Below are 115,343 nucleotides of genomic sequence, written 5' to 3'. Positions count from 1 at the left end.
GCGTCGGAGGATTCTTGCTGAAAGATTCGCCATTCGACGAGCTTAGCGCAGCGCTGCGCAAAGTATATGAAGGCGGCCGATCGGTGAGCCCTGAGCTTGCCATGTCGCTGTGGGAGACGGAGAATCCTCTGTCGGAGCGGGAGCAGGAAGTTCTTCGGCTCGCCGGTGACGGCTTGTCAGCAAGGGATATAGCGGAGAGGCTGTACTTGACCTCCGGTACGGTCCGGAATTATCTGTCCGAAGCCATCCGTAAGCTTGACGCGAAAAACCGGATCGATGCAATCGTCATTGCGAACAAGAATGGTTGGTTGAGCTGAGTGGATCCATGAAATATTCTCAAGAAACTAAATTAGAGGGCTGTTCCGAGTCATGTCGATGATTGCGGACGGTCCTTTTTTGCGTTGGTGCGCATGGTTGAGGGCCCAAGGAGCGGGGGACGAGCATAAAGGAAGGCGGTTAGGCATAAGCTGTACAAGCAGGCAAATTACACCTTAGCGTTGTGGGAGGGTACATGAGCATGAGCTTGTTATCGTTGCGCCGTCCGCGCTTTCGGCGGCTGTCGGCCGCTGCTGCGATCGTGCTGCTGGCTGGGACGTTCGGTCTCCAATCTGTTGCGGCCGCTGCGAAGCTGTCGCCGATCAGCACACAAGCGAAGGGCGCAGCTTTGATTGATGTCGCATCAGGACGGATTTTGTATACGAAAAACGGAGACGAACCGATGCGAATCGCGAGTCTGACGAAAATAATGACGGCCATAGTGGCCATCGAGCAGGGCGATCTGAACAGCAAAGTGAAGGTCAGTGTTCGAGCTGCCGGCAAAGAGGGCTCTTCCATCTATTTGCGCGCAGGCGAGGAGATGAAACTGGAAGATATGCTTTACGGCTTAATGCTCCGCTCGGGCAACGATGCGGCAACCGCCATTGCCGAGCATGTCGGCGGCACTATCGAAGGGTTCGTTAAGCTGATGAACGAGAAGGCCGAATGGATCGGGCTTACGAATACGCAGTTCATGAATCCGTCCGGTCTCGATCAGGACGGGCATTATTCGACAGCCAACGATTTGGCCAAGCTTACAGCTTATGCGCTGCACAATCCGACTTTCGCTCAAATCGTCAAGACGCGGGTGAAGAAAGCGCCGAATCCGAACGATCCGTGGGATTATGAATGGACGAACAAAAACAAGATGCTTGCGCTGTATGAAGGGGCAGACGGCGTAAAAACCGGCTATACGAAAACAGCGCTTCGCTGTTTGGTCAGTTCCGCTACGCGCGGCGGCCAGCAGCTTGCTGCAGTGACGATTAACGACCGGGACGATTGGTCCGATCACCGCAGCATGCTGGACTGGGGCTTCAAGCATTATTCACTTACCGTCATTGCGAAGCAAGGCCAACCGATCAGCGGATATCCGCTTGCCGCGGGAGGTACGTTCCGTTATGCGCTGGCCGACGGCGAAGCAGCCGAGCTCCGGTCGAAGCTGAAGCTGATCGAGACGGGCAGCACGCGTTATGTTCTTGGGGAACGCGGAACGCTTGAATGGGAGCTTGACGGCCGCGTGATCGGCTCTGTACCGGTCTATGAGACGGGAAGCGAACGGTTGTTATGGAGGGAGAAACGGCCGTATCCGGCAGCGGACCGTGAGACAAGCGCGGACGCGGCAGGCTTCTCGTTCCGGCATTCGCTTCAGTCCGTCGTTAAAGCGCTATTCGGGGGAGGAGCGTGAGACTGGAATGGTCAATTGGATTTGGTTGTTTATGATTGTTGTCAGCGTCGTATCAGCCGCAGTGACAGGGAAGCTGGAAGCGGTGACCGAAGCAGCATTCGACGGTGCGAAGACCGGTGTTACGGTCAGCTTCGGATTAATTAGTATCCTTGTATTCTGGCTTGGATTAATGCGGATCGGCGAAGATGCCGGATTGCTCCGCGTATTGTCCAGGATGATGGGGCCAGCGGTCCGGTACTTGTTCCCCGACATTCCGCGCCAGCATCCAGCGCTCGGCTACATTATGAGCAATATGGCTGCGAATCTGCTTGGGCTAGGCAATGCGGCGACGCCGATGGGCATTAAGGCGATGCAGGAGCTACAGAAGCTGAATCCGGATCCGAGTACGGCGACACCGGCTATGTGTACGCTGCTGGCGCTCAACACATCCAGTATTACGCTTGTACCGACTACGCTGATCGCGATCCGGCTTCAATACGAGTCTGCGAACGCTGCTGAGATCGTCGGCTCGACGATCGCGGCAACCGCTGTTGCCACCGCCGCTGCAATAGCAGCGGACAGGTGGTACCGGAGCCGGGCGGTGAAGAGGCCGCCGGTGCCGCCGTACGCGGCGTCGCCTCCGCCTAACGGAAAGGGTGAGGCCGTTGGTTGAATGGCTGTCGGTGCTGTCGGTCTGGATGATTCCTGCTCTTATCGTATTTATTCCGCTGTACGCGGCATTTAAGAAAGTACCTGTGTATGAAACGTTCGTCGAAGGAGCCAAAGAAGGCTTCGGTACTGCAATCGGCATAATTCCTCATATCGTAGGCATGATGGTTGCGATCAGCATGTTTCGGGCGTCCGGAGCCATGGATGTCATGCTCGCGGCGTTCAAGCCGATGCTAAGCTCTCTGGGCGTACCGGCCGAAGTGCTGCCGCTAGGCTTGCTGCGGCCGCTGACCGGCGCAGGGTCGCTAGCTTATACGACTGATTTGATCCGAACATACGGACCAGACTCACTAATAGGACGAATCGCATCGACGATTCAAGGCAGTACGGATACGACCTTATATGTGATCACCGTTTATTTCGGCGCTGTCGGCATCCGCCGCTCCCGGTATGCGCTTAAGGTTGGGTTGTTCTCGGATCTCGTTGGCTTTGCCGCTTCGATCGCAGTTTGTTTAATTATGTTCGGTTAATCATGAAGCACAAGTTCGCAGAACGAGTCGAATCGGCTCGATTGCTGAACTTGTGCTTTTGTCTGCTTAAAGTTAATATGGAGGTTGAGGTGAAAAAGTTGGAACGTTTACAAAAAATTTTAGCGCAAGCAGGCATTGCCTCCAGGCGCAAGTGCGAAGAGCTGATTCTTTCCGGAAAAGTGGAAGTGAACGGAGTTCCGGTTACGACGCTCGGGGCGAAAGCCGATCCCCAGGAAGATGTCATTACGGTGGACGGCAAGCCAATTGAATCGGAAGTAAAGCTGTACATTATGTTGAACAAGCCGAAGGGCGTCATCACGAGCGCGTCGGACCCGCAGGGCCGCAAGATCGTGTCGGACTTCTTGACCGGCATCCAACAGCGGTTGTATCCGATCGGCCGGCTCGATTACGATACGGAAGGGCTTCTGCTGTTGACGAACGACGGCGAGTTCGCCAACTTGCTGACGCATCCGAAGCACCATGTGCCGAAGACTTATTTGGCGACCGTTAATGGTGTTCCGCACGGAGATAAGCTGGAGCAGTTGAGAAAAGGCATCGAGCTGGAGGACGGCATGACATCGCCGGCCGAAGTCGAGTATCAGGACGTGCAGGCGGATCATAAGGAATCGACGATCCGCATCACGATATACGAAGGCCGCAACCGGCAAGTACGCCGCATGTTCGACGCGATTGACCATCCGGTTACCCGGTTGAAGCGGGTCAAGTTCGGCGAACTCGGTTTGCAGAACTTAAAGCGCGGCGGCTGGCGTCCTCTGACGCCAAAAGAGATCGCAGAGCTTCGTGCCGAAGCAGCGAAGGCGGAAGGCAGCAGCCGTCATGTCGTTTCGGATAAGCCGGCGAAGAAACCGGAGTGGAAGCCGAAGCCGAAACCGAAGCATTTGTCCGAAGAGAACAAGAAGGGCAAGCCAGAGGCAGCAGGACGCAAGCCGGCACGGCAGAAGCAAGCAGCGAAGCCTGTTGGAAGCCGATCGCGGGATTCGTATGCGAAGTCGGTGCTTTCCCCGATTATTGCCGAGGGCGAGAAGCGCAGTGCAGCAGAGGCTCGTCAGCAGCGCAGCACATCGCAGGGCGGCAAGCTTCAAGGAAGCAAACCTCAGGGAAGCAAGACGCTGGGACGCACAGGCGCCGCTAGTACTGAGCGCAAACCGCGGAACGATCAACAACCGCAAGCCGGCAAAGGCAGAGGTTCGTCGCAAAGACAGGCTTCCGGCGGCGCGGATCGAAGCGGCGGAAGGTCATCGGAATGGTCCTCTTCACGGCCAGGCAAAGGCAGCAGCTCTCAGAGCAGCAGAAGGTCACATAAAGTTCATAAATGATCGTCGACGGCATTTATAAATGCCGTCGAATTTTCGTTATAATAAGAAAGAAATCGACGTATATGCAACAGACTTGAGGTGATAGGCTTGGGCAAGTATCGGAAACCGATACAAATCGTAATCATGCTCGGCGTCTTGCTGCTCGGCGGATATGCGATCGGCGAGGCGCTCTTTGCGTCGTCTGACAGCGATCGTCCAGAGGTCGGAAGCGCTGCGCCTAACTTTACGCTGCTGGATCTGACGGGCAAGCAGCATCAGCTTTCGGACTATAAGGGGAAGGCAGTTGTCCTTAACTTCTGGGGATCATTCTGTCCGCCTTGCGTGAAGGAAATGCCGGAATTCGAGCGGCAGTATTTGAAATGGAAAGACAAGCCGTTCGAAATATTGGCGGTGAACTTAAGTGAAGGCGATTTGACGGTTAACAATTTCGTCAAAGATTTTGATTTGTCGTACCCGATATTGCGGGATGCGAACAAGATGATAGAGCGGCGATACGGGCTTGAACAGTATCCGTCGACTTTCTTCATCAAGCCTGACGGAACGATCATGGATATTTTCGTCGGGGGCATGACTGAGCAGGACATCGACGAACGAATCGAGAAGCTGCTTCAAACCTAGCTCGTATGTCTAGTAAGGAGGCTGTACGTTGTTCCAGAATACGAAGTGCGAATGCGGCCACCAGAATCCGCCGGATACGCTGTTGTGCGAATCTTGCGGCAAGCCGCAGACCGAGGTTGCTGAAGATGCGCCGCTCGAGATGCGTTATGACGGCATGGCGCGCCGGTCGCAGAAGAGAAATCCGAATCCGCTCGATTTGGTATGGAATTTTTTCTCATCGGTCAAGATCGCAATTATTATCATTATTATTACGCTGGTAGGCGCGGCCATTGGCACGATCTATCCGCAAGGCAATACGGCTGAATACTATGAGCAGACTTACGGCTGGGGCGGCAAGCTGTACCATCAATTAGGTCTGTCCTCGATGTACGACTCCTGGTGGTTCGTCGGTCTTCTGGTTATGATCGGAACATCGCTTGTCATCTGCAGTTTGGACCGTGTTCTGCCGCTATACCGGGCGTTAAGCAAGCAGCAAATCCGCAAGCATCTCATGTTTATTACCCGCCAGAAGACGGTATATACCGGACCTGTTGAAGGAAATGCCGAACAATGGGTGCAAGAGTTGGCTGGCCATATGAAGCGCCGGCGCTATCGCGTACATACAGACGGAACCGCATTGCTGGCGGAGAAAAACCGTTTCAGCCGCTGGGGGCCGTACATTAACCACATCGGCCTGATCGTGCTGCTGCTCGCTCTGCTTGCCCGTACGATTCCGGATTGGAAGATGGAAGAGACGATTGCAGTACGAGACGGCGAGACGGTGCAAGTGCCGGGCACGAACTACTACGTGAAGAACGAGAAGTTCACAGTGGAGTACTACGAAGAGAAAGAATTGCCGGACCGGCTCAAAAATCAAGAACGGCCGAAGATGTACAAGACGGAAGCTATCCTGTATCAGTGCGTTCAATCGTGTGGCGAGCCTGGTATCGATCCGGTGTTGGAGCCGGTGAAAAATTACGATATTATCGTCAATCATCCGCTCTCGCACAAAGGAGTCAAGCTGTATCAAATCGGCTACGACGATCAGCCACTGCTGAAAGCGGTTAAGCCGGTCATCGAGGATAAGCAGTCCGGTAAAGTATACGGTCCGTTCGATCTGCCGATGAAGGATCCGCAGACCGAATTTACGGTTGGTCCGTACAGCTTATCGCTCAAGGCGCAGTACATGGAATTTTCGTTGAACGATGAAGGCAATCCTGTCACGCTCTCGCGTGATCCGAAAGCGCCAGCGTTTATTTTTATGGTGAAAGGTCCAGGAATCGACGCTGCAGGAGAGCCTTATATGTACTTCCCGCTGCAGAAGGATAAGGAACGGTTCCGTCAAGATGTGATTAACCGTGATCTTGCACCTAAGGTCGAGATTCGGGTCGATGGAATGGAGAACGTATCGTTCACTTCCTATACGAGCTACCTGCTCGTTCGAGTCGACCGGGCGCTGACGTATGTATGGGCTGGACTCGGTATTTGTATGCTTGGCTTGCTCATGGGTGCTTACTGGCATCATCGCCGCATCTGGCTCCGGGTGGACAACGGAGTTCTGTCGCTCGGCGCGCATACGAACAAAAATCATTTTGGCATGCGTGCCGACGTCGCTTGGGCGCTTGCGCAGATGAAGATAGAAGTAGATAAGGATAAGCTCGATAACGGGGGTTATAATTCGTGAGTTGGGTCGATTTTAGTGGACACGCCTATTTAGTTGCTTTCATTCTATACTGTGTAGCGTTTATGTTTTATGTAATTGCAATCGCCGGACAGAAATGGAGCAACCGCGATTCGAAGCATCATATCGCACGCTGGGGGAGAACATCCTTCATCGTATCGTCGGCAGGCCTTGCCGCACATCTGACGTTCTTCTTCACGCGTTGGTACGGCAGCGGGCAAATTCCGACAAGCAACATGTATGAATTTATGTCATTCCTGGCCATGGCGGTCATGATTGCCTTTACGATTATTTATGCGATTTACCGCAAGCCGCTGCTTGGGATGTTCGCCACGCCGCTTGCCGTTATTATCGTTGCGTACGCATCTGTATTCCCGAAAGATGTTCAACCGCTTATTCCGTCGCTTGATTCGTACTGGCTCAAAATCCACGTGACGACAGCAGCGCTTGGCGAAGCTTTCTTCGCGGTTGGATTTGCTGCCGGACTCATGTATTTGCTACGGGTTGTCGACTATACGCGCAAGGATGATCAAGCGCGCAAGCAGCAGCGTTGGATCGAATATACGCTGTATACGATTGTCGTTGTCGTCGGTTTCATCAGCATTGTCTTCGCATTCCGCGGCGCAGGTTATGAGGCGCACTTTACGCAAGAGAACATCAGCATTGACACGCAAGGGCAGACGATTACGAATACGGAGCAGGTCGAATACAACCTGCCGCCGATCTTCAAGCCGTATAACAGCCACGCAGATTCGGCGGATTCGTTCCTCGGTCTTGAGAAGCTGCAGATCGAGACGCCATCTTGGATGAAAGGCGTTAACGCTGGACGGAAGCTGAACACGGTCATTTGGTCGATTGTTGCCGGATCGCTGCTTTATGCGGTGCTTCGTCTTATTTTCCGCAAACCGCTTGGCGCTGTAATTCGCCCGCATATGGACGGCGTTAACCCGAGTGACTTGGACGAAATCAGCTACCGTGCGATTGCGATCGGTTTCCCGGTCTTTACGCTTGGCGCACTCATCTTCGCGATGATCTGGGCGAACGAAGCATGGGGCCGTTTCTGGGGATGGGATCCCAAAGAAGTATGGGCGCTTATAACGTGGCTATTCTATAGCGTATACTTGCACTTCCGGCTGTCCCGCGGCTGGCAGGGCCTTCGGTCGGCATGGCTGTCCGTTATCGGCTTCGTCATCGTATGGTTTACGCTGATCGGCGTGAATCTTATTATCGCCGGATTGCATTCCTACGCTGGGGTATAAACGAAAGTCCACTATATGTAAAGGGGCTGTGACCTAATGTCAGAAGCAGCACATCGCATATTGGTCGTAGACGACGAAGAACGAATTCGCCGCCTGCTGAAAATGTATCTAGAGAAGGAAGGCTACGAGATCGAAGAGGCGGAGGACGGCGAGACAGCGCTTCGGATGGCAGCGGGCAAAGAGTATGATTTGATCATGCTCGACGTCATGCTTCCGGGCATTGACGGCGTAGAAGTATGCTCGCGTCTCCGTCAGGTGAAAGCGACGCCGGTCATTATGCTAACTGCGAAGGGCGAAGAGATGAACCGTGTGCAAGGGTTTGAAGCAGGCGCCGACGATTACGTCGTTAAGCCGTTCAGCCCGCGCGAAGTCATTTACCGGGTCAAAGCGATTCTTCGCCGTTCGTCGGCTACCGCCTTCTTGACGAAAGAATCGAACTCGAGCAACAATATCGTACTTCCTCACCTCATTATTGAGCATGATGCGCATCGGGTTTCGGCTGGCGGGCAAGAGGTGAGCTTGACGCCGAAGGAATACGAGCTGCTGCACTATCTGGCTGTATCACCGGATAAAGTGTTCTCGCGCGAGGAACTGCTGAAGGACGTATGGAATTACGAGTTTTTCGGCGACTTGCGTACGGTCGATACACATGTGAAGCGGCTGCGTGAGAAGCTGAACAAAGTATCGCCGGAGGCTGCGTCGATGATTACGACAGTATGGGGCGTCGGATACAAGCTTGAGGTATCCAAATAACCGATGAAGCTATGGGTATGGCGCAGCGTCGTAGGCAAGCTGTGGATGACGATCATTGTGCTCGTAGCAGTCGTGCTGCTCATACTCGGCATGTTTCTGCTGCAATACATCGATATCAGCTTCCAGGATACGACCTCTCATCAAGTGAAAGTATTGTTCGTGTTCACCGGCGTAATCGGGTTTTTGCTGTCGACGTTCTTTGCTTTTTTCCTCTCTTCCAAAATAACGCAGCCGCTTATTGAACTGAAGAAAGCGGCTTCGTCGATCTCGATGGGCAACTACCAGACGCGCGTACCGATTCGGTCGACTGACGAGCTGGGCGACCTGGCTCATGCGTTTAACCGGATGGCAGGTGATCTCGACTCGCTCATTAAAGATTTGAGCCACGAGAAGGACCATCTGTCCAGCGTTCTTCGGAGCATGTCCGATGCCGTCGTCACATTCGACGCGGAAGGCTGCATTACGATGTCCAATCCGCCGGGCGGACAGCTGATGACGCGCTGGAATGCGCTCGATTGGGCGGATGATGACGATGAGAAGGATTCGAAGAAAGACCGTGTTCCAGGTCCGTTACGCGAGTTATACAACCGTGTAACGGTGGACGGTGTCGACAGCAGTGACAAAATCCATGTCAAGAACGGTGTCTGGTCGGTTGTGATGGCACCGCTTAAATCGAATGACTCCGTACGCGGAGCTGTCGCGGTGATGCGTGACGTTACAGAGGAGTTTATGCTTGAGAAGCTGCGCCGCGATTTCGTGGCGAACGTTTCACATGAGATTCGGACGCCGCTTTCCATGCTGCAAGGCTACAGCGAAGCGCTGCTGGACGGGCTTGCCGATTCGAAGGAAGAACGGGACGAACTGGTACAGGTCATTCATGACGAATCGGTGCGGATGGGCAGACTGGTGAAGGACTTGCTCGATCTTGCCCGAATGGAAGCTGGTCACAGTGAGTTGAAGCTCGTTCCATGTGATATCGATTCACTCGTCAGACGCGTTCACCGCAAATTTCAAGCTTTCGCGAAGGAACGAGACATCCGGCTCATATGCGAGCTTCCGGATTCACCGCCGTTATCCGTACAAGCGGCTGACGAGGACCGGCTTGAGCAAGTGCTGACGAATCTGCTCGACAACGCTTTGCGCCATACGCCATCTGGGGCAGCCATCATGCTTTCTGGACAATGGGCACAGACGGATTCGGAGTGGAACTCGCCAAGCCATATCGAGCTGAAAATTTCGGATGAAGGCGAAGGGATTCCGGAAGATGATCTGCCTTATATATTCGAACGTTTCTACAAGGCGGACAAGTCGCGCAAACGGGGAACTTCGGGCGGAACCGGACTCGGCCTTGCCATTGTCAAAAATATTGTCGACGGCCATCACGGCCGTATTCTTGTCGACAGCAAGATCGGCGATGGAACTACGTTTACGTTGTTGCTGCCTGTCGATTTGGATCATCCGCTGTCATAGCGCTCATCTTGATGAGCGCTTTTTTTGTTGGAAAAGCAGGACTAATCTTGTTCAACGTGGAACATTCATGTCTCCTGCTTGCACCTGTGACGAAATGGAGAAGTTGAAGGGGGAAAGTCATAGAAAACGATTGTTCCTTGCACATAATGTCGGACGGACATATGAAAAAAAGGCTGTCCCCGTAGGGACAACCTTGTGTATCTCATTAAGAGAGGTGAATTTCTTTCGCGCTGTTCAGGTCTGCGAGCTTCGCGACTTCTTCCAGCACCGATTTCGGAGCTACTTTATCAACCGTCAAGACCATGATAGCCGCGCCGCCGATCAGTTTGCGTCCTACTTGCATTGCTGCGATGTTCACATCGTTACCGCCGAGCAGCGTACCGACACGGCCGATAATGCCCGGTTTATCTGTATGCGATACGAGAATGAGGTTGCCTTCTGGTGCAACGTCAACCGGATAATTGTCGATCTGAACGATACGAGGGCCATAGCCTGTCAGCAGCGTTCCTGCTACAGTACGCTCTTCTTTGGCCGTACGGAGCGTTACCGTTACAAGGTTCGTGAAGTCCTTCGCCGTATGCGATTTGTTCACGACAATGTTCACGCTGCGTTCTTTCGCCAGGTGCATCGAGTTAACGACGTTGACTTGGTCAGCGCCAAGATGATGTGCCAATACGCCGCGCGTAATATAACGGGTAAGCGGCTGTGTATCAACATCCGCGAGTTCGCCCGAGTAGCTGACGACGATTTCTTTCACAGCGCCGTCCGACAGCTGCGAGATGAAGCTGCCAAGCTTCTCGCCGAGCTCGAAGTAAGGCTGCAGTACAGCACGAACGTTAGCTGGGATTGGAGGCATGTTCACCGCGTTGATGAATGGCTCGTCGCGCAGAATGTGGAGCACTTGCTCCGATACGTCGATTGCAACGTTCTCTTGCGCCTCAACCGTCGATGCGCCAAGGTGAGGCGTAACGATGATCTTAGGATGCGTCAGGAACGGATGGTCAGCTGCTGGAGGCTCAACTTCGAATACGTCGAATGCAGCGCCTGCTACGATGCCTTGGTCGATTGCTTCCACGAGCGCTTGCTCGTCGATGATACCGCCGCGTGCACAGTTCACGATACGCATGCCGCGTTTCATAACTTCGAATTGTTTGCTCGAGATCATGTGGCGCGTTTCCGGCGTAAGTGGCGTATGCACCGTCATGAAGTCAGCGTTGCGAACAATATCGTCAACCGATGCCAGTTTGATGCCCATTTTCTCTGCACGCTCTTCCGTCAGGAACGGATCGTAGCCGAGAATTTCCATGCCGAAGGCTTTCGCGCGTTTCGCAACTTCGCTGCCGATACGGCCCATGCCCATAACGCCCAGCACTTTGTTACGAAGCTCTACGCCGACGAACGATTTGCGGTCCCAAACGCCGCCAACCGTTTTGAGGTAAGCTTGTGGGATATGGCGTGCAACTGCCATCATCATGGCGAAAGTGTGCTCGCAAGTCGTAATCGTGTTGCCGTCCGGCGCATTAATGACGATGATACCGCGCTGGGTTGCTGCGTCCAGGTCGATATTGTCGACGCCAACACCTGCGCGTCCAACTACTTTCAGCTTCTTGCCTGCGTCCATAATGCGAGCCGTTACGCGAGTCTGGCTGCGAACGAGAAGAGCGTCGTATTCACCGATAATGGCTACGAGCTCATCTTCGCTAAGACCAGGCTTCTTGTCGATAGAAACATCTGCTGCATCGACCAGCTTCTGAATGCCAAGATCGCTGATAGGATCCGATACTAACACTTTAAACATGCGTTGATTGCCTCCTGTCTGATCGTTACAACGTAATGCAAATCCATGAATATGTAGGAAAAACCCCTGTTAAGGAGTCATTCGACGAAGTGAAGCGGCGAATGCCGGGAGTTAAAAAACATCGTCCCGATACCGGTCTGCAGCAGCGGGACGAATGGTTGTCCAATAAAACAGATATTCGTCAATAAGATATAACGTCTACTATTTTATAGCAACGGGCAGGTGGAATGCAATGCCGAAACTTGCCGATATGTGAATTTTTCGTTATGATTCATTGCATGCAGGAGAGGGGGAATCGCGGTGAAACAGTGGGAAGATATCGATGCGGAAGAGCTTCTTCGATTATTGGCCAACGGACTTGTGAAGGCGGATCAGATTATTGATGTGAGGGAGCTTCAGGAATGGGATTATTATCATCTTGAGGGATCTCGTCATCTGCCAATGAGCGTATTTCCGGATCTGATGGCAAGTCTTAGCCAAGAGGATACGTTATATATCATGTGTGCACATGGAGTTAGAAGCCAGGCAGTATGCCGGTATATGCAAGAAAACGGCTACGAAGCACTCCTCAATGTCGAGGGTGGCATCGCAGCCGTCGCTGCCCGTCAAGGGTTTCAATATGACTGAAGCAATTGCTTATTCGCCTGGCAAGAAGAACGGCAGTTGAGGAAGCACTTGATTCGAATAAAGCCGGCTCATATTGCTTTTGTAGTCGCCGCTGCGAATCGCTTTCGTATCAGCGAGCAGTTCAGAGATTGGACCGATAAGTCCAAGCTTCAGTTTGCCGGCTTGTCCAGAGCTGATAAACTCGTCAATCCGGCTTGTAAGATCTTGCGGGTAATAATTAACGAGCATGCCGTTTGCAGTAAGAATATCGGCACTTAGTTTGTTTTTGGCGGCAAGAGGGAGCTTGCTCCAAGATGCCGTCTTCATATCTTTCGGCATAACGATTTCGCTTGGAATATCATGGTTCATTCCAGCTGCCCATTTCAACATGGCATCATAGTACGATTGTTGGCCATGAAGAGACTGGCTTACGCCTTGCTTGTAGTTGTCGTCTTTGCGCATAGCTGCGAGCAGTTGATCAACCGATTGGCTGCTTCCGCTGACGGACAGCTTTTTCGAATCGGCTTGGAAGCCGGACAAGCTTTTGAGCAATTGCTGCTGCGATTGTTCCAGCAGTGACGATGCAGGAACTTTGATCGCCGAGATCTCGTTGAATTTCTGCTGGGCAAGCGACGACATCCGTTTCAGATCGGATGGGAAGTCGGTCGTTTGCTTTACGTTGGCTTGTTCGATGAGGTCGATCCATTCCGATTGGAATTCACGATAAGGCATAAATACCGTATGATAGAACGAAACCAGGTCTTGCTGCTGCAAGGCGGTAGACGTTACAGGTTTGCTGTTTAACTGTTTTTGAACTTCATAGTTGGCTGTAGTCCTGTCGGTGCCGACTTGGACGCCGAAGAAAAAAGCGCCAACGGTACATACGAGCATAAACAGAAATCCTAGGCTAATGAGCATTTCTGTTCTGGATAAACGTTTGTTCATAATTATGAAACTCCTTCTCGCGAATAATAGTATATAATTTGGAAGAAATTCATCGAAGTTGTGATGATTTCCTCGATGACAATATCGAATTATGGCGAATTATGTATTATGGTAATAGTATAGGCCATTAAAGGGAAAAAGGAAATAATACGTTTATGGACAGGCGGTAAGACATGAAAAAATTCGACTTGAAAAAGATCCGGTTACGGCAAGTGAGCGTCGATCAGTTGGATGACCGGCTTCTCTTGATCAATTTGTATGCAACGCAAGCGCTTACCCTTATTATCGGTATCATATGGATTTTATTTCAGCACCGAAATCCGATTCATTTGCTTCAAGTTCCGGATAACGACCGCTTCTGGATGTTCGGACTCGGTCTTGCGGCAGCTGTCATCTTGGTTGACCTGCTGATTTCACGGTTTGTTCCGGATGACGTGTCGGACGACGGAGGCGTGAATGAACGGTTATTCCAGGCGCGTCCGGTATGGCATATTATCGTCATGTCGTTCGTCGTATCCGTCTGCGAGGAGATGCTGTTCCGGGGCGCGGTTCAGCATTCGTTCGGACCGTATTGGACGAGTATTCTGTTCGCGGCAATCCACGTCCGTTATTTGCGGCACTGGATTCCGACGGGACTCGTATTCTCCATCAGTTATGGACTTGGATGGATTTATATAGAAAGCGGTACATTGTGGGCGCCTATTATGACGCACTTTCTGGTGGACGCCACGATGGGCTTGATTATTCGGTTTCGAAGGAATGAAGAACGATGAGTCGAATGGCGAAGTTTGGATCGCGGAGCGGAAGAAAAGTCAGCTATACGGAGCCAATCGAAGAGATGGTCGCAGGTGATGATAATGGTCTGCCGCCGAGACGGAAGAAGCATCCGTCCAATAAGCAGCAGACCACTCAATGGTTTTATAATGGTTTGTTTTTATTATTCCTAGTACTTATTGTTGTGCTGTTCTTGTTAGGAAAGCAGTCGATCACTGCCTCCTGACAAGGACGGCTTTTTTTCATTTATTGGGCAGTTGGCGCGTCGGTTACCGTCTCGATCGTAGCAGGGTCGATAAAGCCATAGCCTTTCTCCTCCAGCTTCGTCAACAGCTCATCCAGCGCTTTATCGGTCCACGGCAGTTCATGCATAAGAATGTTCGCCCCAGGGTGAAGCTGTTCCAGCACATTGGCGATGACCGCTTCCGGCTTATTCTTATTCTTCGTATCCCAATCGAGTGATCCGTTCGACCAGGTCATATATAACATGCCGTTATCCTTTACGAATTTCTTCACGCCGTCGTTGCCTGAACCGAACGGAGGACGGAAAAATTTGGGTGCTTCGCCGATCGTGTCTTCTACGATCTTGATAACGTCTCCTACTTGCTTCTCAACCGATGCTTGGCTTTCTTTCTTCAGATCGATATGGTCCCACGAATGGTTGCCGACGGTTTGCCCCCGCTCATGAATGAGCTTCAGCAGCTCGGGATGCGCTTTGACCCGGTAGCCGTTGACGAAGAAAATCGCCTTAGCTTTATGCTTGTCGAGCGTATCGAGCATACTCGTCAGTTGTTCCAATTCTTTCGGACCATCGTCGAAGGTGAGCAGTACGACTTTGTCTGTCGTCGTTTCTTTGTCGATCGGCACGAACCGGTAAACCTTGTTCATTCGATACAGCTTGACGGGCTTCTCATCGACTTGCGCCGGTTGGTCAGTCCCTTCGGCGGAGCCGCTCGTTTGGCCGGTGCTGCCATTCGTTCCATTCCCGGTCGTTCCATTCGTTGTGCTGCCATCGGTCTGTCCGGCTCCAATATCAGTCGATTGATCTGCCGGCGGAGTCTTTGTGTCGTCTGTGGCCGAATCTGCGGGCTTGTCTGGCGCTGCGGCCGGATTTTCTGCTGTGACAGTCTCAGCCGGCGGCTTGTTCTCGCCTTTGTTAGTCGAGCCGCAAGCAGCAAGCGAAGCGGCCAGCGCAAGCAGAACGGATGCTTTCAGCATGCGATTCATGGGGTAGACCTCCGTTATACGTTTTGTAATATAGTCTGCGTGGCCATTATGGGATGGAACACGCCATCATTGTATCATATTTATCTTGGGCCTTTGTATTCGTCTTTTCCTATTTTTCACGAGGATGCCGTTGCAGGACGAGTGCAAACTAAAGGACGGAACGCTGAATCCGGCAGCGGCGCTCCGGCTGGAAACGATGGAAGCGCATATCGGAAACAGAAAGGAGTTGGTCATCGAGATGAAAATGAGCGGGTTTATTATTGGCGGTTTGCTCGGTATGGCGGCAGCGATGTACGCATCGCGCAAACGGCCCGGTATGACGGCGTGGGCAGTCGACGCAGCAGGAGAGGTGATGTCTTCCGCCAGAAGCCGGTTGTTCGGCAAGGTAATGGAGCGGAAGCTGAACCATTGGAGCAAGGAGGCCGCGCATGCAGCCCCAAAGCCGTCAGCCGCTTCCGCAGGCAATTCCGCAGAAGCATGGCAGCAAATAGGCGCGCTCGTTGAGAGCGATCCGGAGCTCAAGCGGCAAACGGAAGCGATACTCCATTCGGCCACGGGCGGCAGCCTGCCGACAGACACAAGTGTAAAACATCATTGATCCAATCAATAGGAGCAGCAGCGTCGAACAAGAGCTTTATAAGACGCTGCTGCTCCTATTTTTTTGAGCGATAGTGCATTCGCCGGGCGGACATGGTAACATAGGTATATGGCATGAGGGAATCACACATCATTGTAGTTCTCATACCTTGTTATATCAGATGCTGCATAGGAGGATCCTGTCATGAAAATCGAACGGCTGAGCCAAGACAAAATACGCATATTTCTGACGTTCGACGACCTGCTGGAGCGGGGGATACAGAAAGAGGACATGTGGCGGGAAATTCCGAAGGTGAATGAGTTGTTCAGCGAGATGATGGATCAAGCGCATTCCGAGCTCGGATTTGAAGCCAGCGGTCCGCTTGCTGTAGAAGTATTCGCACTCCCGGCTCAAGGTATGGTAGTGATCGTCACCCGCGGCAAGGTTAATTTGCATGCCGATGATTCCTCTCATGAAGATGAGGAGACGGACGAGGACGTCTACGAATTGGAAGTTACGCTGGAGCAGAGCGATATTGTCATGTACGCATTCCGTGATTTCGAGGATGTAATTTCGGTCAGCCGCCAACTGAAGCAGTCGGCATTGACCGAGGATGGACGGTTATTCGCGTATAACGGCAAATATATACTGGCTATCGACCCTTCCTTTATCGATCCAGCCAGACACAATGCACTTATTGCGCTGCTGGCCGAATTCGGCGAAGCAACGTCTGTGACGGAAGCGGTGCTTGAAGAGTACGGCAAGACGATTATGAACGAGGGCGCAATACGCCAATTGTGTCAGCATTTCTCATACTGACGCGTCAGCGGGTTAAAGAGCATCTTGCGCAAAGAAAGCAGCGCGGATGCTCTTTCTTATTCTTACAGCGGTGTCTGCTGCATACGTGAAGGTAGAGCAGACCATACTATTCGTTGATTATTGGCTATCAATCCGGAATATAGGGGGTTCTAAACGATGGCTTCCACGGATTCGCATGATGTGCTGGAGTCGACACAGGTCGTCATTGAACAGGCACTGCGTAAGCTTGGCTACAACGATAGTATGGTGGAGTTGCTCAAATTGCCGATGCGGGTGTTGTCCGTCCGCATTCCGGTACGTATGGATGATGGCTCGACAAAGGTGTTCACCGGTTACCGCGCCCAGCATAATGATGCCGTAGGTCCGACAAAAGGAGGCGTACGCTTCCATCCCGATGTCAACGAGAATGAGGTTAAAGCGCTTTCGATCTGGATGAGTCTCAAATGCGGCATCGCCGATCTGCCGTACGGAGGGGGCAAGGGCGGCATTATATGCGATCCGCGCAAAATGTCCTTTCGGGAGCTCGAGCTGCTAAGCAGAGGATATGTTCGAGCGATCAGCCAAATCGTCGGCCCGACGAAAGATATACCTGCCCCTGATGTCATGACTAATGCCCAAATTATGGCCTGGATGCTCGATGAATACAGTCGTATCCGCGAATTCGATTCGCCGGGTTTTATTACAGGCAAACCGTTAGTGTTAGGCGGTTCTAAGGGCAGAGAGACTGCGACGGCGCGCGGTGTTGCCATCATGATCGCCGAGGCGCTTCGCATGAAGGGCAAAGATATTAAAGGCTCGCGGGTCGTCGTGCAAGGATTCGGCAATGCCGGCAGCTATCTTGCCAAATTTATGTATGACGCTGGCGCTGTCGTAATCGGTATTTCCGATGTGAACGGCGCGCTGTATAATAAAGATGGGCTCGACATTCCCGACTTGCTCGATAAGAGGGATTCGTTCGGAACGGTGACGAATTTGTTCCAGAACCTGATCTCGAACGAGGAGTTGCTGGAGCTCGACTGCGATGTGTTAGTGCCTGCCGCGATCGAGAATCAGATTACAGAAGAGAATGCTCCCCGCATTAAGGCGCCGATCATCGTCGAAGCGGCTAACGGCCCGACGACGCTGGAGGGGACGCGCATCGTTACGGAGCGGAATATATTGTTAGTGCCGGACGTGCTTGCAAGCGCAGGCGGCGTGATTGTGTCTTACTTTGAATGGGTACAGAATAATCAGGGCTACTATTGGAGCGAGGAAGAAGTCGACATGAAGCTGGAAGCGATGATGCTCAAAGGCTTTCGGCATGTCTATGAAATACACCGGACGCGCAGCGTCGATATGCGGCTAGCCGCGTATATGGCAGGCGTGAGGAAGATGGCGGAAGCGGTGCGGTTTAGAGGCTGGGTCTAATGATGACACTTACAGGAGGTGAGAGGACAACATGCTGTTTTCCGTATTGACGGCGGCCATTGCGCCGGGCGTTTTCCTGCTCACCTATTTGTACTTGAAGGACAAATATGAAGCGGAGCCGATCCATATGGTCGTACGCATGTTTTTGATCGGCGTATTAATTCTATTCCCGATCATGATCGTACAGCGCGGGCTTGAGCTTTGGCTCGGCACCCATCCGCTGCTGGACGCATTCGGCTTATCAGGCGCCGTTGAAGAGTGTGTGAAGTGGTTCGTTCTGTTTCACATCATTTACAATCATACCGAATTCGACGAGCCGTATGATGGAATTGTCTATGCCGCATCGATTTCTCTTGGATTTGCTACGCTGGAGAATGTGCTGTACGCGGTTACGCAGCCATCCGACTTCGGTTCGTTGTTGTTCCGCGCGCTGCTGCCGGTATCCGGTCATGCTTTGTTCGGCATTACGATGGGCTACTATATGGGAAAAGCGAAGTTTGCATCTCCTGTACGCAGCCGCCAATTTTTGCTCGTATCGTTAATTGTGCCTCTTCTGCTCCATGGATTGTACGATTGGATTCTGTTAACGTTCGGACGCGGCTGGGTATGGATCGTTCCACCGTTCATGGCCATTATGTGGGTATGGTCGCTCAAGAACATGCAGAGGGCAAGCAGCCGCTCGCCATTCCGCTTCTTGCCGCGCGAAGATGAGGTTAAGCTGTAGAATTTCGGTTTATACTGGATATTAGTGGATATTCCAGGAGGGACATGCGGTATGATTGGTGAACGGGTCAAAGTTAGAATCAGGTGCAATGTGTGCGGCGAGAAATTCGTTCTTCGAGGCAAGCGCGAGAAGGAGAAGATCGACACGGGCTTCAAGCAGTGCATCTGCAATAACATCGACGATTTCGATATCGAAGAGCATCCGATTTGAACGTGGCCGATCAACAGGAAAATTCAGGCGGATGCGGTGAATAAAGCTTCTTTCGGTAAACCAAACTAACCTCAGGTTTGGGACCAGAAAGGAGCTTTTGTCATGTATAAACGGCTTAGCGCGGTAATGTTTCCGATCGTTACTCTATTGTGCATCGGTTCGATTTATTGGGGATATCAGGAGCACCAAGAAAAAAACTCGATACTGATCAAAGCGGAAAATCAATATCAGCGGGCGTTTCACGATTTGAGCTACCATGTCGAGCAGGTACATAAGCAACTTGGCAATACGCTCGCCGTTAACTCTAAGTCGCAAGCGTACCACCGCAAAGGGCTTATTAACGTCTGGAGGCTGACCAGCGAGGCGCAGAACGAAGTCAATCAGCTGCCGCTCACGCTTCTGCCGTTCAACACGACGGAGGAATTTCTGTCTCGCATTTCGAACTTCGCCTACAAAACCGCTGTGCGCGACCTGTCGAAAAATCCGCTCACGGATGACGAATTCAAAACGATGAAGACGCTGTACGAACGGTCGGATGAAATTTCGCAAAACTTGCAGTCGGTGCAACAGAAAGTGCTGCAGAGCAATTTGCGTTGGATGGATGTAGAGGCGGCGCTCGCTACCGAGAAATCGGTAAGGGACAACTCGATTATCGACGGCTTCAAAACCGTCGACCATAAAGTTGGCGAGTATCCGGAAATAAACTGGGGACCGTCTGTCTCGAGCATGTATCAGAAACGAACCGTTAAGATGCTTGGCGGCAAAATGATGACCCCCGAAGAAATTAAGCGCAAGACGGCGCAATTTCTTGATCTGAAGTCAGATGCCGGCATTCGTGTCGTGGAGAACGGCCAAGGTACGGAATTTGCCTCGTTCTCTGCAACGGTTGAACGGACGAAAGGCGAGACGATTCAACTCGATTTCACGCAAAAGGGCGGCCAGCTCATTTGGTACATGAATCCGAGGGAAGTCGGCAAGAAACAAATCAGCTTGAGCGAAACGAGAAAAGTCGCGGACAAGTTTTTGAACGCTCACGGTTATAAAGGAATGAAGCCGAGCAGCTACGACGAATATGTCAATGAGGGTGTATATACTTACGTGGCGACGCAGAATGGCGTCCTGATTTATCCGGAGAAAATTACGGTCAAGGTTGCGTTGGATAATGGTCAGGTCGTTGCGCTGCAAGCTTCGGACTATGTGTATGAGCATCATGCGCGCAAGCTGCCGAAACCGCGGATTACGAAGGCGGAGGCCCGCAAGGCGCTGAACCCTGATATGAAGGTTTCGACCGAGGCTATGGCTTTAATTTTGAACGATATGGGCGAAGAAACGCTCTGCTACGAATTCGTAGGCAAGATCAACGGACACGCATACAAAATGTATATCAATGCGGACACTGGCGTAGAGGAAACGATTGAGGAAACGCCAGACATGCGGGACTCGGCCGAAACGCCGGGAAAAACGGCAAATCCGGGAAAACCGGCTGCGTCGAAAACGCGGTAAAATTACGCATCAAATGGATTGCAGGCAATAAGTTTCGATATGGCTCCCCACCATTCGACGTGATATAATCACCGTATGGGAGGGGAGCCTTTTGCTGCCGAAAATTAATCAGACTTTGCAATACTATGTCGTTTCAACAGTGGACGAAGAAGCAGAAGGTAAGTTCGACTGCAAATCTCGCATCGCGGACGACCGGAATGATGAGTTGTACATGGAATGGCCGCTTCAAGAGAGCACGGGAAGATTAAAGAGGCTCTCGCTGGGCGACGAAATCTCTGCATTCTACATAACCGAAGACGGTGTCAAACATTTCTTTAACTCCTATGTAACCGGCTTCATTGAAGATAACATCCGGCTGGTCCGCATTCAGAAACCGGATCCGGCATCGATTACGAAGACACAACGGCGCCACTTCCTGCGCGTCGATTCGATGTTGGAGATCGCGGTGCTGACTCCGCTCGGCGACCGGTTCAATGCGCTAACGGAGGATGTAGGCGGCGGAGGCATTTCGTTCACGAATGACGGATCTGTGCCATTGGAAGTCGGTCAAACGCTCGAATGCTGGCTGCTGCTCCCTTATAAGAACGGCACCATTGAGCACTCGTTCTTCAAAGGGGAAATTGTACGCATCGTGGAGCATGCAACGGGACGCAACCATGTGATGCTTATGTTTGTCGGCATTGGCGATTACGAGAGGCAGAAGATTATCCGCTACTGCTTCGAACGCCAGCTCGAATTCCGCAATCGATAGAGTTTTGAAGCTAGTCTGCGGATGCGGCACGCACTAATTGGCCGCACGATTAATGCGAATAATATAATCGGCCGTCGGACATGCTACGTCCATCCACCAAAATTAGGGAAGGATGATCGTAGGATGGTTGCCGATCGCCGGCTTAGAAACAAGGATAAGAAGCTGCAGCAGGTGAAGGGGACGGCTGATGGACAGCTGGAACGTGAAAGGTACGGCAAGCTGTCCGAAGAAGTAAGTCGTGTACTCCGCAACATCGTGCTGACGCTTCTTGTTCTTGCCATTTTATCGCAGTGTCTGCTCCGTTCGGATATGATTCGACAACACCTGACATATGCCGATAAGCTAGAAGGAATGCCGCTTCAACGGGGCAGCCGAGCTTTGCATTGAAGGTTTTGGTGTGGTATAATTTTCACGTTCGCAGGCTGAGCCTGCTTTTTTCTTGACAGGTAAACGGGAGCAGCAATCATAGCGTGAGGCTGATCTCAGTAGGGGGGTTCGCTGTTGGTATCGCATCTAGACGGCGGCCGGGACCGGATCAACATCGCGATTGACGGACCCGCGGGAGCCGGCAAGAGTACGGTAGCCCGTAATGTCGCCGAGACCTTGCATTATATTTATATCGACACCGGCGCAATGTATCGCGCGGTAACGTACAGCGCTCTTCGCTCCGGCATTTCGCCCGGCGATTCCGAGCAGCTTGGAACGCATGCGGAAAGCATCGATATTACGCTTAAGCCCGGACCGATGGGGCAAATCGTTCTGCTGAACGGTGCTGACATTACCCGGGACATCCGTTCGCGCGAAGTAACCATGCATGTATCGCAGGTTGCTGCCGTCGAGCGGGTAAGGCTTCGGCTAGTTACCATGCAGCGGCTGCTTGCGCAGAGCAAAGGCGTTGTAATGGACGGCCGGGATATCGGCTCGCATGTACTGCCTGATGCGGAATTGAAAGTATTCTTAACCGCCTCAGTCCAAGAACGGGCATTAAGAAGGTTCAAGGAACTGGACGGACAAGACAGCATTACGCTGTCCCAACTGGAGCTTGAAATCGCAGAGCGTGACCGTAAAGATCAGGAACGGGACATTTCGCCGCTTGTGTGCGCTCCGGATGCAATCGTGCTCGACAGCACGTCGATGACGATCGATGAAGTGGCGGACAACATCGTCAATTTAAGCAGAACCAAATTGGCGGAGGCGAAGTAAACTATGATATATGTCTTTAGTCGTGCCGTGCTGCGTCTTCTGTATGGGCTCTTGTTCCGGTTGAAAGCCGAGAATATTCACTACGTTCCGGATACAGGACCCGTCATTCTATGTTCGAACCATCTGAGCAACTTCGATCCGCCGACGATCGGGATTAAGCTCGACCGTAAAGTGCAGTTCATGGCGAAGAAGGAATTGTTCGATATTCCTTTGTTCGGCCGCCTCATTAAGGCGCTTGGCGCTTTTCCGGTCAAACGCGGAGGCGTCAGCAAAGAAGCGATTCGTGCTTCGATCGACCTGTTGACTGCAGGCGGCATGATGGGAATTTTCCCTGAAGGCACGCGCAAGAGCAACGGGGAAGCAGCGAAGAAAGGCGCGGCGATGATCGCGCTCCGCAGCGGTGCAGCAATTATTCCGGTTTATATCGACGGGAATTATAAACTTTTTCGTAAAACGATTGTCCGCTACGGACCGCCGGTTGATCTGTCCGATATTATCGCAGAGCCGTCGTCCGATTCATTGGACCGCGTAACCGAACGGATTATGAGTCATATCCGGGCGCTGCGCAAATAAAGTTTTAAACGCTGTAACGAACCTGTTTCAACAGGGGCGGGCAGGTTTAAATAAATGTTGGGGTATGAATTGAGGAGGTAATTTTCGATGTCAGAAGAAACGAAGATCGAAGAAACGAACCAAGAGGCTATGGACAATTTCGTGTCCTTGAAGAAAGGCGACACGGTCAGAGGAACGATTGTCAAAATCGAAGACAACCAAGCTACGGTTAGCCTTGGATATAAATATGACGGCGTGATTCCGCTTCGCGAACTGTCGTCTGTACAACTCGACAACGCGTCCACGGCAGTTCAGCTTGGCCAAGAAGTTGAACTGAAAGTCGTCAGCATCGACGACGAGAAAGAAAAGCTCGTTCTTTCCAAGCGCGCAATCGACGGCGAGAAGGCTTGGGACGACCTGCAAAGCAAATTCGACGCTAGCGAAGCGTTCGAAGTTACGATCGCTGACGTTGTGAAGGGCGGTCTCGTCGCTGACGTAGGCGTACGCGGCTTCATTCCAGCATCGATGGTTGAGCGCCATTTTGTAGAAGACTTCAAAGACTACAAAGGCCGCACGATCCGCGTGAAAGTGAAAGAAATCGACCGTGAGAACAACAAAGTGATTCTGTCGGCGAAAGAAGTGCTTGAGGCGGAGTTCGAATCGAACAAACAACGCATCATGGCATCGCTCGAGCCAGGCCAAGAGCTTGAAGGCACGGTTCAACGTCTGACGCCATTCGGCGCATTCGTTGATATCGGCGGAATCGACGGACTCGTACACGTATCCGAAATTTCGTGGCAGCACGTTGCGCATCCTAAAGATGCAGTATCAGAAGGTCAATCGGTACGCGTGAAAGTGCTGAAGGTTGATCCAGCTGCAGGCAAAATCAGCCTAAGCATGAAAGCTGCTCAGCCAGGCCCATGGGAATCGGCGCAAAACAGCTTCAACACGGGTGATATCGTTACAGGTACGGTTCGCCGTATCGTTGAATTCGGCGCATTCATCGAAATCGCTCCAGGCGTAGAAGGTCTCGTTCACATTTCGCAGATCGCTCACCGCCATGTTGCAACGCCGCATGAAGTGCTGAAAGAAGGCCAAGAAGTGAAAGCCAAAATTCTTGACTTCAACCCTGCACAAAAACGCGTTTCCCTGAGCATCAAGGAAACGGAAGAAGCTCCTGAGCCGGCTCCACGCGCTGAGCGTGCTGACCGTCCTGCGCGTGCTCCGAAAGAAGACCACAGCGCAGCGATTGCCGCTAACAACCAAAGCTTGAGCTTCACGCTCGGTGAACGTTTCGGCGACAAATTGAGCAAATTCAAATGATTGTAGTCCGGCAATAGCCGGATCGCATCTTCATTAACAAGCCCGGAAGCAGCCCATGCTGCTTCCGGGCTTGTTGTATTTATAGAACTCTTTAATTGAAGCGGTTACCCTGTTCAAGAGCAGAGCATAATACAGGCATGCGAGGTGAACGCTTCTAGATGAATGCTGGATTCGTAGCGATATGGCTTATTACGATTGTTATCATCCTGCTCGTGACAGGCTGGAGAGAACTAGTTGCGGACCAGGTGAAACCAAGCAGCATGACGCTGCTGATCGTTGGCTGTGTGTTACTGTGGCCTTTCTATGTTACATTGCATCGGGAATGGCTGCCGCCGGCAGGCGGCACGGTCAGCTTGAGTGCGTGCTGGTTGACCGTATGGGCAATTGCTGCAGTGTTATTCAACCGGCCTAAAGGGTCGTTGCAGCGGTTCTATATGATCGTAGCTGCTCTGCTCTCCTCATTAATGGGGGGATGGCTTCGTCTGCTCTATATGAATGATCCGGTTCTCATAATCGGTCATTCCTCTTTGGATGCCGCCATATTGACTGGTGCTGCAGCCGCATTAAGTGCGCCGATTCAGTCGCAGTCGCTGTTCGCGGTCGTAACGATTGCATCCGTCTTGCAGCCGCTAGTAATGGGCTGGTTCGCCCCAGCCGTCGCATGGCGTCCAGTTGAAATCGGTTCGCTTGCATGGTGGGACGGCTATATGGCCGCATTGTTGTCGTCAAGGCTTATGGGGCTTTGCATTCGAGTAATCAAGTCCGCAGCGTCAAAATGGTTCTATCCGCCTGAAGGCGAGCAGGAAGGTGGCGTATAATCGTGATTCATTGGTTGGACGTATATATGAAGGAGCACCGTTATTTGATCGGTGTATCGGTCGGCGTCCTCTTCGGTTTAATGTCGAGATTGCTTATGCTTAGAACTGATTACCGTCAATACCCGACTTATCCGCATGGGCGCATTATTCATATTTCGCTCGGTATAATCGCTGCCGCATTGGGCGCCATTGCCATACCGTCTCTCTATAAGAAAGATTATACGGCGATTACGTTTCTAACCTTGGCTGCGCAGCAATTCCGAGACGTTCGAAAGATGGAGCGGGACACGCTGACGAATATCGACAGCATGGAGCTCGTATCACGCGGATCTACATATATAGAAGGAATTGCAATGGTTTTCGAAGGACGGAATTACTTGGTCATCTTTACGTCGATGCTTACGAGTTTGTTCGCCATCGCCGTAAATTGTTGGACCGGTGCTGTAGTTGGTTTCGTATTGCTAGGCGTGGTTCAATTTCTGAAATCAGGAAAATCAATTTCGCATATTGCGGATGTTCAGGAGGCCCAGGTACGCGTAGAAGGTCCAGATCTGTATGTAGGCGATATTTATATCATGAATGTTGGTTTGCAGGATGACCAGCAGATTATTGCTGAAAGAGGGCTCGGACTCATTCTGCGGCCCTATAATCCGAACGGCAAAGCGACCTTGTCGAATCTCGGCCAGCGGCAGGCGATTTTGTATGATTTGTCGACGATACTCGGCGTATTCCGCGACAGCGGCGAGCCTTCGCTCATTCCAATGGCGAAGCTCGATATACGCGACGGAAGGCTTGCTGTATTCTTGCTGCCGCAGGAACGGAACGGTGCGAAGGCGACTGAAGTGGCAAGAAGGGTACCGATTCTGGAATCGGCCGTCCGAATGCCGACGGAAGCGTCCGTCAATAAGGAAGGAGGCAGCTGAGTGACGCGTATTTTAGCTGTCGTATCGATCAAGCCGGATCAAGTAGCAGGGGGAGGGGCGCCGATTTTTATCGAGAAGGATATGGACTCGATGCAGCAGACCGCCTTCTTGCTGGAAAAAATATTGGATGCAAATGCACACGATTTGAAGAACGGAAGCTTTATATTGGTCGACCATCGTGCGCAATGAAAACATGAAATGTTAGCCAAGCCGTTTGTTTTTTGTTATAGTGGTAATCGTGAGTATTTTCGAAGGAGTGGAATCTTATGGCAAGACCCGTTATCGCTATAGTTGGACGGCCGAATGTGGGGAAGTCGACCATCTTTAATCGCGTCATCGGCGACCGGCTGGCCATCGTGGAAGACAAGCCGGGTGTAACCCGCGACCGGATATATGGCACCGGAGAATGGAATGGCAGAGCGTTCAGCATCGTCGATACTGGCGGTATCGAAATCGACGGAGAAGACGAAATCATGAAATCGGTACGGATGCAGGCGGAGCTTGCAGTCGAAGAAGCCGACGTTATTATATTCATGGTAGATGCAAAAACCGGAATGACTCATGCCGATGACGAAGTAGCACAGATGCTGTTTCGTTCACGCAAGCCTGTCGTTGTGGCGGTTAATAAAGTGGACAATTTTAACCGGATGGATGACATTTATGAATTTTATGGTCTCGGTTTCGGGACGCCAGTTGCGATCTCTGGTTCGCACGGTACCGGAATCGGCGATCTGCTCGATGCGGCTGTAGAGAAGCTGCCGGAGCAAGTGGATGAGGAATATGACGAAGACGTGATTCGTGTTGCCTTGATCGGGCGTCCGAATGTAGGCAAGTCATCGCTTGTGAATGCGCTGCTCGGAGAAGAGCGCGTTATCGTCAGTGACGTTGCGGGTACGACGCGCGATGCGATCGATACGCCGTTCGAGCGTGATGGCCAGCGATACGTATTGATCGATACGGCAGGTATGCGCAAACGCGGCAAAGTGTACGAGACGACGGAGAAATACAGTGTTATGCGCTCGTTGAAAGCGATTGAACGCGCAGATGTCGTCCTCATCCTGATTAATGGTGAGGAAGGGATTATCGAGCAAGACAAGCATATCGCCGGATACGCGCATGAAGCAGGGAAAGCGAGCGTATTCGTCGTGAATAAGTGGGATGTCGTCGAGAAAGACGAGAAGACGATGCAAGAGTTCACCCAGAATATTCGCGACCACTTCCTGTTTATGCATTACGCGCCGATCGTATTCTTGTCCGCGAAGACGAAGTCGCGTCTGCATAAGCTTCTGCCAATTGTCAATCATGTCTCGGAGCAGCATTCGCTGCGCATCCAGACGCATGTGCTCAACGATGTTATTTCCGATGCGGTGGCCATTAATCCGCCGCCTACGGACAAAGGCAAGCGTCTGCGCATTAACTACGCTACCCAAGTGGCTACGAAGCCGCCGACGATCGTTATATTCGTTAACGATCCCGAGATTATGCATTTCTCGTATGAGCGTTACTTGGAGAACAAAATCCGGGCTGCGTTCAATTTCGAGGGTACGCCGGTTCGCTTGTTTACGAGACGTAAATCCGATTCGGACTAATGTCTGTCTAGAACCGGTTCACGTATAATATCGACTAGTCGAGTGGCTAGGCAGTAGGGGAGAACGAGCTTGTTAAACGCAGTCATCGCCGTGATTATTAGTTATTTGTTAGGATCCGTTTCATTCAGCATCGTCATCGCAAGGCTGGTTAAGGGCATTGATATCCGCCAGCACGGCAGCGGCAACGCCGGCGCTACGAACACGCTTCGCGTATTGGGTAAGGGTCCCGGAATCGCGGTATTCTTACTCGATATTGCCAAAGGGGTAGCGGCCGTGCTAATCGGCAATCTGCTAAGCGGCGGACATGGAGACTGGACGCCTGTCATCTGCGGTCTTGCCGCGATTGCCGGCCATAACTGGCCGGTATGGTTCCGTTTCAAAGGCGGCAAAGGGATCGCGACAACGGTCGGCGTCCTGGCTACGCTGTCATTCGTGCCTGCACTTATCGCTGGAATTATCGCCATTATCGTCATTGCGGTAACTCGTTATGTTTCGGTCGGATCGCTTATTTTCGCAGCTATGCTGCCGTGCGGCATTGCCATTATGAGCGGTACAGGTCCGCTCCTATGGACGAGTCTATTAATTTGCGTGTTCGCTTTCGTACGGCACCGTTCCAATCTTGTGAAGCTTATGCAGGGGAAAGAAAACAAGATTGGCGCGAAGAGAGGATAGATTGTAGAGATGACGAATGAGAACGTAATCGGTCAGCGCAAGGCGGCAGTGCTTGTCGCAGGCAGTTGGGGAACTGCGCTGGCCGCAGTGCTGTGCGATAACGGCTTCGACGTATCCGTGTGGACACGCAGTGAATCGCAAGCAGCAGAGATGAATTCGACGCATATGAACAGCAAATATTTGCCGAATTGTACGCTTCCGCATTCGCTCAATGCGACGGCTTCGATGAGCGAAGCGCTGTCCGGTGCAGAACTCGTACTGTTCTCCGCGCCTTCCTCCGCTATGCGGGATGTAGCGCGTCAAGCAGCTCCATTCTTGTTGCCGGAAGCACTGATTGTGCACGCGACCAAAGGTTTTGAAGCCGATACGTTGAATCGAATGACGACGGTACTGTCTGAGGAACTCGGAAGACCGGAAGATTCGTTAGTCGTGTTGTCCGGCCCAAGCCACGCCGAGGAAGTGGCTAAGCGCCAGCCGACGACAGTTGTCGTCGCTTCCTCCGATCAGCAGAAGGCAGAACAGGCGCAGGATGCATTCATCAATTCGTATTTCCGCGTCTATACGAATCCTGATCTGATCGGGGTTGAGGTCGGCGGGGCAGTCAAAAATATTATTGCGCTAGGCGCCGGGATGTCGGACGGGCTAGGCTTCGGCGACAATGCGAAAGCGGCTTTGCTGACGCGCGGACTCGCCGAGATCAGCCGGCTAGGCACCGCGATGGGCGGCAATCCGCTCACGTTCGCCGGTTTGGCAGGCGTAGGCGACCTCGTCGTCACATGTACAAGCACGCACAGCCGTAATTGGCGTGCCGGACATAAGCTGGCGCAAGGGCTCCCGCTGGATGAAGTGTTGTCGCAGATGGGAATGGTCGTTGAAGGCGTACGGACGACGAAGGCGGCTCGCATGTTGTCGGAAGCATACAAGGTCGAAATGCCGATCGCAGATCAGCTGTATCAGGTATTGTTCGAAGGCTGCGACCCGTCGACGGCTGTTTCGCGTCTTATGGGACGCGGACGGACGCACGAGAGTGAGCAAGTCGCCCAGGACTGGGGCCTACACCAAAGCTAATTCATCCTCATATGATGCTAGCAGCGTACGATTTCACGATCAATGGAATCGGAGTTGCTGCGCATAGAGAGGAGGCGGCGGATCGATGAGCAAAGACAAGAATTTGTCCAAAGACGTATTGAGTGCCGTCAACAAGAAAACGGGCAAAAACATTTCGGAAACCGAAGTTAAGAAGCTAGCCAGCAGCGTAACGAACGAGACGATGCAGAGTGAAGCGGAACTGACGAAATTGATTAAGCAAGTTTCGGCTATGGCTAAGGTACCTGTGTCCGATAAGACGATTAACGATATCGTGAAAGCAGTCAAAGCGAGCGGTATGAACATGAACAATATGGAATCGATCATGAAAATGATGATCAAAAAGTGATGGCGGACAGCCGCTATTTCGTCTGTTCATGACCTTCACGAGAAACGGCGCCGTCATCCGTATGACGAGAGCGCCGTTTCTTTATGTCGACTTGTTGACGAACAGCCTGCGCTGGTAGGACAATCGTTTACGATTTGCTATAATAGATGACAAGATTATTCGACAACTGGCGCAGCAGTAACCATTGGGCTGCCGGCTGGGATACGTAGCGAGAGAGGGAGCACAGTCATGGATCCGATGATGAAGATGTGGGTTTCGTTTATTGGACTTGGTTTAATGGCATTATCAGCTGTAATGATTACATTCGCTAGATATAAGACGAAAGGCGCGTTGAAAGGTGTAATATCGTTGGTCGCTTTCGTGATGCTTTTCGTTGGCTTCATTCTGGGAGCGTTTATCGTACTTACATAAGCATTCAACCCATGTGAGAACAGCATAGAACGGGAGGGACGACAGCAAATGCTTGAGTTGAAAGGCAGAACGAAGTCGGCGGAGATTGAACCTGTTGCCGGGCATTCGTTGCTCGATATGGCATTGAAGGCTGATGTAGACTGGCAGTTCTCGTGCTCGCGCGGAACGTGCGCTCGGTGCAGATGCCAAATCGTCGAAGGCGGCGATTTGCTAAGTGAGATTACGGACGAAGAATGGGACCGCTTGGAGCCCGAGGAATTCGATGAAGGCTACCGTCTCGGCTGTCAGGCTGTCATTCGATCGACGGAAGGCCGCATTGTTGCGGTGAATAAGCCGTATTTTTAAGCGAGGCTAAAGAGAGGCGGGAGCTTGCGATGAACGGCAGCGGCAGCTACGAGGTGACGTTCTTGCCGAGCGGCAAACAAGCGAAGGTAAGACCAGGGACGTCGGTGCTCGACGCTTCCCGGCGGGCCGGACTGTCGATCGCGACGCGATGCGGAGGCAAAGCGGCCTGTCTAATGTGCAAGGTGCGTGATGCGAGCGGCCGTCAGGCGGGACTGTCTGCTGTCGCCGACAACGAGCGTTACAAGCTGGGCGGCATGCATGAAGAGGGCTACAGGCTTGCATGCCAAGCGAAGGTAACGGGAGACGCTTCGATTGAAGTGCCGGAAGATCCGCTGCACGCCGCCATCCGCAAGCAGCTGGAGAGACAGCGCGAGGAAGAAGATTCGTTATGGTAGAAAGGGAGTTGTAAGTCGAATGCAACAATCGAAGATATGGCGGGCGAGCGGGTCGGTTATCCGCAGAAGCGCGTTTGTTCTGACGCTGCTCGTTCTAATGGCTGCATTGTCCGGCTGCTTATATCCGAAGGACCGGCTCGTTCAGAATCAAATGCCGGCCAAGGATGCGGTACTTAATATGCAGACGGTCGTCAATCAATATTTCACAGACACCGGCATGCTGCCGATCGTTACTCCGAAAGCGGATACGCCGAAATATGAGAAGTACCGGATCGACTTTGCAAAGCTGAAGGGACACAATTACATATCGGATCCGCCATCGTATGCGTTTGAAGGCGGCGGACACTATTATTATCTCATCATCAATGAGGAGACGACCCGTCAAGTCAAGCTGATGGACATTGCGGTATTCCAGCAGGTAAGCGACATCCAGCGCGAAGTTGATAAATACTATAATGGTGATGCCAAAATGATCTCGCTTAACGGGGAACCGGTATATCCGGGCTTCTATCGCATCGATTTCGACCGTCTCGGGATGAAAGAGCCGGAGATTCTGTCGGTCTATTCGGGCAGAACCGTCTCTCCGATGATCGATGAGAAGGGCCGTGTGTACCTCGATTATGCCGTAGATATGATGCAGGCGGTGCAGAAGAGCGGTAAGGAGCCGAAGGCTGAAGACGATCTGCGTGAGCTTCTGGCGCAATCATCGGATTTGGTGCCGGTCAAATCACCGTTATACCGCTATGTGAACAACGAGCCGCAAGCGCAGCCGGAAAACTGAACAAACAGAGATCGTTAAGAACTTTGCCTTTATCGGTGCATATGTGCCGTGACGGGCAAAGTTCTTTTTTGGTTCACCGGGGCATATAACTCATTCTTGGAAGGCCGGGCGCGAAGTAGACAGGAGAAATGTTCGCAAGCAATGTGCATATTTGTCCTTGTCTCGCAATATGATGTTACTAGTCCAAAACGTTGTACGAGTAGAGTCGCTAGCCTGCCCCTCTTGTCCGGTGGAGATGGCGGCGTACCGGAATATCAATTGGGAGGGATATTGAGTGGAAAAAGTGGACATTTTTAAAGACATTGCCGAGCGAACAGGCGGAGATATCTACCTCGGTGTCGTCGGCGCTGTCCGCACCGGCAAATCGACTTTTATTAAGCGGTTCATGGAGACGGTCGTGCTTCCCAATATTACGAATGATGCCGACCGTGTCCGGGCCATCGATGAACTGCCGCAGAGCGCGGCTGGCAAGACGATTATGACGACGGAACCAAAATTCGTCCCGAATCAGGCTGTGAAGCTGAGAGTGGCGGAAGGACTTGAGGTGAACGTTCGTCTGGTCGATTGCGTAGGCTATGCCGTTCAAGGAGCTAAGGGCTACGAGGACGAGAACGGTCCGCGTATGATTACGACGCCTTGGTTCGAAGAGCCGATTCCATTCCAAGAAGCGGCGGAGATTGGAACGCGCAAAGTCATTCAAGAACATTCGACGCTCGGAGTCGTCGTGACGACGGATGGCAGCATCGCCGAAATTCCGCGCAACTCGTATATCGAAGCCGAGGAGCGTGTCGTCAACGAGTTGAAGGAAGTCGGCAAGCCATTCGTGCTCGTCATTAACTCCACTCGTCCGCGCAGCGATGAAACGCAGCAGCTGCGAAACGAGCTTCAAGCGAAATATGATATTCCGGTCATGGCATTAAGCGCGGCTTCGATGGGCGAAGACGAAGTCGTATCGGTACTCCGCGAGGTGCTCTACGAGTTCCCGGTACACGAAGTGAACGTCAATCTGCCGAGCTGGGTCATGGTGCTGAACGATAATCATTGGCTGCGCGCCAATTACGAGAATTCGGTTCGCGATACGGTGAAAGATATCCGCAGATTGCGCGATGTTGACCGTGTCGTTGCCCAATTCATGGATTACGATTTTATCGCGAGAGCCGGCCTTAGCGGCATGAATATGGGGCAGGGCGTCGCAGAGATCGATTTGTACGCGCCGGATGAATTGTATGATCAAATCTTAATGGAAGTCGTAGGTGTCGAAATTCGCGGCAAAGATCATCTGCTTCAGCTCATGCAGGAGTTCTCGCATGCGAAGAGGGAATACGACCGGTTCGCAGAAGCGCTCGAGATGGTCAAAACGACCGGCTACGGCATCGCCGCACCGTCTCTTGCCGAGATGGCGCTCGATGAGCCGGAGCTCATCCGTCAAGGTTCTCGCTTCGGTGTCAGACTGAAGGCGACGGCTCCTTCGATCCATATGATCCGCGTTGACGTGGAATCGGAATTCGCACCGATAATCGGTACCGAGAAGCAGAGCGAGGAGCTTGTCCGGTATTTGATGCAAGATTTCGAGAACGATCCGATCAAAATCTGGGAGTCCGACATTTTTGGAAGATCGCTGCACTCGATTGTGCGCGAAGGCATCCAAGGTAAAATTGCAATGATGCCGGACAATGCGCGCTACAAATTGCAAGAAACGCTTGGGCGTATCATTAACGAAGGCTCGGGCGGCTTAATCGCCATCATATTGTAAGGTGTTCCAATAGATTCCGTCTCCGCAGGCTGCCGGCCGGCCTCGGAGGCGGTTTTTTGCGTAAAAAGGTTGTCAAAGCTTTAGAACGGGCCTATAATCGTTCATTGTCTGGACAAAATTCGATCCCATTCGACACAACATGACATTATATCAATTAATTCCGATTGACATACTAGGATAATTGATTTAATATAATCCATAAATCAGCAACGAAGGGGACGAGCAATATGAACAAATTCGGCAAATCCGCTTTCTTTGCACTCATTGCGGTCATTCTGCTTATTACGGCAGCTTGCGGCAACAGCGGCAAAGAAACGGGCAAGGACGAAGGCGCTAGCCAAGAGCAGGGACAAACGACGGAGCAGGCTGCAGGCAATACGGACGCTGCTTCGCTCAAAGGCAAAAAAATTGCCCTTGTCATGCAGTTCAACACGGGAACGTTCTCGGCGCAATACATAGAGGGCGTCAAAGAGCAAGTCGAGAAGTTCGGCGGCAAGGTGCAAGTGTTCGCCTCGGATAACGATTTGGCGAAAATGTCCGCGAATCTTGATGCAGCAATCAATCAAGGGTTCGACGGCATTCTGCTTGACCATGGACAAGCAGGCGCTCTGAAGCAAGGCGTTAACCGCGCTGTAGAGCAAAAGATCCCTGTTGTCGCGTTCGATTCCGATCTGAAGGTGCCAGGCGTAACGGTACTGTCTCAAGATGACCAAGCGATGGCATCGAAGACGCTTGAACTGTTGAAGCAGGATGCAGGCGGCAAAGGCAATATCGTTAAAATCTGGGTAGCCGGATTCGCACCGATGGAACGCCGCCAAGTCGCATACAAAGCGTTCCTGGACAGCAACCCGGACATCAAGGAAATCGCAGCATTCGGCAATGCCGGCAACCCGGCGCTCGATGCTCAATCTCAAATGGAAGCGATTCTGAAGCAGTATCCGAACAAAGGCGATATTTCGGCGGTATGGGCAGCGTGGGACGAATTCGCTAAAGGCGCAACGCGTGCGATTCAACAAGCCGGCCGCAATGAAATTAAAGTATACGGCATCGACATGAGCGACGAGGACTTGCAAATGATTCAAGATCCGAACGGACCATGGGTTGCATCCGCTGCCGTTGATCCAAAAGATATTGGCCGCGTGCAAGTGCGCTATCTGTACCAGAAGCTCCATGGCGACAACACGGACGACTCCGTTGTGCTCGACGCCGTTGTCGTGAAACGCGACGATCTTCCGAAGGAAGCGGTCAATACGACGCAGCTCGGCGAATATGTGCAAGGCTGGAGCGGCCGCACGCAAGGTAATGCCGATTGGATGAAAGAGCTTGAGCAAGCGCAATAATATCGTGCAAGCCGGCCGCTTACGTTAGCGGCCGGTTTTTGCCGCAATTGGACTATTGCAGGAAGGTGAGAGCATGAGGCAGCTTACGATGAACGGAATCGTCAAGTCGTTTTCAGGTGTTCCCGCACTGAAAAGCGTCGATTTCGACATTCGCGGGGGAGAGGTTCATGCGCTTCTCGGCGCGAACGGAGCGGGCAAAAGCACGCTGATCAAAATATTGTCCGGCGCTTACAGCAGCGACGGCGGCACTATCGCAATCGACGGCAAGCCCGCAGCCATTCGGACGCCGTCCGACGCTAAGGCACATGGTATTCACTGTGTCTATCAAGAAGTCGACACGGTCATCGTGCCGCAAATGACCGTCGCCGAGAACATAATGCTGGACCGAATCGCTTCATCCAGCGGTTCGCCCTGGGTACGGTGGGGTCAAATCGAAGAGGAAGCCGCATCGATACTTGGGCGGCTGAAGGCGGATATACCGGTACGCAAGCAGGCGAGTCTGCTGTCGCTCGCCGAGAAGCAGCTTGTCGTCATCGCACGGCTGCTCGCGGAGAATGCCAAATTCGTCGTGCTCGATGAGCCGACTGCACCGCTTAGTCTAGAGGAAGCAGAGCGTCTCTTTCGGGTCATCGACCAATTGAAGCGCGACGGGATCGGAATGGTGTTCATCTCTCACCGGCTGCCTGAAGTGTTCCGGATTAGCGACCGAATCACGGTAATGCGGGACGGCGAGAAGGTGATGACATCTGCCGCAGCCGGTACGTCGGCTGATGAAGTGGTCGCATCGATGTTAGGACGGGCGTTCGTGGAGGAATTTCCGAAGGAAGAAGCGCAGATCGGCAAAGTGGTGCTGCATGTTGATAGGGTTAATCAAGGCCGTCACGTTCGTGACGTTAGCATGGATGCGAGAAGCGGCGAGATTGTCGCTGTTGTAGGTCTGGTAGGAGCCGGCAAGACAGAGCTGTCTCGCGCGTTGTTTGGTGCAGACAACAGAAGCGGCGGAACGGTTAGCGTGAACGGCAAGAAGGTTTCGCAGGGCGATCCTGCTGCGGCAATCAATGCTGGATTAGTACTCGTACCGGAAGAGCGGCGCAAGCAAGGCATTCTAGTAGGCGAAACCGTCATGCGCAATCTTAGTTTGCCATTCTTGAAGTCGATTTCGAAGCTAGGTTTTATATCCGGAACTCGGGAAGCGGATACGTCTGACGCTTTAATTGCAAGACTAGGCGTGAAGACGTCTTCGCGGCACGAACGAACGGCGCATCTGAGCGGAGGCAATCAGCAGAAAGTATCGATCGGCAAGTGGCTGCCGACGAATGCGGACGTGTATTTGTTCGATGAACCGACCAAAGGTGTCGACATCGGTGCAAAGAGCGACATTTTCCGGATTATCGGAGAACTTGCCAAAAGCGGCAAAGCGGTCGTCTATCTAACCTGTGAATTCAGCGAAGCGATAGGCATTGCAGACCGTATTCTGGTCATGTGCGACGGACAGATCGTGAAGTCGTTCGACCGGGGCGAAGCTACGCAAGAGGAGCTGCTGCTGCATGCTAGCGGCGGAAGAGGAGAGAGAGCGTAATGGAACGTACGATGAACTTTATTTTCAAATACGGCGCATTGCTTGTGATCGGGTTCGTAATCATCTTTTTCTCCTTGTGGGATGAACATTTCTTTACTTACAACAACATCAGTGATATTCTACGTTCCATCTCGATCGTGACGTTCATTGCAATTGGCGTCACATTCTCGCTGACGGTCGACGGATTCGATCTGTCAGTCGGTTCGACGGTATCGCTAACGACGGTCGGTGTTGCCACCATCATGGTCTGGTACGAAATGCCGCTCGTCGTCGTTCTTACCGTTCCGCTGCTGATCGGCGCGCTCATCGGCTTACTGAACGCATTCCTGATCGTCAAGGTCCGTATTCCCGACCTATTAGCGACCCTGGCCGTCATGTACATTATCTCGGGCGTTCAACGGACGTATACGAAAGGCTACTCGATCTATGACAATATGCAAATGAGCGACGGATCGACTGCTCCAGGCGTGTTCACAGACTCATTCCTGCAGATCGGACAAGGCAAATGGCTGGGCATTCCGATTCCGGTCATCCTGATGGTTATCGCAGTCGTTCTCGTCCATCTGTTCTTCAAATACACGCGCTACGGCCGTCAAATGCAGATGACCGGCGGCAACGAAGAGGCAGCGCGGTTATCCGGCGTGCGAGTGAAACGTATTCGGACGGCAGCCTATGTTATTTCGGGCATATTCGCTGCGATCGGCGGCATTCTGTTCGCGGCGCGGACGGGTACCGGCCAGATCGACGCGGGCGCGCCGATGCTCATGGAAGCGGTAGCGGCTGTATTCGTCGGCTATTCGGTGCTCGGAGCAGGACGTCCGAACGTCATCGGGACTTTTTTCGGCTCCGTTCTCATCGGCGTCTTGCTCAACGGCATGACGATGATGCACGTTCCATACTATACGAATGATATTATTAAAGGTGGCGTACTGGTTCTGGCGCTTGCAGTTACGTTCATTCACTTGGCGAGACGCAAGGCGTAGCGCGGTTTCATGCAAACTTCTGAAAATGCTCCGCCTACTTGTAATTAGGAAACGGCTGTATTACTATAAGTTTGTTCGCTTGCAGGTATATTTTTGAAACAATCGGCAAAACAGAAGATAATGAACCGTCTCACGCTGTCATTAGGGGAGGTGAAACCTATGAACAAAACGGAATTGATTGCTAAAGTAGCCGAGTTGACGGATCTGTCGAAGAAAGATGCGACCAAAGCGGTTGACGCCGTTTTCGACGCGATCTCCGATGCGCTTCAATCGGGCGACAAAGTCCAGTTGGTCGGCTTCGGAAACTTCGAAGTACGCGAGCGTCAAGCACGTAAAGGACGCAACCCGCAAACGGGCGACGAGATCGATATCCCGGCAAGCAAAATGCCTGCCTTTAAACCAGGCAAGTCGCTTAAAGAGCTCTGCTCCAATTAATATCGGCATTTATGCCGCGAACGTCCGGACGGTTGACTGTCCGGACGTTTCTCATTATACGAATATGTCCGCAGGCTGTCCTCTTGACAGCTTATGTCAAGTTCTGATAGAGTCTATGCACGTTATTATAGAGGACGAAGAAGGGAGGCTTCCGGCGTGGAAATGAATCAAGGCGAATACATCGTGGTGAAAGCGAAGGAACAAGGCGTCGTCGTCATTGGTCTAACGAGAGGTACGGATACGAAATTTCATCATACGGAGAAGCTCGACCGCGGCGAAGTGTTCATCGCTCAATTTAGCGATCATACATCAGCAATCAAAATTCGAGGCAAAGCGACGGTCTTGACGAAGTACGGGACGATCGAAACGGATACATAACATTTGCAGCCGATTACAGCAGGCCCAGCCTGCTTTTTTTTGTTGCCTTGCGCAATGGAATGACATCCGGCATTGCATCGTACAATAAGAGGAAGACGAACAAGCAATCTGCAGCCGGGCTGTTCCCGGACCTAAGAAAGCGGGTGGCAGTATGCCATATAGACGATCGTTTCTGACCGCTTCCGTCGTAACGGCTGTGCTGACGGTCATCCTCTTAATCATACATCCGCGCGACGCGGAACCGGTTATGCGCCATGTATCCGGTGAGATGCCGGATCAATCCAAGCGGCTCAATAATACGAACCTGGTCGACTGGCTGGTCGGGCTTCCGCTCGAGACGAAGCTGTTACGGGTCGATTGGCGGGCGCCGACCTTGTCGCTCGATATGGTCATTCCGTCTTCACGGAGTCTTGACAGTGAAACGGTCCAATCCTTCTTGCGCGATGCCGAGCAAGTATGGAGGATGAGTTTCATACGGATTGACAATGTCGACCGCGTGCTCATCCGAATCGGCGAATCGCCGGATGCCGGCTCGGCATCCGGACTGTTCGCGAATACGGACGGCCAGCCTTCGTTCCGTCTGCTGCTGGCAGCGGATGTCCGAAGGTCGGATCAGTGGATCACCTCCGGCGAATCGGCCTGGAGCGGGATCGAGAATGCCGATACGGACCCTTTATGGCGTCAACGGCTTCGGCTGTCGTTCACGCCATTATGGGAGTCGAAACGGAACGCAGCATTCATCGACAGCCAGCGCCTGTCTTCATCCGATGTATCCGGATTAACGCAGGAATAGGATACGAAGGCCTCCTGTAGCAATATCGTGAACAACAAGCACACGCGTAGGCGATCACGGCCGATTGTGCTATAATAGTTTAGATAATTGGACAGCAAGCATTGCTGCCTGTTCGGAGGCTTTCCAGATGATACATGACCGAATTGCACTTTTGATAAGCAAATACACCGAGCATGACATGATTCAGCAGCATACCGGACTGCCTGCGTTTCCCGAACTGCGGATTCGCTTGCTTACCGCTTGCTTGGACGGCAGCGGCAGGCCGGAACCGATTCGCGATTTATATGCATCGGTTGTTGCGCTTATTCAAATCGGACTCGATACGCATGATCAGATCGATACCGATGCAAGCCCGCCATCCGAACGCCATATGCGGTCGAGACAGTTGAATGTGCTAGGCGGGGACTATTTCAGCAGCCGGTTTTACCACTTGCTGTCTCAGGCCGGCGAGATCGATATGATTCGGCAGCTCAGTGAAGCGGTATGTGAAGTTAACCGGATGAAGATGGATTTATACAGCCGGATGCTTGAAAAGCGGTTGAATGCGGACGAATATATCGAGTACCGCGCCTCCATCAAAGCAGAACTGTTTCGCGGGTTCGCCTCGTATTTGGATGAATCGACCTCCCGGTTGTGGGGGGAGCTGCTTACCGGTGTAACGCGGTGCGAGACCCTTATTGAGGAATGGAAACGCTGCGTCAGATCCGAAGCGGTTCACGGCAGTTGGGCTTACTGGCATATTGGCCAGACAGGAACAGAAGAGGATCGCCGGCTGCTCGACGGGCAGGACGGCGTTAACGGCAGCAGTCCATCTGCTGCTTCTATTTTGGAGAAATACAATGTTCATCAGCAGCTCAAGGACATGCTGGAGCGGCAAGCCAGTCAATTGACGGCGTCGATCAAGCGGGTTGAAGGCACGAAGCGGGTTGATGAATTGAACGGCATTGCTGCTGCGTTTGAGCACGCCATGTCCGAACCGGCACTGCATAGCGAGATGAGGTGACAGAAGTGAATAACATCCAATCAAAGGAAACGAAGGTTCATTCCGTATTCCAGAAAATCGCTCCTGTCTATGACATGATGAATACGGTCATCAGCTTTGGACGCCACAAGTCATGGCGCAGGACAACGATGAAGAAAATGAATGTACAGCCGGGCGATACGGCTATCGACTTATGCTGCGGCACTTGCGACTGGACGATTGCAATCGCCAGAGCAAGCGGCAGCGGCCGCGTCGTCGGGCTTGATTTTAGTCCCAATATGCTTGCGGTCGGCAAAGAGAAAGTGATGAAGGAAGCGCTGGACCGGCAAGTCGAGCTTGTGCAAGGAAATGCAATGAGCCTTCCGTTCCCCGATAACTCGTTCGATTATGCGACGATTGGGTTCGGCTTGCGCAACGTACCCGACTATACGCGAGTTTTGCAAGAGATGCAGCGCGTCGTGAAGCCGGGCGGACAAGTTGTATGTCTAGAGATGTCCAAGCCTACATGGCAGCCTTTCAAAGCGGTCTTTTACTTTTACTTCGAGCGTCTGCTTCCGTTAGTGGGGCGGATCGCGGCGAAGAGCTATGAGCAGTACAAATGGCTTCCGGAGTCGCTCAAAGCGTTCCCGGGACGAGAACAACTCGCACAGATGTACAGAGATATCGGCTTGCAGAACGTGCAGGCAATCCCCTTTGCGGGCGGCGTCGCTGCTCTGCACATCGGCACAAAGGGGCAATCGGAGAAATGATACGCAAAGTTCGCATTTTTTTAGAAATGATCAAGTTTGAACATACGATATTTGCACTACCATTCGCTTTCATGGGAGCGATCCTAGGTGGTATCGTCGAGAACGGCGAACTGCCGACTTGGGCGCAGATCGGCTGGATCGTTCTGGCGATGGTCGGCGCGCGCAGCGCAGCAATGGGTCTGAACCGTCTGATCGACCGTTCGATCGACGCCTTGAATCCAAGAACGGAGAAACGGGCGATTCCTGCAGGTTTGCTTAAGGTCGGCGAGGTTGTACTGTTTATTGCAGTCTCGTTCGCTCTGTTGATTTACGCATCAACGCAATTGAATTCCCTTTGCGTGAAGCTGATGCCGATCGCGGTATTTATGCTCGTTATTTACTCTTATACGAAACGTTTTACCTGGTTGTGCCACGTTGTTCTCGGCCTGACAATTGGTCTGTCGCCTCTTGGCGCGTGGGTAGCGGTAACGGGACATTTCGATCCTGCTGCTTGGGTGCTGTACAGTACCGTTGCCTTGTGGCTGGCCGGCTTTGATACGGTATATGCGACACAGGATTTCGAATTCGACCGAGGCAACAAAGTCCATTCCATCCCGGCACGATTCGGCCTTAACGGCGCTCTATGGATCGCGCGCGGATTCCATGCCTTGACGGCGGTCGGCTTCATTCTGTTGTTTGCGATGACTGATTTGAGCTGGGCTTACTTGGCCGGAACGATAATCGCGATTGTGATATTATTCTATCAGCATTGGCTCGTTCGTCCGAACGATCTTAGCCGTGTTCTGTTCGCCTTCTTCCCGATGAATGGAACGCTTAGCGTCGTCTTGTTCGTATTTACGCTCGTCGACGTATTGGTGCTTCACCAATGGTAGCGGATGTGCAGGGCACCGCGGTTGCTCGGCGGCCCCGTTGGGTCGTCGGCATAACCGGCGCGAGCGGGTCCCGTTATGGCATACGCCTTATTGAGGTTCTGCTCGAAGCAGGCATCGATGTGCATGTCGTCGTAACGGATGCAGGCTGGCGGGTGCTGAAGGAAGAGATGGGTTGGGAAACGACCCGTCGTCAAGCTGCTATCGAAGAGCGCTTCGGCTCTGCCCCCAATGGGGCCTGCCTCACCTATCATCCGAATGCCGATATCGGCGCATCTATTGCCAGCGGATCTTTCCGGGTCGAAGGCATGATTATTATGCCTTGCTCGATGGGAACGCTGGCTTCGTTGGCGCATGGCATTTCGGACGATCTAATGACGAGGGCAGCCGATGTAATGCTGAAGGAAGGACGCAAGCTGATCATCGTTCCTCGGGAGACGCCGCTGCATGCTATCCATCTGGAAAATATGCTCGCCCTGGCTAGACTAGGCGTCAAGCTTGTACCGGCTATGCCGGCTTTTTATTATGGACCGCAGACGATCGACGATCTTGTCGATTTCTTGGTTGGCAAAGTACTCGACATCATGCCATTGGACCACAGCCTATTCAAGAGATGGGGAGGTGAGTCGTATGCCGACTAACAAGACAATTGCCGTCGGACGCATTGACTATGCGAACGCATGGCCATTGTTCCACTACGCGGATCAAGAAACGTTGTCGCCATACGGCGTGGAGATCGTATCACGCAAGCCTGCCGAGCTGAATCGGGCGTTATTGAACGGCGAGCTTGCTATGTCAGCCGTTTCTTCGTTTGCATACGCGCGGCATTCCGAACAATATTTGCTGCTTCCCGATCTGTCGGTAAGTACGGAGGGAACGGTTCACTCGATCTTATTGTTTCTGAAGAAGCCGCTGGAGCAAGTACGCAACGGCGTTATTGCTTTGACGAATACATCTGCAACATCTGTCAATTTGCTTAAGGTGCTTATGTCTGTCTATCTGGAAGGGAATCCTTCCTACGTGACGATGGAGCCGGATCTCGATACGATGCTGGAGCAATCGGACGCTGCTTTATTAATTGGTGACACGGCCATTCAAGCATCATGGCGGGATACCGGACTTCAGGTCATCGATCTGGGCGAGATGTGGCACCGGTTCACCGGCTTTGGTATGACCTATGCGGTCGTTGCCGTCCGGAAGGAAGCAGCCGTGCTTCACCATGAAGCGATTGCGGCCGTTCTTCAGTCGATGGCAGACAGCAAGAGCAAGAGTCTTGGTGAATTAGAGCCGCTTATTGAGCATGCTTGCCAGACGCTTGGCGGTACGCCGGCGTATTGGCGGCAATATTTTCACACATTGCAGTACGATTTCGGCGAACGCCGGCAGCAAGGGCTACGGCTCTATTTCCATTACGCCTATCAGCTTGGGCTGCTCGAGCATGAACCCGAACTCGCGTTCTTCGAATAGAAACGTTATGTTTATGATGCCGGTTTTTGCATGGGCAAAAGCCTTGGGGTGAATAACCGATGAAATTATTGGATCTATATGCCAAAATGAAGCACGATTTGAACGAAATCGAAGCGGAGCTGGAACGCGCCGTTACATCGGACCATGCGCTCATGACCGAGACATCCGTCCATCTGCTCAAAGCCGGGGGCAAGCGGATTCGCCCGGTCTTTACGCTGCTGTCCGGCAAATTCGGCAGCTACAGCCTCGACGAATTGAAGGCGGTCGCAGTGCCGCTGGAGCTTATTCATATGGCATCGCTCGTACACGATGACGTTATCGATGATGCCAAGACAAGGCGCGGACAGCTGACCGTCAAAGCGAAATGGGACAACCGAATCGCGATGTATACGGGCGATTATATCCATGGCAAAGCGTTGACGGTGGCTACGCGATTAAGCAATCCTCGCATTCATCAAATTTTGTCCAAAGCGATGGTAGAAATGTGCCTGGGCGAAATGGAGCAGATTCGCGACTTCTTCAACACGGGCCAGACGGTACGCAACTACTTGCTCCGTATTCGCCGCAAGACGGCGCTTTTAATCGCGATTAGCTGCCAGTTGGGTGCGCTCGCGGCGAAGGCGAGCGAAGAATATGCGGCTGCGCTCTATCGGTTCGGCTATAACGTGGGCATGACGTTCCAAATCCGGGACGACTTGCTTGACCTGTGCGGAACGGAGAAGCAAATCGGCAAGCCGCCGGGTTCCGATATCCGTCAAGGCAATATTACGCTGCCTGTTCTGCTGGCGCTGCAGGAACCGCATCTTCGCGGCCCGTTGCTGCGCGAGATCGAGATGATCCACCGGACGAACGGCGAAGGCGATACGTCGGAAGCGCTGCGGTTAATTCGCGGAAGCCGCGGAATCAAGCAAGCGGAAGCACTTGCCAACCGATATATTCAGAAAGCACTCGCCGCATTAGAAGGACTTCCGGATATTTCGGCGAAAAAGAGCTTGAAGGATATTGCGCTATTCGTGAATAAGCGCAGTTACTAATTCTTTGCAGCAATGCTGCGAAAGGGGTAGAGCAGGGTGGAGAGAACATTTCTGATGATCAAGCCGGATGGTGTACAGCGCGGATTAATCGGTGAAATCGTTGGCCGCTTCGAGCGCAAAGGTTTGCAGCTTGTAGCGAGCAAGCTCATGCGGATTACCCCAGAGTTAGCGGAACGCCATTATGTTCAGCATAAAGGCCAGTATTATTATGATCCGCTTATCGAATTTACGACATCCGGTCCGGTATTCGCGATGGTATGGCAAGGCGATAATGTAGTTGCGCTTACGAGGGCGCTCATCGGCAAGACAGATGCGGCAGAAGCGCTGCCGGGCACGATCCGGTCGGATTTCGCCGTACATACGCGGTTTAATTTGATTCATGGTTCCGATTCGTCCGAAAGCGCAGAGCGCGAGATCGGCCTGTTCTTCGAGCCGGATCAATTGATCGATTACGAGCACACGATTCAGAAGTGGATTTAATTCGGTTGAATTCATAGGGTTGTCATGACGGGAGGGCACCAGGCGCGTGGTAGATGCAGATTACGAAAAGTTTATCGAGCAGATTAAAAAAAGAACGTCGATCGATCTTGCGCAATACAAAGAAACTCAGATGAAGCGGCGGCTGACGACTTTGCGTCAGAAGCATGGCTACAACAGCTTTGCCGACTATATGGATGCGCTCACGCGTACTCCGGCGCTGATGGACGAATTCTTGGACCGCATGACGATAAATGTTTCCGAGTTCTGGCGCAATCCTAACCGTTGGGAGATGCTGGAGAAACGCTTTTTGCCTGAAATGCTTGAGGGCGGCGGCCGGATTTCGATCTGGAGCGCTGCCTGCTCGACGGGAGACGAGCCCTATACGACTGCTATGATATTGGATCGGATGGGCGTGCTCGGACGTTCCACCATTACGGCAACCGATTTGGACCATAATGTGCTCTCTAAGGCGCAAAGCGGTTTGTATCAAGACCGTTCTGTACGGGATGTGCCGAAAGAATATTTGAAAAATTATTTCACGGTAGACGGAGACGTCTATGCCGTCGACGAACGCATCAAACGGTCGATTCGGTTCAAGCAGCATAATCTTCTCTATGATCCGTTCGGAGGGCCATATGATTTGATTATTTGCCGCAACGTGATGATTTACTTCACCGAAGAAGCGAAGCACGGACTGTACCAGCGGTTCGCTGATTCTCTTAAACCGGGCGGTATTCTGTTCGTCGGCAGTACGGAGCAAATATTTTCACCGCAGCAGTATGAGCTGGAGACAGCTGAAACGTTCTTCTACCGGAAGAAAACGTCATTATCCCCTATTGGTTAATTGATCTCTGCTCCTCTGGCGCGTATGGCCCTGTCTGCTTGTTGCAATACTATGGTAATGGAATCGACGCCATGGAGGGACAAGATGGACAAGCGAAAAGCGATCGCCGCGTACCGGCGAGGCTGGCTAACGCTTCAAGAATGCGCGCAAATATTGGGCATTCACAGCGAGCAGCTGCGGACGATCGCAGACAGCAATCCGGCACACGGGGCAATGCCTGCCCGGACGGAGAAAGCAACACAACGCCGATAAGGCGAGATGCAAAGCAGCTGGCTGCCGATTGGCAGCCGGCTTTTTATGTTAGGTACAACTCAACTGAAAGATGATGCTTATATAGGCGGAAGCCGTATGCAGACGGTGAAGAAACCGCGTGGTGCGGCATCTGACGTTTCTTGTCAAACCGACGGTGCTGTACTATAATGAGCAAAGATGTTTCGGGTATATACATAGCCGGGCTCTATTCAGCCGGTGAAGGGAGCGTTTTTAGCTTGAGTTTACGTTATTTGACCGCAGGAGAGACGCATGGTCCTCAGTTGACCGCCATTATCGAAGGATTGCCAAGCAATCTTCAACTTAATTTCGAAGAATTGAACTTCCAATTGCTTCGCCGTCAGAAAGGCCATGGCCGCGGACGCCGGATGCAAATCGAGAAAGATACGGCGAACATTGTCGGCGGAGTAAGACACGGCCGTACGACCGGAGCGCCGGTAGCGCTTATTGTAGAGAATAATGACTGGAAGCATTGGACGAAAGTCATGAATATCGAGCCGATCGAAGGCAGTGACGAAGAGAAACGCCGCGTTCACCGTCCGCGTCCGGGTCACGCCGACCTGAACGGCGGCTTGAAATACAACTTGAAAGACCTCCGCAATGTTCTCGAGCGCTCGAGCGCACGCGAGACGGCTGCCCGCGTAGCCGTCGGCGCTGTAGCGCGTCAGTTGCTTGCAGCATTCGGCATTAAGGTTGCCGGACAAGTCATCCGGATCGGCGAGATTGAAGCGCCTAAGAACAACTTGCCGGTAGACGAGTTGATTCGACTGACGGAAGAATCTTCCGTACGCGTCGTCGATAAGGAAACGGAAGAGAAGATGACCGCTTATATCGACCAGATCAAAGCGGAAGGCGACTCGATCGGAGGTATTGTCGAGTGCATTATCGAAGGCGCGCCGGTTGGTCTCGGAAGCCATGTCCAATACGACCGCAAGCTGGACGGACGCATTGCACAAGCGGTAATGTCGATTAACGCGTTCAAAGGTGTCGAAATCGGTATTGGCTTTGAAGCGGGCACGATCCGCGGTTCGCAAGTGCATGATGAAATTTTGTACAACGAGGAGCGCGGCTATCACCGCAGAACGAACCGTCTCGGCGGCTTCGAGGGCGGTATGACGAACGGCGAGCAAATCGTCGTACGCGGTGTTATGAAGCCGATTCCGACGCTCTACAAGCCGCTGCAAAGCGTGGACATCGACACGAAGGAGCCGTTCACGGCTCAAGTCGAACGTTCCGATGCATGTGCGGTTCCTGCTGCGAGCGTTGTCATGGAACACGTCGTTGCTTGGGAAGTAGCGAAGGCGTTCCTGGAGAAGTTCGGCGGCGATTCGATGGAAGAAGTACGCCGCAATTACGAATCCTACCTCGAGCAGATCGGCGGGTACTAAGCATGAGAGAGCTCACGGTTGAGCTTGGCGAACGGTCGTATCCGATTTATATAGGGGAGGGCCTCCTGCAGGAGGCCGCTTCTTATTTCGATAAACATGGGATTAGCAAGAAATCTCCGCTCATGATCGTGACCGACGAGCATATCGGACCGCTCTACTTGGAAGCGCTTGAAGGCGTGCTGACAGCTGCCGGTTACCGTGTCACCAGCGCAGTCGTGCCGGCAGGCGAGAGCTCCAAGTCGCTCACGGTGTTCGAGAATCTCATTACCAAGGCGCTCGAAGGCGGACTGGACCGCAAGTCGACGGTCGTCGCTCTCGGCGGCGGCGTTGTCGGCGATCTGGCTGGTTATGTAGCGGCTGCTTATATGCGCGGTGTCCGGTTCGTGCAGATTCCGACGACGATTCTGGCGCACGACAGCAGTGTTGGCGGCAAAGTTGCAGTCAATCATCCGCTCGCGAAGAACATTATCGGCGCATTCCATCAGCCGGCATTCGTTCTGTACGATCTGCTGACGCTGCAATCTCTGCCGCTTCGCCAAGTCCAATGCGGTCTTGCGGAAGTAATCAAGCATGGGCTGATCTGGGATGAATCGTTCGTCGATTGGTGCGATGCGAACATGGATAAATTGCTTGCGCTCGATTCCGATGCGCTAGGCTACGCGCTTCACAAAGGCTGCGGCGTCAAAGCGGCGGTCGTATCCGAGGATGAGACTGAGAACGGACTTCGTGCAATTCTTAATCTCGGCCATACGATCGGGCATGCGCTTGAGGCGGTTGCCGGCTACGGCGAACTGACTCACGGTGAAGCGATCTCGATCGGTATGATCGGTTCTGCGCTCGTAGGTGTCAAGCTTGGCGCACCTGTTAGCGTATACGAGACGACACGGCGTGTGCTTGGCAAATCCGGTCTGCCGGTGAGATTGCCAGAGCATATGGATGTGGATGCGATCATGAACGCCATGATGCATGATAAGAAGTTTACGGAAGGCAGCATCGTCTATGTCGTTCCGACGGAGATCGGCCGCGTGGAAGTTCGTTCCGACGTGCCGGTGTCGCTTGTGCGCGAGACGGTAGAACAATTGAAACGGGAGGCTGACTGGCAATGAGTGTACGCGGAGTTCGCGGCGCCATAACGGTGGAGCAGAATGACGAGAAGCAGATTTTGGATGCAACGGTCGAGCTGTTGAACGCGATCGTAACCGAAAATGCTATCGTTCCTGACGATATTTGCAGCGTGATGATAACCGTAACCGGCGACCTGGATGCGGCGTTTCCGGCCAAAGCCATTCGTGTTATGACAGGCTGGGAGCTTGTCCCGCTCATGTGTGCGCTTGAAGTGCCGGTGAAAGGCAGTCTGGAACGCTGCATCCGGTTCATGCTGCATGTGAATACGCCGAAGACGCAAGCCGAGATTAACCACGTCTATTTGCGCGGTGCACAGGCGCTGCGTCCAGATTTGACGAAAGCCTAATTCGGTCATTGACGTACAGATATCAAGGGTGTATAGTTATACCAAGTTAAGTGAATGAGAGAGCAGTATAGACGAGGCAAGTAGCTAGACATACCGTAAGCAGCAGGCAAGCGGTAGAGATGAGAAGAGCTTAGACGAGAAGAGAAGAGCTGTAGTTGAGGATTTGAATTAGATATAGCGGCAAGAATAGACGCAGGCTCTATCTGTGAGCTTAAGGTGCTTTCTTTACGTATGTATCGTCTATTTCCTCATGAACTCTCCTTTTAGCAAGCAGCACTCATCTTACACGTTCAGCTCCTGCCCCCGGCAGGAGCTTATTTATTTCGGTGAGATAAAGGAGATGGACCGCGATGAACAACGAACTTCAACAAGTCATCCGATTGGCAGGAACGTATAACCTGATTCCGATCGCACGCCACATTATGGCAGATACGGAGACGCCGATTCGGGTGTTTCAACATTTCTATAAAGAACGCAACGCCTTTCTGCTGGAAAGCGTAGAGGGCGGCGTCCAATGGGCTCGTTATTCGTTCATCGGCACGGATCCGTTCCTTCTTCTATATGGCAAGAACGGTACCATGATATTGGAGCAAAAGGGCGAAAAGACTGAACTCCGCGACAAGCCGCTGGAGCTGCTGAAAGCGAAGCTGCGCACGTACCGCAGTCCGCAGCTGCAGGACCTGCCGCCTTTCACGGGCGGAGCGATCGGTTTCTTCGGCTACGATCTGCTGCAATACTACGAGAAGCTCCCGTCGCACCGCATCGACGACTTGCAGATGAACGATCTGCAATTTATGTTCTGCGATCAAGTGATCGTATTCGATCACGTGAAGCAGCAAATTCAAGTGATCGGCAACGTGCATATTCCAGAGGGAGCGACCGATCAAGACATCGAAGCAGCGTATAACGCGACATGTGCCCGTATCGATGCGGCAATTGAACGGTTGCAGCAGCCGCTTCCGCTGCAAGTTACGGCTGGCGGACCGGTGCCTTCCGATCCGGAGCTTGGAGAAGTGAAATCGAACGTGACGAAGGAACAGTTCCTTGCGAACGTGGATAAGGCGAAGGATTATATTCGCGCAGGCGACATTTTCCAGGTCGTACTCTCGCAGCGGTTCAGCATCGAGACGGAAGTGAATCCGCTTCATGTGTACCGCGTGCTTCGTACGATGAATCCCTCACCTTATATGTATTATCTGAAGCTGGACGACGAGATTATCGTCGGCACATCGCCAGAAGCGCTCGTAAAGGTAGACGGCGACAAAGTCGAAACACGTCCGATTGCAGGAACTCGTCCGCGCGGCAAGACACCAGAGCAGGATGCGGCACTTGAAGTCGAACTGCTGGCAGATGAGAAAGAGCGGGCGGAGCACCTTATGCTTGTCGATCTTGGCCGCAACGATATCGGACGCGTATCCGAGTTCGGAACGGTTAAGTGCGATGCTTACATGGAGATTGAACGATATTCGCATGTCATGCACATCGTCTCGAACGTAAGCGGCAAACTGCGCCAAGACAAGGACTTCTTCGATGCGTTCATCTCATGCATGCCGGCCGGTACGGTGTCCGGTGCGCCTAAGCTTCGTGCGATGGAAATTATCGCAGAGCTGGAGAACGAGTCGCGCGGCGCTTATGCCGGCGCAATCGGCTATCTCGGCTTTGGCGGCAGCCTCAATACCTGCATCACGATCCGTACCATCATTTTCAAGAACGGTAAAGCTTACGTACAAGCGGGGGCCGGCATCGTATGGGATTCCGTGCCGGAAAACGAGTACGAGGAGACGGTCAATAAAGCGAAGGCGAGCCTGAAGGCGATCCGCACGGCAGAATTGCTGTTCGCGGGCAGCAAGCGGGCATCGGTGCAAGCGGGAACGACCGTCAACACCGACTATGAAATGATCGTGAAGCAGGAGGCGAACGTATAATGTCGACGGTTCCGGTTACGAATGATACGATTACACTGCACAGCGCAATGAACAAGCTGATTGCAGGCGAGAGCTTGAGCAAGGGCGAAGCGCAGGAAGTAATGGGTTATGTCATGAGAGGCGAGGCAAGCGGCGCGCAAATCGGCGGCATCGCGACAGCTCTTCGCATGAAGGGCGAAACGCGCGACGAAATTGCAGGCTTTGCACTTGCAATGAGAGCTTATTCCAACCACGTTATTACGGAGCAATCCAACCTGCTTGATACATGCGGAACGGGCGGTTCCGGCATTCATAAATTCAATATTTCGACGGCATCTTCGATGATCGCAGCCGCTTCCGGCGTACGGGTCGCGAAGCACGGCAACCGTGCGATGTCCGGCAAGGCTGGCAGCGCGGATGTACTCGAAGCGCTTGGCGTTAATATTACATTGACGCCGGAGCAAGCGGCGGAATGTCTCGGCCGCATCGGCATCGTCTTCATGTTCGCGCAGCTGTACCATCCGTCGCTGCGCCATGCAGCCGCGCCGCGCCGCGAGCTTGGCTTCCGGACGATTTTTAATATGCTCGGACCGCTTACGAATCCGGCTGGCGCAGACCGGCAGTTGCTCGGGTTATATGACCGCACCCGTACGGAAACGATTGCAGAAGTGATGCACGAGCTTGGATTGAAACGTGCGATGGTCGTCAGCAGCCACGACGGACTCGACGAGATCAGCATTTCGGCACCGACACAAATTTCCGAGCTGAAAGACGGCGTCGTCCGCACGTATGATTTGACACCAGAAGATCTCGGTTTGCGCCGGCATACGCTTGATGCCATTATCGGCGGAGACCCTTCGGTTAATGCGTCGATCATTCATTCGATCTTCGACGGCAAGGAGCAGGGCGCATACCGGGATGTCGTTCTGGCGAATGCAGGAGCTTGCATTTATGTCGGCGGCGGTGCGGATACGCTTGTCGAAGGCGTAGAACGTGCGGCAGCCATTATCGATTCCGGAGCAGCGAAAGCAAAACTTGCGCAGCTTATTCAAACGACAGGAGAACTGGGCCATGTTTCTTGATAAAATTGTAGAGACCAAGAAGCAGGAAGTGGCGGAACTGTCCGCACGCTTCTCGCTTAACGCATATGAACGCCGCATTGCGGAGATGCCGAATACGCTCGGCTTCGAGCGCGCTGTATCTGCCGCAGGACGCAAACGCCCGATGGGCTTGATCGCGGAAGTGAAGAAGGCATCGCCTTCCAAAGGGCTGATCCGGGACGATTTCGACCCTGTACAGCTGGCCAAAGCATATGAAGCCGCAGGGACGGATTGTATCTCGGTCTTGACGGACCGCGATTATTTCCAGGGCGCGAACGAATATTTGCAAGCTGTCCGCGAATCGGTGAACGTACCGCTGCTGCGCAAAGATTTTACGATCGATTACCGTCAAATCTATGAAGCGCGCGATATCGGCGCGGATGCGGTTCTTCTTATTGCTGCTATTTTGACGAAAGCGCAGCTGTCGGAGTTCCATGACATTGCGAAGTCAATCGGCCTTGATGTTCTGGTTGAAGTGCATGACCGGCGTGAGTTGGAAACCGTACTTGAGCTGGACAAAGCGACGCTGATTGGGATTAACAACCGCGATCTGCGGACGTTTGTAACCGATCTGAAGACGACGGAATCGCTGATCGGCATTATCCCGCAAGATAAAGGAATTACGATGATTAGCGAGAGCGGCATCGCAGGCACGGAAGATATGGCGTTCTTGCAAGCGGCAGGCGCCCACGGCGTGCTGATCGGCGAACATTTCATGCGCAAGCCGCATGTGGGTGAAGCAATTGAGCAATTGATGGGGCCGGTAGTCGTTCGATGAACGGGCATATGGCTGAGCAGCGGCAGGCGGATCGTCGTGCTGTAGATCGAACGAAGAAGCGGATCAAGATATGCGGTCTTCGCGACCGCGCTACCATTCGCGCCATGCATGGACTTGAGATCGAAGCAGTTGGCTTCGTCTTCGCGCCAAGCAAGCGGCAAGTGTCGCCGGAGCAGGCAGCGGAGCTTATCGAGGAGGTGCATGCCTGGCCGGCCTCCGCCTCGTCGGAACGCAACGTTCCGCTTGCAGTCGGTGTATTCGTGAATGCGAACTTGGATGAATTGCGCAGCACGGTACGCACCGCATCGCTCGATGTCGTCCAGATGCATGGCACCGAATCGGCTGAGCAGTGTGCTGAGGCAAAACGAGAACTTGGCGTTCAAGTATGGAAAGCGCTGCCGATTGGACGCGGTTCGGAGAACGAATCGCTTGAAGCAGCAGATCGGCTGGCTCCATATGCAGGCTCGGTCGATGCCATCCTAATCGATGCGCCAGGCGGCGGAACGGGACATGCTTTCGAGTGGTCGGTCATTCAGCAGTACAAAGAAGCAGCAGCCGCTATTGGCGTGCCTTTATATGTGGCAGGCGGTCTGTCGCTCGATAATGTACAGTCATTGATTCGCGAATATGACCCCGACGGCGTCGATGTTTCGAGCGGCGTGGAGACGGATGGGGTTAAAGATATCGATAAAATAACGAATTTCGTGAGAAGGGTGTTGGAAGCATGACCCGGTTACCGGACGAGAGAGGACGGTTCGGCCAATTCGGCGGGCGTTACGTGCCCGAGACGTTGATGAACGCACTCAATGAATTGGAAGAAGCGTATCAGAAATATTCGCAGGACGAAGAGTTTCAAGCGGAGCTGCGCCATTTGTTAGTCAAATATTCGGGCCGCCCGACGTCTCTTTATTACGCAGAGCGTCTGTCCAAGCATCTCGGTGGTGCAAAGGTCTATTTGAAACGCGAAGATTTGAACCATACGGGTGCTCACAAAATCAACAACACGCTCGGACAAGGTCTGCTTGCTAAGCGTATGGGCAAGACGAAGATCATTGCGGAAACGGGCGCAGGCCAACACGGTGTTGCTTCTGCAACGGTAGCGGCATTGCTCGGCTTGGAATGCAAAGTGTTCATGGGCGAGGAAGATATGAAGCGCCAACAGCTGAACGTATTCCGGATGCAGCTTCTCGGTACGGAGGTCGTTCCCGTAATGTCGGGAACGCGGACGCTCAAAGATGCGTGTAACGAGACGCTTCGCTACTGGGTAAGCAATGTGGATGACACATATTATATTCTCGGTTCGGTTACAGGCCCTCACCCGTACCCGATGATCGTACGCGACTTCCAGCGCATTATCGGCGACGAGGCGCGGGAGCAAATACTGGTAGAAGAAGGCCGTCTGCCGGATTATGTTGTTGCGGCAGTTGGCGGCGGCAGCAACGCGATGGGTATTTTCTATCCGTTCGTCGAGGACGATTCGGTTAAACTGATTGGCGTGGAAGCAGCAGGCAAAGGCGTCGAAACGGAAGAACATGCAGCTACGATGACAAAAGGCCGCCATGGCGTATTCCAAGGATCGATGAGCTACGTGCTACAGGATGAATACGGCCAAGTACAGCCGGCGCATTCGATCTCGGCTGGTCTCGATTATCCGGGCATCGGTCCAGAGCATGCCTATCTGAAAGATACCGGCCGCGCGAAATACTTCCCGATTACAGATGCGGAGGCGCTTGAAGCGCTGCAGCTGCTGTCGCGTACGGAAGGGATTATTCCGGCGCTGGAATCGGCACACGCGATCGCGCAGACGATTAAGCTTGCGCCTACGCTCAGCAACGATGAAATCGTCGTCGTCAGCTTGTCGGGCCGCGGCGATAAAGACGTCGAAGCGATCATGGGCTACCTAGGAGGTAACGGCAATGAATCTCATTGATGCGGCTTTCGCCAGAGTGAAGGAGCAAGGCGGAACGGCGCTCATTCCGTACTTGACGATCGGAGATCCGGATCTCGAGACTTCGGTGCAAATTATTAAGAAAATGGAACAAGTAGGCGCTGACATCATCGAACTCGGCGTACCGTACAGCGATCCGCTTGCAGATGGTCCTGTCATCCAGCGCGCTTCAGAGCGTGCGCTTGCGGCCAAGCAAGTTTCGATCCTTAGCGTCATGAATGTAGCAGAACAAGCCCGCGCTGAAGGCGTGAAGCTGCCGTTCATCTTGTTCACTTATTTTAATCCGGTGCTCCAGCTTGGTCTGGAACGTTTCTTCGAACTATGTCTGGATAAGGGCATTAGCGGTTTGATTATTCCCGATCTCCCGATCGAAGAAGACGCGGAAGTGCGGGAGATGGCGGAGGAAGCCAACATTCATCTCATTCCGCTCGTCGCACCGACATCGAAAGAGCGGGTTGCCCGTATCTCATCGAAAGCAAGAGGCTTTGTATACTGCGTATCGTCGCTTGGCGTTACAGGAGTAAGAAGCGACTTCCACTCCGGCATCGATGAGTTTCTGGAAGATGTTCGCCGTTCCGCGACCGTTCCAATTGCTGTCGGCTTCGGCATCTCGAGCCGCGACCAAGTCGAACGGTTCGCCAAGCAGGCAGACGGCGTCATCGTCGGCAGCGCGATCGTCCGCAAGATCGAAGAAGTGCTGCCGAAGCTGAACAGCGCCGCTGAGCGCGAAGCCGCACTCGACGAGATCGGACAGTTCGTAGGAAATTTGAAGATCTCTTAAAAGCAATCGAAAGCCCGAACGTACCAGCAGCAGCTGGGACGTCCGGGCCTTTTTGTGTTATAAAGCTGCCAAGCAGAGCATTCTGTTCGTTCTAAGTTACAGGATTCCTTGAAGTTGTATTGCATTCGCACACCAACGCGCTGAAACCTAACAGCGTTGTTTCGTTGCCGCGTTATTACTACTTTGCAACCCGCCAGATATATGAGACAATGTTTAATATGATGTTAATTCAAGAAATGTCGATGAGGTGAATGGATTCATGCAACCGAAAAGCAATATCGTCCATCTTCCCGTTTACCAACCGGGCAAACCAGTAGAAGACGTTAAGCGAGAGCTTGGCCTGACAGAAGTTATTAAGCTCGCTTCCAATGAGAACCCGTTCGGCTGCTCCGAACGTGCCAAAGAAGCGGTTATCCATGAAATTACGAACAACGCAAGCATCTATCCGGACGGCGCAAGCGTCGAACTGACGAAAGTTCTTGCAGCGCAGCTTGGCGTCAGCACGGACAGCATTATTTTCGGCTGCGGGTCGGATGAAGTTATTCTAATGCTCGCTCGCGCATTCCTCGTTCCTGGCGACGAGACGATCATGGCAGATCAGACGTTCAGCGTATACAAACATAATGCAGAGGTCGAGAATGCACGCGTCATCGAAGTGCCGTTGAAGGACGGCAAGCATGATCTGCCGGCGATGCTTTCCCGTGTGACGGACCGTACGAAGCTCGTATGGGTATGCAACCCGAACAACCCGACAGGCACGATCGTCACGAAGGATGAGTTCGAATCGTTCATGTCGCAAGTGCCGAGCAGCGTGCTCGTCGTTCTTGACGAGGCGTATGTCGAGTACGTTACAGATGCTTCGTTCCCAGATGGTATCAAGCTTCTGTCGACTTATAAGAACTTGATCGTGCTGCGTACGTTCTCCAAAATTTTCGGCCTTGCTTCGCTTCGTATCGGCTATGGTGTCGGCCATCCGGACGTCATCCGGTTCATCAACCAAGTCCGCGAGCCGTTCAACACATCGCGTGTCGCACAGGCCGCTGCTCTTGCAGCGCTTGAAGATACAGCGTTCTTGAACGAATGCCGCGACCGCAACTCGGAAGGTCTTGCTTATTTGCGCGAGCAATTCGAGCGTATGGGTCTGCAATACTTTGACGCACACGGCAACTTTATTATGTTCGACGCGAAGCTTCCTTCCCGCGACGTATTTGACGCGCTGCTGCGCAAAGGTATCATCTCGCGTGCAGGCTGGCAGTTCTACCCGACTTACATCCGGATTACGGTCGGCAGCCGCGATCAGAACGAGAAGTTTATCGCCGCGCTGGAGCAAGTACTGCAAGAAGCGGCGGTGCTTGGATAGCGTATGGTCAAAATCGCGATATTCGGCGTCGGGCTTATGGGAGGATCACTTGCGCTTTGTTTTAAAGGCAAGCCAGATCTGTACGTGGTCGGTCACTCGACACGCCAATCGTCCGTCAACAAGTATATCGAGCGGGGTGTCGTGGATCATGCCACGACATCTTTGCACGAGGCGGCAGAAGACGCTGATTTTATTTTCTTATGCGTGCCGGTCGGCAGTCTCGATTCCTACTTAGAGCAGCTGGCAGGGATGAAGTTAAAGCCGGGCTGTATCATTACAGACGTCGGCAGCACCAAAGCGTCCGTCAACGCATGCGCACGGAGGCTTGATCTCGGAGAAGCGCTGTTCATCGGCGGACATCCGATGGCAGGTTCCGAGCGCTCCGGCGTAGAGGCAGCCTCCGTGTATTTGTACGAGAACGCGTTCTATGTGTTAACGCCGGAACGGTCGACGCCTCCAGAAGCGCTGGAACGTCTGAAAGAGCTGCTTAAGTATACGAAAGCGAACATCGTTATCGTCGATGCGGACGAGCATGACGACATCGTAGGCGCTATTAGTCATTTGCCTCATATGATTGCCGTGGCACTTACGAATCAGGTGAGAAAGTATAACGAAGAGAATGATCTGTACTCGCTTCTTGCGGCAGGCGGCTTCCGTGACATCACGCGGATTGCATCGAGCGACCCGAACGTGTGGCGCGATATTCTCGTGAACAACCGGGATGTGATGCTTCGGCTTATAGAGGATTGGAATCACGGCATCGAGGAATTCGCCCAAATGCTTCGGGACAGCGATATCGAAGGCATTGGTGAAGCCTTCCGAACGTCCGGCCAATTCCGCAACAGCTTGCCAGAACGCCGCAAAGGTGTTATCCATTCCATTTATGAATGTTATGTCGACGTACCGGACCATCCAGGCATTATCGGGCGGATTACGACCGAGCTCGGCAACCGGCGAATCAACCTAAGCAACATTCAAATTATCGAAAGCCGCGAGGATGTTCCGGGGATACTCCGGTTATCGTTCCGCAAGCAAGACGATCTCGATCAGGCTGTAACAGCGCTTGGCGAGCTTCAGTACTCGGTGCACTTCTAAAATCGATGATCCCATCTTGGAGCATGCTTCGGCAGTCGAAAGATGGGATTATTTTATGTACAGGCTGCGGTCATATCGCTCCATTCCTAGTAAGAAGGGGGTTGTATGAACTCGTACAATGAAGGAAAAGAGTGGAAGTTAGAAATTCTGTTTGACAAAATGAAAACGTATACATATAATAAAAGTACAGTATGGTTTCTCTCCACTCCTATCCAAATCATTCGCACGATGTGCGGACCACCTCTTATTGAGGTGGTATTTTTTTTTGTTCTTGTATCAGATAACCAAGCTCTGTGCGTTAACGTACAGGTAGGTGCGTTAACGAATCGTATAAGCGTTATTTGGCCGAAAATGTTCACTCTGCGATTCTAAGGAATCCAGAACATCTTATTCGGGCACAAAACCAAGCCAGCACGCTGAAATGCACCAAATAACGTCTCTAGGATTCGTAAGCTTCATAAATCCCTCAACATGCGCAAAATAGCGTTCATACGATTCGTTACTCTTCAGCCAAGCCTCCCAGAGGCGCAGCCGTCCCAAACTCGAACAAGTTGCAAACGTTTGTAAATCAATACTCGTACAAGGCGCAGCCGCACTAAAAATTTGCTGTATGCGAGGCGAAGCCGGCCGTTCATTAGGTATCGTTGTATCGTTGGGTTATCGAGCGGTGGGGGTTAGACGAAAAGTTAGCAAACGAACAATCGTACCAAGAGCGTTCGAAAGAGAGCTTGGCCCGGAGGGGCAGGGCGGGCAGGAGCAGGCGGGAACAAGGTGAGCTTTCCAGGAGTCCAGAGGAACGGAGTCCTCTGGGGCCCTCCCTTGCAGGGAGGGTTTGGGTGGGTAGAAAAGAAAAAATGGCGCTCTAGGGCAACCCTCGTAAGAGCAACAGGAGTCCAGAGGACGAAGTCCTTTGGTTGGGTGTTCGAGGGCAAGCCTTCGAATTCCTTCGAAAGGAATATAGGTGGGGAGATTTAACAAATATTTAACCACGTGCCATTCGGGCTGTGTTACAATACAGAAGCATTTGGGTATATAAATTTGTTATACAAAATAGAAATGCCCGATGTCGAAAGTAGCAGGAATTTAGGCTCATTAGCCGAATTGGTATTCTTGTAGTCCAAAGTCCTAATTTTTTATCCTTAATATTTTTATGTACACCGCAACTTTTTGCTTCCGGTCCGGTACAATATGTAGGCCGAACCGAGAAGACTCCGCAGGTGGGGAGGTTCGCCTGTCGTGACCGACACCCAATTGATACGAGAAATCAAGGACGGCAATGTCCAAATGTATTCGGAACTGATGCGGCGGTACCAACGCAAGATCCTTGCCTTTATTTATCATATGCTCAAGAGCGCGAAGCTGGAGCTAATGGCGGAGGATCTATGCTCGGAAACCTTCTATAAGGCTTACCGAAGCCTGCATTCATTCCGAGAATTGGACGCTTCGTTCTCGACTTGGTTATATACAATCGCCCGCAACACGGTGCTGAGCGAGCTGCGCAAGCAGAAATCGGGCAGCGTACCGCTCGACGAAGCGGGCATTGTGCCGTTGGCGCCGCCGGATGCGGTGCCCGAATTACGTTTGCTTCAGAATGAACGAATGTCTATGGTTCGGGATGCGATTAACAACTTGCCGGAGAAACAGCGTTCCGCCCTAATATTGAGGGAATACGAGCAACTGGAGTATCAGGAGATCGCCAATATTTTGGGGCAGACGGTCAGTTCCGTTAAATCTTTGCTGTTTCGTGCACGAACAAGCGTAAAGACACAGCTAGAGCCTTATTTTGACGAAACTGCAACCTCCATGGAGCCATATGAAGGGATGAGAACGCGATGAGATGTGACGAATGTCAGGAGAAACTCGGCCTGTATTGGGAACTGCCCGATCAGGATACCGATAAGGTAGATATCGACCTTCATCTCTTGGACTGTCCGGCATGCGCGGAGCAATTTCGGTTATGGGAAGAAAGCGATTGGATGATCCGGTCGTTCTCAGAAGTAGAAGAGGCAGATTTAGAAGATCGCTCTTTTCAATTAAATCAAAGCGTCATGGACAGAATATATGCTGACGATGACTATCTTCGTCCAGTGCATGACCGTACATATCGATTCACGACGTCTTTCCGGTTCCGAAGCGCTTTATTAATTGCCGGCTGCATGGCAATATTTATAAGTGGACTTATTTATGCTGTTTTGGGCGACTGGGGAACGGCCGTTCAGAATGCCGAACCGATGACGGGCCTTCTGGAGACGGCGAATGCGGGCAGCGACGGTATCATTCTGGGCGGAGAGTTCTATGCCGAAGTGCCAGTGGCAAGCATTAGCGATCCGTTTGTGCTGAAAGTCGTGCCGACGGTGCCGCAGTACTGGATCGTATTCTCTCTGTTTGGCGTTATTGCGACGCTGCTGCTGTCGAACTGGTTCGCCCGCACGAGAAGATAAGGCCGCTAGACCGGATTGAACGAATAAGTTGGAGTTGAATGCAAGTGATAATGGGCCTAGTCAGACATGGACAAACCGCGTGGAACGCGCTTGGCAAGATACAAGGCCAGACGGATATTCCGCTGAATGAGGAAGGCATCCGCCAAGCGCAATCGTTGGCAAGAAGGATTGCATCGGAGGAGCGCAGATGGGACGCGGTCATTTCGAGTGATCTGTCACGCGCTGAGGAAACGGCCCGGATTATCGCAGACACGATTGGGGTCCGTCAGCTCCCAGGAGATTCACGGCTGCGGGAGCGGTATTTTGGTGAGATTGAAGGCACGACAGCCGCTGACCGGCTGAAGCGGTGGGGAGACAATTGGCCTTTAGAAGCGGCAGGCGCAGAGAGCGACGAATCGGTTAACTCGCGAGCTGCCTCTTTTATTGAGCAATGGAAATCAGAAAGCCCGAACATCTCCTTGCTCGTCGTGTCACATGGCAACTTCATGGCTTCAATGCTCCCACTCATGTGCAGCACCACACCAGATGAGCATATCGGTAATTTGTCCTACTCTATTCTGCAGTGGAACGAAGAGAGCTGGATGCCCTTGCTCTATAATTGTACCGCACACGTTCAGAACGAACAGTGGCATTGACTATACGATACTTAATGAAGAAACGCATCTCCCAATTCGGGATTTGCGTTTTTTTATTGCAGAATGAGTGCGGAAATCATTGCGGACAGGTTTTAAATGTCAATCTTCTTCCCATAATGATAGTACATTCAGCAGGAAGGGGGAGGGAATGCGATGAATCTGGCCGAAATGCTCGGATACGCAGATATCCAGCAGCTGAGTCGAATTGCAAACGAGTACCGGTGCGAATGCAATGGCAATTCCAAGAATGAATTGATTCAGACGATTCTCTCCACCGTAAGCCGCAAAGAAATGATTGATGAGCAGATCGGGCGAATGGGTATGGAGGACTTGCGCTTCTTAAATTCATTGTTGTTCGACTCAAGATCATCGTTCAGTATGGAAGATTTGACTGCCCGCATTCAGCAAAGCAAGTTCGGAGAGGAGCAAGCCCAGAACGACACGGCAGCTTCACAGGGCAGGGCTCAAGCGCCGAGAACGGCAGTTAAGGAGAAAGGGCCTTCCGGAGGCCGCAAGCAAGCGAAATCCGCCAAACCGAAAGAGCTGACACCACGGGACGTCATTGTGAAGTTTAAACATCAAGGGTGGTTGTTCAACGGTCTGGCCGGACCGAACCGGTACATGTTCCATGTGCCAAGCGACTTGAAAGCACGGCTGCGGGATACGCTGGAGCGCCGAATGTCCGTAACGATTGTTCCATCCGATGAGCCGCATGCTTACCGGGACGAACAAGGACTGCTAGCCGAAGATTTGGTTCATCTGCTTCGGTACGTCGAACGCTATGAGGTGCCGACGGCTGCAGACGGTTCGATGTACAAACGGAATGTGCAACAAATCCTCGATCATCTAGGTGTCCGCGAGGCACTGCCGGCGAAGGGAGAATGGCGGTTTGGTTATGGACGGAAGTTTCATGTCTATCCGAACCGGTTGTCTCTATTATATGACTATGCCGTTGATAGCCGGTTGTTGAAGGAAGAGCCGGAACGGCTGACGCTGTCGGCAGCAGGGCAGGACAGGCTGGCACAAGAGCAGACGGACGATACGATGAAGCTGTTCAAGTATTGGTTGAAGCTGTACCGGACACCGATTCCAAACCTGTTGTCCATCGTCCATTGGGTAGACAGTCTGGCAAGACAGTGGGTAACCGCGGAATCTCTCCAGCGGACACTGCTGCCGTACATAAAGCCTTTCTATTATGATACGGCAGAGTCGGTATTTGCCCAGCGTGTCATCGCGATGATGCTGCATCTTGGATTTGTGCGCGTCGGCGAGCATGAGCAACAGGGTACTGTGATCAGGATGACGAAGCTAGGAACCGCAGTTATCGGGGAGTTCATGAAGGAAAGCAGTGCACGGCCGCTTCGTTGACACTCCTCGTTCCTCTTGATAGACTAGCACCACACAACGGTCGAAGAGGAGCTGCAAGCTATGTGGATTCCATATCAAGGAATCATGCCGGTATTCGGCAAAGAAGTGTATGTGGCGGAAGGCGCGAAAATTATCGGTGACGTAAGCTTAGGCGACGAGGCGTCCGTCTGGTTCAATGCCGTAATGCGAGGAGATCTTGCCCCCATTCGAATTGGAGCAAGAACGAATATACAAGACGGCGTAATCGGCCATGTGAACGCTAACCAACCACTGATTCTGGAAGATGAAGTGTCGGTTGGTCATGGTGCGATTGTACACGGGTGCCGTATAGGCAAGGGCACATTAATCGGAATGGGGGCCATCGTACTTAACGGCGCCGACATCGGTGAATATGCTTTAGTAGGAGCCGGTTCAATCGTAACCGAGAATAAAAAGATTCCACCCTATACTCTTTCTCTCGGATCACCCGCCAAAGTTGTCAGAGAATTGACCGAAGACGATTTGCAGCGCATGAGAAAGACGATGGAAAGCTACGTGGTGAAAGGAAAAGAATATAGGATCTCTTAACCCCGGTTGGAGGTGTATCCTATGGACAAAATGAAAGCAACTTATGAGACGATGCTAGGATTGGCAGCAGAGATGGTGTTAGACGATGCAGTATTGAAGTTTCGCACAGAACGAATCTATCGGGACATTGACCTTGCGCTTGCAAGCGGTGACGAGGATACGTTCCATCGATTAGCGGAACAATTGAACGCTCTCCGTCTTTCTCATTAGCAAGCTGCAAATTGCTAGGGCTCGTATTGAATAGCCTGATTGCCGGCATTGGCGGTTCAGGCTATTTTTGTGCTGTGCGCGCTTGGCAAACGAACGCTGTACGCGATAAGATGATGGGAGCGACGAAGAGGAGTGGATCACAGATGAAATTTAGCGAAATCGAAAGCAGCCAATGGGAGGAACTGAAGCCTTACTTGGACACCTGCTTGCTGCCGGTAACCGGGTTGACCGGGCTCGAGCAGCCGGACGAGGTAACAGCAGCGCTTGAGCAGCTGCGCGACGTGATGGACGCCATTGAGATTCCGTTCAAAGGGAGGGTGGTCACCTATCCAGCCTGCCATTACATAGCCGAGAAAAGCGGTTCGGAGTTCGTTGATACATTATGCCAATCATTGAAACAAGCGGGCTTCCGGTATGTTATTGTTGTCAGCGCTAAATTCGGACAGTCTCAATTAAACCCGGCGTCAGCCGATTTATTTATAGGTCCAGATTCGACAGGAATAATAGCGGATGATGTCATGATCGGACAAGCGGTGCGGACGATGTGGACGGCGAACATCAATTCCTAAAAGGTGTAATCATGCATAATTAATTCCTATTATGGGGAAAACAAAGCCGATACGATGAAAACATGTATCGCGTTTCCGGGTAATTGTGACAATTTCATAACAAAAAATGAAACGCTTTTTGCATCGGTCAAATTAGATCTGCCATATTCTTGACGCTCCCATACACCTAGGATATTATAGGAATGTCTTAGTTCGTCCACGGTTTTGTCACAATGGACAAGACGGGAGAAATGGTTGGCAAAGGGGGTAGAACAGAAGATGAGCAACCACGAAGGTCAAAAACCGGTGCGCAAAGAAATGTCCCGGCGTCAATTTTTGTCGTATACGCTCGGCGGAACGACCGCTTTCATGGCTGGTGGCGTCGTGCTTCCGATGGTACGGTTCGCGGTAGATCCAATCTTGCAAAAGAAAGAGAAGAGCGCGTTCATAAAAGTCGTCGAAGAATCGAAGATTACGAACGATCCGGTGGAATACAAATTCAAAATCCATCAAGTCGACGGCTGGTACGAGAGCGAAGCGGAGCTCGTCGCATGGGTATCGAAGGGTGCCGACGGCAAAATTTTTGCGCTGTCTCCGGTGTGTAAGCACTTGGGATGCACAATTGGTTGGAATACGGAGCAAAGCGATCAATACGTATGCCCGTGCCACGGTGCGCACTATACGAGAGACGGTAAAAACTTGAGCGTCGCGCCAAAACCGCTCGACGAATACCAAGTGGAACTGAAAGACGGCTTCGTATATCTCGGACCGATTGTCGCAAATACGCGTGTATAAGGAGGGCGTAGAGTCAGATGTTTAAAGCTGTTTACAACTGGATCGACGAACGTCTTGACGTTGCGCCGTTGTGGAGGGACGTTGCGGACCATGAAGTACCGGAGCACGTTAACCCTGCTCACCACTTCTCCGCATTCGTATACTGCTTCGGCGGCCTGACGTTTTTCATTACTGTTATCCAAATTTTGTCCGGTATGTTCTTGACGATGTACTTCGTTCCGGACATTAACAATGCTTATGCGAGTGTGGATTACTTGCAGCACAAAGTGGCATTCGGCGGCATCGTTCGCGGTATGCACCACTGGGGTGCCAGTCTCGTAATCGTAATGATGTTCCTACATACCCTGCGCGTGTTCTTCACCGGTTCTTACAAGGCTCCGCGTGAAATGAACTGGGTCGTCGGGATGCTTATTTTCTTCATTATGCTTGGTCTCGGCTTTACAGGTTACCTGCTGCCTTGGGACAACAAAGCTTACTTCGCTACGAAAGTCGGTATGCAGATTGCCGAATCCGTTCCTTACATCGGTGTTTATTTGAAAGAACTGATGCAAGGCGGTACGATCGTAGGTGCGCAGACGCTGACCCGCTTCTTCGCGATTCACGTCTTCTTCCTGCCAGGCGCATTGCTCGCTCTGATGGCAGCGCACTTCTTTATGATTCGTAAACAAGGCATTTCGGGACCGCTATAAGCGAAGGGAGGTTTTTTCAATGGCGCACGGACACAAATCTGATGAGAAAATTGTCTACGTTGGAGACTCCCGCGTTCGTAAACGGAGCAACAAAACGATCGTACCGCCGGATTACACCGCTTTCCCTGGTAAATCGGAAGCGTTTATCCCTAACTTCCTTCTGAAGGAATGGCTGGTCGGCTGCGTCGTTCTCGTTGGCTTCCTTGTATTGACGATTGCGGAGGCACCTCCGCTCGGTTATCCGGCGGACCCGACGAACACTGCTTTTATTCCGATGCCGGACTGGTACTTCCTGTTCCTGTATCAATTCCTTAAATATCCGTACGCATCGGGCGACTATGTCGTGCTCGGCGCAGTTGCGGTACCTGGCGTCGCATTCGGCGCACTGTTGCTCGCTCCATTCCTGGATACGGGCAAGGAACGCCGTTTCTACCGTCGTCCTGTAGCTTCGGCTCTTATGGTGCTGTCGCTGATCGCATGCGTATACTTGACGAAAGTATCATGGGATCACTACCAGTACGAGTTGAAAGTTACGAACACGGTTCCGGAGCATATCGAACGCGAAGAGAAAGCGAAAGAAGCTCGGGAAAAAGGTCAATCGTTCAGCGCGGTTAAGAAAGAAGAATCGGTTGAAATCGTTGATGCGAATGATCCGGCAATGGAAATCGTCAAAGCGAACTGCATCGGTTGCCATGCAGTGGATCTGAAAGGCCAGAAAGCGTTGAAAGTTCCTGCGCTTCGCGGTGTGGGCGACATTTTGACGAAAGAAGAGCTTGTTGAGACGGTTACGAACGGCAGAGCCGGAGGCGCAATGCCTTCGTTCAAAGAGAAATTGACTGCCGAGCAGATCGATCAGATCACGACGTGGCTCTCGAAGCAAAAGAAAGCTCAGTAATAAATGGACGTACAAGTAAACCTGACCGTATCGATTGCGGTCAGGTTTTTTCGTAGTACAAAGCCAGATACGTCGCGGCTGCTGCTAGCGGCCTGTCGATTGGGAGGAGTGAGGAAGTTGCCGCTTCAATGGTTCTGGAGTCGTGAGCTGCTTACATCGCGCAGCATGCTGTGGACGCTGCTAATCGTTAACGGACTAGGTACGATTTATGGCTATATGTGGTACGGGCAACAATTGGTCGAAACGGCCGCCAATAAACCGCTGTGGATGCTCCCATTTGTACCGGACAGCCCAACGGCCAGTCTGTTCTTCTCATTGTCGCTCATTTATATGCTGATTCCCAATGAGCCTGCAACGGCTATCGGCCGATTAATCCGCTCTGTAATTGAGGCGCTGGGGGTTGTCACATCGGTGAAATACGGGATTTGGGCGGTAGCCATGATCGTATCGGGTGCTTCACTCGGTACGACAACGGGATGGCAGGATTGGATGCTGATCGTTTCGCATGCCGGCATGGCGGTAGAAGCATTGCTGTTTGTCCGGTTTATGTCGGTCAGCGCAGCCGCCACGGGCGTTGCAGCGGGCTGGCTGCTGCTTAACGATACGGTCGATTACCGGTTTGATGTATTTCCTTGGCTACCGGCACCGCTATACGATTATTTAGCTGTCGTATGCGTATGTACTTTCGCTCTTACGGTGTTCAGTTGGATCGTGTCGCGAGCGGCGATCATATTGAGGGACAGCGTGAATCGCACACAACGAATCAGATAGGAAGTCATGCGCTTAGCTAGTCTAATTGGACATCCTTACTCATAAGCTAGAATGAATGGGCTCACCGGCTGAAGGACGGGCACGATTCATATCGATGAGGAGGGGTGTCCGTGAGGACAAGATGGCTGATTGCTTGTATCCTATGCATCGCACTGACAATCGCATTAGTAGGTGCGGCAGCGGCGGCCTCTTATGGCGACTCTGGCCATACCCGGGCCGACACCGTATCCAGAATGCACGATTCGGTACAAGCATTGTATGGCGCGGCTACAGACGGCAACCGGCAGATCGCCTACCGTGCCGGGCAGCAATTATCGATACAGTTGAAGACTTCGTCTGAGTATGCAGGCGGTACGGCTTATGGATGGAGTCTGGTTAACCAGTATGCCGCTTCATTGTTAACCAAGCTGGTGGTCGGCATGACAGTCGTGAAGTGGCGGCCCGATGCGGTAAGAATTAAGCTGGCGGTCGATGCAGCGGAAGCTTCTGCCGCTGGAATGCCCCAAACGGCAATGTGGCTTCAATACAAGCCAGTCATTGCGGAAGATATCGGACGGGTGAAGATCGCAATGGAACGGCAGGACAAGAAAGCATTCGCTTCGGCTGAGGCTGCTCTAGGTACGCTCCGCGAGCGCGCCGATCGAATAGCAGGTGCGGCTGCCATGGTGAATAAACAAGCGAATGTTAAATCATTGAACGATAGCATCGCTTATGCCGCGAGATTGCTCGATGCCGGGCAGCGCGGTGAACTGACGAGACAGCTGTCGGCACAATTGTTCGCGCCTGTCGAAGCGGCAGCAGCGCAGCTGTTCGATACGGAATGGAGTGCAGGGGATAATCATGCCTCCGTAATGGCCCCGATCGGGGGCGGCGTTCCTCACCGGTGGATATTCAGCTTGTCTTCCTTCATCTCCAGTTTGCTGGCTTATGTATCCTGGAGGAAATATAAATCGTCGCCATACAACGTTTTATCGAAACAGAAGCCGGACAACGCAAATCCAATTATTTTGAAAAGAAAAGTATAAACAAACGGTACAGGAGCTTCCTGTACCGTTTTTATTTTAAGGAAGGGAGCTGGTGGACGCTTTGTTGCATCCCGCTTAGGCGTCTTCTTTAAAACCTTCGCCAAGTACGTCATGCACATCGTTGATTACGATAAAAGCGCGCGGATCGAATAACTTTACGATCATCCGAAGCTCCCTGACTTCTTGCCGGGTCACAACGCAGTATACAATATGCTTATGGGAGCCTGAATAGGCGCCGATTGCCGGAATTAAGGTGACGCCGCGGTCCAATTGCTTCGTGATTTGCGCCGCAATCGGCTCGCCCTCATTCGTAATGACGGAAATGGCTTTAGCCGCATAAGCGCCTTCCTGTATGAAGTCGATCATTTTGGATGCGATGAATACCGTTACGAGCGTATAAAGCACCTTTTCCTTCGGAATATACAACAGTGCTATCCCTATAATTACGACATCGAGCGCCAAAATGATCTGCCCCATGCTCCAGCCTTTCTGCTTGCTTATGATGCGGGCGACGATGTCGACGCCTCCAGTCGTACCTCCGAACCGGAATGTAATGCCAAGTCCGAGTCCGAGCGTGACGCCGGCATACAGGGCAGCTAATATATAGTCTTGCGACGTTTGGAAAGGAACGATCCAGCCTTTCGCAATGGCGCCCTCGATCAGCGCTAGAAAAGCCGATAGCGATACCGTTCCGAAAATGGTGTAGGCCATTTGATGCTTGCCGAGCATTCGGAGTCCGAGCAAGAAAAGCGGAATGTTCAAGACGAGCGTCGATAGGGACAACGGAAATCCGAACACGTAATTGAGCAATACTCCGATGCCAGTTACGCCGCCCTCCATCAGCTGATTCGGGATAACGAAATAGCTCAGGCCGAATGCATAGACGGCTGTACCTGCCATAATCGGGATGAGCGATTGGGCCGAATGCCATAATCGGTTCCTCATTTGGGTGCGCCTCCTTGCTATAGAGTGGACATTATGCTCTATCCGTTAGTATGCTGCTTTTGCTCCATTGGAAAACCATTGTTTTCACTGCCGCTTTAGGCTAACATATAGAATAATCCGCCAATGGCGTAATGGGAAAGGAAGTCCTATGACGAATAAGACGTTAGCCGACATCCAGCAAGAGGTGGATGACTACATATCGCAGTTCAAGGAAGGATACTTCAGTCCGCTTGCGCTCGTTGCAAGAATGACGGAAGAAGTGGGCGAGCTCGCGCGGGAGATCAATCATCATTACGGCGAGAAGCCGAAGAAGCCGGATGAAGCGGATAATTCCATCGAGATGGAGTTAGGCGACTGCTTGTTTATTCTATGCTGCTTCGCGAACTCACTCGATATCAACTTAACGCAGGCTCATGATGCTGTAATGAATAAATTCAATACGCGCGACGCGAACCGGTGGACACGCAAAGAGGACTAACCGTAACGCCGCTGCACTTCTTTACATATGCTGTACTATTCCTGTGTACAAGGGGGGTAGGCATATGGAAGGGGTCGATTGCCTTAAGCAGGCATACGGATGCATCCTGCAAAGCGATTTTGAAGGAGCCATCCTATGGTTTGAGCGGGCGATTGCCGCCGAACCGGATAATGCCTCATACTATTATAAATGCTCGATTTCGTACGGCAGAAGCGGCAAATGGGACCGGGCGCTGCAATATGCGGTGAAAGCTGTTGAGCTGGATCCCGAGCAGAAAGCCCATACCTATCAGCTGCGAACGGTACAGGCGAGATTGCTCTTTATTTCGGCTAGACAAGCACTAGGACATCAGCCTCCTCAAACGGCCGATGCGGTTCAATCGCTGCAAGAAGCGGTTGAGTTGGATCCACTAAGCTTCGAGGCCTATATCCTGCTCGCAGAAGCCTATGCGAAGCTTAATAAGCTGGACGACGCGGTGCGCTGCTCGCTGGAAGCGATTCGGCTTAATCCGGCCGATGAGTCCGCCCGAACTTTATTCGCGGATATGAACCGCAAGCGGCGCGCGCTTCGGTACCGCCAGCAAAGACGACAAAGAAGAAGGAACAGGTGAATGATTCAATGACGAAACCGATTCATGTAGCAGTAGCTGGAGCAAGCGGTCGTATGGGCCGTGAAGTAGTAAAAATGGTACTAGAAGAAGCTGATTTCGTCTTGGCTGCGGCGTCTGCCAGAACAGCAGGTTCGGTAGACGCCGGAACGTTCGTCGGCAAGCCGGCATGCGGCGTAACGTTCAGCGCATCGCTCGAAGAGGCGCTGGACAGCGGCCAAGTGGACGTTCTGGTCGATTTCACGGTTCCTCATGCGGTATATGAAAATGCGAAGCTGGCGATATCCCGCGGCGTCCGCCCGGTTATCGGAGCGACGGGCTTATCTCCTGAACAAATTGATGAATTGGACAAGCTGTGTAAGGAGCAGGGCATCGGCGGCCTGATCGCTCCGAACTTCTCGATCGGCGCTATCCTGATGATGCAGTTCGCTGCGCAGGCGTCCAAATATTTTCCGAATCTCGAAATCATTGAGTACCATGGCGATCAGAAGCTGGATGCTCCATCCGGTACGTCGATCAAGACGGCGGAACTTATTACCAAAGTGCGCGAAGAAATGCGGCAGGGCAATCCGAACGAGGAAGAAACGATCGAAGGCTCCCGCGGCGGGTACTATAATGGCTTCCGCATACATAGCGTAAGACTCCCGGGCGTATTCGCTCAGCAGGAAGTCATCTTTGGCGCATTCGGCCAGTCGCTTAAAATTCGCCACGACTCGTATGATCGTGCCGGATACATGCCTGGCGTAGCGGTTGCAGTACGCAAAGTTATGGGCTATGAAGGTATGATTTACGGCTTCGAGCACTTGATGGACTAAAACGAGAGGCTTTTCAACTATACAGTAGGACGAGCGGAGAGGGGAACACACCGATGTTACATATTGCATTTATTGCACACGATCGCAAGAAAGAAGAAATGGTTAACTTCATTACGGCATACGAGAACGTATTTAAGCCGTATCAGCTGTACTCGACAGGTACGACAGGACAACGCATTATGGAAAAAACAGAGCTGCAAATTCACCGCTTTATGTCCGGTCCGCTTGGCGGCGATCAACAGATTGGTGCGCTAGTGGCTGAGAATACGATGGACTTTATTATTTTCCTCCGCGATCCGCTGATGGCGCAACCGCATGAGCCGGATATTATCGCTTTGCTTCGGCTGTGCGACGTGCAGGGCATTCCGGTTGCGACGAATATTGCAACAGCGGAATTACTCGTACGTGCTCTTGAGCGCGGCGATTTCGGATGGCGTGAGCTCGTTCATAAGTATAAACCGGAGTCGTCGCTGTAATGTCCCGCGAACAGACAGCAGACGAGAAGCTGGATATTCTCGTGTTCGGCGCCCATCCTGACGATGCGGAGATTGGAATGGGCGGCACGATCGCCAAGCATGTTGCGGCTGGCCTGCGCGTCGGCATGTGCGATCTGACCGAAGCGGAGATGTCGTCGAACGGTACCGTCGAATCCCGCCGCAAGGAAGCGGAGGAAGCATCCTCCATACTGGGATTGGCTGTCCGTACGAACCTGGCGCTGCCTGACCGGGGGCTCGGCGCCGATGGTCATATTGAGGCGATAACTGCCGAAATTCGGCGGTGGCAGCCTCGCCTCGTCTTCGCTCCTTATTGGAACGACCGCCACCCGGACCATAACCGTTGCAGCGCGCTCGTCGAGGAAGCGGTATTCAATGCGAAGCTTCGGCGCTACTTGCCGCATTTGCCGGCTGTGCAGGTTGAGCAGCTGTATTTTTATTATATCAATGATGTAGAGGACGTTCGGCTTGCAGTCGACGTATCCGGTGTCTATGATCGTAAGCTTGCATCGCTGCGCGCATACCGGTCCCAATTCGAGTCGGTTCAAGCAGGCGAAGACCGGGTTGCTACTCCGCTTACGGGCCGTTATGTCGACAATGTGGAGGCGAGAGACCGGCTGCTTGGCACAGCGCGAGGCTGGAGCTATGCGGAAGGCTTTACGGTTAAAAAGCCGCACACGGTCGCTTTGTTCTAACAGGCTGTCTGTCGAATCGATGAGAATGACCTCGGTTAGATCAACATACATTAGAACCACATCAATACCCAATATGCATGCCTAGGAGTGGCTAATCGTGACGAGAAAATTAAAAATCGGCATTACCTGTTACCCGTCCCTTGGCGGCTCAGGCGTCGTCGCGACCGAGCTCGGGAAGTTGCTAGCGGAGAAAGGGCATGAAATCCATTTTATTACGCATAGCATCCCGTTCCGGCTCGGTAAATTTCATAAAAACATTTTTTATCATGAAGTAGAAGTGAACGATTATTACGTATTCCGTTATCCTCCATACGATCTTGCGCTCGCGAGCAAAATGGCGCAAGTCGTTCAGATGCAGGAGCTAGACCTCCTGCATGTCCATTATGCCGTTCCGCATGCGATTTGCGCCCATCTAGCGAAGCAAATGGTCGGAAGCAACTTGAAGACCGTGACCACGCTGCACGGAACGGATATTACGGTACTGGCGCAGGACGAGTCGCTCAAAGACTTGATCCGGCTGGCCATCAATACGAGCGATGCGGTAACAGCGGTATCAGCGGACTTGATCAAAGAAACGCGCGAACTGCTTGATATTACGAAGCAGATTGAGCTCACATACAATTTTGTCGATAAACGGATCTATTATCCGCGGGAATGCCAATCGCTGAAGCGAGATTATGCTCCGAACGGCGAGAAGCTGCTGATGCACATCTCGAACTTCCGGCCGGTGAAACGAATCAGCGATGTGATCGATACGTTCGCCCGCGTGGCGGATGCCATGCCTGCGAAGCTGCTGCTCGTCGGCGAGGGGCCGGATTTGACGAAGGCCCAGTTCCGCATTCATCAGCTTGGACTGGACGATAAGGTTCATTTCCTCGGCAAGCAGGATGATGTTGCACAGCTGATTTCCATTGCGGATTTGATGCTTCTGCCTTCCGAGAAGGAAAGCTTCGGTCTCGTCGCACTCGAGGCAATGGCTTGCGGAGTTCCGACGATCGGATCAATTGCCGGCGGCATACCGGAGCTTGTTACGCATGGCGAAACCGGCTACCTGTCACCGATTGGCGATACGGCTTCGATGGCGGAGAATGCAATTCGCTTGTTGTCCGACGACGAACTGTTCGAACGAGTACGAAATGCATGTATTCATCGGGCGCGCTCGAGATTTTGCAACGATTTGATTACAGCGGAGTATGAACGGATTTATTATCGGACGCTTGGTATTGATGCCGATATACCGGTACCGGTCTGCACTGCGGAATAGAGGCTTGCTCGATGGCTAAGCCGTATTGGGATCATGAGATGGAACGCGCTCTTCCAGTGCTCCAGACGCTGCAGGATGCCGGTCACGAGGCGGTATTCGTCGGCGGCTGCGTACGGGATGCCGTGGCGGGAAGACCGCTGAAGGATGTTGATATCGCGACGTCAGCGACGCCGGACACCGTTATGTCGCTGTTCGACCGGACTGTACCGACAGGTCTTGCGCACGGGACGGTTACAGTATTGTCCGAAGGCGAGAGTTACGAAGTAACAACTTTCCGGACGGATGGCGACTACGAGGATCACCGCAGACCTGCAGGCGTCGAATTCATTGCGGATTTGGAAGGCGATCTGCTGAGGCGCGACTTTACGATGAATGCGATGGCGATCCGGGCAGACGGAACGCTTGTGGACCTATACGGCGGATTCGAGGATATCGGCAGACGAATCGTCCGTTGCGTTGGGGATGCGGATGCGCGTTTCCAAGAAGATGCGCTTCGGATGGTACGCGCCGTTCGATTCGCTTCGACATTCGGTTATTCCATTGCGATTAGCGCTTGGCGCGCAATCATCCGCAACCGTGAATTGCTGAATCATGTCGCAATGGAGCGGATTAGTGCTGAGTTGGACAAAATGATGGACGGCGCCGGCCCGCACCGCGGCGCCGTCTGGCTTGCTGCGAGCGGGTTGCTGCAGCATACGCGCGAGCCGCTGCCTGCCGTCTTCGCCGCGCCGAAGCGGGGCGGAGCGGTCGACGGCAGTGAGGTAGATGCCAGCGGCAGCAACAACAGCAGCGGCATTCCGCCGCTGACGCTTGAGGCGCTTGAGCGCCTGCAGCACCGGGACGACCGCTGGGCGGCCGTCTTCCTCGCGCTCCGGCTGACGCCGGACGAAGCCGAGGAGACGCTAACGCGCCTGCGCTTCCCGGTTCGCCGCACCTCGGCGATCCGGGCGGTCGTCCGCGTGCACGAGGCGGCAGCAGCGCATGCCGCCAACTTCGAAGCGGCGGCGCAGCCTGACGCCGCTGCTGCTTGGGTCAGCGCCGTGCTAAGCACCGGCGCTGACGCAGCCGCCGCATGGCTGCGCGTCGCCCGCGTCTTCGCTGAGGCGGACAGCGCGCTCGGCGGCACTGCTTTATCGCCGCGTGCGCTCAGCCTGCTGGAGGAGCGTCTCGCGGCGATGCCGTGCACGACCGTGCGCGAGCTTGCGGTAGGCGGCACAGATCTCGCCGAGCGGCTCGGCATGAAGCCGGGACCGCGCACGGGACAGCTGCTGCAGGCGCTGCTGCGCGCCGCGGCATCAGGAGAAACGCCGAACGAGCGGGAAGCGCTGCTGGCGCTTGCCCAATCTATGGAAGAGGAACGGATGAACGATGGATCATACACTTCTTGATTTGCTAGAGCGCGATCCGGGTCAATATGTGTCCGGAGAAGCGATCAGCAAGGAGCTTCATGTGAGCCGGACGGCCGTATGGAAACAAGTACGCAAGCTCGAAGACCGCGGTTATGTCATCGAAGCCTCACGCAAGCTCGGCTACAAGCTCATATCCAAGCCGGACAATCTGTCGCTGGACAAGCTTGCCGGGATGCTGAAGACGAGCCGGTTCGGCCGCGAGATCAGGCTGCTTGAGGAAGTCGATTCGACACAGAACGAGGCTCAGCGCTGGGCGGAAGACGGAGCACCGGAAGGCGCACTCGTCATCGCGGAACGTCAGAACAGCGGCCGTGGGCGCATGGGGCGGGGCTGGGTGTCGCCCTATACGAAAGGCGTCTGGATGAGCTTCATTATGCGGCCCAGCACTCCGATTCATTTCGCACCGCAGCTCACACTGCTTACTGCCGTTGCGCTGTGCCGCAGTCTGCGCCGGACGACAGGACTTGAGATCGGCATCAAATGGCCGAACGATCTGCTGATCGACGGGCGCAAAATTAGCGGCATTCTGCTCGAATCGGCTGCAGAAGACGAGCGGATCAAATATATCGTTGCCGGCACAGGCATTAGCGTGAACCTTGACGTGTCCGACTATCCCGAAGAGCTGCTGGAACGTGCGACATCGCTGTCGATCCAGGCGGGACGTAAGTTTTCAAGGGAAACCGTCATCGCAGACTTCATGCTCGAGTGGGAGCAGTTGTACGATCTGTACTTGAAGGATGGGTTTGCTCCCATTCAGTTGTTGTGGGAAGCGTTGTCGGTAACGCTGCACGAAGCTGTAACGGTACAGACGCCGCAGGGCGATCTGGCCGGCCGCGCTGTCGGTTTGCACGAGAGCGGCGCTCTCATGCTTGAACAGTATAACGGCGAGCTGAAGCTGGTATTCTCCGGCGAGATGGGGCAGCCAAAGCCTTCTCAAGGCTAGATGTTAATCAAGGATGGCGATAATTGTAGAATTCGGCTTCAAGAAGGCGAATCCTAAATTTACGCCATCCTTGTTATTTGGTATACTGGTTGCAAGCAAGGCGGTATCCGGCCGGAACTGCACTTGATGCAAGCAAGTTCACCATTTAATTATCCCGCAGAACAATTAGTCATGCGCGCTTTATGCGCACTCTGCTCTGAGCCGTAAGGGACCGAGACAGAAGGAAGCGATGCAATTCAACGTTCCTTTATCGTTAGGGACCTTTTTAGCAGCGGCTAAAAGGTTTTTTTGTGTTTATCCTATACTTTAAAGGGGATGAAGCAGCAATGGCACAACCGTTAACCATTACGAAGCTTAAGAAAATGAAGCAGGACCGGAATCCCATCTCCGTCCTGACCGCTTACGATTATCCATCTGCTAAGCTAGCAGAGGAAGCGGGCGTCGACGTCATTCTTGTCGGCGATTCGCTTGGCAACGTCGTGCTCGGCTATGATACGACTGTTCCGGTTACGCTCGATGACATGGTGCACCATACAAAAGCGGTTCGCCGTGGAGCGGCGGACACTTTCGTCGTTGCGGATATGCCGTTCATGACGTATCACATCGGCCGCGAAGCAACGCTGCGCAACGCGGCGCGTCTTCTTCAGGAAGGGCTTGCCAATGCGGTTAAGCTGGAAGGCGGAGCCGAAATTGCGGATGAGGTCGCGGCGCTCACTCGTGCGGGAGTGCCTGTCATGGGCCATCTCGGACTAACGCCGCAATCGATCCATCAGATCGGCGGCTATAAAGTACAAGGCAAACTCGAGCATGAGGCCGAGCGGCTTCTCCAAGATGCGAAAGCATTGGAGGCTGCCGGCGCATTCGCCATTGTGTTGGAACTAATGACCGAGCCGATAGCGGAAGCTATTCGCACAGCGGTATCGATTCCGACGATTGGCATTGGCGCGGGTCGCGGCTGCGACGGCCAAGTGCTCGTTTTTCATGATATATTGCAATATGCCTCTCCTTACCGGGAGAAACGGTTCGTGAAAACTTATGCCGATATCGGCACTACGATTCGAAGCGCAATCGGCGCATATGTGCAGGATGTGAAGACCGGAGCTTTCCCGGAACAAAAGCATGCATTTCCGATGGAGCCAGGCACTGCCGTGCTGTCTAACTTGTACGGCTCGGGCCAGGCAGGTTCGGGCTCGAAGCCGGCCCATGCGGATAGCCCTGTGCAGGGAGACAGAGAGGAGAAACAAACGACATGATCATTTGCCGTACGAAGCAGCAATTGCGGCATGCACTGCGTGAAGAGCGTACGAAGCAGCCGTCGATCACGACAGGTTTCGTTCCAACGATGGGCTATTTGCACGAAGGCCATGCCAGTCTAATCCGGCAATCGGTCCGGGATAACGATATAACGGTATTAAGCATCTTCGTCAATCCGCTCCAATTCGGTCCGAACGAAGACTTCGACCGGTATCCCCGTGATGAGCAGCGCGATCTTTTGCTTGCGGAGAATAACGGGGCGGACATCGTATTTATGCCTACCGTAGAAGAAATGTATCCCATCAAGCCGCTCACCCGGCTTACGGTGGACGTTGTAACCGACCGTCTGTGCGGCGCTTCGCGTCCTGGCCATTTCGACGGCGTAGGCGTTGTCGTCAGCAAGCTGTTCCACCTCGTTCAGCCGCAACGGGCGTACTTCGGAATGAAGGATGCGCAGCAAGTTGCCGTTATTCAGCGAATGACCGACGACTTGGATATGCCGGTCGAAATCGTGCCATGTCCGATCGTACGCGAACCGGACGGTCTTGCGCTTAGCTCCCGCAATGTTTATTTGAGCGCGGAGGAACGGCTGCAAGCGCTTGTCCTGTCCAAGGCGCTGTCTGAAGCGAAGGAACTTGGCGAACGTGAAGGCTTAACCGTAGAGGGGCTGATTACACAGCTGTCGTCGATGATCCGGAAGTCTCCTCTTGCAGATATCGACTATATTGAACTGTTAGCCTATCCAGATTTGACGCCACTCCCAGGTGAAGAAGCTGTTAAAGAGGTTCAAGGCACGCTGCTGCTCGCGCTGGCGGTCCGGTTCGGAAAGACGAGACTGATCGACAATCGGATATTAAGCTTTGTGGAGGTAGAATCCCATGTTTAGAACGTTAATGAAATCAAAGCTTCACCGTGCAACGGTGACAGAAGCAAATTTGAACTATGTTGGCAGCATTACGATTGACGAGGATTTAATGGATGCAGCCGATATGTGGGAGAATGAGAAAGTTCAAGTCGTCAACAACAATAATGGCGCACGCTTGGAAACCTATATTATTAAAGGTCCCCGCGGCAGCGGTGTCATCTGTCTGAATGGGGCGGCTGCACGGCTTGTACAGCCCGGCGACCAAGTCATCATTATTACGTACGCCGCGATGGCTGAGGAAGAGGCACGCCGCTTTAAGCCGACGATCGTAATTGTCGATGAGCATAACCGTCCGCTCGATTCGTTGACGGAAGAAATTCATTCGGTCATCCTTTGATCGATTGCTTCCATGCCAGCGCTGTGTAAAGGCTGGGGAGCGGTATGAAATCGGCCCGCACTACAAAGAATGAGGTTACTCCGGTCAGTCAATCCGTCATCATCTATTGAGCTTATTGACCGGCATCGTTCTACACTCATTCTTACGTAAAGGCGGGTGCCGAATATGTTTGCGCATCTGTTCGCGACGATGAACGACAAGTTGGACGAAATTATGCGTCTGTATCCAAGGACAACTGGAGATCGGCGTGAGCATCTCAACAAACAGCTGGACGTGCTCAAGGCGATGAGCGATTCCATTGTGGAGCATTGGTTGTCGTTCGAGGAGAAGATGGCTGAATTCTATTCGGCAATGAAAGCAGCGCAAGACGACGACCCGGCAGCTTCGGTACCGCTCGTTACGCATGCACCGAAGAACTTGGAACCACAGCTAGCGGACAATGAGACGGTACAGGCGGAACAGACTTCCGGGGCGCATCATGCGCATGGCGTCTCTCCCAACGGTAAAATGCAGGACGAGGTATGCAGCTACAGTTTCAGCGAGGATACGGCTTTCTTAATCTCAAGGGGGCAAGGATACTTCAGGCTTCATATGTTTGGTCATGCAGCCTCCGAGCTTGGGAAAGCAATCGAAATGTCGCCGGATTGCCAGTTGGCCCGATTGTTTATGGCGATGACGCTGATGCATATGCAGCAGTGGAACGATGCGGAGAAGCATTTCCAAATCTTAATTTCGCTAACCGAGCATGCCAAATGGCGGGCAATCGGTTATAATGCTCTCGGGTGCATTCAAGCGGTACACATGAATTTGGAGCTCGCAGAGCAATTTTTCCGGAAGGCGCATCACGCCGACCCGAGCTTTACCGATTCCATGATGAACTTGAAATGCTGCAAGGAAAGGAACGGGCAGCAGCTGTCGCTTCGTTTCGGGAGCGCGGAGCTGATCCGTTAGGAGAGGACCGAAAGCCGGATGAAATTTGCAATACTCGATTTGGAAACGACCGGCCATCAGGCCGAAGACGACATTATACAGATTGGCATCGTCGTATTGGATGAGGAGCTGAACGTAGCCGATACGTTCAGCTCCTTCGTGCGGCCTGGAAAGGCGATACCTCCGTTCATTACGCAGCTTACCGGCATAACGGACGATATGGTTGCGGACTCGCCATCGCTTGAAGATCTATTAACTGACGTAGTCCGATTGCTTAGCGATGCGGTTCTGGTGGCGCACAATGTCGGCTTTGATGCCCATTTCTTGAACCGGTCGCTTGACAAGTGCGGCTATAGTCCGTTCACGGGACGCCGACTCGATACGGTCGATATGCTTCGGATGCTGTATCCGACGCTTCCTTCGTACCAGCTTGGAGCTGTATCCGAAGCGTTCGGCATCGAGCATGAGCGTAAGCATCAAGCGGACAGCGATGCGGAAGCTACGGCCCTGCTGTTCGCGAATTGCGTGCATAAGCTAAGGGATTTGCCTCTGCTTAGTCTTCAGCGGCTTGGAGAGCTGTTCAACGGATATGACGATTTAAGCTGGTTCATTCAGCTTACTCTTCAGAACAAAGAGCTCGAGACGTCCCTTGATACGAACAATCATGTCTATTTCAATCAACTGGCCATGAAAGCGGGAGATTGGTCGGAGGTTCAGCCGGCACGCGCCAATGGGGAAGATGAGACGCTGTCGAATTTGACGTTCGAGCAGTATATGGATGAGGTACGCGCACGGTTCCGTCAGCTGATGCCGGATTATGAGGAGCGGGAAGCACAATCCATTATGTTCGAGGAAGTTCATGAAGCGCTCGATCATGAACGCCATTTGCTGATCGAAGCGGGAACGGGTACAGGCAAATCTCTCGGATATTTGCTTCCTTCGTTATATTATGGGGCGAAACAGCAAAAAAAAATCGTCGTCAGCACGCACACCATCAATCTTCAGGAGCAGCTCCGCCAGCGCGATATTCCGCTGCTTCACGAAGTTTCGCCATTCCCATTCCGTGCGGCAATATTCAAAGGCAGAGGCAATTACATCTGTCTGCGCAAGTTCGATACGAAGGTGCGCATGCGGGAATATGTTTCACCAAACGAAGATTTAATGACGGCAGCGCAGATGATTATATGGCTCGGCGAGACCGAAACCGGCGATCAAGAGGAACTGAACTTCGGCAACAAAGGTGCAGAGTTCTGGGAGACGGTTGCCAGCGATGCTGATTCGTGCTTGAACCGGGCTTGCCCATGGTTCCGCCGCTGCTTTTATCACCGGGCGAAGCATGAAACGAATGTAGCGGATATTGTCATTACAAACCATTCGCTCGTCTTCACGGATATTCAGGCCGAACACCGGCTGTTGCCGGGCTACGAGCAGCTCGTTGTCGATGAGGCCCATCATCTAGAGGAAGTGGCGGGCAAGCATCTTGGCTTGCAGCTGTCTTATTTTTCCTTCGTACATCCTTTCAGCCGGTTAGTCAAGGACAGCCGAGGCGGCGGATTGCTCAGCCAATTGATCGCGCTGCTGCATGGTGAGTCCGAAGCTGCCGTGCCGGCTTGGATCGAGACTTTAGACGAACTGGGCAAGACGCTAACAGCGATTCGTGAGGATTGGGATAAATTGTTCGAGCTTATGTATGCGCTGATGGGGGCTCAATCGGGTGCTCAGGCACAGCAGACGGAAGCGGGCCAGTCGGTGTTCCGAATCCGTCCGAAGGAGCATCCGGCAGGATGGCCGACAATTACCGATACGGAGAACAACATATACGCCGACCTGAACAAGGCGGTTCGAACGTTGGAAAAGTCGCTCACCGATATGAAGGAGAAGATTGAGGAAACGCCTATCGTCAATCTGATTACCGATTTGAATGGCGCAGTGAAGGATCTTGCCCGCGTTCGTGACGATATGCGCGAGTTCGTTCGCGCCAACAAGCTGGATACGGTATACTGGATAGAGGCAACTACGCAATTCAAGGCAAAGTCGATTCATTTGTATGCCGTTCCGGCGGACGTGAGCGAGCAGCTTCGTATGCATCTGTTCGAGCCAAAGAAGAGCGTTATCTTGACGTCTGCGACACTGTCTGTACAGAAGACGTTCCAATACGCTTGTGAGCAGCTTGGACTTGAAGGCATGGAACAGGAAGGAAGACTGAAGACAGTTCAACTGCCTTCGCCTTTCAATTACCGGGAGCAGGCGCTGGTTATTATCCCTCGTAACTTTCCGCAATTGAAAGGAGCGGGGGGAGATCCTCAATTCATCAGTCTGCTGGTACGATCGTTAACCGAGTCTGCTATAGAGCTGGGCGGAAGAATGCTTATTCTATTCACTTCATACCGCATGCTGCGGCAGGTATACGATCCGCTCAAGGAAGCGCTGGAGCAGCATCAAATTCAAGTGCTCGGCCAAGGCATTGACAGCAGCAACCGAAGCAAGCTGACCCGCCGTTTCCGGCAACAGTCCGCTTCCGTACTGCTCGGTACAAGCAGCTTCTGGGAGGGCGTCGATATCCCGGGCGATGCGCTTACTTGTCTCGCGATTGTAAGGCTGCCGTTCCAACCGCCGAACCATCCGCTCGTTGAAGCGAAGTCGGAGCTGCTGCTGGCTCAGAAGCAGAATCCGTTCATGAAGCTGTCGATCCCGCAAGCGGTCATCCGCTTCAAGCAAGGTTTCGGAAGGCTTGTCCGTTCGGCGAAGGACAGGGGAATCGTACTCATATATGATACTCGCGTATTAGAAACGTATTACGGCAAATATTTTCTGTACTCGCTTCCCGGTCCCAAAATCGAGCATATGCATATCGAACAGATCGTGCCTCGAATGCGGGAGTGGCTGGCGGTTGAGCAGGAAGGGGCGCGGCAATGAAGCAATTGAAAATATCGGAAGCGGTCGTCAGACGGCTTCCGGTTTATTTGCAAGTGCTGAGCGAGCTGAGCGTGCGGGAGGTGCAAACCGTCTCCTCGCAGGAGCTTGGCCGCAAGCTCGACTTGAATCCGGCGCAAATCCGCAAAGATTTGGCTTATTTCGGAGAATTCGGGCGAAAAGGTATCGGTTACGACGTCAACTATTTGATTGAGAAAATCAGACAAATTCTGAACCTTGATACGACTCATTATGCCGCATTGATCGGGGCAGGCAATCTTGGACATGCACTTTGCAATTATAATACTTATCTTAGAGATAATGTTCAGATTACTGCCGTATTCGACGCGAGCCCGGCGAAGATCGGTTCGACGATTAACGGTTTGACGGTTTTGCCGATGAGCGAATTGCGGGAGACGATTATTGCACAGCGAATCCGAATCGGCATCATTACTGTTCCGGCCTCAGAGGCGCAGAATGTAGCGAACGAACTCGTGTCGGCAGGCGTTGACGGTATTTTGAACTTTGCTCCAGCGATTCTGAAAGTGCCGGAGTCCGTACGCATTCATCATGCGAATTTTACGACAGAATTGTTGAGCTTGGCTTATTATATTGAAAAGGAAAGGTTGGAGCGCGATGAGTGAATGGTTAATTAAAGACGGCTTGTTCGTTACGATGGACGATGCGCAGCCAGTCGTTCGCGGTTATCTGCATGTGAAAGGCGACACCATTGCTTACATAGGCCCACAGGAACCGCAGGTTTCGGAGGGAACTGAAATTGTCGACGGCAAAGGACTCGTGTTTATGCCAGGTCTTGTGAATACGCATGGACATACGCCAATGACGCTGCTGCGCGGCTTTGCGGACGATATGGTGCTGCAAACGTGGCTGCAGGATAAAATATGGCCGCTCGAGGCGAAATTCGATGATGCATCGGCTAAATGGGGATCGTCGCTTGCTCAGCTCGAAATGTTGAAAACGGGAACGACGTCCTTCGTCGATATGTACGACCGTATGGACATCGTTGCAAGCGTCGTCGAACAATCCGGCCTTCGCGGCTGCTTGACGCGAGGCGTTATCGGCTTCGGTTCGCCTGAAGAGGTGAATGCGAAGTTCGAAGAGGCAGTCAATTTCGCACGCGACTGGAATGGCAAAGCTAACGGCCGTATTACGACGATGCTGTCGCCGCATGCTCCATATACATGTCCGCCTGCCTTGATCGAACGATTCGTTCAAGCATCCCATGAACTTAATCTGCCATTGCATACACACATGTCCGAAACAGCGGCTGAGGTGGAGCAAAACGTACGCGATTATGGTTCGCGTCCAGTTGAGCATCTCGATAAACTCGGCATGTTCGAACGTCCGACGTTGCTCGCGCATGCCGTTCATTTGACGGATGATGAGATCGCCTTGCTCGCTGAGCGCGGTGTCAGTGTATCGCATAATGCTGCCAGCAACCTGAAGCTCGCAAGCGGCGTTGCACGCGTGCCGGATATGCTTCGTGCAGGCGTAAAGGTATCGCTTGGTACGGACGGCGCAGCCAGCAACAACAACTTGTGCACATTCGACGAGATTCGTCTCGCGGGCCTTATTCATAAAGGCGTATCCGGTGATCCAACGGCTGTGCCGGCACTTGAAGCGCTTAAGCTCGGCACGTTGTATGGCGCCCGCGCCATCTGGCAGGGCTCGTCATACGGCAGTCTGGAAACAGGCAAGAAAGCCGATATTATTGCGCTTGATCTGAACAAGCCGCATTATTATCCGCTTACGGACATCGTCTCACATCTCGTTTACTCCGGTTCGGGTAGCGACGTGCTGCACGTATGGATCGACGGCAAGCAAGTCGTTCGGAAGGGTGAATGCTTGACGCTGGACGAAGAGCGCATTTGCCGTGAAGCGCAGGCGGCATTCGAGAGGCTGCTGTAGACGATGCGCGCAACACGAAAGAAACGGACTTCCTACATGACGCCTAGACGATGGACGGCATTGTCGCTTGTTCTGCTGCTTGCCGTTATTGCTGGCATTAACATCTGGTACCAGTCCATCTTCGCTGATACTTGGACTGCCGAGGATCAGGCTAAGAAGCAGGCGGCAGAGGCAGCTTCGCTGACTGACGTCGATCATGTGAGTAAATATGTGTGGGACGAAACCGCTTGGATCGTCGACGGTACGAGAGAAGACGGCGAGCGCGTATTTGTCTGGCTAAGAGAAAGTGTCACGGATACGGTGTATGGCTCCCATTCAGCCAGCAAAGATCAGATTCGGATCGCTATCAAATCGAATAAACCGGACGCTCGCATCGAGCATATTCGTCCGGGTATCGCCGGCGGCGAGCATATATGGGAAGTGTATTACTCCCGTATGGAGAGCGGCCAGCGCAAATATATGTACGACTTCTACAACTTCGAGAACGGAACGTTCATCAACACGTTCAAGCTCCCCGCCAAACGTCTGGCGGAGTAATCATCATCAATCTAACGCCGCCGGGCCTGCATCCGGCGGCGTTTCCTTTTATTACACAGCCGAATCGTATATCAACTGTGATATACTCATCATGTAGCAAACGAGACGCGGAATGATATTTCTTTTTTATATATTAGTGAGCAATGCACATTATTTTATGAGCCGAGGATGCAGCGTAGAGAGCAGTTTTCTTCTAAAATTACGTCATGTTAGAGCGCAGAGCGCAATCATTCTGGAGAAACGAAGTGGTCGCCTTTGTAGACGAATTGTTTCTTAATTGGAATTTATAAGTTCCAGACAATTCGGCTACAACAGCGATCGGAAGAATGATTGACGCTCGCAGCGGTTTTACATGGGGGCTTATGAAGAATGAACTGCTCTTTACGTCTCCGAAGGCGAATACGATTAGGAGGTTTGCGAACGATGCGATTGCGTATTGTACCTGCCATCTTATCTGTTGCCGTTACAGGCGGCCTGCTCTTCGGGGGCTGGTTCGCTTATGATCATATGGCCGTGAAGGAGCCGCTTGCGAAGGCGGTCAACGGGTTGCCGGGAGTCGTCGGTTCGGAATCGAGCGTGGAGAACGGGACCGTTCATGTCTCGCTCACTCTTGCGGATAATGCCGATCTTCGTACTGTCTATGAACAGCTCGCGAAAGATGGACAGTCCGTTCTGAATGGACGCAAGCTTCAACTTGACGTCAGCGGTCAAGCAGGAAGCGCGGAGCTGGATAAGCTCTGGTCGACGGTCCTGTTCGACGTCGCGGAAGCGATGGAAACGAAGTCCTACTCCAATATTCCGGCTGCGCTGGACCGTTTGTCTGCCGGACATCCCGGATTGAAAGCTGCGACCGATATGGATGAGACGAATGTATATGTGACCCTGCGGAAAGGGGAAGCAATTAAATACATCATATTGCCGCGTACGCCGGCAATGTTGGAGGTGTGGAATGATGCTTCGAAACTATAAGGTTGAGATCGGAATTGGAGCCGCTGCCGCATTTATCGTTTTTCTGCTGTATAGAGGTGTAAATTTACTGCCATTTGCCGTCATTGCCGGTATTGTCGCCGGACTGATCTATGCAGCTAAAATGAAAGGGCAAGGACCGCTTGCCGCTTCTAAAGGTGTTACGACTAAAAAGCAGAAAATTGCCGAGCCGTTGTCATTCGAGCAAATCGGCGGTCAGGAGCGGGCGAAGAAGGAGCTTATTGAGGCGCTTGATTTTCTCGTCAAAAAAGAAGAGATCGCCCGGTTAGGCATTCGCCCGATGAAAGGCATTCTGTTGACGGGACCTCCAGGTACCGGCAAGACGCTGCTTGCGAAGGCGGCGGCGCATTATACCGATTCGATATTCCTTGCCGCATCGGGCAGTGAGTTCGTTGAGATGTACGTCGGCGTCGGCGCAAGCCGGATCCGGGATTTGTTTAATGAAGCACGCCGTAAGGCTGTTAAGGCGGGCAAGTCCGCTGCCGTTATATTCATCGACGAGATTGATGTCATCGGCGGCAAACGCGACGGCGGCCAGCAGCGCGAGTACGACCAGACGCTCAACCAGCTGTTGACGGAGATGGACGGTATACACACGACTGAGACGCCGCGCATTCTGCTAATCGCAGCGACGAACCGGAAAGAAATGCTTGATCCGGCGCTTCTCCGTCCGGGACGGTTCGACCGTCATATCGGCGTTGAACTTCCGGACGTGAAAGGCCGGCTGCATATTCTGCAAATTCATGCGAAGAATAAGCCGATCGAATCGCAGGAGCTGCTGGACCGCGCTGCAGCGGAAACATTCGGCTTCTCCGGCGCACAGTTGGAGAGCGTTATGAACGAAGCCGCGATTTATGCGATGCGCGAGCAGTCCGATATCATCGGCCGGCCGCATTTAACGTCGGCAATCGATAAAGTGATGATGGGCGAGAAGACCGACCGGGAGACGACGGACGAAGAACGGATCCGGGTTGCAAGACATGAGCTGGGCCATGCGATTATGGCGGAGCTCGTCGCTCCAGGCAGCGTTGCGAACGTGACGCTGTCGCCGCGCGGACAAGCGCTTGGTTATGTGCGCCATCAGCCTCAGCGTGAACGGTACTTGTATACGAAAGCTTTTTTGGAAGGCCAGATTAAGATTGCGCTCGGCGGCGCTGCGGCGGAAGAAATTTACTACGGCGGCCGCAGCACGGGTTCCCGCGGAGACTTCGAACAAGCCATTGGCATGGTGCGGACGATGGCGGAGAGCGGCCTGACAGAGCTCGGAATTATTGATCCGGGTATGCTAACGGCAGAGAAGCTGTCGGGAATCGCTTCTGGCATGCTGGAGAGTCTGCTCGAGGAAACGAAGCAACAGCTGAATGCCCAGCTTCATGTATTTGAATATGCGCTCGACATTCTCGTCCGCGAGGAAACGGTCGACGGAAGCAAGTTCCGTAACTTGCTTCGTGAAGCCGATGCGCCGGCTGTCAGCGCAGTCTAATAATATGACAATAAGAAGTCAGACCTCGTGTCTGGCTTCTTATTTTGTTTATTTAACGTTATAATAATTACGCTGATATGCAAACGGAATACAGCAGGGATTGAGTGGAGGAGAACCAAGTGACGGTAAGAAAAGCAGGCGTAATCGGCATTGGAACGATGGGGCAGGGCATTGCGGAAATGTTAGCCTACAAAGGGCTTGATGTATATGTAGTAGAGCAATCGGCGGAGAAGCTGGAAGCGGGACTTAGCCATATCGAGCTTAACTTGGATAAGCAAATCGAGAAATGGGCTCTCACGCAGGCGGAGAAGAAGCTGATCTTGAACCGTATTTACCCGTTGGAGCGGCTGGAGCAGCTTGTAGATTGCGATATCGTGATCGAGACGATTACGGAAGATTTGGACGCCAAGAAAGAAATTTTCGAACGGTTGGACCAAATATTCGACGCAGAGGTCATTCTGGCGAGCAATACGTCGACGCTCAGTTTGACGGAGCTTGCAAGCGTTACGAAATACCCGGGCAGGGTAATCGGGACGCACTTCGTATATCCGGTTTCCAAAATCGATCTTGTAGAAATTGTACGCGGCTTGCAGACGTCGGACGACACGTTCGAGCGCACGAAACATTTTATAGAAGAAGTGACGAACAAGAAAGGCGTCATGGTGTTCGAATCGCCAGGTTTCGTCACCTCACGTCTTATTTGCTTGTTTATTAATGAGGCGCTGCACGTGCTGGAGGAAGGGGTTGCTTCCGCCGACGACATCGACAGCGCGATGCGGATCGGATATTCGTTCCAGCATGGTCCGTTCGAAATGGCCGACCGGTTCGGCCTTGATTCGGTATTGGCGGCGCTAGAACGGATGTTCCGCGAATACGGGGAGCTCAAATACCGGCCTTCCATCGTGCTGAAAAAAATGGTCCGGGCAGGCCATCTGGGTGCCAAGTCCGGCATTGGCTTCTTCCAATACGATAAGGACGGCGATCGGATATGAAAGTATTAGTCATTAATGCGGGAAGTTCCTCGCTTAAATATCAGTTGTACGACATGACGAATGAGTCGGTGCTCGCCAGCGGACGTGTGGAGCGCATCGGCATGGATTCGTCGATCGTGACGCATGAAGCGTCCGGCAAGTCGGAGGTGCGCAGCGTCAGCGAAATATTAGAGCATACGACGGCTGTCCGGCGTGTGCTCGAGATGCTTGTTGATCCGCATAACGGCGTCATCGACGTGATCAGCGAGATTGATGCGGTCGGACACCGCGTCGTTCACGGCGGAGAAGCGTTCAAGCAATCGGTATTGGTTACGCAGGACGTAAAGCTCGAAATCCGTAACCTGTTCGATCTTGCTCCGCTGCATAACCCCGCCCATATGATGGGGATTTCGGCTGTCGATACGAACTTGCCGGAGGTGCCGCAGGTCGTCGTATTCGATACGGCGTTCCATCAGACGATGCCTCGCGAGTCGTACTTATACGCCATTCCGATGGTTCTGTACCGCCGTCACAAAGTGCGCCGTTACGGCTTTCATGGCACTTCGCATGCTTATGTGAGCGTGCAGGCAGCCGCTTATTTGCAGCAGCCGTTGGAGTCGCTTAAGATGGTTTCGTGCCACATCGGCAACGGAGCGAGTTGTACGGCAATCTTGGACGGCAAGTCATTCGATACGAGCATGGGCATGACGCCTCTCGAAGGACTCATGATGGGCACGCGCAGCGGTGACCTTGATCCTGCGGTTGTGCCGTTTGTTATGAACAAGGAAGATCTGAGTGTCAGCGAAGTGAATTCGATGCTGAACAAGCACAGCGGGCTTCAGGCGATTAGCGGCTTGTCCAGCGATATGCGGGAAATTACCGAGGCGATGCAAGAGGGCGATAAGCATGCCCAGCTCGCTTTTGATATGTATGCTTATCGGGTTCGCAAATATATTGGCGCCTATGCAGCTGCGATGAACGGAATCGACACACTGGTGTTTACAGCAGGCGTCGGCGAGAATTCGTCCATTCTCCGCAAGGCGGTATGCGAGGGTCTGACCTTCCTCGGCATAGAGCTGGACGAAGAGCGGAACAACGAACGGCGCAAAGATGTGCGGATCATTTCGACGGATGCCTCCCGCGTGAAGGTGCTTGTTGTACCGACGAACGAAGAGCTGCTTATCGCTCGCGATACGTTCGAAATTGTGCAGCAGCAGCTGCAATCCCCGTAATCCCAATCATAAATGACACTTTTTGTGGTAAATATAGGAATGAGAGCGTACAAGCAACGATGAATTTTTATTGGGAGAGGGTGGCTGCATGCAAACGAGCAAATTAACGACAATTAAAAATCTAGCGGGTAAGGTCGGGGAGACTATTGTCATCGGATGCTGGCTGCAAGGCAAACGGTCCAGCGGCAAAATCCAATTTCTGAAGCTGCGGGACGGCTCGGGCTTCATACAAGGCGTTATCGCGAAGAGCGAGGTTGAAGAGTCGGCATGGGAAGCTGCACAGAAACTGACGCAAGAAAGCTCGCTCTATGTGACGGGCATCGTGCGCGAGGAGCCGCGCAGTCCATCCGGCTACGAGTTGACGGTTACAGGCGTTGACATTATTCAAATTACGGAAGAGTACCCGATTACACCGAAGGAGCATGGCATCGACTTTCTGATGGACCGCCGGCATCTGTGGCTCCGGTCGCCGAAGCAGCGTGCCATTCTCGTCATTCGGGCGGAGATCATTCGCGCGATCCAGCAGTTTTTCGATGAGAGCGGCTTTACGCTCGTCGACCCGCCGATCTTGACGCCATCGTCCTGTGAAGGAACGACGAATCTGTTTCATACCAAATATTTTGACGAGGACGCTTATTTGACGCAAAGCGGTCAGTTGTATATGGAAGCGGCTGCCATGGCGCTTGGCAAAGTGTATTCGTTCGGTCCGACGTTCCGCGCAGAGAAATCGAAGACCCGCCGGCATTTGATCGAGTTCTGGATGATCGAGCCGGAGATGGCGTTCGTCGATCACGAGCAGAACTTGGAAGTGCAGGAGCGGTTCATCACGCATGTCGTTCAGTCTGTGCTTGCCAACTGTAAAGCGGAGCTGGAGACGATCGGACGCGACGTGTCGAAGTTGGAGCAAGTACAATTGCCATTCCCGCGCATTACATATGACGACGCCATCGAGCTGCTGCACAAGGAAGGGTTCGACCTGCCTTGGGGCGAAGACTTCGGCGCTCCTCATGAGACAGCGATCGCGGAGAAGTTCGACCGTCCAGTGTTCATTACGCACTATCCGGCGTCGTTCAAGGCGTTCTATATGAAACCGGACCCGTCGCGGCCTGAGGTTGTGCTGTGCGCGGACATGATTGCTCCAGAAGGCTACGGCGAAATTATCGGCGGCTCGCAGCGGATCGACGATCCGGAGCTTATGGCGCAGCGGTTCCAGGAGCATGAGCTGTCCGAAGAAGCTTATGCTTGGTATATGGATCTTCGCCGATATGGCACCGTGCCTCATTCGGGCTTCGGACTTGGCCTGGAGCGGACGGTCGCTTGGATTTGCGGACTCGAGCATGTTAGGGAAACGATCGCATTCCCTCGGACGCTGTACAGGCTCTATCCTTAATCGATCAAGACGTTAGATGCTGCGTGGGAGGGACATCGGTTGAAGGATGAAATATGGAAAGCGTATGCGCGAGGCTTAGCGGATGCGATGAGCGGCGGAGGGGTGTTCATCCCCTTCGCGCTTCTGCGAACGTACCGCGCATTAGGGATTGAGGAGAGCGAGATGATGCTGCTCGTTCATCTGATGGCGTTCCGCGAAGCGGAAGGGAATGAATTTCCGACGCCGGAGCAGCTGGCTGAGCGAATGGGGCAGCCGATTAACGCCGTCGTGCAATCGATTCGCAAGCTCATGAAGGAAGGGCTGCTGACGATAGAAGAAGAAGCGGATCCGATGTCTGGCGTTCGCTCCGAACGGTACGACTGGACAAGCTGGCTGATCCGCTCGGGCCAGCAATCGGCGGCGATGAAACGGGAAGCGAATGCTGCTTCTTCTGCTGCCAGACAGGCAGCGGCAGGTGCTGGTTTTGCTTCGCAGGCTGTAGAGAGTGTGAATGCTGCTCCTGCGACCGACAACTTATTTGCCGTATTTGAGCAGGAGTTCGGACGCCCTCTGTCGCCGATGGAATGCGAGACGATCGCGGCATGGCTCGACCAAGACCGTTACTCCGACGAAATTATTCGTTTCGCGCTGAAGGAAGCGGTATTCGCGGGCAAACTGCATTTTCGCTATATCGACCGCATTCTGTTGGAGTGGAGCCGCAACCGTGTGACGAACACGGAAGAAGCGCGCGCCCATTCGCAGAAGTTTCGCGGCGGACGGGGCTAAGCATAGAAGAAAGGGCCGCATCCATATCGGATACGGCCCTTTGTAATGTTGAATCTGAGTAATAGTGATACATTCGGGCGATTATTCTAAAAAGCCACACGCGTAACAAAAATAAAGAAAATTTTTTAACCAAATGAATGTTTGCATCCCGTCCGTTTTTGTATTACGATTAGTTTATAATCATTACAAAAGTAAGCCTTTTCAAAATGGGTTAGGCGTGAATGTATGGCGTCGTTTCAAGACTGGAAGCCGTTCGACGGCACCGTCGCTTACGAAGGAGGTAACCGCAATGCTGCAAGTAGAAGCAGAAATCGAGAAAATCAATCGACAAATGGCCGCCAAAGGCTACAAACTGACCGTCCAGCGCGCCGTTACGCTGCGCGTCCTGCTGGAGAATGAGCAGGATCATCTTAGCGCCGAGGAAGTGTTTATGCTCGTCAAGGGCAAATACCCGGAGATCGGACTCGCGACCGTTTACCGGACACTCGAACTGCTGACGGAGCTTCATATAGTCGAGAAGATGAATTTCGGTGACGGCGTTGCGCGGTTCGACCTGCGCAGCGAGGATCATGAGCATATGCATCATCATTTGATCTGCCACACGTGTGGAGCGCTCAAAGAAATCAAGGACGACTGGCTGTTGGAGCTGGAAGAGCGCCTGTTGCGCGAGTATGGATTCCGGGTGACGGACCATAGGCTTGACTTCACAGGACACTTCAAAGCATGCAACAATACGGATTGCAAACGTCAACGGAAAGCGGTCTAGCAGTTGAATCTCATGTTCAACTGCGGCCGTTTCATATATTACAGCCTTTCCGGCACACGGAAGGGCTGTTTCATTTTGAATCGAAAAGGGGAGCACGACAGCATGCTGAAATACAATATTTGTTTTATCCGGCAAGGGAATCGTATTCTGCTCATCAACCGCAATAACCCGAGTTGGATGGGGTGCTGGAATGGAATTGGAGGCCGGCTGGAACGAGACGAAACGCCAAGACAATCGATGGTGAGGGAAATAAGCGAAGAAACGGGCATTCCCGAGTCGGCATACCGGCTGCGGTTCGCTGGCATCATCACATGGTCGACCGACAGTACCGACTACGGCGGGATGTATACCTACACAGCGGAGCTTGATGACGAATATCAGCTTACGACGCCGATCGGCATGGAAGAAGGGATTCTGGATTGGAAACCGATTGCTTGGATTATGCATCCAAGCAATCAAGGTGTAGCGAAGAACATTCCGCTCGCGCTGCCGGATTTGCTTGAGGGCCGTCATTGCATCGACTTATGTTCGATCTTCGAAGGGAATATTCAGGTGAAGAGCACGAAAGCGATACTCGATCCGTTATTGGAGACGGATGAAGCGCTGCGAGAGAGCTATTTGATACGGCGTCGCGATGAGATTGCGGTTAGATAGTCTCAGGTGATCATGGCTGACGTTTCTAACGAAGGAGGGATACCAAATTATAAGCGAGCATAAGATTAGGACGCTGGAGCAGCTGCAATTAAACCAATGGCCGTCCTTGCAGACGATGGTTCGTGATAGCTGGGTGCTAAGGTTCGCGGAAGGATACTCGAAGCGGGCGAATTCGATTGTTCCGCTCTATGCAGCCGATACCGGGATCCAATTGGACGAAGCAATCGCCGGGTGCGAAACGCTCTATCGCAGTCAGGGACTGCGGTCTGCTTTCAAAATGAGTCCTATTGCACAACCAAGTGAACTGGATGAGATGTTGGAGAGCCAAGGCTATAGGTTGGTCGACCGGTGTAGTGTCCAGACGTTGGCATTGACTGCCGATTTGAAAAAGCCGCAGCTGCGGCATATTGTTGTGTTTCCGCTAGTAACGGAAGAGTGGCTGGAACATTACTGCAGGCTGTCGCGGGCTTCTCTCGATCAAAAGGGCACGATGTTCCGAATGCTGAGCAATATCCGCACGCAATCGGGTTTCTTTTTGTTGCATGATGATGACGAAACGGTTGTTGCATGCGGAATAGGTGTAATTGTCCGCAATTACATCGGACTCTGGGATATCGTGACGGATTCGAATTACCGGCAGCGGGGATTCGGCGAGCAGCTGGTCCTGCATCTATTAAACTGGGGACGAGATAATGGAGCTACGGATAGCTTCCTCGTTGTAGTTGCAAGCAATGCGCCTGCACGAAAGCTCTATGCAAAGCTCGGATTTGAGCATGTGTATGAGCATTGGTATCGGGTGAAAGAGCAGGGCTGCTAAGGCTTAATGGCACATAACAGCGTCACTACCCCTGATACTTGCTCCAGGATGACATGGTATCCGCGTTTGTTCAGCCAAGCCGTTAGTGCAGCATAATCAATCTCGAACAACTGATCAGGCTCATTCGGCCGCTGTTCAACTTGGGCTTGCTGGCGATCCATCGCAGATGTTTCCTGCTGCTGTGGTGCGGCTAAGTGCTCTTTCGCAAGTCCTGTCATGACGTATCGGCCGCCGGAAAGCAGCACTCGATCTATCTCCTCAAGCGCGGCGATCTGCTGAGCGTGCTCCAAGTAATGAAAGGCAAACGTACAGCCTGCATAACTGTATACGGCTTCTGTCAGAGGCAGTGCAAGCAGATTGCCCTGTTTGGCGTCGGCAGCGGAGAATCGGTCGCGGTATACGGACAGCATGTTAGCCGATTGCTCCACGGCTGTAACGGCTGTTCCTTCGTTAACGAGCAGAGCGGTCAAATTGCCGGTTCCTGCGGCAAGATCAAGTCCTTGCTCGCCATCGCTCGGGTCGAGCCATTCGACGGCACGCTGCAAAGCCTGATTATATTCGGCACGGTTTAACCGTTGGCTCCAATAGATTAGCGCAGCGTCTTCGGCGTGCACGGCTGCTAAGCCGTCGAACTGCCAACGATCCTGCCATGACTCGCGCAGCAGCCGCAAGTCATGCAGCTTGACCGCTGCATTTTCTAGCAGCTGGAGCTCTTCTTCTCCATGCTGCAAGCGCGTTACGGCCGCATCGAACGCTTCGAGAGCTTGCGTTGCGGAACGCCATTGCGCGTACAGTTCCGCTCTCGCGACGTCGAGTCTGGCAAGCAAAGAAGTTTGTCCGGCGGTTTGCGATCTTGCATCGAGCACATCTGCGATCGAGGCGAGCGGCAAGCCAAGCTCACGAAGAGCAACGACCCAACGCAGCCTCTCGACGTCGTCCTCTGTATAGAGACGATACCCGTTCCCGGCTGCTTTCCTCGGATGAACAAGCCCTTTCTCTTCATAAAACCGGACCGCCCTTGGCGTTACGCCGAGTCTTCTAGCCACTTCCTGAACTTTCATGTCGTTCGCTCCTTATCGTACGGATGTCATTGGTTCTATTATGAACGTTAACGCAGCGGCAAGGTCAAGCACAATATATTGACCAGCCGCTTGACAGATCTCATCATTGGTGATATTTTTTATTTACTATTCCGATAATCTTAATAAGAATTATCGTAAGTCGATGCTGACTGTTGAAATCAGAGGCGCCGTATTCATTCTCTCTTGAGAGGAACGAATGCTGCCCTCTTTTTTTATTATCAAGCAAGGATTACAAGAAGGGAGAGAGGTTCGAATGAGTGCTCCAACGATTACGGCAGCGGAATTTACGCTTCACTTGAATGGATTGAAGGTGGAGGGCAGGGTGACGAGCTTACAAGATGGAGTTCCGAAGCCGGTCGTCATTTTGAATCACGGATTTAAAGGTCATCAAGACTGGGCCTTCTGGCCGGAAGTGGCGAAAAAGCTGGCTGACAGCGGATTCTATACGGTCAGCTACAATTTCTCGCGTCTATCGGCGGCACGAGACGGGCTTGATGAGCGGCAGGTTGCTGCAGCTACGACATTAACGCAGGAACAGCTGGATCTGTCGGCTGTCGTACAAGCGCTGCATGAGCATCGTCTTCCGCAATCGGAGCAAGCAGACACCGAGAAGATCGGATTGATCGGCCACAGCCGCGCGGGAGGCAGTGTCTTGGTTTATGCATTCGAGCATGCGGATGACGTGAAAGCCGTCGTCGTATGGAATGGCGGCGCAGGTGCTAAGCGTCAGGCTAGCGCGAACAGCGAAGCGGAGCTGAGCGTGCTGGAAGCCGTTCTGGCGGAAGACCAGCAGCTTAACCTCGATCGGTATAACCTTACGGATAAAGTACCTTCCTTGACTACGGCTGCCTTGTTTATACAAGGCGATCAAGACCGCGAGCAGTTGCTTGCCTTATTCGAATCATATCAGCAGACGGCGCCAGGCCATCATTACGTCTTGATCAGCGGCGCGAACCATACTTTCAATGCAGGAGAGCCTTATGAAGGCGCGTCGCCAGCTTTGAAGGAAGCGGTACAGAATACGATCGACTTCTTGCGCGTACAGTTGAGCTGATCCGTTGTATTGCGCAATAGGGATAAAGAAAAAGCACGGCTTAGCGTCAATGAACGCTGATGCCGTGCTTTTTTGACACTTTCATAAACCTTCGCGTTATTTCTTCAACAGCTCCAAGCGGTAGACATACTCGAATATAAATTCGAACGCTTCCAGATGACGCTTCGCTTCGAAAGCATTCGCTCCCCATGCATAGATGCCGTGCTTGCGCAAAATAATGCCCGGCACGCCCTGCTGCAGCTTGGCGGTCACTTCCGGTACGATGCGCGGGATGTCGGCGTAGTTCGGGACGATCGGGATATCGATATGCGCCTCTTCTTCCCAATTGCCCAGCCCTTTAATAAGCTCAACGCCGTCAACCGGCACCGAGCCGCGTTCCCCGAAATATTCGCTGATCACGTTGTTGAACACCGTATGCACATGGAAGATCGCTCCAGCGCCCGTCATCCGGTAGATCTCGCAGTGGATAAGCGTCTCCGCCGAAGGTTTCAGCTTAGTTGGTTCGCTCGGCTTGCCGTCCTTGTCTACGAACAAAAAGTCTTCCGGTGTATGGACCGTCTTGTCTTTACCGCTCGCCGTAATCGCGAAGTGGAAGGAGGACGGATCGAATTCGCCGACCCGTACGGACAGGTTGCCGCTTGTTCCTGGGAACCAGTTGCGCGATGCGAACAGCTCTTTCGTGCTGCGAAGCTCCGACAGCGCCTTCTGCTTCTCCTCCGTCGTCAGTTGGTCGAATTTCATTGCACCGTCGTCCTTTCTGTACGCAAAAAGCGGATGATATCGTGGAACGTCTCAAACTCAACATGCGGAAGGTCAAGTTCCTGGCATTTCGTCGTCAACTGAGCGCGGGAGAAGACCAGATCTGCTTGCTTCGCCCCTTCAAAGTCGGTGACGCTGTCGCCGATCAGCAGCCGCTCATTTGCGGTTGCCGGGAACCGGCGCATAATCGTCGTCTTGCACATGCCGCAATCGTTCTGGCAATGCTCGTCGCACGGATTCGGCCATGTAATCTCGATCCGGTCACCGCTGAAGTCGCTCCCGTTGCAGTATATATGATTGACGGGTATGCCGAACTGTTCAAGCACCGGATAGACGAAGAAATCGATGCCGCCGCTCGTGACATAAAATTCGATATCCTGCTCCTTGCAGTAAGCGAGCAGATCGGCGAAGCCTTCGCGGATACGCACGTTATTCACGCCGTAATCGACCACTTCGGCTTGCATAGAAGAAGGCAGCAGCGCGAACATACGTCCGACGCCTTCGCGCACCGAAATGCGCTGCGCCAATACGTCCTGCACGATCGGTTCCCAACCGGGCGGGTCAAAATGTTTAATGATCGCGACAATGTTGTCGTTAACTGTGATCGTGCCGTCGAAGTCGCAAAAAATGACCCGTTTCCGTTCGTTTCCGATGTTCACGCTTCTTTAACCCCCCAAGCTTCAATTGCTGCTTTCAATGCATCATGGCCAGGCTGCAAAGCGGCATCGCCTAGCGATTGGCCTGCCAGCGTCGCATCAATCGCCTGCCGGAACGCCTGACCGCCGGCTTCCGTACCGAGCGGGTGGCCATGTACGCCGCCGCCTGCATTGACGACGACATCCGTGCCGAAGTCGCGCAGAATGAGCGGTACAAGGCCCGGATGAATACCCGCGGATGGAACCGGGAAGCTCCTCCGCAGAGAGCTGGACGTATCAAGCAGCACATCGCGCACTGCCATGTTCTCTTCCTTCGGCATAACAACCGATCCGTACGGGGAAGGGAAGAGGATGAGGTCGGCTCCTGCCAGCCGCATCAGCTTGCCAAGCAGCACAGGCGCTGCGATTCCGTAATACGGCGATTGATAGAACGCGCCAGCCATGGCCGGATGCGCCGCAATTGGTACGTTAATGGCAGGATCGGCGCTAAGCTCATGCAGCGCATCGTATCCATAGGACAAGACGTTGAACAGCAGCGCATTCGCACCAGCACCGATTGCTGTGAGCGCATTGTCACGCAGCTTGGACGTCGGTCCGGTCAGATTGACTGCATAGAGCAGCTCTTGTCCGGTCGTTTCTTTCGCTTTCCGGGCTGCTCGCATACACGTCTCCACACGTTTCACCAAAGGTGTAAGAGGGTTCTCGAACAAGATCTCATCGTCCTTGATCAGATCGACTCCTCCAAGCGCCTGGCGGTAGAACTGTTCCTCCAAGCCGCTCAGATCGTGTCCGATCACGGATTTGAATATGCTCATGAGCAGCGGCCGGTTATGTACGCCTACGAGGTCGCGTACGCCTTGCAGACCAAACTTCGGTCCAGGGAACGCCGATTGGAACTCGGGCGACACATCGATATCGATCAGCTTCACCCGTCCGTCCATCGACAACTTTCCGAATATCGTAACGAGCAGGGCAGGGATATCGCGGCTGAAATTGACGTCCGGATAAGCAATCTGGATATCCGCGTACCGCTGGCCGGGTTCTAAGCCTTCCGGCTCGTGAGCCGTAACGGAAACGACTTTGCCCAGATGCTTCTCCATCTCTGCCTTCTTCGCTTCAGGCAGCTCGGTCCAGCTGCCGACCGTCAGGCCAACGGCAATCCCTTGAGCTTTCTTCTGAAAATCGGCTTTATCGTCAAAGACGCGATAAGTCGCTAGGCAATAGCCGTTCATTTGAGCGCGCTCCTTTCGATATCGGCACCAAGCTCGCCGGCACGCTCAGCAGCACGGGCAACCGCGCGCTCCACTCCTTCCGAGAAGCCGTGCGCGTCGAGTGTCTCCAGCGCTGCTTGCGTTGTGCCGTTCGGCGATGTTACTTTGCGCCGCAGGTCGGCAGGCTGCTCGCCGGTCGTACGAACCATCTCAGCTGCGCCAAGAACCGTCTGTACGGTCAGCTCGCGCGCCGCTTCCGGCGTTAAGCCGAGTTTAATGCCTCCTGCGATCATCGATTCCATCATGTAATAGATATAAGCCGGACCGCTGCCGGATACGCCTGTTACAACGTCGAGCAGCGGTTCTTCGACGACAGCTGTCAATCCGACCGCTTGGAACATCGCTTCTGACAGTGCGCGCTGCTCTTCCGTAACAGAGGACGAGTAGCTGATGCCAGTCGCGCCGAGACCGATTGTGCTCGATGTATTCGGCATCGTGCGGACGACGGCCATCGGGCGGCCGAGCAATTGCTCAATCGTCCGAATGGACAATCCTGCAATGACGCTGACGATCAATTGATTGGGGGAGAGGAGCGGGCGCAGCTGCTCCAGTGCGCCAGCGGCATCTTTCGGCTTCGGAGCCAAAAATACGATGTCCGCATTACGGATCATCTCTTGCTTAGAGGCATCGTCTCCAGCGGTCACGACTCCATAGCGGCTGTTAAGTTCAGCAAGGCGCTCCGCGTTCTGACGATTCAGCATGCCGATGTTCGATGCCTTCGTAAGTTCTTGGCTGATCAAGCCGCGCACGATGGCTTCCGCCATCGAACCCGCACCATAGAAGCACAGTTTAAGCGTGCCTAGAGCGGCAGGGATAGAAGATGTATTCATAGCAGGAACCCTCCAGTCCGAATCTATATTATTTATTTTATCTTACGTTTAGCCGCGGATTTGGCCGTTGCCGGTTACGCGGTATTTGGTCGAAGTAAGAGCAGGCAGCCCCATTGGTCCGCGCGCATGAAGCTTCTGCGTGCTGATGCCGATCTCGGCGCCGAAGCCGAACTCGAAGCCGTCCGTGAAGCGGGTCGACACGTTGTGATAGACTGCGGCAGCGTCGACGTCCTGCATGAAACGTTCCGCGTTGCCGGCGTTCTCCGTCACGATGCACTCGGAATGCATGGTGCCGTACTTCGCGATATGGGCGAGTGCTTCATCCAAGCTTTCAACGATTCGGATATTCAAAATATAGTCGTTGTACTCCGTCGCATATTCTTGTTCCCCAGCCGGCTTAGCGTCTGCCAACAGCTTGCGCGTATTCTCGCAGCCGCGCAGCTCGACGCCTGCAGCTCTCATTTGTTCTGCAATGAACGGCAGTCCTTGCTCGGCGATGCCTCGATGAACGAGCAGCGTTTCCATCGAGTTGCATACGGACGGCCGCTGTGCTTTTGCGTTGACCGCGATGCTTGCGGCCATTTCGATGTTCGCGGATTCGTCGACGAACGTATGGCAGATGCCTGCGCCCGTTTCAATAACAGGAACCGTTGCATTCTTTACGACGTTCTGAATGAGCGATGCGCCGCCGCGCGGGATGAGCACATCGAGTAGACCGTTGAGCCGCAGCATCTCATCGACGGAAGAACGGTTCGAGTCTTCGATGAGCTGGAGCGCCTCGACTGGCATTGCCGTCTTCGCGATCGCTTCGCGAAGCACTTCGACGATGCGACGGTTCGATTCGAGTGCTGCTGAGCCGCCGCGCAGAACGACGGCATTGCCCGTCTTCAAGCAGAGACCGGCAGCGTCAACCGTTACGTTCGGCCGAGCTTCGTAGATAATGCCGATGACGCCGAGCGGTACGCGGAGCTTCTCGACATGCATGCCGTTCGGACGATCGAACGATTCGAGCAGGTCGCCGACTGGATCCGGCAGTTCGACGATCTGGCGCAGCCCTTCGGCAATCCCTTCGATGCGTTTGCCGTTAAGCGCAAGCCGGTCGAGCAGCGATTCGCTCGTGCCGTTCTCGCGTCCGCGCTGCAGGTCAAGAACATTCGCTTCGATAATAGAAGCTTGTTCTGCAATAAGCGCATTTGCCATTGTGAGCAGTGCTTCGTTCTTCTGAGCGGTTGTCAGCCGGTTCATGCCGGCTGCAGCGCTTTTCGCGAGCGCCGCTTTCGCTTTTACTTCGCTTACTGTGTTCACTTCACTCATACCCATTGTCCTCCTATGCTTTAAGCGTTATCCATTCATCGCGGTGGATCACTTCAATACGGGGCACTTCGATCCGCCATTTCACTTCATCCGTGTTCATGCCGGCAACGGCTTTGAGCTGCCATGCATCATAGTTGACAACTCCGCGCCCGATCGTATCGCCTGCAAGACCGACAACCTCGACGACGTCGCCAGCGTGGAAATCGCCTTCGGACTGCCGGACGCCGGCAGGAAGGAGGCTCTTGCCGCTGTTGCGAAGCGCCACCTCCGCGCCTTCGTCCACGATGATGCGGCCAAGCGGCATCGAATGGAAGCCTAGCCACTGTTTCTTCACCGGCAAGTTGCCGTTTGTCGTCTCGAAGTATGTACCCTTGCCGTGTCCGTCGACAGCAAGCTTCAAGTCGCCGGGTTCAACGGCTCGGCCGACGAACGCTGGAACGCCGCCGCGCATTGCGATCCGAGCCGCTTCCAGCTTGGAGCGCATGCCGCCGGTGCCGACAGAAGAGCCGGAACCGCCTGCCAGCTGCATGATTTCTTCCGACAGCTGCGTGACGCGCTCGATCCGCTTCGCATCTTGGTTGAAACGGGGATCTGCCGTATACAAGCCGTCGGTATCGGTCAGAATGACGAGCTGGCTCGCTTTGACGAGATTGGCGACGAGTGAAGAGAGCATGTCGTTGTCGCCGAATTTGTTCAGTTCCTCGGTTGCGACCGTGTCATTCTCGTTAATAACGGGGATTGCGCCTTGACGAAGAAGCTCTTCCATCGTCATCATCGCGCACTCGATCCGTCTGCGGTTCGAGAAATCGGCCCGCGTAAGCAAAATTTGCGCCGCGGTGTGGCCGCTGCGGCCGAATGACTCCTGATAGGCTTGCATGAGCATAGCCTGCCCGACTGCGGCAGACGCTTGCTTCTCATGCAGCAACTTCGGTCTCGACGTAAACCCGAGCGCGCGGAACCCTGCTGCGACGGCGCCGGACGTGACGAGCACCACATCGTTGCCGGCTTGCTTCAATGCAGACAGCTCGGAGGCGAAGAAATCGAGCTTGCTCCGATTCAGGCCGCCTTCATCAGAAGTTAGCGAGCTGCTGCCAATCTTTACTACAATTCGATTACCCATGAAGATCCCTTCCTACGACGACAGAATGAATGAAATCGAGTTAAATTGCGGATACCAAATCGAACAGTAAACAAAGAAAAGACTTCCATCCTTATCATAAAGGACGAAAGTCTGTACTTCCGCGGTACCACCTTTGTTGACGGCAATACACAGTCTTCGCCCAAGTAGGGTAGAAGTCTGCGGGGCCGTCCCGCTCAAGCCTCATAACAGGAGGCGCTGTCCGGCGATTGGCCGGCCGTTCGGGGGTAGGGTTCGGCGATCGGTCGCGGTAAATTCTTACAGCCTATCGGAATTTACTCTCTGAGCGCGGCGCTATGATTCGCTTACTGGTCCCGTCATTACGCTTACGAATTTTCGATTAAAAACAGCATAGCATGATTGCTCACTGGTGTAAAGAAACGCAAGTGCCTGCTAGGCTAATGGCCAGCAATCCGCACTGCGGCTATTGCTGCGGCCTTCCGAACAATCCGAGCGCACCGATTCGGCGTACCGCTTCGCGGAGCCGCTCTTCCGGTGCAAGCAGGCCGAGCCGCACATAGCCTTCACCATTCTCGCCGAAGCCGATGCCTGGCGCAACGACGACATCCGCTTGTTCCAGTACATGGTCGGCGAACTCTGAAGACGTATACGGCTTTGGCACAGGCAGCCAGCAGAAGAATGAACCGCCCGGCTTTGCCGCTTTCCAGCCGATTGATTCCAGCTCTTCGTACAAAGCATTGCGGCGGCTCTCGTATACCGCACCCAGCTCTTCGACGCATTGCTGCGAGCCTGTCAGCGCCGTTGCCGCCGCTTCCTGGATGCCGCCGAACAAGCTGCAATAATAATGGTCCTGGATGAGATTGATCAAGCCGACAACCTCACGGTTGCCCAAGGCGAAGCCGACGCGCCATCCCGCCATATTGTAGGTCTTAGACAGCGTATAAAATTCGACGCCGACTTCTTTCGCTCCCGGCGTCTGAAGGAAGCTGACCGGACGCTTGCCGTCGAAGCCAAGTGCGCCGTATGCGAAGTCGCTTGCGACAACGATATTATGCTTGCGCGCGAACTCGACTGTTGCTTCATAGAATGGCAAATCGGCAACAGCACCTGTCGGATTGTTCGGGTAGTTGATAAACATCAGCTTCGCCAGATCAGCCGTACCAGGTGGAATAGAAGAATAATCCGGCAGGAATCCGTTGTCCTCAAGCAGCGGCATGAACGCCATCTCGGCGCCTGCAAGCTTGACGCCGGACCAATAGTCGGGATAACCCGGGTCCGGTACGAGGCAGATGTCGCCGGGATCGAGCATACATTGGGCGATCTCGACAAGACCGGTCTTGCCCCCGAACAGTATGGCAACCTCTGTATCTGGATCAAGCTCGACACCGTAATCCTGCGCATAGCGGGATGCAACGGCTTCTTTCAGAAACCGGTAACCGCTGAAGGGCGGATAACGGTGATACAGCGGATTGTCCGCCGCATTTTTTAACGATTCTACGATATGCTCAGGTGTCGGACGGTCCGGATTGCCCTGCCCAAGATTGATGACATCGCGGCCTTTGGCCATCTGGGCATTTGCCTTAGCAACGAGCGCCGCGAAAAACTGTTTAGGTAATCCGTTCATCCGCTTCGCTGGATGGACAGCTATATAAGGATGATTGCTTGCCATTCGTTTGGTCACACTCCACCTATTCAGATCGACTTTATGAACTAACTGTAGCATGATGCACCAGCAGTGTCGAGCGGACCCAGGCTGTATAGGATGCCCATTTCGAACATGAATCTTTATGTATCCGTCTCCGGGCATGATCAAAATGCGGAGACGGTGTGAAGCGGATTAAGAAGGGATTCCGATACGGGTAATGAACGGCTGAATATCGGCTGTGAACAAGAGCAAATACGGACGGCGCTGTTCATCGAACACGAGCAGCAGCGGCGGCTTGCCATCGCATTTGAACAAGAATACTTCTTTCACTACAAGTTCAGTACCTGTGATCTTCACCTTGGCTGGTTTATGAAGCGGAACGCGGTACACATATTGGCAATTGTCGTCTGCTTTGAGCTGCGGCGCGAGTCCGGTAACGGATTTCAACCAGCTGCGGGCAAATTTCTGGTACTGCTTATCATTATCGACGGACTTAACGACTCTTTCGGCCTTGACGTCAAACACTTGGACCGGGTGATTGGGCGATTTGGCCTTTGCGTCAGATGCATACGCAAGCGCCGGATTCGCGGCTGCAAGAATCATGAGCAGCAGTGCAACCGCAGCGGCAATACGGGAAAGCGGATGTGATCTCATGGACAATCTCCTTCACCTAAAAATATAACTACGCCGTTCCGTCTTAACGTACCCTGCTTGACACGGTTCCATGAGGGGGTATGATTAGGAAAATACAAACTGCACGTAAAGGAAGAGGAATGATGAATAAGGCGAAATTGAAGCTGTCTCTGCTTCAAATGGATATTAAGATCGGGGAGCCGGAAGCTAATTATAGGAAGGCGGAGCAGATGTTGCATGCAGCAGTCTCTGCCGATCCGAAGCCGGATGTCATCGTGCTGCCCGAAATGTGGAATACCGGCTATGCATTGGAACAGATCGGCGATCTTGCGGATGAGAACGGGGAAAGCACGCAGGAGAGGTTGTCTGCCTTCGCGCGCGAGCATCAGGTCAGTATTGTCGGAGGATCGATAGCAGAGAAGCGGGAAGCGGGGGTCTATAATACGATTCATGCTTTCGGCCGGAGCGGCGAGGAGCTCGGACAATACGATAAAATCCACTTGTTCCGGTTAATGGACGAGGAAAAGCATCTCCAGCCGGGCAGTCGGACAGGAACGTTGTCGATCGACGGCATGCCGGCAGGCATGATGATCTGCTACGACATCCGCTTTCCGGAGTTAGCCCGCAAGCTGGCGCTTAGCGGGGCGAAGATGTTGTTTGTTCCGGCTGAATGGCCGAATCCTCGTCTGCATCATTGGCGGACACTGTTGCAGGCGCGCGCAATCGAGAATCAAATGTACGTCATTGCTTGCAACCGGTGCGGCCAGAGCGGAGAGACCGTCTTTTTCGGCCATTCCATGGTTATCGATCCTTGGGGCGAAGTGATTGCGGAGAGCGGCGATCAAGAAGGCATCTTAACGGCCGAGATCGACCCTGGACTCGTCGATGAAGTCCGTACGCGCATCCCGGTCTTCGAAGACCGCCGCCCGCTGCTTTACGAATAAGCCGGCAGAGCTTACTTGCTGTAATGTTGGTCGACCGTTCGTTTCATCGTATTGATGAACGCTTCGGCGGCACGCGATAAATAACGTCCCTTCCGGCTTGCGATAACAAGCGTGCGGGAAGGGGCAGGGTCACCAAGAGCTAAATAGAGAGGCGTAAATTCATCGCGCGTCGCGCGGGTAATCATTTGGGGCACGAAGGCGATGCCCATTCCGGCAGCAACGAGCGATTGAACTGTTTCAATATTGCTGCTCTCGAACACGATCGACGGCGAGAAGCCGGCTTGAGCGCACAGGTCAAGCGTAATTTGGCGGAAGCCTTGTCCTTTCTTCAATACAATGAATGGCTCGCTCTGGAGCTGGCGGATATCAACCGGTCCGGTATGCTTGGCGAGGGCATGCCGCTCAGGAACGGCAAGGCATATTTCTTCTTCAATTAATGGTGCCCAGGCCAGAGAAGGATCTTCCAGCGGCAGCGACAGCAGACTGATATCCGTTTCTCCGCTCGCCGTCAGTTGCTCCAGCTTGGAAGAAGAATCCTCGATGAGCACGACCTCGATTTCCGGATACAGCGACCCGAAGACAGGAAGGACGAGCGGTAAAATATGCGAGCCTGTAATTGGCAGACTCCCGACGACAAGGCGGCCTTTGCGCATAAGCGCCATATCTTCCATCTCTTGCTTCAACTGTTCAGCTGCATCCAGAATCGTCTGCGCTTTATGAACGAATACAGAGCCGGCATGCGTCAATTCGACCGAGTTGGTTGTACGCCGGAATAGCAGCACGCCTATTTCCTTCTCCAACTTGGACAACTGTTGGCTCAGCGAAGGCTGGGCAATATGAAGCTTCTCCGCAGCGCGGGAGAAGTTTTTTTCTTTGGCGATTTGAATGACGTATTGAAGCTGTCTTAATTCCATCTATTTCTTCCTCCTGATTGCACGCGGCAAGGGCAAAAGCCCGACTGCACTGCTCATAACAGCTAATAGTTAATAACTATAGCGTTTATAGATATTATATCTTGGATCAATCAATATGAACATGCTATTGTTAATGTAAATTCAGTACCTAACTACGAAATAGAATAGACTTATTACGGGGTGAAACGCGATGACGAAGAAAAGAACTATGTTTGAGAAAATTTGGGACAATCACGTCATTCATTCGGAAGAAGGCAAGCCGAGCATTTTGTATATCGACCTTCATCTGGTACACGAAGTAACGTCTCCACAAGCGTTCGAAGGGCTGCGCTTGTCCGGCCGTAAAGTACGCCGTCCGGAATTGACGTTCGCAACGATGGACCACAACGTTCCGACGAAAGACCGTTTCAATATTAAAGACCCGATCTCTAAGCAACAAATTGACACCCTGACGCAGAACTGCGCGGACTTTGGCGTACGCCTGTTCGACCTGAACGATATCGACCAAGGCGTCGTTCACGTTATGGGTCCTGAGATCGGCCTGACGCATCCGGGCAAAACGATCGTCTGCGGCGACAGCCACACGTCTACGCACGGCGCATTCGGCGCACTCGCATTCGGTATCGGTACGAGCGAAGTCGAACACGTTATGGCGACGCAATGCTTGCAGCAATCGAAAGCAAAGACGATGGAAGTTCGTTTCATCGGCTCCCGCAAACCAGGCGTAACGGCGAAGGACTTGATCCTTGGCGTTATCGCGAAATACGGCACGGACTTCGCTACGGGCTATGTACTCGAGTACACGGGTGAAGCAATCCGCACGCTGACGATGGAAGAGCGTATGACGGTGTGCAACATGTCGATCGAGGCAGGCGCGCGCGCTGGTCTGATCGCTCCTGACGAGACGACGTTCGAATACCTGCGCGGCCGTGAGCATGCACCGCAAGGCGAAGCGTTCGATCAAGCTGTCGCGAAGTGGGCGGAGCTGCGTACGGACGAAGGCGCTGAATTCGATACGGTTGTTGACTTCGATGTTGATTCCTTGATTCCGCAAGTAACGTGGGGAACGAGCCCAGGCATGGGTACGGACATTACGGCAGCCGTTCCGAATCCTGCGGACTTCACGACGGAGAACGAGCGTAAAGCGGCTGAGAAGGCGCTTGAATATATGGATCTGAAACCAGGTACGCCAATGAGCGAAATCGAAATCGATTATGTGTTCATCGGTTCGTGTACGAACGGTCGTATTGAAGACCTTCGCGCTGCAGCTCAAGTGGCTAAAGGCTACACGGTTAGCGACCGCGTAACGGCAATCGTCGTTCCAGGTTCCGGCCGCGTTAAGATGCAAGCGGAGAAGGAAGGTCTGGACAAAATCTTCACCGAAGCGGGCTTTGAATGGCGTGAAGCAGGCTGCTCGATGTGCCTCGCGATGAACCCTGACGTCCTGCAGCCGGGCCAACGCTGCGCATCGACGTCGAACCGTAACTTCGAAGGCCGTCAAGGCCGCGGCGGACGCACGCATCTCGTGTCCCCGGCAATGGCAGCAGCAGCGGCAATCAAAGGCCGTTTCACGGACGTCCGCGATTGGACGCTGAAGACAGAAGTCGCGAACTAATCGTACCCGTTACTTGAGAGGAGAACTGCGAACTATGGAACCATTTGTTAATCATACAGGTATCGTTGCACCGGTAGACCGCGTCAACGTCGATACGGACGCTATTATCCCTAAACAATTTCTGAAACGGATCGAGCGCAGCGGCTTCGGCCAGTTTCTGTTCTACGAATGGCGTTTCTTCGAGAACGGCGATGTGAACCCTGACTTCGAACCGAACAAAGCGCGCTATGAAGGCGCATCGGTACTCATCTCCCGTGCGAACTTCGGCTGCGGCTCGTCCCGCGAGCACGCGCCTTGGGCGATTCTCGACTACGGCTTCAAATGCGTAATCGCGCCTTCGTTCGCTGATATTTTCTATAACAACTGCTTCAAGAACGGCATTCTGCCGATCAAGCTGAGCGAAGAGCAAGTGGAAGACCTGTTCCAACGCACGGCGAAGCATGAAGGCTACAAGCTCAATGTTGACCTCGAGAACAAAGTGATCACGGACGAGTACGGTCTGAACATCGCAATCGAGCTCGACGAACACCGCCGCCAATTCCTTCTGCAAGGTCTGGACGATATCGGTCTGACGCTGCAGCACGAGGACAAAATTGCGGCATATGAAGCACAACGCGCAGCACAAACGGCATAATTGCCCTTAAATGCTGCAAGGTGGAAAGCCTCGCACAAGGTGCCTTACGGGCGCCTCGTGCGGGGCTTTCTTTGCTTTATCAGGGAGATTCATATTTTCGAAAGAACATTTCCCTCCATACGCAACTTTTTCCGTCGAACTGCGTCTATTATTTCGTCTGTTAAAGGCGAATTGTGCCTCTTTGGGGCGCATTTCGCTGCGGGCAATCCAATTACATAGTCTTAGAGGTGAAAGATGAGAAAGCTAGTTTCTGCTGCTCTGTTGTTGTCGCTCATTTTTTCGCTGTTTCCAGCGATCGGACAAGCAGCTACCGCTGCTGTCACGCCCAAGCTGTATCTGAATGGCAAACAGCTGGAAACGACCGAAGAACCGCGCATTTATCAATCGTCGACGCTTGTCCCGGTCAGAGTGGTTGCGGAAGGTCTCGGTTTCAAAGTAGGTTGGAGCCAGTCGGACAAACGGGTGGACATTAATGATGCAACGAACCTGATTTCGTTGACGATCGATAGTCCGGTTGCCAATGTCAACGGTAATTCCGTGCAGCTTGATGCGACTGCCAAAGTGTATAATTCGGTCACGCTTGTACCTATTCGCTTCGTAGCGGAAAGCCTCGGGTTGCAGGTGTTTTACGACTCTCCGACGAAGTCAGTACATCTGTACCAATCTGCCAACGAGACATCGCCTTCTGATAGTACAGGCAGCAGCGGCAGTGAAGGAAGCGGTACGAATGCAGGAAGCGGTGCAACTGATCCGAATGCAGGGACCGGCAGCACAGGAAACACTGAAGTTCCAGCTAACGTTCAAGGCTACGTCACGAACGTGCAGTATGACGGGACGTCCAGCATTACAATCGGTTACGAAGGCGTAATTAAGCCTAATAATGCGTTCACGCTGACGGGACCGGATCGGATCGTGCTCGATTTGCCGAATGCAGCATTCGGAGCGAACATGCCGGCCGGCAAAATGTTGATCGATTCCAATCCGTCACTCTATCAAGTCCGATATTCGGTTGGCCCTGACAATCCGACGACGCTTCGCATCGTATTGGATTTGAGCAAACCTTCCGCTTACCAGGTGACAGAGAGCGAAGGACAAATACAAATCGCCGTATTGGATAACGGCAGTGTCCCTTCTGATAACACGACTCCGGCGCAGCCGGGAGACACGACGGGATCGAATACCGGCAAGGTCTATAAAGTCGTCATCGATGCAGGACATGGGGGCAAGGATCCCGGTGCAGGCTACGCAGGCGCGTACGAGAAGACGTTCAACCTGAGCATCGTGCTGAAGATTAAACAAATTCTCGATCAAGATAAGCGGATTCAAGTGACGTATACCCGATTGGACGATACGTATCCGGATCTGACCGAGCGGGTTAAGATTGCGAACAACTTGAAGGCCGACGCTTTCGTATCGATTCATGCGAACAGCTCTACTTCTTCGAAGACGAATGGGACCGAGACTTATTATTACCGGCAAGACTCGAAGTCTTTCGCTGATATTATGCATAAGTATTTGAGCAAAGCTACCGGTTTGAGAGACAACGGTGTGCGCAGCGGCAATTTTAAAGTCATTCGTGAAACGACGATGCCGGCTATTCTGCTGGAATCCGGCTATTTATCCAATACGGCGGACTGCAGTGCGCTGTTCAACCCTGCGATTCAAGACAAGATTGCAGCAGCTGTTGCCGCAGGCATTAAGGAGCAGTTAAAGCTTCAATAAACGAGGTGATCGGAATGAGCCATACACGTACAACGATCGGACTGTTGTTGGTTGGAGCCATGCTGATCGGTGCTGCGTCGGGCTGCGGCTCGAAATCGAAGAGTGATGAGAAAGCTGTTGCCACGGACAATCAAGCCGTTGTCTCAGCCGGACAATCCGAACCGCAAGTCGATGCGTCCAAGCAGAAACAGACCATCCATGTTTATTTGACAGATGAGGATCTCACCGTTCTTGTGGATCAAAGCCGTGAAATTGAATATGACACGGATCAGGAGAAAATATCGGCCGCTTTGGAGGCGCTGCAGTCGCAAGGCGAAGGCAACGCGGTGTCCTTATGGAGCAAAGTGGAGGTGCTGTCCTCGGCAATTAAGGATGGCGCCGTGACGATCAACCTTCATTTGCCGGAAGGTTCTAGACTCGGCGCTCCAGGGGAAGTGATGGCCATCGAGTCACTCAAGAAAACGTTGTTCCAATTCGACGATGTTCAGTCTATCGAGCTGCTTGTGGACGGCGAAGCGGTCGACAGTCTAATGGGACACGAGGAACTGCCTCATCCGATCGTGAAGTAAGCGGATATCATTCATTACTGGCATCATATCGATTTGCACTTATCGAGGAGGCAATCATTCATGGTTTATCGGTCCAAATCATTCAAAGCGTCCGCTTGGCTGCTCGCAATGTCGCTGGTTGCTGGCGGAACGGTGTCCGCGCAGACAGCCGTCCCGTATGACTCAACTGCAGTCGCAAGCACTGCGGGCACCGTCTCGGTAAAAGCTTCCACACCGTTCACCGATGTGAAAGCGGGGCATTGGGCGGAGAAGCATATCGCGAAGCTTGCGCTGCAGAACATCATTCTCGGCAATAACGGCCAATTCCGGCCGGCAGACAGCGTCTCTCGTCAAGAAGCGATTGTTATGGCGATTCGTTTCGCTGGACTTGAAAGCGAAGTGAACCGCGACGAAGCAGTCGTATTTCCGACATCTTTCCAAGTGGACAAATATTTCACTCCGTACGTCGTATTAGCATTCGAGAAAGGTCTGATCAACCAGAACGAGCAATTCGGCATCGCCGATAAGGAAACCGGTACAGCCTGGGGCAGCAGCAAAGCGTCCCGGGAATGGGTGACGAAGCTGATCGTGAATGCGATCGGCAAGAGCGCCGATGCGAAAGCGTCTGCGAGCAAGCCGCTCACTTTTGCTGATGCAGCGAACGTAGGCGAAGGGTACGGCGGTTATATCAATACGGCCGTATCGCTTAATTTGGTTAATGGCGTCGCCGGCAATAAGTTCGATCCGAAGGGTGCCGTGAACCGGGCGATGATGGCGACGCTGCTCAGCCGCGCTGAATCGCAATTTACGGTTCAATACGCGGGACAGACAGAGGGGATCCTTACTTCCTCCGGCAGCGGAACGATTACGCTCCACACTTCGGCCGGTCCTCAGACGTATACAACCAGTTCGGATACGCTCTATTCGCATACGGGCTCGGAGCAGTTTATGGCGGACAGCAGTTTAATTCCTTACGCGCGTGTATTCGTAATTGCAAAGGACGGTAAAGCGCTGTACGTCGAACAAGTGAACGATGAGCAGAAGGTTGAGACGATCAGCGGCACGTTCGACCGCTTCGTTGCTGCCAGCCACAAGATGTGGATCTGGGTAGGCGACACCCCTACGGAAATCGTCTACGATGACACCTTGCAAATGAAAGATAAAGACGGCAAGACGATTGCGGCCTCCGCTTTAACGAAAGATTCCAACGTTAAAGTCGTTCGCGACACGTTCCGTACATCGCCGATTGCGATTTCGGTCCAGGTAGTTGATTCTCCGAATGCACCAGTGAATAAGACAGGCAGCGGAACGGTGAAATCGGTCGGGGTATCGGCAATTACGGTGACGTTAGCGGACGGTACCGATGAGACGTGGAACGTAGCAACGGATGCCATCTTTATTTCAGGCACGACAGTGCTGAAATCGCTCCAAGACATCAAAACCGGCGACAAAGTGTCGTACGTAGTGAAAGACAACGCCGTGTCTCGTGTTGAAGTGAGCGGCGGCGCTGTGAAGTTGTCTGACTCCGGCACGTTCTTCAATTCGGATAAGAACACTTTGACCTACATTAAGGACAAGAAGTATGTGACCAAGCCGGTTGCGGCTGCGGCTGTCATTAATATTGAAGGACTTCCATCTGCTACGTTAACTGACCTTCAAGAGAACGATCAGCTGGAGCTGACGCTGAACGAATCGGATCAAGTGACACTGGTGAAAGTGACGAACCGCAAAGTAGAGATGGCGGCAGGCGTTGAGATTCGGTCCTATGATTCGAAAGATAAGAGACTCTATGTCGTGGACGGCAAAGGCCAGCCGCATCTGCTGCAATTCAACGCTAACAGTCAGATCGAGACGAATGGCGTGTCCTTAACGTTGGAAGCAGCTCTATCCGGAGGCATGCTGAACAATGGCCGCAAAATTACGGTCAGCTATACCGGCGATGTAGTCGTCAAGATTCAATTGTCTTACCGTTATACGGGTACTTTTGTATCCGTCGATACGGCTAACTCGAAGCTTACGATGTCGGTGGGCGGCAATTTGCTTACGCTTGGCATGCAGTCACCGGTTGTTGATTTGTACGGCAAATCCAGCGGTTCGCTTGCAGACTTGCAAAACGGCAACGAAATTATTGCCGTCATGAACCAAGAGCAGGATAAAGTCAATGTCATTCAAGTGGTTAGCAAACGCCAGCTGAAGGTCGCGGCCGTTAATGCCTCATCATCCCGCGTTACGTTGGCTGATGGTTCAGGTACGATTGACTACTCCGCTTCAGGCATCGATGTGTTGGATGATGCCGGCGGTAAGTTGGCACTTGGCAGCTTGCCTGTGGGCAGCGTCGTGAATGTAACATTTAACGGCAGTTCACTTGCACGTATCCAGCGAGTTGCGGTCACGATTGGTGCCGTACGCGCAATAGACAGCACGAATATCGTAATGACAGATTATAACGGCGTTACGGCTGCGTTCCCGCTTAGCTCGAAATATACGATTATCCGCAACGGCGTAAGTTCGAATACCTACACGGCTCTGCAAGCAGGGGACCGTGTTGAGATCCGTAAGGATGCCGATGGCAACTACGTTGCCACGGTTCTGAAGTCGGAACAGAAGAAGTTCTCGAAATACGATGCGGCTACGAACACTCTTCAAACGATGAGGGCGGTTATTACGGACAAATTCCAATATTCGTTGAATGGTGTTGCTCTTACTTCGGGCGGTGCGGTAATTACGCCGCAATCGATTGAGAAAGAAAGTGCGCTCGTATTGTATTATTACGATGATAAACTGATTGAGATCGAGAAGAAATAAAGAACCAAATCTACAACAATGTAAGCATGGGTAATCTCAACTTTATCGGCAGATGAACAGGCGGAATCCCTGCACTTCGGTGCAGGGATTTTGCGTTGAAGAGGCACAGAAGGCAGTAAAGCCCGTACGTTTGGATTCATCCGCAGCCGGAAATACGGGTAGTGTCAACAAATTCGGAACGAAATGGCATAAATCCGCACTGGAATATAACGGATAATCGGTTGCGCAGCGCGACATTTTTCGCTACACTTTTGTTCATTAGAGGTTTAATGGGGAGAGACCGGTATGAACGCGAAGGAGCGAATGACGCGAATCTTGCAGGAGACGACGGCGATGTTCCCGGATGCGCATTGCGAGCTGAATCACAGCAATCCGTTCGAACTGACGATCGCCGTGCTGTTGTCTGCACAATGTACGGATGAGACCGTTAATAAAGTGACGGCGGACTTATTCAAGAAATATAAGCGGCCTGATGACTACCTGGCCGTGCCGCTTGAAGAACTGGAACAGGATATTCGGCGGATTGGTCTGTTCCGAAGCAAAGCATCCAACATTCAAAAGCTGTGCCAGCTCGTGCTCGATAAGTATGGCGGCGATGTGCCGAGGGAGCATGAACAACTGACTGAGCTTCCGGGAGTTGGCCGTAAGACGGCTAACGTTGTCATGTCCAATGCATTCGGCGTACCGGCCATTGCAGTCGATACCCATGTGGAGCGGGTATCCAAGCGCCTCAGTGTTGCGAAGGCAGATGATTCGGTGCTCGAGGTCGAGAAGAAGCTGATGAAGCTAGTCCCGCGGGATATGTGGACGCAAACGCATCATACGCTTATCTTTTTCGGCCGGTATCACTGTAAAGCGCAGTCGCCGAAGTGCGAGATTTGTCCTCTGCTGGACATTTGCAAGGAAGGCGCGAAACGGATGAAGCCGGCGGCTGCCGCCAGACCGAAGAAACTGCCGAAAACAGGTGCGCGTCAGGCAGCGAAACAAGGCTGAGCGGACATACGCTTATGCGGAGTCGATGAAACCGATTGACGAGTATGTATAGAGAAGAAGAGTTGGACTGGAGAACAGGGACAGCAGCTGCAAGTAACGGCTGTACTGGAAAGTGGGAGAAACCGATGAGCCATATGACGGAGACGCAAGCGAGCAAGTGGATGGAATCGATCGGAAGGCTAAGCCAAGCGATCGCGCCTTCCGGGGATGAGAGTACGGTAGAAAAACTGAAGGAGCTGGCTTCGAAGCGGGAGAGCGGCAAGCTGACGATAGCATTTTGCGGCCATTTCTCAGCCGGGAAATCGACGCTGGTGAACCGGATCTGCGGGGCGCAATTGCTTCCGACGAACCCGATTCCGACGAGTGCGAACGTCGTTTCGATCGAAGGCGGTGAGAAAGCTTCTGTCACGATTACGCAGATGACAGAGGATGGACGGACGGAAGCGGTCGAGCTTCCAACTTCCGAGCTGGAGCATTTGAACCGTTATTGTATCGACGGGGCGAAATATATGACCGTGCAGATCGTATATCCTTCCGAAGTGTTCGGAGACGATATTATTTTGCTCGATACGCCCGGAATCGATTCGACAGACGATGCGCATAAGCAAGCGACGGAGTCGGCTCTTCACCTGGCCGATGTCGTGTTCTACGTTATGGACTATAACCATGTGCAATCCGAAATCAACTTCACGTTCGCGAAGGAATTAAAAGATTGGGGCAAACCGCTCTATTTGGTCGTCAACCAAATCGATAAGCACCGGGAACAGGAACTGCCTTTCGCCGAATATAAGGACAGCGTGGAGCAAGCCTTCGCGAACTGGCATTTGGAGCCGGCGGGTATTTTATACATTACGATGCGGGAGCCGAATCATCCGCATAACGAATATGAGTCGCTGCTTGGCTTGATGCGTAAGCTGGCGGGAGTTCGGCAACCGTTAGCGGATTGGAGCATCTCGGCTTCGCTGCGCCATTTGACAGGCGTACATGCGAAGCGGCAAGAGGAACTGGCTGAACCGGAGCGTTTGCGTTATATCAGCGAAGCAGGCGGAGAAGCGGGTGCTGCAGAGCTAAGAGAGACGATTCATTCGCTTAAATCGCGGCTGGAAGAGCTGCGTGGGGAGCCAGAGCGTATCCGGCTGTCGCTCCGGCATGAAGCGCAGTCGCTGATTGATGGAGCGATTGTGACACCTGCGTCGCTGCGCGATACTGCTCATTCGTTCTTGGAGAGCTGCAAGCCAGGCTTTAAGGCGGGTCTGCTGTTCGCCGGAGCGAAGACCGCGGCAGAGAAAGAGCGGCGGCTGGAGCAGTTCCGGACGGAATTCGAATCGGTCGTAAAATCAGGAATCGAATGGCATCTGAACGAAATGCTTCGCAAAGCATTCGACCGGGCAGGCGTGCCGGACGATCAGATTGCGCAGAAGCTGGCCGGCATCGTATGGTCAGCGTCGCCGGAATGGCTGACTAGCCGCGTCAGTAAGGGCGCTTCGTTCGGCAATGAATACACGATGACGTATAGCCGTGATATTGCGGCTGATGTCAAAGCGGTGTACCGCCAGCTGGCCTTCCCGCTGATCGACGACATCGCGGAAGTATCGGCGGCGGACAGTACGGCAGCTGCGCAGGAGACAGAAGCGGAGCTGCGCGAGCTCGGCTCGCGCGCGGATGCGCTCGCGAAGCTTGAGGCACTGGCGCAGCGGCTCAGCGCGGAAGCAGCTGCGCTGGCGGCGCTGCTGCCGGCGAAGCCGGCCGCGCCGTCGCTGCCGGCGCCTGACGCGGC

At 52.9% G+C, this 115,343-nt stretch carries 121 protein-coding genes and 1 pseudogene (1 of these 122 running past the window's edge); 108 read left to right on the top strand and 14 right to left on the bottom strand.

The window, feature by feature from the left end; translation table 11 throughout:
- The 10 genes and pseudogenes from PKO01S_RS07985 to PKO01S_RS07940 form a co-directional block, all read left to right on the top strand.
- Positions 1–317, top strand: partial view of a response regulator transcription factor gene (locus PKO01S_RS07985; protein ID WP_127530800.1) — the 3' portion only. 286 nt of this gene lie to the left of the window's left edge; the window shows 317 of its 603 coding nt (coding positions 287–603); its start codon lies beyond the left edge, outside the window; its stop codon occupies positions 315–317.
- A 200-nt stretch (positions 318–517) separates the two neighbouring features.
- On the top strand, positions 518–1,720 hold the full coding sequence (locus PKO01S_RS07980; RefSeq protein WP_127530799.1) for a D-alanyl-D-alanine carboxypeptidase family protein: 1,203 nt from the start codon (positions 518–520) through the stop codon (positions 1,718–1,720).
- A gap of 7 nt (positions 1,721–1,727) precedes the next feature.
- A complete protein-coding gene (locus PKO01S_RS07975; RefSeq protein WP_127530798.1) occupies positions 1,728–2,372 on the top strand; it encodes a nucleoside recognition domain-containing protein in 645 nt (214 codons plus the stop codon).
- Between the two features lie 25 nt (positions 2,373–2,397).
- Complete coding sequence (locus PKO01S_RS07970) at positions 2,398–2,898, top strand: spore maturation protein (protein ID WP_174818557.1); 501 nt, start codon at positions 2,398–2,400, stop codon at positions 2,896–2,898.
- A gap of 98 nt (positions 2,899–2,996) precedes the next feature.
- Positions 2,997–3,734: pseudogene (locus PKO01S_RS29305) on the top strand (pseudouridine synthase); the annotation flags it as partial.
- Positions 3,735–4,322: 588 nt separating this feature from the next.
- Positions 4,323–4,853 carry a thiol-disulfide oxidoreductase ResA gene (resA, locus tag PKO01S_RS07960; RefSeq protein WP_127530795.1) on the top strand — a complete coding sequence of 177 codons (531 nt, stop codon included), beginning with the start codon at positions 4,323–4,325 and terminating at the stop codon, positions 4,851–4,853.
- A gap of 28 nt (positions 4,854–4,881) precedes the next feature.
- The gene (resB, locus tag PKO01S_RS07955; protein WP_127530794.1) at positions 4,882–6,516 is read left to right on the top strand and encodes a cytochrome c biogenesis protein ResB; all 1,635 of its coding nucleotides are present in this window, start codon (positions 4,882–4,884) and stop codon (positions 6,514–6,516) included.
- Entirely contained in the window at positions 6,513–7,772 is a 1,260-nt protein-coding gene (gene ccsA, locus PKO01S_RS07950; RefSeq protein ID WP_127530793.1) for a cytochrome c biogenesis protein CcsA, read from the top strand. The genes resB and ccsA overlap by 4 nt, the downstream gene beginning before the upstream one ends.
- A gap of 36 nt (positions 7,773–7,808) precedes the next feature.
- Positions 7,809–8,525, top strand: a complete 717-nt coding sequence (locus tag PKO01S_RS07945; RefSeq protein WP_127530792.1) for a response regulator transcription factor — start codon at positions 7,809–7,811, stop codon at positions 8,523–8,525.
- A gap of 3 nt (positions 8,526–8,528) precedes the next feature.
- The gene (locus PKO01S_RS07940; RefSeq protein WP_127530791.1) at positions 8,529–9,995 is read left to right on the top strand and encodes an ATP-binding protein; all 1,467 of its coding nucleotides are present in this window, start codon (positions 8,529–8,531) and stop codon (positions 9,993–9,995) included.
- A 205-nt stretch (positions 9,996–10,200) separates the two neighbouring features.
- Here PKO01S_RS07940 and serA read toward each other — a convergent pair whose 3' ends face one another.
- Positions 10,201–11,793, bottom strand: a complete 1,593-nt coding sequence (gene serA / locus PKO01S_RS07935) for a phosphoglycerate dehydrogenase (protein ID WP_127530790.1) — start codon at positions 11,791–11,793, stop codon at positions 10,201–10,203.
- A 300-nt stretch (positions 11,794–12,093) separates the two neighbouring features.
- Here serA and PKO01S_RS07930 point away from each other — a divergent pair, with 300 nt between their 5' ends.
- Positions 12,094–12,420, top strand: coding sequence for a rhodanese-like domain-containing protein (locus PKO01S_RS07930; protein WP_127530789.1), 327 nt, complete (start codon positions 12,094–12,096; stop codon positions 12,418–12,420).
- Between the two features lie 9 nt (positions 12,421–12,429).
- Here PKO01S_RS07930 and PKO01S_RS07925 read toward each other — a convergent pair whose 3' ends face one another.
- Positions 12,430–13,344 carry a hypothetical protein gene (locus PKO01S_RS07925; RefSeq protein WP_127530788.1) on the bottom strand — a complete coding sequence of 305 codons (915 nt, stop codon included), beginning with the start codon at positions 13,342–13,344 and terminating at the stop codon, positions 12,430–12,432.
- Between the two features lie 173 nt (positions 13,345–13,517).
- Between PKO01S_RS07925 and PKO01S_RS07920 the strand changes: the two genes are divergently transcribed.
- Positions 13,518–14,117, top strand: coding sequence for a CPBP family intramembrane glutamic endopeptidase (locus tag PKO01S_RS07920; protein ID WP_127530787.1), 600 nt, complete (start codon positions 13,518–13,520; stop codon positions 14,115–14,117).
- Positions 14,114–14,344: a hypothetical protein gene (locus PKO01S_RS07915; RefSeq protein ID WP_127530786.1), complete on the top strand. Its 231-nt coding sequence runs from the start codon at positions 14,114–14,116 to the stop codon at positions 14,342–14,344. The genes PKO01S_RS07920 and PKO01S_RS07915 overlap by 4 nt, the downstream gene beginning before the upstream one ends.
- Positions 14,345–14,364: 20 nt before the next feature.
- Here PKO01S_RS07915 and PKO01S_RS07910 read toward each other — a convergent pair whose 3' ends face one another.
- Positions 14,365–15,345: a polysaccharide deacetylase family protein gene (locus PKO01S_RS07910; RefSeq protein ID WP_127530785.1), complete on the bottom strand. Its 981-nt coding sequence runs from the start codon at positions 15,343–15,345 to the stop codon at positions 14,365–14,367.
- A gap of 130 nt (positions 15,346–15,475) precedes the next feature.
- On the opposite strand from PKO01S_RS07910, the gene PKO01S_RS07905 reads away from it, so the two are divergent.
- The 61 genes from PKO01S_RS07905 (at position 15,476) to PKO01S_RS07615 (ending at position 67,508) form a co-directional block, all read left to right on the top strand.
- On the top strand, positions 15,476–15,943 hold the full coding sequence (locus PKO01S_RS07905; RefSeq protein ID WP_127530784.1) for a hypothetical protein: 468 nt from the start codon (positions 15,476–15,478) through the stop codon (positions 15,941–15,943).
- Positions 15,944–16,126: 183 nt separating this feature from the next.
- Positions 16,127–16,741, top strand: coding sequence for a genetic competence negative regulator (locus PKO01S_RS07900; RefSeq protein ID WP_127530783.1), 615 nt, complete (start codon positions 16,127–16,129; stop codon positions 16,739–16,741).
- A gap of 156 nt (positions 16,742–16,897) precedes the next feature.
- Positions 16,898–18,148, top strand: coding sequence for a Glu/Leu/Phe/Val family dehydrogenase (locus PKO01S_RS07895; protein ID WP_127530782.1), 1,251 nt, complete (start codon positions 16,898–16,900; stop codon positions 18,146–18,148).
- A gap of 31 nt (positions 18,149–18,179) precedes the next feature.
- Positions 18,180–18,872, top strand: coding sequence for a glutamic-type intramembrane protease PrsW (gene prsW, locus PKO01S_RS07890; protein ID WP_127530781.1), 693 nt, complete (start codon positions 18,180–18,182; stop codon positions 18,870–18,872).
- 51 nt (positions 18,873–18,923) lie between these two features.
- Positions 18,924–19,082, top strand: a complete 159-nt coding sequence (locus PKO01S_RS28725) for a hypothetical protein (RefSeq protein WP_164779527.1) — start codon at positions 18,924–18,926, stop codon at positions 19,080–19,082.
- A 102-nt stretch (positions 19,083–19,184) separates the two neighbouring features.
- On the top strand, positions 19,185–20,585 hold the full coding sequence (gene ypeB / locus PKO01S_RS07885) for a germination protein YpeB (RefSeq protein ID WP_127530780.1): 1,401 nt from the start codon (positions 19,185–19,187) through the stop codon (positions 20,583–20,585).
- Between the two features lie 91 nt (positions 20,586–20,676).
- Positions 20,677–21,336, top strand: a complete 660-nt coding sequence (locus PKO01S_RS07880; RefSeq protein ID WP_127530779.1) for a flagellar brake protein — start codon at positions 20,677–20,679, stop codon at positions 21,334–21,336.
- Positions 21,337–21,459: 123 nt separating this feature from the next.
- Complete coding sequence (locus tag PKO01S_RS07875; protein ID WP_127530778.1) at positions 21,460–21,723, top strand: hypothetical protein; 264 nt, start codon at positions 21,460–21,462, stop codon at positions 21,721–21,723.
- Positions 21,724–21,837: 114 nt separating this feature from the next.
- Positions 21,838–22,539, top strand: a complete 702-nt coding sequence (cmk, locus tag PKO01S_RS07870; protein WP_127530777.1) for a (d)CMP kinase — start codon at positions 21,838–21,840, stop codon at positions 22,537–22,539.
- Positions 22,540–22,542: 3 nt separating this feature from the next.
- Entirely contained in the window at positions 22,543–23,112 is a 570-nt protein-coding gene (locus PKO01S_RS07865) for a lysophospholipid acyltransferase family protein (RefSeq protein ID WP_127530776.1), read from the top strand.
- Positions 23,113–23,199: 87 nt separating this feature from the next.
- Positions 23,200–24,414: a 30S ribosomal protein S1 gene (gene rpsA, locus PKO01S_RS07860; protein WP_127530775.1), complete on the top strand. Its 1,215-nt coding sequence runs from the start codon at positions 23,200–23,202 to the stop codon at positions 24,412–24,414.
- Positions 24,415–24,572: 158 nt separating this feature from the next.
- Positions 24,573–25,232 carry a hypothetical protein gene (locus PKO01S_RS07855; RefSeq protein WP_127530774.1) on the top strand — a complete coding sequence of 220 codons (660 nt, stop codon included), beginning with the start codon at positions 24,573–24,575 and terminating at the stop codon, positions 25,230–25,232.
- A gap of 26 nt (positions 25,233–25,258) precedes the next feature.
- Positions 25,259–26,155 (top strand): YIEGIA family protein, encoded by an 897-nt coding sequence (locus PKO01S_RS07850; protein ID WP_127530829.1) that lies wholly within the window; start codon positions 25,259–25,261, stop codon positions 26,153–26,155.
- Entirely contained in the window at positions 26,156–26,344 is a 189-nt protein-coding gene (locus tag PKO01S_RS07845) for a capping complex subunit for YIEGIA (RefSeq protein ID WP_127530773.1), read from the top strand.
- A 77-nt stretch (positions 26,345–26,421) separates the two neighbouring features.
- Positions 26,422–27,744, top strand: coding sequence for a ribosome biogenesis GTPase Der (gene der / locus PKO01S_RS07840; protein WP_127530772.1), 1,323 nt, complete (start codon positions 26,422–26,424; stop codon positions 27,742–27,744).
- A 69-nt stretch (positions 27,745–27,813) separates the two neighbouring features.
- Positions 27,814–28,416, top strand: coding sequence for a glycerol-3-phosphate 1-O-acyltransferase PlsY (gene plsY, locus PKO01S_RS07835; protein WP_127530771.1), 603 nt, complete (start codon positions 27,814–27,816; stop codon positions 28,414–28,416).
- 9 nt (positions 28,417–28,425) lie between these two features.
- Positions 28,426–29,484 carry an NAD(P)H-dependent glycerol-3-phosphate dehydrogenase gene (locus PKO01S_RS07830; RefSeq protein WP_127530770.1) on the top strand — a complete coding sequence of 353 codons (1,059 nt, stop codon included), beginning with the start codon at positions 28,426–28,428 and terminating at the stop codon, positions 29,482–29,484.
- Between the two features lie 85 nt (positions 29,485–29,569).
- Positions 29,570–29,851, top strand: a complete 282-nt coding sequence (locus PKO01S_RS07825; RefSeq protein ID WP_127530769.1) for a stage VI sporulation protein F — start codon at positions 29,570–29,572, stop codon at positions 29,849–29,851.
- Between the two features lie 228 nt (positions 29,852–30,079).
- Positions 30,080–30,262, top strand: coding sequence for a DUF2768 family protein (locus PKO01S_RS07820; protein ID WP_127530768.1), 183 nt, complete (start codon positions 30,080–30,082; stop codon positions 30,260–30,262).
- Positions 30,263–30,310: 48 nt separating this feature from the next.
- A complete protein-coding gene (locus PKO01S_RS07815; RefSeq protein WP_127530767.1) occupies positions 30,311–30,607 on the top strand; it encodes a 2Fe-2S iron-sulfur cluster-binding protein in 297 nt (98 codons plus the stop codon).
- A 29-nt stretch (positions 30,608–30,636) separates the two neighbouring features.
- Complete coding sequence (locus PKO01S_RS07810) at positions 30,637–31,002, top strand: 2Fe-2S iron-sulfur cluster-binding protein (RefSeq protein ID WP_127530766.1); 366 nt, start codon at positions 30,637–30,639, stop codon at positions 31,000–31,002.
- A 19-nt stretch (positions 31,003–31,021) separates the two neighbouring features.
- Positions 31,022–31,783, top strand: a complete 762-nt coding sequence (locus PKO01S_RS07805) for a hypothetical protein (protein ID WP_127530765.1) — start codon at positions 31,022–31,024, stop codon at positions 31,781–31,783.
- Positions 31,784–32,057: 274 nt separating this feature from the next.
- Positions 32,058–33,536 carry a stage IV sporulation protein A gene (spoIVA, locus tag PKO01S_RS07800; RefSeq protein ID WP_127530764.1) on the top strand — a complete coding sequence of 493 codons (1,479 nt, stop codon included), beginning with the start codon at positions 32,058–32,060 and terminating at the stop codon, positions 33,534–33,536.
- 227 nt (positions 33,537–33,763) lie between these two features.
- On the top strand, positions 33,764–34,876 hold the full coding sequence (locus PKO01S_RS07795) for a sugar ABC transporter substrate-binding protein (protein ID WP_127530763.1): 1,113 nt from the start codon (positions 33,764–33,766) through the stop codon (positions 34,874–34,876).
- 73 nt (positions 34,877–34,949) lie between these two features.
- Positions 34,950–36,455, top strand: a complete 1,506-nt coding sequence (locus PKO01S_RS07790; protein ID WP_127530762.1) for a sugar ABC transporter ATP-binding protein — start codon at positions 34,950–34,952, stop codon at positions 36,453–36,455.
- Positions 36,455–37,438 (top strand): ABC transporter permease, encoded by a 984-nt coding sequence (locus PKO01S_RS07785; RefSeq protein WP_127530761.1) that lies wholly within the window; start codon positions 36,455–36,457, stop codon positions 37,436–37,438. The genes PKO01S_RS07790 and PKO01S_RS07785 overlap by 1 nt, the downstream gene beginning before the upstream one ends.
- A 159-nt stretch (positions 37,439–37,597) precedes the next feature.
- On the top strand, positions 37,598–37,873 hold the full coding sequence (locus tag PKO01S_RS07780; protein WP_127530760.1) for an HU family DNA-binding protein: 276 nt from the start codon (positions 37,598–37,600) through the stop codon (positions 37,871–37,873).
- A gap of 162 nt (positions 37,874–38,035) precedes the next feature.
- Positions 38,036–38,251 carry a trp RNA-binding attenuation protein MtrB gene (gene mtrB, locus PKO01S_RS07775; protein ID WP_407669638.1) on the top strand — a complete coding sequence of 72 codons (216 nt, stop codon included), beginning with the start codon at positions 38,036–38,038 and terminating at the stop codon, positions 38,249–38,251.
- 151 nt (positions 38,252–38,402) lie between these two features.
- The gene (locus PKO01S_RS07770; RefSeq protein ID WP_127530758.1) at positions 38,403–39,044 is read left to right on the top strand and encodes a hypothetical protein; all 642 of its coding nucleotides are present in this window, start codon (positions 38,403–38,405) and stop codon (positions 39,042–39,044) included.
- A 127-nt stretch (positions 39,045–39,171) separates the two neighbouring features.
- On the top strand, positions 39,172–40,047 hold the full coding sequence (locus PKO01S_RS07765; protein ID WP_127530757.1) for a heptaprenyl diphosphate synthase component 1: 876 nt from the start codon (positions 39,172–39,174) through the stop codon (positions 40,045–40,047).
- 5 nt (positions 40,048–40,052) lie between these two features.
- A complete protein-coding gene (locus tag PKO01S_RS07760; protein WP_407669635.1) occupies positions 40,053–40,775 on the top strand; it encodes a demethylmenaquinone methyltransferase in 723 nt (240 codons plus the stop codon).
- On the top strand, positions 40,772–41,647 hold the full coding sequence (locus PKO01S_RS07755; RefSeq protein WP_127530755.1) for a UbiA-like polyprenyltransferase: 876 nt from the start codon (positions 40,772–40,774) through the stop codon (positions 41,645–41,647). Before PKO01S_RS07760 ends, PKO01S_RS07755 begins: the two co-directional genes overlap by 4 nt.
- On the top strand, positions 41,641–42,285 hold the full coding sequence (locus tag PKO01S_RS07750; RefSeq protein ID WP_127530754.1) for a UbiX family flavin prenyltransferase: 645 nt from the start codon (positions 41,641–41,643) through the stop codon (positions 42,283–42,285). Before PKO01S_RS07755 ends, PKO01S_RS07750 begins: the two co-directional genes overlap by 7 nt.
- Positions 42,275–43,111 (top strand): menaquinone biosynthesis protein, encoded by an 837-nt coding sequence (locus PKO01S_RS07745; RefSeq protein ID WP_127530753.1) that lies wholly within the window; start codon positions 42,275–42,277, stop codon positions 43,109–43,111. Before PKO01S_RS07750 ends, PKO01S_RS07745 begins: the two co-directional genes overlap by 11 nt.
- A 59-nt stretch (positions 43,112–43,170) precedes the next feature.
- On the top strand, positions 43,171–44,145 hold the full coding sequence (locus PKO01S_RS07740; protein WP_127530752.1) for a polyprenyl synthetase family protein: 975 nt from the start codon (positions 43,171–43,173) through the stop codon (positions 44,143–44,145).
- A 36-nt stretch (positions 44,146–44,181) separates the two neighbouring features.
- Complete coding sequence (gene ndk, locus PKO01S_RS07735) at positions 44,182–44,625, top strand: nucleoside-diphosphate kinase (protein WP_127530751.1); 444 nt, start codon at positions 44,182–44,184, stop codon at positions 44,623–44,625.
- Positions 44,626–44,671: 46 nt separating this feature from the next.
- Positions 44,672–45,469, top strand: a complete 798-nt coding sequence (locus PKO01S_RS07730) for a CheR family methyltransferase (protein ID WP_127530750.1) — start codon at positions 44,672–44,674, stop codon at positions 45,467–45,469.
- Between the two features lie 84 nt (positions 45,470–45,553).
- Positions 45,554–45,721, top strand: coding sequence for a hypothetical protein (locus PKO01S_RS28720; protein ID WP_164779526.1), 168 nt, complete (start codon positions 45,554–45,556; stop codon positions 45,719–45,721).
- Positions 45,722–45,957: 236 nt separating this feature from the next.
- Entirely contained in the window at positions 45,958–47,127 is a 1,170-nt protein-coding gene (aroC, locus tag PKO01S_RS07725; RefSeq protein WP_127530749.1) for a chorismate synthase, read from the top strand.
- 2 nt (positions 47,128–47,129) lie between these two features.
- Entirely contained in the window at positions 47,130–48,233 is a 1,104-nt protein-coding gene (gene aroB / locus PKO01S_RS07720; protein ID WP_127530748.1) for a 3-dehydroquinate synthase, read from the top strand.
- Entirely contained in the window at positions 48,230–48,598 is a 369-nt protein-coding gene (gene aroH, locus PKO01S_RS07715) for a chorismate mutase (RefSeq protein WP_127530747.1), read from the top strand. The genes aroB and aroH overlap by 4 nt, the downstream gene beginning before the upstream one ends.
- A 350-nt stretch (positions 48,599–48,948) precedes the next feature.
- Positions 48,949–50,523, top strand: coding sequence for an anthranilate synthase component I (gene trpE, locus PKO01S_RS07710; protein ID WP_127530746.1), 1,575 nt, complete (start codon positions 48,949–48,951; stop codon positions 50,521–50,523).
- The gene (gene trpD / locus PKO01S_RS07705) at positions 50,523–51,584 is read left to right on the top strand and encodes an anthranilate phosphoribosyltransferase (RefSeq protein ID WP_127530745.1); all 1,062 of its coding nucleotides are present in this window, start codon (positions 50,523–50,525) and stop codon (positions 51,582–51,584) included. The genes trpE and trpD overlap by 1 nt, the downstream gene beginning before the upstream one ends.
- Positions 51,574–52,380: an indole-3-glycerol phosphate synthase TrpC gene (gene trpC, locus PKO01S_RS07700; RefSeq protein ID WP_127530744.1), complete on the top strand. Its 807-nt coding sequence runs from the start codon at positions 51,574–51,576 to the stop codon at positions 52,378–52,380. Before trpD ends, trpC begins: the two co-directional genes overlap by 11 nt.
- Positions 52,377–53,108 carry a phosphoribosylanthranilate isomerase gene (locus PKO01S_RS07695; protein ID WP_246070484.1) on the top strand — a complete coding sequence of 244 codons (732 nt, stop codon included), beginning with the start codon at positions 52,377–52,379 and terminating at the stop codon, positions 53,106–53,108. The genes trpC and PKO01S_RS07695 overlap by 4 nt, the downstream gene beginning before the upstream one ends.
- Positions 53,105–54,310, top strand: coding sequence for a tryptophan synthase subunit beta (gene trpB, locus PKO01S_RS07690; RefSeq protein WP_127530743.1), 1,206 nt, complete (start codon positions 53,105–53,107; stop codon positions 54,308–54,310). Before PKO01S_RS07695 ends, trpB begins: the two co-directional genes overlap by 4 nt.
- Complete coding sequence (gene trpA, locus PKO01S_RS07685) at positions 54,297–55,109, top strand: tryptophan synthase subunit alpha (protein ID WP_127530742.1); 813 nt, start codon at positions 54,297–54,299, stop codon at positions 55,107–55,109. The genes trpB and trpA overlap by 14 nt, the downstream gene beginning before the upstream one ends.
- 259 nt (positions 55,110–55,368) lie before the next feature.
- Complete coding sequence (gene hisC / locus PKO01S_RS07680) at positions 55,369–56,469, top strand: histidinol-phosphate transaminase (protein WP_127530741.1); 1,101 nt, start codon at positions 55,369–55,371, stop codon at positions 56,467–56,469.
- A 3-nt stretch (positions 56,470–56,472) separates the two neighbouring features.
- Positions 56,473–57,564, top strand: coding sequence for a prephenate dehydrogenase (locus PKO01S_RS07675; RefSeq protein ID WP_127530740.1), 1,092 nt, complete (start codon positions 56,473–56,475; stop codon positions 57,562–57,564).
- Positions 57,565–58,800: 1,236 nt separating this feature from the next.
- Entirely contained in the window at positions 58,801–59,400 is a 600-nt protein-coding gene (locus PKO01S_RS07670) for an RNA polymerase sigma factor (protein ID WP_127530739.1), read from the top strand.
- Positions 59,397–60,005 carry an anti-sigma factor family protein gene (locus PKO01S_RS07665; protein WP_127530738.1) on the top strand — a complete coding sequence of 203 codons (609 nt, stop codon included), beginning with the start codon at positions 59,397–59,399 and terminating at the stop codon, positions 60,003–60,005. Before PKO01S_RS07670 ends, PKO01S_RS07665 begins: the two co-directional genes overlap by 4 nt.
- A gap of 50 nt (positions 60,006–60,055) precedes the next feature.
- Positions 60,056–60,640, top strand: coding sequence for a histidine phosphatase family protein (locus PKO01S_RS07660; RefSeq protein ID WP_407669637.1), 585 nt, complete (start codon positions 60,056–60,058; stop codon positions 60,638–60,640).
- Between the two features lie 153 nt (positions 60,641–60,793).
- Positions 60,794–62,008 (top strand): hypothetical protein, encoded by a 1,215-nt coding sequence (locus tag PKO01S_RS07655; protein WP_127530736.1) that lies wholly within the window; start codon positions 60,794–60,796, stop codon positions 62,006–62,008.
- 60 nt (positions 62,009–62,068) lie between these two features.
- Positions 62,069–62,575, top strand: coding sequence for a gamma carbonic anhydrase family protein (locus PKO01S_RS07650; RefSeq protein WP_127530735.1), 507 nt, complete (start codon positions 62,069–62,071; stop codon positions 62,573–62,575).
- Between the two features lie 21 nt (positions 62,576–62,596).
- Positions 62,597–62,785: an IDEAL domain-containing protein gene (locus PKO01S_RS07645; protein WP_127530734.1), complete on the top strand. Its 189-nt coding sequence runs from the start codon at positions 62,597–62,599 to the stop codon at positions 62,783–62,785.
- A 143-nt stretch (positions 62,786–62,928) separates the two neighbouring features.
- Positions 62,929–63,354, top strand: a complete 426-nt coding sequence (locus PKO01S_RS07640; RefSeq protein ID WP_127530733.1) for a DUF2487 family protein — start codon at positions 62,929–62,931, stop codon at positions 63,352–63,354.
- Between the two features lie 258 nt (positions 63,355–63,612).
- On the top strand, positions 63,613–64,128 hold the full coding sequence (locus tag PKO01S_RS07635) for a ubiquinol-cytochrome c reductase iron-sulfur subunit (RefSeq protein WP_127530732.1): 516 nt from the start codon (positions 63,613–63,615) through the stop codon (positions 64,126–64,128).
- A gap of 17 nt (positions 64,129–64,145) precedes the next feature.
- Positions 64,146–64,817, top strand: coding sequence for a menaquinol-cytochrome c reductase cytochrome b subunit (gene qcrB, locus PKO01S_RS07630; RefSeq protein ID WP_127530731.1), 672 nt, complete (start codon positions 64,146–64,148; stop codon positions 64,815–64,817).
- 19 nt (positions 64,818–64,836) lie between these two features.
- A complete protein-coding gene (locus PKO01S_RS07625; protein WP_127530730.1) occupies positions 64,837–65,712 on the top strand; it encodes a menaquinol-cytochrome c reductase cytochrome b/c subunit in 876 nt (291 codons plus the stop codon).
- A 117-nt stretch (positions 65,713–65,829) separates the two neighbouring features.
- Positions 65,830–66,483 carry a DUF1405 domain-containing protein gene (locus tag PKO01S_RS07620; protein ID WP_127530729.1) on the top strand — a complete coding sequence of 218 codons (654 nt, stop codon included), beginning with the start codon at positions 65,830–65,832 and terminating at the stop codon, positions 66,481–66,483.
- Positions 66,484–66,593: 110 nt separating this feature from the next.
- Positions 66,594–67,508 (top strand): sporulation protein YpjB, encoded by a 915-nt coding sequence (locus PKO01S_RS07615; protein WP_127530728.1) that lies wholly within the window; start codon positions 66,594–66,596, stop codon positions 67,506–67,508.
- A gap of 75 nt (positions 67,509–67,583) precedes the next feature.
- On the opposite strand, the gene PKO01S_RS07610 is transcribed toward PKO01S_RS07615, so the two are convergent.
- Complete coding sequence (locus PKO01S_RS07610; protein ID WP_127530727.1) at positions 67,584–68,453, bottom strand: YitT family protein; 870 nt, start codon at positions 68,451–68,453, stop codon at positions 67,584–67,586.
- Between the two features lie 148 nt (positions 68,454–68,601).
- Between PKO01S_RS07610 and PKO01S_RS07605 the strand changes: the two genes are divergently transcribed.
- From PKO01S_RS07605 to PKO01S_RS07485, 25 genes are all read left to right on the top strand, one after another.
- The gene (locus PKO01S_RS07605) at positions 68,602–68,931 is read left to right on the top strand and encodes a nucleotide pyrophosphohydrolase (RefSeq protein ID WP_127530726.1); all 330 of its coding nucleotides are present in this window, start codon (positions 68,602–68,604) and stop codon (positions 68,929–68,931) included.
- Positions 68,932–68,995: 64 nt separating this feature from the next.
- Positions 68,996–69,541, top strand: a complete 546-nt coding sequence (locus tag PKO01S_RS07600; protein WP_127530725.1) for a tetratricopeptide repeat protein — start codon at positions 68,996–68,998, stop codon at positions 69,539–69,541.
- Between the two features lie 8 nt (positions 69,542–69,549).
- Positions 69,550–70,353, top strand: coding sequence for a 4-hydroxy-tetrahydrodipicolinate reductase (gene dapB / locus PKO01S_RS07595; protein ID WP_127530724.1), 804 nt, complete (start codon positions 69,550–69,552; stop codon positions 70,351–70,353).
- Between the two features lie 53 nt (positions 70,354–70,406).
- Positions 70,407–70,829 (top strand): methylglyoxal synthase, encoded by a 423-nt coding sequence (gene mgsA, locus PKO01S_RS07590; protein WP_127530723.1) that lies wholly within the window; start codon positions 70,407–70,409, stop codon positions 70,827–70,829.
- Complete coding sequence (gene bshB1, locus PKO01S_RS07585; protein ID WP_127530722.1) at positions 70,829–71,542, top strand: bacillithiol biosynthesis deacetylase BshB1; 714 nt, start codon at positions 70,829–70,831, stop codon at positions 71,540–71,542. Before mgsA ends, bshB1 begins: the two co-directional genes overlap by 1 nt.
- 97 nt (positions 71,543–71,639) lie before the next feature.
- Positions 71,640–72,806: an N-acetyl-alpha-D-glucosaminyl L-malate synthase BshA gene (bshA, locus tag PKO01S_RS07580; RefSeq protein ID WP_127530721.1), complete on the top strand. Its 1,167-nt coding sequence runs from the start codon at positions 71,640–71,642 to the stop codon at positions 72,804–72,806.
- A gap of 11 nt (positions 72,807–72,817) precedes the next feature.
- A complete protein-coding gene (locus tag PKO01S_RS07575; protein ID WP_127530720.1) occupies positions 72,818–74,194 on the top strand; it encodes a CCA tRNA nucleotidyltransferase in 1,377 nt (458 codons plus the stop codon).
- Positions 74,175–75,158, top strand: coding sequence for a biotin--[acetyl-CoA-carboxylase] ligase (locus PKO01S_RS07570; protein ID WP_127530719.1), 984 nt, complete (start codon positions 74,175–74,177; stop codon positions 75,156–75,158). Before PKO01S_RS07575 ends, PKO01S_RS07570 begins: the two co-directional genes overlap by 20 nt.
- Positions 75,159–75,484: 326 nt before the next feature.
- Positions 75,485–76,411 carry a 3-methyl-2-oxobutanoate hydroxymethyltransferase gene (gene panB / locus PKO01S_RS07565; protein ID WP_127530718.1) on the top strand — a complete coding sequence of 309 codons (927 nt, stop codon included), beginning with the start codon at positions 75,485–75,487 and terminating at the stop codon, positions 76,409–76,411.
- On the top strand, positions 76,408–77,298 hold the full coding sequence (gene panC, locus PKO01S_RS07560; RefSeq protein WP_127530717.1) for a pantoate--beta-alanine ligase: 891 nt from the start codon (positions 76,408–76,410) through the stop codon (positions 77,296–77,298). The genes panB and panC overlap by 4 nt, the downstream gene beginning before the upstream one ends.
- On the top strand, positions 77,291–77,674 hold the full coding sequence (panD, locus tag PKO01S_RS07555; protein WP_127530716.1) for an aspartate 1-decarboxylase: 384 nt from the start codon (positions 77,291–77,293) through the stop codon (positions 77,672–77,674). The genes panC and panD overlap by 8 nt, the downstream gene beginning before the upstream one ends.
- Before the next feature lie 165 nt (positions 77,675–77,839).
- Positions 77,840–78,625, top strand: a complete 786-nt coding sequence (locus tag PKO01S_RS07550) for a hypothetical protein (RefSeq protein WP_127530715.1) — start codon at positions 77,840–77,842, stop codon at positions 78,623–78,625.
- A gap of 18 nt (positions 78,626–78,643) precedes the next feature.
- Entirely contained in the window at positions 78,644–81,520 is a 2,877-nt protein-coding gene (dinG, locus tag PKO01S_RS07545; RefSeq protein ID WP_127530714.1) for an ATP-dependent DNA helicase DinG, read from the top strand.
- On the top strand, positions 81,517–82,161 hold the full coding sequence (locus tag PKO01S_RS07540) for a redox-sensing transcriptional repressor Rex (protein ID WP_127530713.1): 645 nt from the start codon (positions 81,517–81,519) through the stop codon (positions 82,159–82,161). Before dinG ends, PKO01S_RS07540 begins: the two co-directional genes overlap by 4 nt.
- Positions 82,154–83,446, top strand: coding sequence for an amidohydrolase (locus PKO01S_RS07535; protein ID WP_127530712.1), 1,293 nt, complete (start codon positions 82,154–82,156; stop codon positions 83,444–83,446). The genes PKO01S_RS07540 and PKO01S_RS07535 overlap by 8 nt, the downstream gene beginning before the upstream one ends.
- Before the next feature lie 3 nt (positions 83,447–83,449).
- Entirely contained in the window at positions 83,450–83,983 is a 534-nt protein-coding gene (locus PKO01S_RS07530) for a cell wall elongation regulator TseB-like domain-containing protein (protein ID WP_127530711.1), read from the top strand.
- 423 nt (positions 83,984–84,406) lie between these two features.
- Positions 84,407–84,952 (top strand): hypothetical protein, encoded by a 546-nt coding sequence (locus tag PKO01S_RS07525; RefSeq protein ID WP_127530710.1) that lies wholly within the window; start codon positions 84,407–84,409, stop codon positions 84,950–84,952.
- Positions 84,936–86,453 (top strand): AAA family ATPase, encoded by a 1,518-nt coding sequence (locus PKO01S_RS07520; protein ID WP_127530827.1) that lies wholly within the window; start codon positions 84,936–84,938, stop codon positions 86,451–86,453. Before PKO01S_RS07525 ends, PKO01S_RS07520 begins: the two co-directional genes overlap by 17 nt.
- A 119-nt stretch (positions 86,454–86,572) precedes the next feature.
- A complete protein-coding gene (locus PKO01S_RS07515; protein ID WP_127530709.1) occupies positions 86,573–87,445 on the top strand; it encodes a 3-hydroxyacyl-CoA dehydrogenase family protein in 873 nt (290 codons plus the stop codon).
- Positions 87,442–88,656 carry an acetate/propionate family kinase gene (locus PKO01S_RS07510; protein WP_127530708.1) on the top strand — a complete coding sequence of 405 codons (1,215 nt, stop codon included), beginning with the start codon at positions 87,442–87,444 and terminating at the stop codon, positions 88,654–88,656. Before PKO01S_RS07515 ends, PKO01S_RS07510 begins: the two co-directional genes overlap by 4 nt.
- Positions 88,657–88,744: 88 nt before the next feature.
- A complete protein-coding gene (gene asnS, locus PKO01S_RS07505) occupies positions 88,745–90,046 on the top strand; it encodes an asparagine--tRNA ligase (RefSeq protein ID WP_127530707.1) in 1,302 nt (433 codons plus the stop codon).
- Positions 90,047–90,085: 39 nt separating this feature from the next.
- A complete protein-coding gene (locus PKO01S_RS07500; RefSeq protein WP_127530706.1) occupies positions 90,086–90,811 on the top strand; it encodes a DnaD domain-containing protein in 726 nt (241 codons plus the stop codon).
- A gap of 289 nt (positions 90,812–91,100) precedes the next feature.
- Positions 91,101–91,577, top strand: a complete 477-nt coding sequence (fur, locus tag PKO01S_RS07495) for a ferric iron uptake transcriptional regulator (RefSeq protein WP_127530705.1) — start codon at positions 91,101–91,103, stop codon at positions 91,575–91,577.
- Between the two features lie 102 nt (positions 91,578–91,679).
- Entirely contained in the window at positions 91,680–92,231 is a 552-nt protein-coding gene (locus tag PKO01S_RS07490) for an NUDIX hydrolase (RefSeq protein ID WP_127530704.1), read from the top strand.
- Positions 92,232–92,247: 16 nt separating this feature from the next.
- Complete coding sequence (locus tag PKO01S_RS07485; protein ID WP_456152489.1) at positions 92,248–93,048, top strand: GNAT family N-acetyltransferase; 801 nt, start codon at positions 92,248–92,250, stop codon at positions 93,046–93,048.
- On the opposite strand, the gene PKO01S_RS07480 is transcribed toward PKO01S_RS07485, so the two are convergent.
- Entirely contained in the window at positions 93,045–94,109 is a 1,065-nt protein-coding gene (locus PKO01S_RS07480; protein WP_127530702.1) for a MerR family transcriptional regulator, read from the bottom strand. The two genes, PKO01S_RS07485 and PKO01S_RS07480, sit on opposite strands and share 4 nt — an antisense overlap.
- A 274-nt stretch (positions 94,110–94,383) precedes the next feature.
- On the opposite strand from PKO01S_RS07480, the gene PKO01S_RS07475 reads away from it, so the two are divergent.
- Positions 94,384–95,184 carry an alpha/beta hydrolase family protein gene (locus PKO01S_RS07475; RefSeq protein ID WP_127530701.1) on the top strand — a complete coding sequence of 267 codons (801 nt, stop codon included), beginning with the start codon at positions 94,384–94,386 and terminating at the stop codon, positions 95,182–95,184.
- A 96-nt stretch (positions 95,185–95,280) separates the two neighbouring features.
- On the opposite strand, the gene mtnB is transcribed toward PKO01S_RS07475, so the two are convergent.
- The 8 genes from mtnB to PKO01S_RS07435 form a co-directional block, all read right to left on the bottom strand.
- The gene (mtnB, locus tag PKO01S_RS07470) at positions 95,281–95,925 is read right to left on the bottom strand and encodes a methylthioribulose 1-phosphate dehydratase (protein WP_127530700.1); all 645 of its coding nucleotides are present in this window, start codon (positions 95,923–95,925) and stop codon (positions 95,281–95,283) included.
- Positions 95,922–96,596: a 2-hydroxy-3-keto-5-methylthiopentenyl-1-phosphate phosphatase gene (locus PKO01S_RS07465; protein ID WP_127530826.1), complete on the bottom strand. Its 675-nt coding sequence runs from the start codon at positions 96,594–96,596 to the stop codon at positions 95,922–95,924. The genes mtnB and PKO01S_RS07465 overlap by 4 nt, the downstream gene beginning before the upstream one ends.
- A gap of 2 nt (positions 96,597–96,598) precedes the next feature.
- Complete coding sequence (locus tag PKO01S_RS07460; RefSeq protein WP_127530699.1) at positions 96,599–97,831, bottom strand: 2,3-diketo-5-methylthiopentyl-1-phosphate enolase; 1,233 nt, start codon at positions 97,829–97,831, stop codon at positions 96,599–96,601.
- The gene (proC, locus tag PKO01S_RS07455) at positions 97,828–98,700 is read right to left on the bottom strand and encodes a pyrroline-5-carboxylate reductase (protein WP_127530698.1); all 873 of its coding nucleotides are present in this window, start codon (positions 98,698–98,700) and stop codon (positions 97,828–97,830) included. Before proC ends, PKO01S_RS07460 begins: the two co-directional genes overlap by 4 nt.
- Before the next feature lie 48 nt (positions 98,701–98,748).
- Positions 98,749–100,014 carry a glutamate-5-semialdehyde dehydrogenase gene (locus PKO01S_RS07450; RefSeq protein WP_127530697.1) on the bottom strand — a complete coding sequence of 422 codons (1,266 nt, stop codon included), beginning with the start codon at positions 100,012–100,014 and terminating at the stop codon, positions 98,749–98,751.
- Between the two features lie 13 nt (positions 100,015–100,027).
- Positions 100,028–101,134 (bottom strand): glutamate 5-kinase, encoded by a 1,107-nt coding sequence (gene proB / locus PKO01S_RS07445; RefSeq protein WP_127530696.1) that lies wholly within the window; start codon positions 101,132–101,134, stop codon positions 100,028–100,030.
- 442 nt (positions 101,135–101,576) lie between these two features.
- On the bottom strand, positions 101,577–102,782 hold the full coding sequence (locus PKO01S_RS07440) for a pyridoxal phosphate-dependent aminotransferase (protein WP_127530695.1): 1,206 nt from the start codon (positions 102,780–102,782) through the stop codon (positions 101,577–101,579).
- Positions 102,783–102,950: 168 nt separating this feature from the next.
- Complete coding sequence (locus PKO01S_RS07435) at positions 102,951–103,412, bottom strand: hypothetical protein (RefSeq protein WP_246070483.1); 462 nt, start codon at positions 103,410–103,412, stop codon at positions 102,951–102,953.
- Positions 103,413–103,534: 122 nt separating this feature from the next.
- Here PKO01S_RS07435 and PKO01S_RS07430 point away from each other — a divergent pair, with 122 nt between their 5' ends.
- Complete coding sequence (locus PKO01S_RS07430; RefSeq protein ID WP_127530693.1) at positions 103,535–104,335, top strand: carbon-nitrogen family hydrolase; 801 nt, start codon at positions 103,535–103,537, stop codon at positions 104,333–104,335.
- An 11-nt stretch (positions 104,336–104,346) separates the two neighbouring features.
- Here the strand turns inward: PKO01S_RS07430 and PKO01S_RS07425 are convergent, their stop codons facing one another.
- Positions 104,347–105,249 (bottom strand): LysR family transcriptional regulator, encoded by a 903-nt coding sequence (locus tag PKO01S_RS07425; protein ID WP_127530692.1) that lies wholly within the window; start codon positions 105,247–105,249, stop codon positions 104,347–104,349.
- A 190-nt stretch (positions 105,250–105,439) separates the two neighbouring features.
- Between PKO01S_RS07425 and leuC the strand changes: the two genes are divergently transcribed.
- From leuC to PKO01S_RS07390, 7 genes are all read left to right on the top strand, one after another.
- Positions 105,440–106,864 (top strand): 3-isopropylmalate dehydratase large subunit, encoded by a 1,425-nt coding sequence (gene leuC / locus PKO01S_RS07420; RefSeq protein WP_127530691.1) that lies wholly within the window; start codon positions 105,440–105,442, stop codon positions 106,862–106,864.
- Between the two features lie 34 nt (positions 106,865–106,898).
- On the top strand, positions 106,899–107,498 hold the full coding sequence (leuD, locus tag PKO01S_RS07415) for a 3-isopropylmalate dehydratase small subunit (RefSeq protein ID WP_127530690.1): 600 nt from the start codon (positions 106,899–106,901) through the stop codon (positions 107,496–107,498).
- Between the two features lie 234 nt (positions 107,499–107,732).
- Positions 107,733–109,220, top strand: a complete 1,488-nt coding sequence (locus tag PKO01S_RS07410) for an N-acetylmuramoyl-L-alanine amidase family protein (RefSeq protein ID WP_127530689.1) — start codon at positions 107,733–107,735, stop codon at positions 109,218–109,220.
- A gap of 14 nt (positions 109,221–109,234) precedes the next feature.
- A complete protein-coding gene (locus PKO01S_RS07405) occupies positions 109,235–109,789 on the top strand; it encodes a GerMN domain-containing protein (protein WP_127530688.1) in 555 nt (184 codons plus the stop codon).
- Between the two features lie 60 nt (positions 109,790–109,849).
- On the top strand, positions 109,850–112,573 hold the full coding sequence (locus PKO01S_RS07400) for an S-layer homology domain-containing protein (protein WP_127530687.1): 2,724 nt from the start codon (positions 109,850–109,852) through the stop codon (positions 112,571–112,573).
- 285 nt (positions 112,574–112,858) lie between these two features.
- Positions 112,859–113,566: an endonuclease III gene (nth, locus tag PKO01S_RS07395; protein ID WP_127530686.1), complete on the top strand. Its 708-nt coding sequence runs from the start codon at positions 112,859–112,861 to the stop codon at positions 113,564–113,566.
- Positions 113,567–113,691: 125 nt separating this feature from the next.
- The coding region (locus PKO01S_RS07390; protein ID WP_164779525.1) for a dynamin family protein at positions 113,692–115,343 on the top strand (1,652 nt) is incomplete at its 3' end.

Origin of the sequence: Paenibacillus kobensis NBRC 15729 (genome assembly GCF_004000825.1) — a bacterium.
GTDB lineage: Bacteria > Bacillota > Bacilli > Paenibacillales > Paenibacillaceae > Paenibacillus_T > Paenibacillus_T kobensis.
The sequence above is the reverse complement of the archived record's forward strand: the minus strand, read 5'-3'. Positions and strand labels throughout refer to the sequence as shown.

Coding starts and splice junctions, on each gene's coding strand:
- prsW (WP_127530781.1), top strand. CDS start 18,180: ATGCTGTTTTCCGTATTGACGGCGGCCATTGCGCCGGGCGTTTTCCTG.
- PKO01S_RS07460 (WP_127530699.1), bottom strand. CDS start 97,831: ATGAACGGCTATTGCCTAGCGACTTATCGCGTCTTTGACGATAAAGCC.
- rpsA (WP_127530775.1), top strand. CDS start 23,200: ATGTCAGAAGAAACGAAGATCGAAGAAACGAACCAAGAGGCTATGGAC.
- PKO01S_RS07805 (WP_127530765.1), top strand. CDS start 31,022: ATGCAACAATCGAAGATATGGCGGGCGAGCGGGTCGGTTATCCGCAGA.
- PKO01S_RS07920 (WP_127530787.1), top strand. CDS start 13,518: ATGAAAAAATTCGACTTGAAAAAGATCCGGTTACGGCAAGTGAGCGTC.
- PKO01S_RS07510 (WP_127530708.1), top strand. CDS start 87,442: ATGAAAGTATTAGTCATTAATGCGGGAAGTTCCTCGCTTAAATATCAG.
- PKO01S_RS07895 (WP_127530782.1), top strand. CDS start 16,898: ATGGCTTCCACGGATTCGCATGATGTGCTGGAGTCGACACAGGTCGTC.
- leuC (WP_127530691.1), top strand. CDS start 105,440: ATGACGAAGAAAAGAACTATGTTTGAGAAAATTTGGGACAATCACGTC.
- PKO01S_RS07665 (WP_127530738.1), top strand. CDS start 59,397: ATGAGATGTGACGAATGTCAGGAGAAACTCGGCCTGTATTGGGAACTG.
- PKO01S_RS07530 (WP_127530711.1), top strand. CDS start 83,450: ATGCGCGCAACACGAAAGAAACGGACTTCCTACATGACGCCTAGACGA.
- PKO01S_RS07915 (WP_127530786.1), top strand. CDS start 14,114: ATGAGTCGAATGGCGAAGTTTGGATCGCGGAGCGGAAGAAAAGTCAGC.
- trpC (WP_127530744.1), top strand. CDS start 51,574: ATGTTTCTTGATAAAATTGTAGAGACCAAGAAGCAGGAAGTGGCGGAA.
- PKO01S_RS07970 (WP_174818557.1), top strand. CDS start 2,398: ATGATTCCTGCTCTTATCGTATTTATTCCGCTGTACGCGGCATTTAAG.
- mtnB (WP_127530700.1), bottom strand. CDS start 95,925: ATGAAATTCGACCAACTGACGACGGAGGAGAAGCAGAAGGCGCTGTCG.
- PKO01S_RS07405 (WP_127530688.1), top strand. CDS start 109,235: ATGAGCCATACACGTACAACGATCGGACTGTTGTTGGTTGGAGCCATG.
- PKO01S_RS07625 (WP_127530730.1), top strand. CDS start 64,837: ATGGCGCACGGACACAAATCTGATGAGAAAATTGTCTACGTTGGAGAC.
- leuD (WP_127530690.1), top strand. CDS start 106,899: ATGGAACCATTTGTTAATCATACAGGTATCGTTGCACCGGTAGACCGC.
- PKO01S_RS07400 (WP_127530687.1), top strand. CDS start 109,850: ATGGTTTATCGGTCCAAATCATTCAAAGCGTCCGCTTGGCTGCTCGCA.
- PKO01S_RS07540 (WP_127530713.1), top strand. CDS start 81,517: ATGAAGCAATTGAAAATATCGGAAGCGGTCGTCAGACGGCTTCCGGTT.
- nth (WP_127530686.1), top strand. CDS start 112,859: ATGAACGCGAAGGAGCGAATGACGCGAATCTTGCAGGAGACGACGGCG.
- PKO01S_RS07675 (WP_127530740.1), top strand. CDS start 56,473: ATGGTCAAAATCGCGATATTCGGCGTCGGGCTTATGGGAGGATCACTT.
- PKO01S_RS07740 (WP_127530752.1), top strand. CDS start 43,171: ATGAAATTATTGGATCTATATGCCAAAATGAAGCACGATTTGAACGAA.
- qcrB (WP_127530731.1), top strand. CDS start 64,146: ATGTTTAAAGCTGTTTACAACTGGATCGACGAACGTCTTGACGTTGCG.
- PKO01S_RS07650 (WP_127530735.1), top strand. CDS start 62,069: ATGTGGATTCCATATCAAGGAATCATGCCGGTATTCGGCAAAGAAGTG.
- PKO01S_RS07410 (WP_127530689.1), top strand. CDS start 107,733: ATGAGAAAGCTAGTTTCTGCTGCTCTGTTGTTGTCGCTCATTTTTTCG.
- PKO01S_RS07645 (WP_127530734.1), top strand. CDS start 62,597: ATGGACAAAATGAAAGCAACTTATGAGACGATGCTAGGATTGGCAGCA.
- PKO01S_RS07770 (WP_127530758.1), top strand. CDS start 38,403: ATGCCATATAGACGATCGTTTCTGACCGCTTCCGTCGTAACGGCTGTG.
- PKO01S_RS07425 (WP_127530692.1), bottom strand. CDS start 105,249: ATGGAATTAAGACAGCTTCAATACGTCATTCAAATCGCCAAAGAAAAA.
- PKO01S_RS07945 (WP_127530792.1), top strand. CDS start 7,809: ATGTCAGAAGCAGCACATCGCATATTGGTCGTAGACGACGAAGAACGA.
- trpB (WP_127530743.1), top strand. CDS start 53,105: ATGACCCGGTTACCGGACGAGAGAGGACGGTTCGGCCAATTCGGCGGG.
- mgsA (WP_127530723.1), top strand. CDS start 70,407: ATGTTACATATTGCATTTATTGCACACGATCGCAAGAAAGAAGAAATG.
- PKO01S_RS07830 (WP_127530770.1), top strand. CDS start 28,426: ATGACGAATGAGAACGTAATCGGTCAGCGCAAGGCGGCAGTGCTTGTC.
- PKO01S_RS07785 (WP_127530761.1), top strand. CDS start 36,455: ATGGAACGTACGATGAACTTTATTTTCAAATACGGCGCATTGCTTGTG.
- PKO01S_RS07480 (WP_127530702.1), bottom strand. CDS start 94,109: ATGAAAGTTCAGGAAGTGGCTAGAAGACTCGGCGTAACGCCAAGGGCG.
- PKO01S_RS07745 (WP_127530753.1), top strand. CDS start 42,275: ATGCCGACTAACAAGACAATTGCCGTCGGACGCATTGACTATGCGAAC.
- PKO01S_RS07535 (WP_127530712.1), top strand. CDS start 82,154: ATGAGTGAATGGTTAATTAAAGACGGCTTGTTCGTTACGATGGACGAT.
- PKO01S_RS07430 (WP_127530693.1), top strand. CDS start 103,535: ATGAATAAGGCGAAATTGAAGCTGTCTCTGCTTCAAATGGATATTAAG.
- PKO01S_RS07790 (WP_127530762.1), top strand. CDS start 34,950: ATGAGGCAGCTTACGATGAACGGAATCGTCAAGTCGTTTTCAGGTGTT.
- PKO01S_RS07815 (WP_127530767.1), top strand. CDS start 30,311: ATGCTTGAGTTGAAAGGCAGAACGAAGTCGGCGGAGATTGAACCTGTT.
- proB (WP_127530696.1), bottom strand. CDS start 101,134: ATGGGTAATCGAATTGTAGTAAAGATTGGCAGCAGCTCGCTAACTTCT.
- panD (WP_127530716.1), top strand. CDS start 77,291: ATGTTTAGAACGTTAATGAAATCAAAGCTTCACCGTGCAACGGTGACA.
- PKO01S_RS07925 (WP_127530788.1), bottom strand. CDS start 13,344: ATGAACAAACGTTTATCCAGAACAGAAATGCTCATTAGCCTAGGATTT.
- trpE (WP_127530746.1), top strand. CDS start 48,949: ATGAACAACGAACTTCAACAAGTCATCCGATTGGCAGGAACGTATAAC.
- PKO01S_RS28720 (WP_164779526.1), top strand. CDS start 45,554: ATGGACAAGCGAAAAGCGATCGCCGCGTACCGGCGAGGCTGGCTAACG.
- PKO01S_RS07695 (WP_246070484.1), top strand. CDS start 52,377: ATGAACGGGCATATGGCTGAGCAGCGGCAGGCGGATCGTCGTGCTGTA.
- PKO01S_RS07435 (WP_246070483.1), bottom strand. CDS start 103,412: ATGAGATCACATCCGCTTTCCCGTATTGCCGCTGCGGTTGCACTGCTG.
- PKO01S_RS07910 (WP_127530785.1), bottom strand. CDS start 15,345: ATGAATCGCATGCTGAAAGCATCCGTTCTGCTTGCGCTGGCCGCTTCG.
- PKO01S_RS07975 (WP_127530798.1), top strand. CDS start 1,728: ATGGTCAATTGGATTTGGTTGTTTATGATTGTTGTCAGCGTCGTATCA.
- dinG (WP_127530714.1), top strand. CDS start 78,644: ATGAAATTTGCAATACTCGATTTGGAAACGACCGGCCATCAGGCCGAA.
- PKO01S_RS07655 (WP_127530736.1), top strand. CDS start 60,794: ATGAATCTGGCCGAAATGCTCGGATACGCAGATATCCAGCAGCTGAGT.
- PKO01S_RS07850 (WP_127530829.1), top strand. CDS start 25,259: ATGAAGGAGCACCGTTATTTGATCGGTGTATCGGTCGGCGTCCTCTTC.
- trpA (WP_127530742.1), top strand. CDS start 54,297: ATGAATCTCATTGATGCGGCTTTCGCCAGAGTGAAGGAGCAAGGCGGA.
- PKO01S_RS07525 (WP_127530710.1), top strand. CDS start 84,407: ATGCGATTGCGTATTGTACCTGCCATCTTATCTGTTGCCGTTACAGGC.
- PKO01S_RS07660 (WP_407669637.1), top strand. CDS start 60,056: ATGGGCCTAGTCAGACATGGACAAACCGCGTGGAACGCGCTTGGCAAG.
- PKO01S_RS07875 (WP_127530778.1), top strand. CDS start 21,460: ATGGTTGCCGATCGCCGGCTTAGAAACAAGGATAAGAAGCTGCAGCAG.
- PKO01S_RS28725 (WP_164779527.1), top strand. CDS start 18,924: ATGATTGGTGAACGGGTCAAAGTTAGAATCAGGTGCAATGTGTGCGGC.
- dapB (WP_127530724.1), top strand. CDS start 69,550: ATGACGAAACCGATTCATGTAGCAGTAGCTGGAGCAAGCGGTCGTATG.
- PKO01S_RS07605 (WP_127530726.1), top strand. CDS start 68,602: ATGACGAATAAGACGTTAGCCGACATCCAGCAAGAGGTGGATGACTAC.
- PKO01S_RS07490 (WP_127530704.1), top strand. CDS start 91,680: ATGCTGAAATACAATATTTGTTTTATCCGGCAAGGGAATCGTATTCTG.
- asnS (WP_127530707.1), top strand. CDS start 88,745: ATGCAAACGAGCAAATTAACGACAATTAAAAATCTAGCGGGTAAGGTC.
- ypeB (WP_127530780.1), top strand. CDS start 19,185: ATGTATAAACGGCTTAGCGCGGTAATGTTTCCGATCGTTACTCTATTG.
- proC (WP_127530698.1), bottom strand. CDS start 98,700: ATGAATACATCTTCTATCCCTGCCGCTCTAGGCACGCTTAAACTGTGC.
- PKO01S_RS07820 (WP_127530768.1), top strand. CDS start 30,080: ATGGATCCGATGATGAAGATGTGGGTTTCGTTTATTGGACTTGGTTTA.
- trpD (WP_127530745.1), top strand. CDS start 50,523: ATGTCGACGGTTCCGGTTACGAATGATACGATTACACTGCACAGCGCA.
- serA (WP_127530790.1), bottom strand. CDS start 11,793: ATGTTTAAAGTGTTAGTATCGGATCCTATCAGCGATCTTGGCATTCAG.
- PKO01S_RS07575 (WP_127530720.1), top strand. CDS start 72,818: ATGGCTAAGCCGTATTGGGATCATGAGATGGAACGCGCTCTTCCAGTG.
- PKO01S_RS07440 (WP_127530695.1), bottom strand. CDS start 102,782: ATGGCAAGCAATCATCCTTATATAGCTGTCCATCCAGCGAAGCGGATG.
- PKO01S_RS07865 (WP_127530776.1), top strand. CDS start 22,543: ATGATATATGTCTTTAGTCGTGCCGTGCTGCGTCTTCTGTATGGGCTC.
- panB (WP_127530718.1), top strand. CDS start 75,485: ATGGCACAACCGTTAACCATTACGAAGCTTAAGAAAATGAAGCAGGAC.
- PKO01S_RS07600 (WP_127530725.1), top strand. CDS start 68,996: ATGGAAGGGGTCGATTGCCTTAAGCAGGCATACGGATGCATCCTGCAA.
- PKO01S_RS07940 (WP_127530791.1), top strand. CDS start 8,529: ATGAAGCTATGGGTATGGCGCAGCGTCGTAGGCAAGCTGTGGATGACG.
- PKO01S_RS07750 (WP_127530754.1), top strand. CDS start 41,641: ATGGTAGCGGATGTGCAGGGCACCGCGGTTGCTCGGCGGCCCCGTTGG.
- PKO01S_RS07450 (WP_127530697.1), bottom strand. CDS start 100,014: ATGAGTGAAGTGAACACAGTAAGCGAAGTAAAAGCGAAAGCGGCGCTC.
- PKO01S_RS07640 (WP_127530733.1), top strand. CDS start 62,929: ATGAAATTTAGCGAAATCGAAAGCAGCCAATGGGAGGAACTGAAGCCT.
- der (WP_127530772.1), top strand. CDS start 26,422: ATGGCAAGACCCGTTATCGCTATAGTTGGACGGCCGAATGTGGGGAAG.
- PKO01S_RS07520 (WP_127530827.1), top strand. CDS start 84,936: ATGCTTCGAAACTATAAGGTTGAGATCGGAATTGGAGCCGCTGCCGCA.
- PKO01S_RS07980 (WP_127530799.1), top strand. CDS start 518: ATGAGCTTGTTATCGTTGCGCCGTCCGCGCTTTCGGCGGCTGTCGGCC.
- PKO01S_RS07755 (WP_127530755.1), top strand. CDS start 40,772: ATGATACGCAAAGTTCGCATTTTTTTAGAAATGATCAAGTTTGAACAT.
- PKO01S_RS07765 (WP_127530757.1), top strand. CDS start 39,172: ATGATACATGACCGAATTGCACTTTTGATAAGCAAATACACCGAGCAT.
- PKO01S_RS07855 (WP_127530774.1), top strand. CDS start 24,573: ATGAATGCTGGATTCGTAGCGATATGGCTTATTACGATTGTTATCATC.
- PKO01S_RS07795 (WP_127530763.1), top strand. CDS start 33,764: ATGAACAAATTCGGCAAATCCGCTTTCTTTGCACTCATTGCGGTCATT.
- mtrB (WP_407669638.1), top strand. CDS start 38,036: ATGAATCAAGGCGAATACATCGTGGTGAAAGCGAAGGAACAAGGCGTC.
- panC (WP_127530717.1), top strand. CDS start 76,408: ATGATCATTTGCCGTACGAAGCAGCAATTGCGGCATGCACTGCGTGAA.
- aroB (WP_127530748.1), top strand. CDS start 47,130: ATGAGAGAGCTCACGGTTGAGCTTGGCGAACGGTCGTATCCGATTTAT.
- PKO01S_RS07635 (WP_127530732.1), top strand. CDS start 63,613: ATGAGCAACCACGAAGGTCAAAAACCGGTGCGCAAAGAAATGTCCCGG.
- PKO01S_RS07825 (WP_127530769.1), top strand. CDS start 29,570: ATGAGCAAAGACAAGAATTTGTCCAAAGACGTATTGAGTGCCGTCAAC.
- aroH (WP_127530747.1), top strand. CDS start 48,230: ATGAGTGTACGCGGAGTTCGCGGCGCCATAACGGTGGAGCAGAATGAC.
- bshB1 (WP_127530722.1), top strand. CDS start 70,829: ATGTCCCGCGAACAGACAGCAGACGAGAAGCTGGATATTCTCGTGTTC.
- PKO01S_RS07570 (WP_127530719.1), top strand. CDS start 74,175: ATGGATCATACACTTCTTGATTTGCTAGAGCGCGATCCGGGTCAATAT.
- fur (WP_127530705.1), top strand. CDS start 91,101: ATGCTGCAAGTAGAAGCAGAAATCGAGAAAATCAATCGACAAATGGCC.
- PKO01S_RS07780 (WP_127530760.1), top strand. CDS start 37,598: ATGAACAAAACGGAATTGATTGCTAAAGTAGCCGAGTTGACGGATCTG.
- PKO01S_RS07550 (WP_127530715.1), top strand. CDS start 77,840: ATGTTTGCGCATCTGTTCGCGACGATGAACGACAAGTTGGACGAAATT.
- PKO01S_RS07810 (WP_127530766.1), top strand. CDS start 30,637: ATGAACGGCAGCGGCAGCTACGAGGTGACGTTCTTGCCGAGCGGCAAA.
- PKO01S_RS07475 (WP_127530701.1), top strand. CDS start 94,384: ATGAGTGCTCCAACGATTACGGCAGCGGAATTTACGCTTCACTTGAAT.
- PKO01S_RS07610 (WP_127530727.1), bottom strand. CDS start 68,453: ATGAGGAACCGATTATGGCATTCGGCCCAATCGCTCATCCCGATTATG.
- hisC (WP_127530741.1), top strand. CDS start 55,369: ATGCAACCGAAAAGCAATATCGTCCATCTTCCCGTTTACCAACCGGGC.
- PKO01S_RS07900 (WP_127530783.1), top strand. CDS start 16,127: ATGAAAATCGAACGGCTGAGCCAAGACAAAATACGCATATTTCTGACG.